The organism is Burkholderia sp. WP42 (assembly GCF_000745665.1).
In the GTDB taxonomy this organism is placed as follows: domain Bacteria; phylum Pseudomonadota; class Gammaproteobacteria; order Burkholderiales; family Burkholderiaceae; genus Burkholderia; species Burkholderia vietnamiensis.
Genome location: NZ_JQJT01000006.1, coordinates 282,994 through 370,932 on the forward strand (window position 1 = coordinate 282,994; position 87,939 = coordinate 370,932).

Here is an 87,939-nt window from a genome sequence, read left to right on the forward strand (position 1 = left end):
CGCCGGCGCGACCGCCCCGGCCGTCACGAGCGCTCGATGCGCGCGCGCGTCACCGCGAGCAGCGCGGCCATCGCGCGACGGGCGCCGTCCTCGTCGCGCCCGCGAATCGCATCGCTGACGGCCGTATGCTCGGCGAGCGACGCGTTGAACACGTGAGCGCGCCGCGCGTTCAGATGCAGCTGCGCCTCCAGCGTGCGGTCGATCAGCGCGCCGAGCGGCACCAGCAGCTCGTTGCCGCCGGCCTCGAGCACGCTCATGTGAAAGCGCAGGTCGGCGCGCACCCATTCGTCGACGTTGCGCGCCGCCGCCATCGCGCGCACCGCCGCCTCGATCGCGTCGAACCCGCCCGGCCCGTGCGCGCGGGCGGCCAGCGCGGCCGCATGCGGCTCGATCATCTCGCGCATCTCCTGCAGCTTCAGCGCGAACGCGATCGGCGGCGCGACACGCGCGTACCAGTCGAGCAGGTCGGCATCGAGCAGGTTCCATGCGCGACGCGGCCGCACGCGCGTGCCGACCTTCGGCCGCGATTCGACCAGCCCCTTCGACGTCAGCGTGCGCAGCGCCTCGCGCAACACCGTGCGGCTCACGCCGAACATCTCCATCAGGTCCGCCTCGCGCGGCAGCAGCGATTCGGGCGGATAGTCGCCGCGCAGGATCGCCGTCGCAAGCCGGAACGCCGTCTGTCCATGCAGGTCGCGTTGAATGATCGTTCTCCGTTGGGCGGGCAATGCGACGACTGCCCACTATCTGCACAATAGTGCTATTAATACTATTTTTTAGCACGCTACGCTAGGATCACCGTCATGTATTCGGCCGGCACCGCAATCGCACGGCGCGCCGGCCTCCTTCGGAGACTCGCGACATGAAAATCACCCGCCTCGAAACCTTCGTCGTCCCGCCGCGCTGGCTGTTCCTCAAGATCGAAACCGACGAAGGGATCGTCGGCTGGGGCGAGCCGATCGTCGAAGGACGCGCGCACACGGTCGAGGCCGCGGTGCAGGAACTCGCCGATTACCTGATCGGCAAGGACCCGCTGCTGATCGAGGATCACTGGCAGGTGATGTATCGCGCCGGGTTCTACCGCGGCGGCCCGATCACGATGAGTGCGATCGCCGGCGTCGATCAGGCGCTGTGGGACATCAAGGGCAAGCATCACGGCGTGCCCGTGCACGCGCTGCTCGGCGGCCAGGTGCGCGAGCGCATCAAGGTGTATTCGTGGATCGGCGGCGACCGCCCGAGCGACGTCGCCAACAACGCGCGCGCGGTCGTCGAGCGCGGCTTCAAGGCGGTGAAGATGAACGGCTCGGAAGAGCTGCAGATCGTCGACACCTACGACAAGGTCGAGCAGGTGATCGCGAACGTCGCGGCGGTGCGCGACGCGGTCGGCCCGCACGTCGGGATCGGCGTCGACTTCCACGGCCGCGTGCACAAGCCGATGGCGAAGGTGCTCGCGAAGGAGCTGGATCCGTACAAGCTGATGTTCATCGAGGAGCCGGTGCTGTCGGAGAACGCCGAAGCGCTGCGCGACATCGTGAACCAGACCAACACGCCGATCGCGCTCGGCGAGCGGCTCTACTCGCGCTGGGACTTCAAGCACATCCTCGCGGGCGGTTACGTCGACATCATCCAGCCCGACGCGTCGCACGCGGGCGGCATCACCGAATGCCGCAAGATCGCGACGCTCGCGGAAAGCTACGACGTCGCGCTCGCGCTGCACTGCCCGCTCGGCCCGATCGCGCTGGCCGCGTGCCTGCAGCTCGATGCGGTCAGCTACAACGCGTTCATCCAGGAACAGAGCCTCGGCATCCATTACAACCAGGGCAACGACCTGCTCGACTATCTGCGCAATCCCGAGGTGTTCCGCTACGACGACGGCTTCGTCGCGATCCCGCAAGGGCCGGGGCTCGGCATCGACGTCAACGAGGAGAAGGTGCGCGAAATGGCGAAGACGGGCCACCGCTGGCGCAACCCGGTATGGCGCCACAGCGACGGCAGCGTCGCCGAGTGGTGAAGCAAGGCGGCACTCGCGGCGCGGTGCGCCCGCCGCGAGCCGCATGCGAGACGGCCGCCCGAACGGGCGGCCGTCGTTGCATCTGCGCCGTGCGCGGGCCGCGCGCGCCGCTGCGCCGAACTGCGGTCAGCCCAGCGCCGCAAAGCCCGGCACGCTGAACGACAGCACCGCGGCCGCGACGAACACGCCGATCATCAGCAGCGCCTCGAGATGCAGGATGTTGCGGAACGTATGCGCGTCTTCGGTCGACGCGGTGCGGCGCAGCCGCGGCAACGCGGAGAAGCGGTTCAGGCCGCCGAGCACCAGCGCGAGCGCGACCAGCAGCAGCTTGAGCAGCAGCACGCGCCCCCACGTGCTGCCGTCGAGCGGCGCGAGCGAGCCGCCGAGCCCGCGCAGCGCGTTGAGCACGCCGGTGCCGAGCACGAACACCACCGCGATCGTCGACGTGCGCGACAGCTGCTGGCCGATCCGGATCAGCGCGCCGCGCGCGACCGACGAGCCGAGCGTCGGCAGCACCGCGAGCCCGCCCGCCAGCACGAGGCCGCCCCACACCGCGGTCGCGAGCAGATGCAGCGTCTGCACGCCGACCGCCGCCGACAGCGCGCCCGTGTCGGCCGCATGGCCGAGCGACGCCTTGCCGGCCGCGATCGCGATGACGGCGAGCCACAGCACCGCGTGCGCGAGCGGGCCGTCCGGTTTGGCAAGCGCGACGATCGCCAGCACGACGGCGCCCGCGAACGCCACGCTCCACGCGAAGCCGACGTGGGTCTGCGCGAGCACCTTCGGCAGCGCGCCGAATGCGCCGCCGAGCCCCGTGCCGCTCATCGACGCGGCCTCGTACAGCAGCCAGCCGAGATCGGCGAGCACGAGCGCCAGCGCGGCCGCGACGAGCGAATGTTGCGCGCGCAGCCATGCGGGGTGCGACGGCGCGACGACCGGCCGCGCGCCGTCCTTGCCGAGCCACGCCTTGAGCAGCGCCGAGCCGGCCGCCATCGCGAAGGTCGCGTCCATCAACGCCGCCAGCGCGACCTGCCCGATCCACAGACTGTCGAACCTCGTCATGCGCGACCTCCGCGAAACGGGCTGCGGGCGATACGGCTGCGAGTGCAACGACAGGGAGAAGACGGCAACGGCACGGTAACGAACGTCATCGATGAATCCGGAAACGGGAGAAATGACTGGATCAGCGGCGGAGGCGGCGCCGCGCGACCCGCGAGTGTACGGTCTTCGACGGCCAACGCGCACGCCGGTTCAGACTGCGACCATATAAAGCGCGTCAAATTGTCGCAAGTCGCAAACAGGCAGGAACCGACGTCCTTTTGCCAAATAGCCGTCATTACCCATCGGTGATAGAATGCCGCGTCGCAGCAGCCCGGCTGTCCTGCCGTCCATGCGCCGAGCCGATCGTAGCCCGGACAGGTCCCCGACGAATAAACATGGAGTCTCGTGTGTCTTCAAGACGCCTCTTCCGTCCGCTGCTCGCCGTTCTGTTGATCGGCGGCGCGGGCCTTACGAGCGCTGCCCAAGCGCAGACCAAGCCCACGGAGCAAGCGCACGCGCAGCAGGCGCCGCTCAAGGCACCCGATACGATGGCCGAGCGCGTGCGCGGCTGTACCGCATGCCACGGCGTCCACGGCCAGGGCACCGACAACGACTACTTCCCGCGGCTTGCCGGCAAGCCGGCCGAGTACCTGTACAACCAGCTCGTCAACTTCCGTGACGGCCGGCGCAAGTACCCGCCGATGAACTACCTGCTGACGTACCTGAACGACGACTACCTGAAAGAGATCGCCGAGCACTTCTCGGCCGAGCGTCCGCCGTACCCGACGCCGGCCAAGCCGACGCTGCCGGCCGCCACGCTCGCGCGCGGCAAGCAGCTCGTGATGCAAGGCGATCCGTCGCGCAAGCTGCCGGCCTGCGTGGCCTGCCACGGCGCGGGCCTGACCGGCATGCAGCCGGCGATCCCGGGTCTCGTCGGTCTGCACGCCGATTACCTGAGCGCACAGCTCGGCGCATGGCGCTCGGGCAACCGTCGCGCGAAGGCGCCCGACTGCATGCACGAGATCGCGTCGAAGCTGTCCGACGAAGACGTGACGGCCGTGACCGCGTGGCTCGCCGCACAACCGGCGCCCGCCAACCCCGTGCCGGCTCCGGCGCGTTCGATGAAGACTCCGCTCGCCTGCGGCAGCGAACCGCAATAAGGCAAGGGAGACAGACACAATGAAACGCAAGTCCCTGTTTGCACTCTCGGCTGTCGCGATCGTCGCGGCTGCCGCTCTCGTGCCCGTCCTGTGGCCCGGCAACGATACGCTGCACGGCGCTGCCGCCGTCGCCGCCACGCCGGCCGACCAGGCCGCGCTGATCAAGAAGGGCGAATACCTCGCGCGCGTCGGCGACTGTATCGCGTGCCACACGGTGCGCGGCGGCAAGCCGTTCGCCGGCGGCCTGCCGATGGCGACGCCGTTCGGCACGATGTACACGCCGAACATCACGCCGGACGACAAGGACGGCATCGGCAAGTGGACGTCGGACGACTTCTATCGCGCGATGCACACCGGCCGTTCGAAGGACGGCAGCCTGCTCTACCCCGGCTTCCCGTTCGCGAGCTACACGAAGGTCACGCGTGCCGATTCGGACGCGATCTACGCGTACCTGCGCTCGGTCGCGCCGGTGTCGGTGCCGAGCCGTCCGCACGAACTGAAGTTCCCGTTCAACAACCGCAACCTGCTGATCGGCTGGCGCACGCTGTTCTTCAAGGAAGGCGAATACAAGCCGGATCCGACCAAGTCGGTCGAATGGAATCGCGGCGCCTACCTCGTCGAAGGCCTCGGCCACTGCTCGATGTGCCACACGTCGATCAACATGATGGGCGGCCCGGTGAACTCCGCGGCGTTCGCCGGCGGCCTGATCCCGCTGCAGAACTGGTACGCGCCGTCGCTGACGAACGACAAGGAACTCGGCCTCGGCGACTGGCACGTGCAGGAGCTGTCCGACCTGCTGCAGGCCGGCGTGTCGCACCAGGGCGCGGTGTTCGGCCCGATGGCCGACGTCGTGCACAACAGCCTTCAGTACATGACCGACGAAGATACGCGCGCGATGTCGACGTACCTGAAGTCGATCCCGCAGAAGGCTGAAGCGCCGAAGAACATGCAATACGAGCCGTCGAAGCAGTTCGGCAACGCGCTGTTCGACCAGGGCAAGAAGATCTACGCCGACAACTGCGCGACCTGCCACGCCGAAAACGGCGCGGGCAAGCCGCCGGCCTATCCGCCGCTCGCGGGCAATCATTCGATCGTGATGGAATCGGCAGTCAACCCGATCCGCATGGTGCTGAATGGCGGCTATCCGCCGAGCACGTTCAAGAATCCGCGTCCGTACGGGATGCCGCCGTTCGCGCAATCGCTGTCGAACCAGGAAGTCGCGGCGGTCGTCACGTATATCCGGATGTCGTGGGGCAACAACGGTACGCCGATCTCGCCGCAACAGGTGAGCGACCTGCGTTCCGCGCCGCTTGACTAAATAACGCGCGACACAGACGGGGGCGCGGCTGCGGGAAACCGCAGCCGCGCCCCTTTGCTTTTGGCGACGTCACTTCCCCGCGCTGGCCGCGCGAGGCGTCGCCGATCATAAAACTCAAGAGTGGTATCTATGTCTTTCGAATCTCTCGGCCTGGCCGAACCGCTCGTCAAGGCGGTCAACGAGCTCGGCTACACGTCGCCGACCCCGATCCAGCAGCAGGCGATCCCCGCCGTCCTCGGCGGCGGCGACCTGCTCGCCGGCGCACAAACCGGCACCGGCAAGACCGCCGGCTTCACGCTGCCGATCCTGCAGCGGCTGCATACGTTCTACACCGAGCATCGCGGCGCGAAGCGCGCGGTGCGCGCGCTGATCCTCACGCCGACGCGCGAACTCGCCGCCCAGGTCGAGGAAAGCGTGCGCGCGTACAGCAAGTACGTGAAGCTGCGCTCGACCGTGATGTTCGGCGGCGTCAGCATCAATCCGCAGATCGATGCGCTCAAGCGCGGCGTCGACATCGTCGTCGCGACGCCGGGCCGTCTGCTCGACCACATGCAGCAGAAGACGATCGACCTGTCGGATCTCGACATCCTCGTGCTCGACGAAGCGGACCGGATGCTCGACATGGGCTTCATCCACGACATCAAGCGCGTGCTCGCGAAGCTGCCGCCGCGGCGTCAGAACCTGCTGTTCTCGGCGACCTTCTCCGACGAGATCAAGGCGCTCGCCGACAGCCTGCTCGATTCGCCGGCGCTGATCGAAGTCGCACGCCGCAACACGACCGCGGAAACCGTCGCGCAGAAGATCCACCCGGTCGATCGCGATCGCAAGCGCGAGCTGCTCACGCATCTGATCCGCGAGCACAACTGGTTCCAGGTGCTCGTGTTCACGCGCACCAAGCACGGCGCGAACCGGCTCGCCGAGCAGTTGACGAAGGACGGCATCAGCGCGATGGCGATCCACGGCAACAAGAGCCAGTCGGCCCGCACGCGCGCGCTGGCCGAGTTCAAGAACAACACGCTGCAGGTGCTCGTCGCGACCGACATCGCCGCGCGCGGGATCGACATCGACCAGTTGCCGCACGTCGTCAACTTCGACCTGCCGAACGTGCCGGAAGACTACGTGCACCGCATCGGCCGCACGGGCCGCGCGGGCGCGACCGGCGAAGCGGTGTCGCTGGTGTGCGTCGACGAGAAGCAGTTGCTGCGCGACATCGAGCGGCTGATCAAGCGCGAGATTCCGCAGGAAGTGATCGCGGGCTTCGAACCCGATCCGAACGTCAAGCCGGAGCCGATCCAGCAGCGTCGCGGCCAGCAGCCGCGCGGCGGCGGCAACGGTGGCGGCGGTGGCGGCGGCGGTGGGAATCGTCAGCCGCGTGCGGGCGGCTCAGGCCAGGCCGGCGCGAAGCGCGACGCCAACGCGCAGCCGAAGGCCGCGAAGGCGGCCAAGCCGCGCGCGGCCGGCGGTGCGAGCGGTAACGCCAACGGCGGCGGCCGCCCGGCCGGCGGCGGCAACGGCGCACGTCCCGCCAACGGCAATGCCGCGCACCCGAACCGCAACCGTTCGTCGCGCAGCGGCCAGCGCGGTCACTGAAGCCGCGCGGCCGCGCGCCGCAGGTGCTCGATCTGGCGTTGCCAGCGCGCGAGCACCTCGGCGCGCGTCTCCCCTTCCAGCGCGAACGTGACACCCGTCGCGAGACGCGCATAGCCGACCCGCTGCGCATCGCCGTGTGCGATCGTCGCAGCGAATCCGCGCAAGCCGCCGACATCCGCGTCGAGCGGTTCGATACTCAGTTGTGCCTGAAAGAACGCGCCGTCGGCGACGAGCGTCAGCGCGGCCGCGCGCCGCTGCGCGAGCGCGCGCGCCGCACGCGATTGCGGCCATAGCGCGAGCAGCAGCGTGTGTGCGTCGCGTGCGAAGATCTCGCCCGCGCTCAGCAGCGTCGTGCGCAGCTGGCCGTCGTCGGTCGCGACGAGCAGCGACGCCGCAACGTCGGCATGGCGCTCGAGCGCGGTGCCGTCGAACAGCGAGACGACGGCCGGTGGCCACGCGTCGAACGTCCATTGTTCGAGCGCGTGGCGATGGGTATCGGTCATGATGGCGGGCCCGGTGGAAAGCGAAACACGAGGCGACAGCATACGCGCGACGGGCCGCGCCGGGGGCTCAGCGCATGAACACGTGCCGCGTGATCTTGGTGAGCGGATAGTGGACGCTCGGCTGGATCTTCGCGGGCAGGTCGAGCGGCTTGAGCAGCATCTTCACGCACATGTCGGCCGACAGATTGCGCCGCACGAGCGAGCTGATGCGTGCGGCGCGCTCGCGGTTGTACTGATCGTCGCCGACGCGATCGGGATAGCGCACCGCGAACACGTGGCGCAGCGCGATCTCGGAGTCCTCGTTCTTGATCTCCATCACGCGGCGCATCAGCGCACCGAGCACCGCGAGCCGGCCGTTTCCTTCGAGCTTGTTGTACTTCTTGAAGAACTTGAAGAAGTGCTTGTAGTGGCGCACTTCGTCCGAGCGGATGTTGTCGGTGATTTCCTTCAGCACGGGCTCGTCCGAGCATTCGTTGATCGCGCGATAGAGCGTGGCCGTGCCCGTCTCGACGACGCAGCGCGCGACCATCTCGAGCGCGCGGGTTTTCTCGAACGCGTCGACCGAGCAAGTCTTCGAATACTCGGCGAAGAAATTCGCGAACGCGGTATCCCAGTCGAACTCGGGCCACACGTGCGCGATGTACGCCTTCAGCGCGCGCCCGTGCTGCAATTCTTCGTGCTCCCACGCACTGTTGAGCCACGCGGATACTTCCGGATCGTCGTTGAAGAACTCGCTCAGATTGCTCGTGTAGAGATCCGAGCCGCTTTCGATGAACGACGACGCGCACAACAGCAGCAGCAGATCCTCGTTCGCGGCGGCACGCTGACGATCGATCCGGTTCAGATCGATGTCCTCGATACGCCACGGCATGACATGCGTCGTTTCAGTAGGCATGGTGTTGCGCTCCCAGTCGTCGCGCGGCGCGCCGGCCCTTCCCTTCGGCACCGGCCCGGCGCCCGCAGGCGACGTTTTGCTTGCATTTATAGTGACTTGGTCCGGCCGAACCATCCTGGCATCTTAGCCGGAGATTTATGTTCGTGCTTCAACCACTGACCGTACCCGGCGCGCGCAGTTCCACCCGCCATGTTGCGCTTCGTTAGACGGGTTCTTCGAACCCCGCACGTGCCACGACATGCGCCACGTCAATCCGGCTGGTCGGCTGGTCGGCTGGTCGGCTGTTTGGCCGATCGCCCTCGGGTCGGCCCCGCCGCCGACTGGAAGCGTTCCGTCAGAAACCGGCGGCGAGGCCGTCGCGGCGGCTGTCGCTCGCGGCCACGTAGCCGCGCTCGGGATCGTCGGGATCGAGGCGCCAGACGAACTGTCCGGAGCCGAAATCCATGTAAGGATCGTCGACCGACTTGATCGTATGGCCGCGCGCGGCGAGCGCGTCGACGGTCTGCCGGTTCATCGTCGCCTCGACGTCGAGCGTGAAGTCGCGGTTGACCTTCCAGCGCGGCGCGCAGCACGCGGCCTGCGGCTGCTGGTGGTAGCCGAGCATCCGCACGATGGTCTGCAGATGGCCTTGCGGCTGCATGTCGCCGCCCATCACGCCGAAGCTCATCACCGCCTCGGTGCGCCCGTCGACCTGCTCGGTGACGAACGCCGGGATGATCGTATGGAACGGCCGCTTGCCGCCCGCGACCACGTTCGGCGAGCGCGGATCCATCGAGAAACCGTGCCCGCGGTTCTGCAGCGCAATGCCCGTGCCGGGCACGACGAGCCCCGAACCGAAGCCCATGTAGTTGGACTGAATGAAGCTCACCATCATCCCGCGCTCGTCCGCCGCCGACAGGTAGATCGTGCCGCCCGAATGCGGGCGGCCGGCCGCGAAGTGCGTCGCCCGCGTGCGGTCGATCAGCTTCGCGCGTTCGGCGAGATACGCGTCGTCGAGCATCTCGGCCGGCGTCACGTCCATCGCGCGCGGGTCGGCGACGTAGCGATAGACGTCCGCGAACGCGAGCTTCATCGCCTCGATCTGCAGATGCTGCGAATCGGCCGAATCGACGGGCCAGTCGGTCACGCCCACGTGCTCCGCGATGCCGAGCGCGATCAGCGCGGCGATGCCCTGCCCGTTCGGCGGAATCTCGTGGACCGTATGGCGACCGAAGCGCTTGCCGATCGGCTCGACCCATTCCGGCCGGTACGCGCGCAGGTCGGCCTCGGTCAGCGCGCCGCCGCCTTCGCGCGCGAACGCCGCGAGCCGCGCGGCGAGCGCGCCTTCGTAGAACGCGCGCGGCCCGTCGTGGGCGAGCGTGCGCAGCGTCTGCGCATGGTCCGGCAGGCACATGCGCTCGCCGACGAGCGGCGCGCGCCCGCGCGGCATGAAGGTCTGGGCGAAGCCCGGCAGCGCGTGCAGCTCGGGCACGGCGGCCGCCCATTTGTGCGCGACGATCGGCGACACCGAATAGCCGCGCTCCGCGAGCTCGATCGCCGGTTCGAGCAGATCGGCGAACGGCAGCGAGCCGAACTTCGCGTGCAGCGCTTCCCAGCCGGCGATCACGCCCGGCACCGTGACGGTGTCCCAGCCGCGCGTCGGCTGCTTGGCGATGCCGTGCGCATCCTCGCCGTGACGCCGGCGGAAGTAGTCGGGATTCCACGCCGCCGGCGCGACGCCCGACGCGTTCAGCCCGGACAGCCGCTCGCCGTCCCATACGAGCGCGAACGCGTCGCCGCCGAGCCCGCACGACACCGGCTCGACCACCGTGATCGCGGCCGCGGCGGCCAGCGCCGCATCGACGGCGTTGCCGCCCTTCCACAGCATCCGCAGCCCGGCCTGCGCGGCGAGCGGATGCGACGTCGACACGACGTTGCGCGCGAACACGGGGATGCGGGTCGTCGGATACGGGTTGTGCCAGTCGAAGCCTGTCATGTCGGTTTTACCTCGTTGGAAGCTGGGATGAGCGCGCGGGCGCGGGGTTCGGTTCAGACTCGGCTCGGGCTGGCCTCGGCTCGGGCTCGGACTCCGCTCGCGAGCCGTTCCAGCGCCGTTCCGGCCCGCACTCGAGCTCCCCGCCCCGCGCGCGAACGGTCCGTTATTGCAGCGCGATCCGCGTGCTCGCGCAAATTCATTTGCGACATGAAATCATGCACCTGCGAACTGTATCCGCGGCCGTGGTGCGCCGCCGGCCGCTGCGAACGCGGTTCGCGCCCTTACAATATCCGGTCCGCACCACGATTCGACCGCCGAGCCATGACCCGAGATCCCCGCCTCACCCTCAACGCGCGCCAGCAGGAATTGCTCGAATGGGTGCAGCGCGACGGCTTCGTGACGGTCGACGATCTCGCGTCGCACTTCGCGGTCACGCCGCAGACGATCCGCCGCGACGTGAACTGGCTCGCCGACCTGAACCTGCTGCGCCGCTACCACGGCGGCGCGAGCCTGCCGACCAGCTCGGAGAACGTCTCCTACACCGCGCGCCAGCGGATGTTCCACGACGAGAAGCGGCGCATCGCGGCGCTGGCCGCGTCGCACATCCCCGATCAGGCATCGCTGTTCATCAACCTCGGCACGACGACCGAGGAAGTCGCGCGCGCGCTGAATCGCCATCACGGCCTGCACGTGATCACGAACAACCTGAACGTCGCGTCGATGATGAGCGGCTACCCCGACTGCGAGGTGCTGATCACGGGCGGCATCGTGCGGCCGTGGGACAAGGGGATCGTCGGCGAGCTCGCGATCGACTTCATCCGCCAGTTCAAGGTCGACTACGCGATCATCGGCACGTCGGCGATCGAGGCCGACGGCACGCTGCGCGACTTCGACACGCGCGAGGTGCGCGTGGCCGAGGCGATCATGCAGCATGCGCGCACCGTCTACCTGGTCGCCGATCATTCGAAGGTCGGCCGTCCCGCGCTGGTGCGCCAGGGGCACCTGAGCCAGGTGCACGCGCTGTTCACCGACAAGCCGCTGCCGCCCGAGATGACCGACACGGTGGCCGCCGCCGGCACCCAGGTGTACGTCGCCGAATGACCGCCGCGATGCTGCACCGCACGCGAAACTTCAAGTGAAATCAAGAAGTTCGCGCGCCGGCCGAACCGCTTGCGGCGCGCGCCTGTGTCAAACGGAAAATTAACGGGGCACGATTTGTCGTTGCCCGCACGCTCGACTAGACTCCAGTTCCCCGGCCCGTCGCACGATCCGCTCCTGGCAGCGCGTATGCGGCATCCCGGCCGGCGAATGCAGCTTTTCCCCCCAAGCCCTACCCGCGGGGTATCGCGCACCGGCGTTCACGCCGGCCGCGCGGGCAGACCGGTTGCCATGGAGAGAACGATGCTGAGTCCGCATGAATTCGCCACGCTATTGCTTGTGAAGGACGCCCCCGACCAGGGCGACATGGAGCGCGATGAACTCGACGCGCTGCTCGAACAGCAACTCGTCCGGCTGGAAGGCCTGGGATCGGGACGCCGATATTGCGTGACCGAAACCGGCGACGCCGCGCTGCGATCCATCAAATACCGCTATTCATGAAGCGCCCGCCGCACCGCCGTTCCAGATGACCCGCGCGCCGGCCGGATTCCCGGCCGCGCCGCTTTCCGCCTCCCTGCCGCCCCTCGTGCGTTCGCGCGTCAGCCGCCGCGCAGCGTCGGATCGACCGCCGCGCGCCAACTGATGGCCTGCGCGCGTGCGCCGTTGAAATACGCGATCCACGCGGCACGCTGCGCCGAGTTCGGCGCCGCGTAGCGCGCTGAAAGTTCGTTTACGAACGCACAATAGTTCGTTTCCGTCAGCCCCCGATAGCGTTTCGCCACGTACGCGTCGTACAGCGTCGAATAGACCGGCACCGCGTCGTCGCCCCAATCGCGCGCGGCGCCGCCGCAGCTCGTCTCCAGGTCGACGAACGACGGCGCGCGCCAGTTGCCCGCCAGCGGCGGCACACCGACGCCGCACCCCGCCAGCAACACGGCGCACGCGCCCGCCCACATCCCAATACGCATGATTCACCTCGCGAAACGGTCGATTGCCTCAGTATCGCCCGCGGTCGCGCCGCGCGCCACTGGCCCGCTTTTTCGAACTTTACTTTTTCGATTCCGTTCGTTAAATTTCGAATCCGAACATTTCATGTTCGCCAATTTCCATCAGACGATAAGGACAGCAGGTGACACAACCGAATCGCTACGATCTGCTCGTCGTCGGCGGCGGCATCAACGGCGCCGGCATCGCGCGCGATGCGGCGGGCCGCGGCCTGTCGGTGCTGCTCTGCGAGCAGGACGACCTGGCGTCGCACACGTCGTCGTGCAGCACGAAGCTGATTCACGGCGGCCTGCGCTACCTCGAATACAACGAGTTCGGCCTCGTCCGCAAGGCGCTGCAAGAGCGTGAAACGCTGCTGCGCGCGGCGCCGCACATCATGTGGCCGCTGCGCTTCGTGATGCCGCACATGCCGAACCTGCGGCCGGCGTGGCTGATCCGCGTCGGCCTGTTTCTCTACGATCACCTCGCGAAACGCGAGCTGCTGCCCGGCTCGCGCGGCATCGACATGCGCCGCCACGCGGCCGGCGCGCCGCTGATCGACTCGATCAAGCGCGGCTTCGTCTATTCGGACGGCTGGGTCGACGACGCGCGTCTCGTGGTGCTGAACGCGCTCGACGCGCAGGAGCGCGGCGCCGAGATCCTCACGCGCACCAAGCTCGTGTCGGCGCAGCGCGTCGGCGACGCATGGGAAGCGCGGCTCCAGCTTGCCGACGGCTCGATGCGCGTCGTCCACGCCCGCGCGGTCGCGAACGCGGCCGGCCCGTGGGTCGGCGAGGTGCTGCACGGCGCGCTGGGCCGCGGCGCGCATCACAGCGTGCGGCTCGTGAAGGGCAGCCACATCATCACGCGCCGCCTGTTCGAGCACGACCACGCGTACATCTTCCAGAATCCGGACAAGCGGATCATCTTCGCGATTCCGTACGAACACGACTTCACGCTGATCGGCACGACCGACGTCGAATACACGAGCGATCCGGCGAAGGTCGCGATCGATCGCGACGAGACGCAGTATCTGTGCGAGTCGATCAATCGCTATTTCAAACGCAAGATCTCGCCGGCCGACGTGCACTGGACCTATTCGGGCGTGCGCCCGCTGCTCGAAGACGAAAACGCGGCGAACGCGTCGGCCGTCACGCGCGACTACCGGCTCGAGATGGACGACGGCGCCGGCGCGCCGCTGCTGTCGGTGTTCGGCGGCAAGATCACGACCTTCCGCAAGCTCGCGGAGGAAGCCGGCGACATGCTGTGCCGCGCGCTCGGCCGCGACGCGCCGACGTGGACGGCCGGCGCGCCGCTGCCCGGCGGCGACATCCCCGACGCGAAGTTCGACGCGTTCGCCGACGCGTTCGCGACACGCCACCCGTGGCTGCCCGCCGCGCTCGCGCGCCGCTATGCGCGCGCGTACGGCACGCGCGCGGAGCGCGTGCTCGACGGCGCGCAGTCGCTCGCCGAGCTCGGCGCCGAAGTCGCACCGGCCCTGTTCGACGCGGAGCTGCGCTATCTGCGCGACGTCGAGTGGGCCACCTGCGCGCAGGACGTGCTGTGGCGCCGCTCGAAGCTCGGGCTGCACGTCGCGCCCGGCACGCTCGACGCGGTGACGGCCGCGCTCGACGCGTGGTTCGCCGCCGCACACGCGCCGCACGCCTGATCCGTTTGCAGTTGCAGTTTGCATTTGCAGTGGCCTTACCGATGTCGATTCACCGACGCGCCGCGTAATATGCGGCGCGCATCACAACTACGCCGATCCACGGATGGAGATGAGAGACATGCAGGACCAGTACATCCTCGCGCTTGACCAGGGCACGACGAGCTCCCGCGCAATGCTGTTCGATCGCCAGGGCAACATCGTTTCGATCGCCCAGAAGGAATTCGAACAGATCTACCCGCAACCCGGCTGGGTCGAGCACGACCCACAGGAAATCTGGTCGACGCAAGCCGGCGTCGCCGCCGAGGCCGTCACGCGCACGGGCCTGAACGGCACGTCGATCGCGGCGATCGGCATCACCAACCAGCGCGAGACGACCATCGTCTGGGATCGCGAAACCGGCCAGCCGGTCTACAACGCGATCGTCTGGCAGGACCGCCGCACCGCCGACTTCTGCGATTCGCTCAAGCAGCAGGGCCTCGAGGCGAAGGTGCGCGCGAAGACCGGCCTGCCGATCGACTCGTACTTCTCCGCGACCAAGATCCGCTGGATTCTCGACAACGTGCCGGGCGCGCGCGACAAGGCGCGCCAGGGCAAGCTCGCGTTCGGCACGGTCGACAGCTGGCTCGTGTGGAACTTCACGAAGCACGAGCTGCACGTGACCGACGTGACGAACGCATCGCGCACGATGCTGTTCAACATCCATACGCGCGAGTGGGACAGCGAGCTGCTCGAGCTGCTCGACATCCCGCGCAGCATGCTGCCGGAAGTGAAGGCTTCGTCGGAAATCTACGGCCATACGAAGACGACGGTGTTCGCGTCGAAGATTCCGCTCGCGGGCATCGCAGGCGACCAGCACGCGGCGCTGTTCGGCCAGATGTGCACAACCTCGGGCATGGTCAAGAACACCTACGGCACCGGCTGCTTCCTGATGATGAACACCGGCGACAAGCCGATCGAGTCGAAGAACAACCTCGTCACGACGATCGCCTGGCAGATCGGCGACGACGTGCAGTACGCGCTCGAAGGCAGCATCTTCATCGCGGGCGCGGTCGTGCAATGGCTGCGCGACGGAATGGGCATCATCAAGACGGCCGCCGAAATCGAAGCGCTGGCCGCGCGCGTGCCGCATACCGACGGCGTCTATCTGGTGCCGGCGTTCGCGGGCCTCGGCGCACCGCACTGGAATGCCCGCGCGCGCGGCTCGGTGTTCGGCGTCACGCGCGGCACGACGTCCGCCCATCTCGCGCGCGCGGCGCTCGACGCGATCGCGTATCAGTCGCTCGACGTGCTGGCCGCGATGGAAGCCGACTCGGGGATCAGCATCGGCGAGCTGCGCGTCGACGGCGGCGCGAGCGCGAACAACCTGCTGATGCAGTTCCAGGCCGATCTGCTCGGCGTCGACGCGGTGCGTCCGCAGATCACCGAGACGACCGCGCTCGGCGCGGCCTACCTCGCGGGCCTCGCGATCGGCTACTGGAAGAACCTCGACGAAGTGCGCAGCCAGTGGCAGCTCGATCGCCGCTTCTCGCCGTCGATGCCGAAGGAGCAGGTCAAGCAGTGCATGGCCGGCTGGCAGCGCGCGGTGCGCGCGGCCAAGGCGTGGGCCGACGACACGCAGTAAGCGCGGCGCTGGCCGCAACACGTCCAAACGAAATACAACAACACCGGCGGGCCGCGCAATGCGCGAGTCCGCCGCACTCCAAGAGAGACAACATGTCACCTTATATTGCGGAATTCATCGGCACGGCGATCCTCGTGCTGCTCGGCAACGGCGCGGTCGCAAACGTGCTGCTTGCGAAGACCAAGGGCAAAGGCGCGGACCTGATCGTCATCGTGATGGGCTGGGCGATGGCGGTGTTCGTCGCCGTCTACGTGACCGCGTCGTTCAGCGGCGCGCACCTGAATCCGATCGTCACGATCAGTCTCGCGCTGGCGGGCAAGTTCGCGTGGTCGAAGGTCGCCGGCTACGTCATCGCGCAGATGCTCGGCGGGATGGCCGGCGCGCTGCTCGTGTGGCTCGCGTATCGCCAGCACTTCGCGAACGAAGCCGACGCGGACCTGAAGCTCGCGGTGTTCTGCACGGCGCCCGCGATCCGCAGCACCACGCACAACGTGCTGACCGAAGCGATCTGCACGTTCGTGCTGATCCTCGGCGTGCTGTACCTTGCGTCGCCGCAGGTCGGCCTCGGCGCGCTCGACGCGCTGCCCGTCGGCCTGCTGGTGCTCGGCATCGGCATCTCGCTCGGCGGCCCGACCGGCTATGCGATGAGCCCGGCGCGCGACCTGTCGCCGCGCATCATGCACGCGCTGCTGCCGATTCCCGGCAAGCGCGACAGCGACTGGCGCTACGCGTGGGTGCCGGTGATCGGCCCGCTGCTCGGCGGCGCCGCGGCTGCCGGCCTGTATCTGCGCCTGCACGCGATGGCCTGAGCGCCGCTGCGGCGGCTCGCGGTTTCGAAACGGCGCGCGGCGGCAGCAGCCGCCGCACGCCTCATGAACTTCTCACCCGGCGTCACGGCGCGGTGCGCCGGTGACGGCCGCCGCCGCAGCTTGCGGCCCGCATCGGCTGGTGGCGAACCGCGTCGCGCCACAGCGGCTGCGCATTGGCTCCGCCTGCGCGACGACGCGCATCCTGACACGCGGCCGAAGCCACTCGCCGCGACGGCCAATCATCTGCACCGAAGCCGAATCTGTCAGCCGCACGCCGCCGGCACATCCCCCAAGCCCGCTGGCCGCATCGCGAAAACACGTATCATGGCGGCACGTTCGGCGTCGCCGACACCCCGCCTCTTCTTCATCATGCTCGATCACCTTATCTGCGACTGCGACGGCGTGCTCGTCGACAGCGAAGTCATCGCCGACCGCGTCCTGTTCGACACGCTGTCCGCCACGTTCCCGCACCTCGATTTCGAAGACGCTGCAAAGTCGGCCTTCGGCCAGCAGACGTCACGCTTTCTCGCGGGGCTCGAAGCGCGGTTCGGGATCAGGATGCCGGAGAACTTCATCGAAACCGTCGAGCACAACATCGAGACCGGTCTCGCGCAATCGCTCGCGCCGATCACCGGCGTGCGCGACGCGTTGATGCAGGTCGGCCTGCCGGCCGCGGTGGTATCGAACAGCCGGCTCGTGCGCGTGCGCAGCTCGCTCAAGCGCGCGGCACTCACCGAGATCTTCGGCGATCGCGTGTTCAGCTCCGAGCAGGTCGCGCGACCGAAGCCCTACCCCGACGTCTATCTGCATGCGGCGCAGACGCTCGGCGTCGAGCCGACGCGCTGCGTCGTCGTCGAGGACAGCGTGTCGGGACTGAACGCGGCGCGCGCGGCCGGCATGAAGACGATCGCGTTCGTCGGCGCGAGCCACATCCCGGACAACTACGCGGACGCGCTGCGCGCGATGGGCATCACGCGCATCATGCGCCGGATGGACGAACTGCCGGCGCTCGTCGCGGCCGGCGTACGCGGCGAATTCGGCGACGTGCAGTCCTGACGGTTGGCCGCCGCGCGATAAATCGACTGGTGCGCGCGGCTGCGCGCACGCGGTGCGCCGGGCGCAACGACGCGCCCGTGCGCCACGCTCAGGCCGGCTCGCAGCAGCGCTCGCGCGCGGCCGCCAGCGCCTCGCGGAATTCCACGAGTTCGGCGATCGTCAGCATCGGCAGCCCGTGCTGCTGCGCGAAGCGCTCGACGTCGTCGCCGCGCGTCATCGTGCCGTCCGGGTTCATCAGCTCGCACAGCACGCCGGCCGGCCTCAGGCCCGCGAGGATCGACAGATCGATCGTCCCTTCGGTGTGACCGCGGCGCGCGAGCACGCCGCCCGGTTGCGCACGCAACGGGAACACATGGCCGGGGCGAACGATGTCGTACGGCTTCGCATCGTCGGCGATCGCCGCGCGGATCGTCGTCACGCGGTCGGCCGCGGACACGCCGGTATGCACGCCTTCGCGCGCCTCGATCGACACGGTGAACGCGGTGCCGTTGCGGCTCTCGTTGGTCTGCACCATCGGCGGCAGCTCGAGCGCGCGGACCTTGTCGTCGGTCAGGCACAGGCACACGATGCCGCTGCACTCGCGGATCAGCAGCGCCATCGTCTCGGGCGTGATGCGCTCGGCGGCGACGATCAGATCGGCCTCGTTCTCACGGTCGTGATCGTCCTGCAACACGACCGCGCGGCCCGCGCGCAACGCGTCGAGCGCGGCGGCGATGCGCGGCGGCACCGGTTCGGATTCGAGCAACGGGAGATCGGCAAAGGCGTCGGCGGGTGCCGACGAAACGGACTTGAAGGACATGTGAAACGCTCCTCGCAATTACGATTTGGGCGAAAAACGTTTCAGGGCATTGCAAACAGACAGAACGACAATCCGCTACGCACGCACGGCGAAGCGGCCCTGACGGACATGACTATCTGCACATCTTCTCTCATCCGGACTATGACCGTCGGCTCTGGCATTCGACCAGATCTGCTGACCCCGCGCAGCTGCGCGGGCGCTCGCGGGCTCGCCGGCTTTCGCCAGCCTACCGCCGGTGGGGAATTTCGCCCCGCCCTGAAGACGCACTGATTGCCGGCCGGGACATCGATCCCGGAACCAGCGGGCAAAGCATACCTCAGCTGCAAACGCCGCGCAGCGAACCGCGGCTATACCCTTACCGGCGACACCGTCTAACGAAGTCGCCGCTACGGCCCGCCGCCCGCCGCGGCAATCGCGGCGTTCGCGCGCAATCAGCCGGCCGCCGAGCCGGCCGCGGCCGCATCGCGCACGTGCCAGCGCGGCGGCGCCTCGGGGCCGACCGTCACGCGGAACGCGCGCGCATCGCTGTCGCCGGGGTTGCGCAGGCTGTACGGCTGGTCGGCGTCGAACACGATCGCGTCGCCGGTCGCGAGCAGCTGGCGACGGTCATGCACGCTGACTTCGAGCGTGCCCTCGCTGACCACCAGATTGATCGTCGTGCCGGGCGCACGCGGCGTGCCAGGCTCCGTATGCAGCGGCGCGATGCGCAGCTCGTGGAACTCGGCCGCGGCCGGTTCGCCTTCCGGATACAGCGCGCGCGCGGAAAAGCGGCCGTTCGAGCTGACGACGCGCACCGCGCGCTCGGCCGCCAGATGCTCGAAGCCGTTCACCGCGTGACGGCGCAGGAACGCGGCGACCGACACCTTCAGGGCCGCGGCGATCTTGCAGAGAACCTTGATCGACGGCACGCTGCGCGCGGATTCGATCTGCGCGAGCATCGCGCGCGACACGCCGGACAACCGCGCGAGCGCATCGAGCGACAGTTGCCGCTCGGCACGCAGGCGCGCGAGATTCACGCCGACGACGTGCTCGAGCGCGTCGAGCGAAGCGGACGTCCGCGCGCCGGCGGCGTCGCCGGACTCGAACGAAGACACGTCGCGCACCAGCGCCAGGGGTGTAGACATAGCATGACCTCCGGGCCGCGATGCGGCCCTGCAATGGGGTAAGCCGGAATCGGAGTGCGCCATGCACGGCGCGTATCGACACGCTATCACCGGGCCCGGAGCGGGCAAACGAAGTTATCTTCACACCGTTATCAGCAGCGCGACGCAATGGGTGTTCCGCGCGACGTCTGTGCTCGCCCCTTGCCGGGATGGGGCCAGCAAGGGGCCGGAACGCACCGGCACGGCGGCGCGCGCCCGCAACCGGCCACCGGTCCGGCGGGCCGCGAAAAGCTATAATGGAAAGCTTTCCCGACGGCCTTTCCTGTCCAATGCGCGCCATATCATGCAGCGTGCATGCAGCGCGCGGCCGTCCCGATTCACCCTTGACGACGCCCCCAGGTCAACCACTGCGAACGGCGAACCCCATGACCAAGAAAGTTTACGTAAAGACCTTCGGCTGCCAGATGAACGAGTACGACTCGGACAAGATGGTGGACGTGCTGAATGCGGCCGAAGGCCTCGAGAAGACCGACACGCCCGAAGACGCGGACATCATCCTGTTCAACACGTGCTCGGTGCGCGAGAAGGCGCAGGAAAAGGTGTTCTCCGATCTCGGCCGCGTGCGCGAGCTGAAGGAAGCGAAGCCCGGCCTGCTGATCGGCGTCGGCGGCTGCGTCGCGAGCCAGGAAGGTGCATCGATCGTGTCGCGCGCGCCGTACGTCGACCTCGTGTTCGGCCCGCAAACATTGCACCGCCTGCCGCAGATGATCGACGCGCGCCGCGCGAGCGGCCGCGCGCAGGTCGACATCACGTTCCCCGAGATCGAGAAGTTCGACCATCTGCCGCCCGCGCGCGTCGAAGGCCCGAGCGCGTTCGTGTCGATCATGGAAGGCTGCTCGAAGTACTGCAGCTACTGCGTGGTCCCGTACACGCGCGGCGATGAAGTGTCGCGCCCGCTCGACGACGTGCTGACCGAAGTGGCCGGCCTCGCCGACCAGGGCGTGCGCGAAGTGACGCTGCTCGGCCAAAACGTGAACGCGTACCGCGGCGCGCTGAGCGCCGGCTCGGCCGACATCGCCGATTTCGCGACGCTGATCGAATACGTCGCCGACATTCCGGGCATCGAGCGGATCCGCTACACGACGTCGCATCCGAAGGAGTTCACGCAGCGCCTGATCGACACCTACGCGAAGGTGCCGAAGCTCGTGAGCCACCTGCACCTGCCGGTCCAGCACGGCTCCGACCGGATCCTGATGGCGATGAAACGCGGCTACACGGTGCTCGAATACAAGTCGGTGATCCGCAAGCTGCGTGCGATCCGCCCCGACCTGTCGCTGTCGACCGACATGATCGTCGGCTTCCCCGGCGAGACCGAAGACGACTTCGACAAGATGATGGCGCTCGTCCACGAGATGAGCTACGACACGAGCTTCTCGTTCATCTACAGCCCGCGGCCCGGCACGCCGGCCGCCAACCTGCACGACGACACGCCGCGCGAGGTCAAGCTCAAACGCCTGCAACATCTGCAGGCGACCATCGAGGAGAACGTCGCGCGCATCAGCCAGTCGATGGTCGGCAAGGTCGAGCGCATTCTCGTCGAAGGCCCGTCGCGCAAGGATCCGAACGAACTGTCGGGCCGCACCGAGAACAACCGCGTGGTGAACTTCCCGGCGCCGCTCGCCTCGCACCCGCGCCTGATCGGCCAGATGATCGACGTGAAGATCAACCATGCGTACCCGCACTCGCTGCGCGGCGAGCTGCTGCTCGTGAGCGACGACGCGAGCGCGGCCACCCACTGACCGACTGACGTTCCACAGGAGCCCGACGCTACTTTGAAGACCGTCCAAGCACTGGAATTCACCGCACCGCGCGACGACAACGCGCGCCTCGCGAACCTCTGCGGCCCGCTCGACGAGAATCTGCGGCAGATCGAACAGGCGCTCGACGTGACGCTCGCGCGGCGCGGCCACCGGATCACGATCCGCGGCCGCGGCGCGAAGCTCGCGCTCGCGGCGCTCGAGAACTTCTACAACCGCGCCCGCGATCCGCTGTCGGTCGACGACATCCAGCTCGCGCTGGTCGAAGTGCGTCACACCGCCGGCAACGGCCGGCAGCACACGGTCGACGTGCGCTTTCGCGGCGATCCCGATCATCCGTTCGACGAACCGGCGGCGGCGCTCGACGACGCCGCGCCCGACGAGGAACCCGCGCCGAAGCTGTACACGCGGCGCGCCGACCTGCGCGGCCGCACGCCCGCGCAGCGCGAATACCTGAAGCAGATCCTGCAGCACGACGTGACGTTCGGCATCGGACCGGCCGGCACGGGCAAGACCTACCTCGCGGTTGCATGCGCGGTCGACGCGCTCGAGCGCGACCAGGTCAAGCGGATCGTGCTGACGCGCCCGGCCGTCGAGGCCGGCGAGCGGCTCGGCTTCCTGCCGGGCGACCTCGCGCAGAAGGTCGACCCGTATCTGCGGCCGCTGTACGACGCGCTGTACGACCTGCTCGGCTTCGACAAGACCGCGAAGATGTTCGAGCGCCAGATGATCGAGATCGCGCCGCTCGCGTACATGCGCGGACGCACGCTGAACCACGCGTTCATCATCCTCGACGAGGCGCAAAACACGACGCCCGAGCAGATGAAGATGTTCCTCACGCGGATCGGCTTCGGCTCGAAGGCCGTCGTCACCGGCGACACGAGCCAGGTCGACCTGCCGCGCGGGCACAAGAGCGGGCTCGTCGAGGCGCAGCAGGTGCTCGGCGACGTGCGCGGGATCGCGCTCACGCGCTTCACGAGCGCGGACGTCGTGCGCCATCCGCTCGTCGCGCGCATCGTCGAGGCGTACGACGACTTCCACGCGCAACACAAGGACGCATGAGGACGCCTGACGACGCGTGACGCTGCTGCGGCGCCCGCGCGCCGCAGCAGCCACCGGCCCGGCCCGCCCGACGGCGCGCCGGGCATTTTTTCACCCGCGTCCGGACGCGGCGCATTCGGGTGCGATCGGCCGTTTGGTGTATCCTCAACGCGTTCCAATCGCCGCCCCAGTCATGAAATCATCCCGTTCTCGCAAGTCCGGGCGCGCACAGTCTGCCGCGCCAGAATCCCCCCGTGTTTCCCTGTTCGACGCGAAGGGCAAGGCCCGGAGCGTCAACGCGCAAGGGCTGCGAATCGACTTCCCGGATGGCCGCAGCCTGATGTTCGACCTGTCGGGCAGCTCGGGCGACGCGGCCGTCGCGATCGTCGCTCAGCACAACGATCCGACCATGCGCGCGAAGCTCGCGCTGCAGCCCGAGCACTACGACAGCGTGACGCTGCACGTCGGCACCGAACTCGCGCCGCGCGACGAAGAAATGGATGAAGGCGGCCGCGAACTGGAGTTCGAACTGTCCGTGCAATACGGCGACGAAATCACCGCCGAGCTGCGCAAGACGCTGCCGAAGCGCAAGCTGATCGCCGAATGGATCGAGCCGGCGCTGTTCGCGAGCGCGCAGCTCACCGTGCGCTTCGTCGGCGAGGAAGAAGGCCGCACGCTGAACGCCGGCTATCGCCACAAGGACTATCCGACCAACGTGTTGACGTTCGCCTACGATCCGGCGCCGGACGGCACCGTGATCGGCGATCTGGTGCTGTGCTGCCCGGTCGTCGAAAAGGAAGCGCGCGAGCAGAACAAGCCGCTCGCGGCCCACTACGCGCACCTGCTGGTCCACGGCGCGCTGCACGCGCAAGGCTACGACCACGAGACGAGCGACGCTGACGCCGCCGAAATGGAAGCGCTCGAAATCGACATTCTCGCGAAGCTGGGCTTCCCGAACCCGTACCAGTAAACGCCGTCCGCACCATGCACCACGCCGCGCTGCTGCCGCCCGCCTACCCGCCGTCGATCGGCGAGGGCCGGCTGCTGACGGAAGAGGAACTCGCCGCGTCGCTCGCGCACACGATGCGCGATTGGGACGGCCGGCAAGACCTGTGGCTGTTCGGCTATGGGTCGCTGATCTGGAACCCCGGGCTGCCGACGGTCGCCGCCGTGCGCGGCAAGGTGCACGGCTATCACCGCGGGCTCTATTTGTGGTCGCGCGTGAACCGCGGCACGCCCGAGCATCCGGGCCTCGTGCTCGCGCTCGATCGCGGCGGCTCCTGCGCGGGCATCGCATTCCGGATCGCGGGCCCGACCGCCCAGCCGCATCTCGAGACGTTGTGGAAACGCGAAATGCCGATGGGCTCGTACCGGCCCGCTTGGCTGCCGTGCTCGCTCGAGACCGGCGAACGCGTGCAGGCGCTCGCGTTCGTGATGCGCCGCGACGCGCCCACCTACACGGGCAAGCTGCCCGACCCCGTCGTGAAGGCGGTGTTCGACAGCGCGGCGGGCCGCTACGGCACGACGCTCGATTACGTGAGCCGCACCGTCGACGCGCTGCGCGCGAGCGGCATCCCCGATCGCGCGCTGGAAGCGCTGCTCTCGCGATGCCGGTGAGGCGCCGCACGCCGGTCCGCGCCGGGCGAGCGCGCCGCCGCGCCCCTGCATTCGAACCAGGATGGCCACGATGAAACCGTCAACCAGATCGCGCTGCATCGTCGCCGCGCTGCTGATCGCCGCGAGCGTCGCGGTGTCGGGCTGCGGAATGTTCGGCTGCGGCGGCGCCGCGACCAACGGCGCGGCCGCGGGCGGCTGCTCGGCCGGCATGCGCTTCTGACGCGGCGCCGGCGGGGCCGGCGCGACGAAATGCCGCCGCGCGGGCCTCGGGCCTCGGGCCTCGGGCCGCCGGCCGCACCCGCTCCCGCCCGGGTATTTTTGCCTTCGCTGCGCTGCCGGCCCTTTCTGAGATAGGATGGACCCGAAGCAGGGCCGCCGTGCCGCGCGCGGTCGAGTCCCGGCCGACGCGCGGGCCGCCCGGCCTGGCCGGACGGCCGGTGACACGGCCGCGCCATGCCCTTGGTGTATCCTTCCCTACTCCGTGACCGCGCGCCCCGGCATGATCCGGGCGCACCACCATGAACGATTCGTATCCCAGTCGTAAGCCAATCGACAAACCGCAAGAAAAGCGCTCGCTGCTCGAGCGCCTGACCGACTTCATCTCGCCCGAGCCGGAATCCCGGACGGAACTGCTGGAAATCCTCCAGGATGCGCACGAACGCAACCTGATCGACGCCGATTCGCTGTCGATGATCGAGGGGGTGTTCCAGGTGTCCGACCTGTGTGCGCGCGACATCATGGTGCCGCGTGCGCAGATGGACGCGATCAACATCACCGACAAGCCCGAAGATTTCATCCCGTTCGTCCTCGAGAAGGCGCACTCGCGCTATCCGGTGTTCGAGGAGAACCGCGACAACGTGATCGGCGTGCTGCTCGCGAAGGATCTGCTGCGCTTTTACGCCGAGGAAGAATTCGACGTGCGCGGCATGCTGCGCCCGGCGGTGTTCATCCCCGAATCGAAGCGCCTGAACGTGCTGCTGCACGACTTCCGCGTGAACCGCAATCATCTGGCGATCGTCGTCGACGAATACGGCGGCGTCGCGGGCCTGATCACGATCGAGGACGTGCTCGAGCAGATCGTCGGCGACATCGAGGACGAATACGACTTCGACGAAGAGGCCGGCAACATCATCTCGGCGCCCGACGGCCGCTACCGCGTGCGCGCGCTCACCGAGATCGAACAGTTCAACGAGACCTTCGGCACCGACTTCCCGGACGACGAGGTCGACACGATCGGCGGGCTGATCACCCATCATTTCGGCCGCGTGCCGCATCGCGGCGAAAAGCTGCAGCTCGGCAACCTCGTGTTCGAGATCCAGCGCGGCGATGCGCGGCAGGTCCACGTGCTGCTGGTGCGCCGCAACCCGCTCGCGAGCCGGCGCGCCGAAACCTCGCACGACGACTGACCGTCCGCGCCGGCCGCGCCTTCCTCAACCGCTCGCCCTCTTTCGCTTCACATGGACGATCCGATCCCGTCCCGCCCGGCTGGCGGCCTCCTCGCGCCCGCCCCCGGGCGCGCGCTGCCGCGCTGGCACTATCCGGCCGCGCTGCTCGCCGGCGCGGCCAATACGCTCAGCTTCGCGCCGACGCCGCACGGCGGCTGGCTGCAGCTCGCCGTATTCGTCTGGTTCTTCGCGCAGCTCACGCGCACGTCGAGCTGGCGCGGCGCCGCGCTCACCGGCGGCGCATTCGGGTTCGGCAACTTCATCAGCGGCATCTGGTGGCTGTACATCAGCATGCACGTGTACGGCGAGATGGCCGCGCCGCTCGCGGGCGGCGCGCTGGTGCTGTTCGCGCTGTACCTGTCGCTGTACCCGGCGTTTTCGGCCGCGTTGTGGTCGTTTTGCGCGGGCCACGCGTGGCATCGCCGCGCGCCCGACCCGCGGCCGTTCGCGCCGACGTGGCACGGCGCGTTCGCGTTCGCGAGCGCATGGGCGCTCGGCGAATGGCTGCGCGGCACCGTGTTCACCGGCTTTCCGTGGCTCGCGAGCGGTTACGCGCAGGTCGACGGGCCGCTCGCCGGGTTCGCGCCGGTCGTCGGCGTGTACGGGATCGCATGGGTGCTCGCGCTGTTCGCCGCGCTGGCCGTGCAGGCGCTCGTCGCCGCGCGCCGGCCGCGCACCGCCGAGCTTGGTGCTCCCGGCGCTGCACGCGCGCCCGCGATCCGGGCGGCCGCGCCGGCCATGCTGGCGGTCGCGCTGGCGGCGCTCGGCATCGGGCTGTCGCAGGCGAGCTGGACCGTGCCCGCGAACGCGCCGCTCACGGTGCGGCTGCTGCAGGGCAACGTGAAGCAGGACATCAAGTTCGAGCAGGAAGGCATCGACGCGGCGATCAAGATGTACACGCAGATGATCGTCGAGAAGCCGGCCGACCTGATCGTCACGCCGGAAACCGCGATCGCGGTGATGATCCAGGAGCTGCCCGAGCCGTTCGCCGTCGCGATCCGCAAGTTCAGCGACACGACGGGCTCGGCCGTGCTGTTCGGCGCGGTCGGCGCATCGGTGACGCCGGACGGCCATTACGTCGACTACACGAACAGCCTGTATGGCGTGACGCCGCATTCGCGCGACATCTACCACTACGACAAGCACCATCTCGTCCCGTTCGGCGAGTTCATTCCGTGGGGCTTCCGCTGGTTCGTCGACCTGATGAAGATGCCGCTCGGCGACTTCGCGCGCGGCGCACCGGTGCAGAAGCCGTTCCTCGTTCACAACCAGCCGGTGATGGCCGATATCTGCTACGAGGACTTGTTCGGCGAGGAGATCGCCGCGACGATCCGCGACAACCCGCAGCCGCCCGGCGTGCTCGTCAACGTGACGAACCTCGCGTGGTTCGGCGACACCATCGCGCTCGACCAGCATCTGCAGATCGCCCGCATGCGCGCGCTCGAAACCGGCCGGCCGATGCTGCGCTCGACCAATACCGGGATGACGGCCGCGATCGACGCACGCGGCCGCGTGCTCGGCCAGCTCAAGCCATACACGATCGGCTCGCTCGACGTGCGGATCGAAGGCACCAGCGGCTTCACGCCGTACGTGACGAGCGGCAACGCCGTCGTGCTCGCCGTGTCGCTGATGCTGCTCGCGTTCGGCTTCACGTTCGGGCCGGGGCTGCGCCGCCGCGAGCGGGCGATGCGCGACGGGGGCGGCGACGTGTGAGCGGGGGGTGGCCGCTCGGACCGGCCGATCCGTCTGATCCCTCAGGCGAGTCGTTCAGGCTGATCGCTCAGGCCAGCCGTCTGCGAGCCGCGACCCAACGACTGCCAGCCGCTCAACCCCGCCCAGCCGCGAGCCCACGCAAATCGCGCGCGAGCGCGTCCATCACCGGCGCCCACGCGCCGAACGTCGGCTGGCGGTAGAGCGTCGCGCTCGGATACCACGGGCTGTCGGTGCGATCGAGCAGCCACGGCCAATGCGGATTCACGTCGAGCGCGACCCAGGTGCGCGCGCCGAGCGCGCCCGACAGATGCGCAACCGACGTGCACACCGTGATCACCAGATCGAGCGCGCCGATGAACGCCGCCGTGTCGTCGAAACTCTTCAGCTCGGCGGTAAAGTCCTCGATCGCGAAACCGGCCGCGCGCGCCGCGGCGACATCGGCATCCGCGCCCGGCTGCAGCGAATAAAACGCGACGCCGTCGATGCCGCCGAACGCATCGGCATAGCGCGCGAGCCCGACGCGCCGGAACGGGTTGCGCTGGTGCCCCGCGCTGCCCGTCCACACGAGCCCGACCTTCAGCCGCCGCTCGCCCGCGAGCCGCGCGCGCCACGCGTCGCGCGCATGTGGCTCCGCATGCAGGTACGGCACCGACGCGCCGAGCGTCGACGTCTCCATCCCGAGCATCAACGGCAGGCCGATCAGCGGCACCTCGTAATCGAACGGCGGCAGCGTGTCGACACCGCCGCCGGCGCTGAACGCGTCCACGTGCGCGCCGAGGCTGCGCTGCATCAGCGTGCCGAGCTGCGGAAACGTGTTCCACACGAGCCGGCCGCCTTCGCGGTGCGCGCGCTCGGCGAGCGGCGCGACGAAGCGCGCGAACTGCAGCACGTCGCCGAGCCCCTGCTCGCCCCAGACGAGCAAGGTCTTGCCGGCGAGCGGCTCGCCCTGCCAGCGCGGGCCCGGCAGCGCCGGGCGGCGGCCGCGCAGCTCGCCGGCGCCGTCCCAGCGCGCCTCGTGGCCGCGCCAGCCGGCCGCGTAATTGCCGCGCACGAGCTGGATGATCGCGAGGTTGAAACGGAACGATGCGTCGTCGGGCGCGAGTTCGCACGCACGCGTCGCGTAGCGCTCGGCGTCGTCCCAGCGCTGCGCCTCCTTCATCGCCATCGCGATGTTGTTCAGCGCGAGCGCGTTGTCGGGCGCGATCTCCGCGAGCCGCGCCGCGGATGCGAGCGCGCCGTCGAGGTCGAGCGCCGCGAGCCGCGCGACGACCAGGTTGATCCACGCCTGCACGTCGTACGGATCGGCCTCGACGGCCGCGTCGAGCAGCGCGATTTCCTCGTTGCGATCGCCGCCCGACAGCCGCAGCGCGATCGCGAGGTTGTTGCGCAGCGACGGCCAGCGCGGATCGAGCGCATAGGCCGCGCGGTACGGCGCGACCGCGTCCGCGTGACGGCCGGCCATCTGCAGCGCGTAGCCGTGGTTGAACAGCGCCGCGACACCGGGATGCACGCGCGCCGCGCATTCTGCCAGCGCGAGCGCGTCGGCGATGCGCTGCCGCGCGACGAGCGTCGTGGTCAGCTGCGCGAGCGCCGCGCTATCGGCGGCGTGCAGCTGGCCGGCCGCGGCCAGCCACAGTGCGTGCACATCGGCATCGCCGCGCGCACGCGCGTCGGCGGCGTGGCCGAGCAGCGCGAGCAGCGGCGGCAGCAGCGGAATCAGGAGTTCGTTCGAGTCTTGCATGCGATCGGGATAGGCGAGCGGACATGCGGCGAGCGCCGCAATACGCGCATCTTAACGCCCGCAAGACGTCGCGCAACGGCGCGCAGAAGCCGGCGCGGCATGCGCGTCGCGACGCCGTACGACCGCGCGCGCCGCGCGTATCGACACGCCGCGCCCGGCGCGCCGGAACCCCGCCGGCAGCGCATCGGCAGCGCATCGGCGGCGTTCCGGCCGCATCCGCTCGCCGATCCGGTAAAATTGCACGTTTCAGCACACTAACAAGCCGCGCCGCCGCGCGAGCCGACCCTCCGGGCGTTGCCCGGAGCGCCGCCCGCAACGGAGCGCCAGCGCCACGAAGGCTCTTCATGCTTACGTTTCAGCAAATCATCCTGACGCTGCAGTCCTACTGGGACAAGCAGGGTTGCGCTCTGCTCCAGCCCATCGACATGGAAGTCGGCGCGGGCACGTCGCACGTCCACACGTTCCTGCGCGCGGTCGGCCCCGAGCCGTGGCGCGCCGCGTACGTGCAGCCGTCGCGCCGCCCGAAGGACGGCCGCTACGGCGAGAACCCGAACCGCCTGCAGCATTACTACCAGTACCAGGTCGTGCTGAAGCCGGCGCCGGAAAACATCCTCGATCTCTACCTCGGCTCGCTGGAAGCGCTCGGCTTCGACCTGCAGCAGAACGACGTCCGCTTCGTCGAGGACGACTGGGAGAACCCGACGCTCGGCGCGTGGGGCCTCGGCTGGGAAGTGTGGCTGAACGGGATGGAAGTCACGCAGTTCACGTATTTCCAGCAGGTCGGCGGCCTCGACTGCAAGCCGGTGCTCGGCGAGATCACCTACGGCCTCGAACGCCTCGCGATGTACCTGCAGAAGGTCGAGAACGTGTACGACCTCGTGTGGACCGAATGGGAGGAGCAAGGCCCGAACGGCCCCGAGCTGCGCCGCCTGTCGTACGGCGACGTGTACCACCAGAACGAGGTCGAGCAGTCGACCTACAACTTCGAGCACGCGAACGTCGATCTGCTGTTCACGTTCTTCAACAGCTACGAAGCGGAAGCGAAGAAGATGATCGACGCGCAGCTCGCGCTGCCCGCGTACGAGCTCGTGCTGAAGGCCGGCCACACGTTCAACCTGCTCGACGCGCGCGGCGCGATTTCGGTCACCGAACGTGCGGCGTACATCGGCCGCATCCGCGCGCTGTCGCGTCTCGTCGCGCAGGCTTACTACGACTCGCGCGAGAAGCTCGGCTTCCCGATGCTCGGCAATCCGCCGGGCGTGCCGGGCCTCACCACCGACGCCCAGGACGCCGCGCAGCCGGCATGGGCGCCGCCGCTGAAGGTCGAACGCAAGATCGATCAGGACTGACGAGACGAGACTCATTCAAGACATGACGCATAACCATCCCGCCCCCCTGCTCGTCGAACTGCTGACCGAAGAGCTGCCGCCGAAGGCCCTCGCGCGCCTCGGCGACGCATTCGCCGAAGGTCTCGCGCAACGCCTCGCGGCGCGCGACCTCGTCGAAGGCGAACTCGTGTTCGAACGCTACGCGACGCCGCGCCGCCTCGCGGTGGTCGTGCAGAACGTGCGCGCCGTCGCGCCGGACCGGCAGGTCCGCGAAAAAGTGCTGCCCGTGTCGGTCGCGCTCGACGCCGAAGGCAAGCCGACCGCCCCGCTCGCGAAGAAGCTCGCGGCCCTCGGCCACCCGGACCTGACGATCGCCGAGCTCGAGCGCGCGCACGACGGCAAGGCCGAGGCGTTCTTCGTCAACTACTCGGCGGCCGGCGCGACGCTCGCCGACGGCCTGCAGGCCGCGCTCGACGAAACGCTCGAGAAGCTGCCGATCCCGAAGGTCATGACCTATCAGCGCCCGGACGGCACGGACGTCAAGTTCGTGCGCCCGGTGCATCGCCTGACCGTGCTGCACGACGATCGCGTCGTGCCGGTGGCCGCGTTCGGCGTCGACGCCGACGACACCACGCTCGGCCATCGCTTCCTGTCCGACGGCCTCGTCGCGATCCAGCATGCGCGCGCGTATGCGGACACGCTGCGCGACAAGGGCCGCGTGATCGCGCATTTCGCCGATCGCCGCGAGACGATCCGCACGCAACTGAACGAGCACGCGAACGGCGACACGGTCGTGATGCCCGACGCGCTGCTCGACGAAGTGACGTCGCTGGTCGAATGGCCGGTCGTCTATCCGTGCCGCTTCGAGGACGAATTCCTGCAGGTGCCGCAGGAATGCCTGATCCTCACGATGCAGACGAACCAGAAGTACTTCGCGCTGACCGATATCGCCGGCAAGCTGCGCTCGCGTTTCCTGATCGTGTCGAACATCGAGACGAAGACGCCCGGTGAGATCATCGAAGGCAACGAGCGCGTCGTGCGCCCGCGCCTGGCCGACGCGAAGTTCTTCTTCGAGCAGGACAAGAAGAAGCCGCTCGCGGAGCGCGTCCCGCTGCTCGCGAACGTCGTCTATCACAACAAGCTCGGCTCGGCCCTTGCGCGCGTCGAGCGCCTCGAGGCGCTGGCCGGCGAGATCGCGCCCGCGATCGGCGCGGACGTCGCGCATGCGAAGCGTGCCGCGCGCCTCGCGAAGGCCGACTTGCTGACCGACATGGTCGGCGAGTTCCCGGAGCTGCAGGGCACGATGGGCACCTACTACGCGCGCCACGACGGCGAGCCCGACGACGTCGCGCTCGCGTGCGCGGAGCACTACCAGCCGCGCTTCTCGGGCGACGCGCTGCCGACCACGCCGGTGTCCACCGCCGTCGCGCTGGCCGACAAGCTCGAGACGATCGTCGGCATCTGGGGCATCGGCCTCGCGCCGACCGGCGAGAAGGACCCGTTCGCGCTGCGCCGCCACGCGCTCGGCGTGCTGCGCCTGCTGCTCGAGAAGCAGCTGCCGCTCGATCTCGTGTCGCTGCTGCGCACCGCGCATGCGCGCTTCGAGCAGGTGCCGGGCGTCGCCGAAGCGACGGACGCGATCTTCGCGTTCTTCATGGACCGCCTGCGCGGCCTGCTGCGCGAACGCGGCTACACGGCTGGCGAAGTCGACGCGGTGCTGAGCCTGAATCCGACGCGCGTCGACGATCTCGTCGCGCGCCTCGACGCGGTGCGCGAATTCACGCGCCTCGCGGAAGCCGAAGCGCTCGCGGCCGCCAACAAGCGGATCTCGAACATCCTGAAGAAGTCGGAAGGCGGCGTGAACGGCGCGGTCCAGCCGGCGCTGCTCGTCGAGGCCGCGGAGAAGGCGCTGCACGAGCAGCTCGCCGCGGTCACGCCGCACGTGCAGTCGCAGCTCGACGCGCGGGCGTACACGGGCGCGCTGTCGGCGCTCGCCGCGCTGCGCGCGCCCGTCGACACGTTCTTCAACGACGTGATGGTCAACGCGGAAGATCCGGCGCTGCGCGCGAACCGTCTCGCGCTGCTGTTCGCGCTGCATCAGCAGATGAACTGCGTCGCCGACATCTCGAAGCTCGCCGCTTAAGGCCCGACGATGCCGACCAGCCCCAACCGCAAGCTCGTCGTCCTCGACCGGGACGGCGTGATCAACGTCGATTCGGATGCGTTCATCAAGACGCCCGACGAGTGGGTCGCGCTGCCCGGCAGCCTCGAGGCGATCGCGCGGCTCAATCACGCGGGCTACCGCGTGGTGGTCGCGACCAACCAGTCCGGCATCGGCCGCGGGCTGTTCGACATGGCCACGCTCAACGCGATGCATCTGAAGATGCATCGCGCGGCGGCCGCGGTCGGCGCGCGCATCGACGCGGTGTTCTTCTGCCCGCATACGGCCGAGGATCAGTGCGACTGCCGCAAGCCGAAGCCCGGCATGATGCAGATGATCGCCGAGCGCTTCGAGATCGATCCCGGTCATACGCCGGCAGTCGGCGATTCGCTGCGCGATCTGCAGGCCGGCGTCGCGTCCGGCTTCCGGCCGCACCTGGTGCTGACCGGCAAGGGCAAGAAGACGCTCGCCGCCGGCAACCTGCCGGCCGGCACGAAGGTCCACGACGATCTGCGCGCGTTCGCGCTCGACTTCCTTTCACACGAACACGAGTGATGCGGCGGCCGCGCGCATCCTCCCTACTGTCAGACCCACGCCGATGCGCTTCGTCCGCTCCCTGCTGCTGCTGATCTACTTCATCCTGTACACGGTGCCGTACGCGACCGCGTGCTTCATCGCCTTTCCGTTCATGCGCCCCGACGCCCGCTACTGGATGGCGGCCGGCTGGTGCAAGTCGACGCTGTGGGTCGTGCGCTGGCTGAACGGCATCCGCTACCGGATCGAAGGGATGGAGAACCTGCCCGACGGGCCGGCCGTGCTGCTGTCGAAGCATCAGTCCGCTTGGGAAACGCTCGCGTTTCCGGCGCTGATGCCGAAGCCGCTCTGCTACGTGTTCAAGCGCGAGCTGCTGTACGTGCCGTTCTTCGGCTGGGCGCTCGGGCTGCTGCACATGGTCAACATCAACCGCAAGGAAGGCAAGAACGCGTTCGTGTCGGTGATCCGCCAGGGCAAGAAGCGCCTGTCCGAAGGCGCGTGGATGATCATGTTTCCGGAAGGCACGCGCACGCCGGTCGGCAAGCAGGGCAAGTACAAGACGGGCGGCGCGCGCTTCGCGATCGAGACCGGCACGCCGGTCGTGCCGATCGCGCACAACGCGGGTCGCGTGTGGCCGCGCAACTCGTTCACGAAATTTCCGGGCGTCGTCACGGTGTCGATCGGCAAACCGATTCCGGTCGAAGGCAAGACGCCCGACGTATTGAACTCGCAGGTCGAAGCCTGGATCGAAGCGGAAATGCGCCGCATCGATCCCGATGCCTATCGGCAGGCGGGCAATGCCGGCACGCGCGATGCCGCGCGCGTCTGACTCCCGCGGACTGCAGCCGTTGCGTACGACGAAACGAAGCGAACTGATGAAGAAGCGTCCGCGGCCACGGCCTGCCGTCGTGGCCCTCGATCATCGCCAGATGGACCTGCCGCTGTTCGACGGGCCGGCAGCCGCGTCGCCCGCGCCGGCTACACCTGCCACGCCCGCTCCCGCCGCCGCACCGCCGGCCACGCCAGCAGCAGGCACGCCTGCCGCGCCGCTCGATCCGGGGCCTGCGCGCGATCGCTCGCGCGTGCGCACGTTCGCGATCGACAGCCGCGTGCTCGAATATCGGCTCAAGCGCTCGGCGCGCCGCACGATCGGCTTCACGATCGACGGCAGCGGGCTGTCGATCACCGCGCCGCGCTGGGTCACGCTCACCGACATCGAAGCGGCGATCGCCGAAAAGCAGCGCTGGATCTTCGCGAAGCTCGCCGAGTGGAAGACCCGCACCGAACAGCGGGCGCTGCCGCAGATCGACTGGCGCGACGGCGCGCAACTCCCGTATCTCGGCAAGACGGTGACGATCGCGCTCGGCGCGAGCGCCGTCGCCTTCGATACCGACACGCTGCGGCTGTCGCTGCCGCTGCCCGCGCAGGCCGACATGCAGCAGATCAAGGATCGCGTGCAGGGCTGGCTGCAAGGCGAAGCGAAGCGGATCTTCGGCGAGCGCCTCGCCGTCTATGCGCAAAGGCTCGGCGTCACGTATTCGACCTACGCGTTGTCGTCGGCTGCGACGCGCTGGGGCAGCTGCTCGAGCGACGGCAGGATCCGGCTGAACTGGCGGCTGATCCACTTCCCGATGTCGATCATCGACTACGTCGTCGCGCACGAGCTGTCGCATCTGCGCGAAATGAACCACAGCCCGGCGTTCTGGCAGACCGTCGAATCGATCTTCCCCGAATTCCGCGAAGCGCGGCACACGCTCAAGCATCATCCGCCCGAGCTGCTGCCATCGCTGTAACGCCGAGCTTCGCACCGCGAAGCGAAACGGGCGATGCGCATCCTGCGGCATCGCCCGTTTTTCATTGCTCGCGGCGCGCACTGCGCTCAGTGCGCCTTCTTCTGGATGAACTCGATCTTGTAGCCGTCCGGATCCTCGACGAACGCGATCACGGTCGTGCCGTGCTTCATCGGGCCCGCTTCGCGCGTGACCTTGCCGCCCTGCGCCTTGATCTTCTCGCAAGCCGCGTACGCATCGTCGACTTCCACCGCAAGATGGCCGAAGCCGTTGCCGAGATCGTAGGACGGCGTATCCCAGTTGTGGGTCAGCTCGAGCACGGTGCCCGTGCTTTCCGCTTCGTAGCCGACGAATGCGAGCGTGAACCGGCCTTCCGGATAATCGTCGCGACGCAGCAGCTTCATGCCGAGCAATTCGGTGTAGAACTTGATCGAGCGGTCGAGATCGCCGACTCGCAGCATCGTATGCAGCAAACGCATCTGTGTACTCCTGTGGGGACTTTCCGGAACCGGAAATTCTACCGGAGACGGGTGAATCCCGCCGGGGGTGGAGGCGCGGGGTTGGGGGTGGTTTGCGGGCGGTGCTGTCACGGTTCCGGGGCGATCGGGCGGGATTTTGGGCGGCGTTCGGACGTGCTTGAGACCATCACCCGACCGCCTGCGCCCACGCGCGGACCGGCACCGCTCCGCCGGAGGCTCGCCGGCAAGTCCATCGATCGGGTAACATCGTCGCACGTCGCACCAAACGTGGGCATCCGCCCGCCGCCGGCCCGCGCCGCCTCTTCCCATTCAGCCACATTGCCCGCCGTGCGAAATCGCCAACTCGTTCGCCAACAACGCGCCGTCTGCCCGTCTCGTTCGCTGCCCGTCCTGCGTCACGCCGGCGAGGTCCGCCGATGAGCGCGCTCGCCGCATCGCCGACGCGCGGCGCGCTGGACGCACGCGCGGTCGGCGTGATGCTGCTGCTGTGCGCGATCTGGGGCTTCCAGCAAGTCGCCATCAAGAGCACCAACGCCGCGATTGCGCCGATGTTCCAGGCCGGGCTGCGCTCGGTGATCGCCGCGCTGCTGCTATGGGGCTGGGCACGCTCGCGCGGCACGCCGTTGTTCCGCGCGGACGGCACGCTCGGGCCCGGCATCGCGGCCGGCGCGCTATTCGCCGGCGAGTTCGTTTGTGTGTTCTTCGGGCTGACGCTGACGAGCGCGTCGCACATGGCGATCTTCCTGTACACCGCGCCGTGCTTCACGGCCCTCGGCCTGCATCTGTTCGCGCCCGGCGAGCGGCTGCAGCGGATGCAGTGGGCCGGCGTCGGCCTCGCGTTCGCCGGCATCGCGCTCGCGTTCGCGGACGGCTTCCTGAAACCGCGCGCGCCAGGCACGTCGGTGCTCGCGGGGCTGGCCGGCGATGCACTCGGCATTCTCGGCGGCGCGATGTGGGCCGCGACGACGGTCGTCGTGCGCTCGACGTCGCTCGCCCGCGTCAGCGCCAGCAAGACGCTGTTCTACCAGCTCGCGGTGTCGGCTGCCGCGCTGCTCGCGCTCGCCGCGCTGCTCGGCCAGATCTCGTTCGCGCGCGTCACACCGCTCGCGCTCGCGAGCCTCGCGTATCAGTCGGTGATCGTCGCGTTCGTCAGCTATCTGTCGTGGTTCTGGCTGCTGACCCGCTACAGCGCGTCGCGGCTGTCGGTGTTCACGTTCCTGTCGCCGCTGTTCGGCGTCGCGTTCGGCGTGCTGCTGCTCGGTGAATCGGTCGGCTGGCGCTTCATGTCGGCCGCGGCGCTCGTGCTGACGGGCATCGCGCTGGTCAACGCACCGGCGCGTCGGCGCGCGTAGCGGGGCTTGGCGGCGAGCCGGAGGGGTCAAAGGCGCTGATCGCGCCGGTCGCGACGAAGGCGAAGGCGGAGGCGACGACCAAGACTGGGACCACGACCACGACTGGAACTGGAACTGGAACTGGAACTGGAACTGGAACTGGAACTGGAACGGTAGCTCAGCCGCATGCGTCATCGCATCCGCAGCCTCAACAGTAGCCGCGACCACACCCGCCACCCCATCTGCATCCGCAAACGCCGCAGCCAGCACGCCGCATCCGCCCCAAAAACAAAAAGGCCACCCTCAAAGGCAACCTTCCGAACCCCGAACCCGCGCACGGGCGACCGTGCGCTTGCGTCACTGCGCGACGTTGCGCGCGCGGGCAAGCGCCTGCGCGACGCCGACATATTCGGCCACGCTCACGTCCTCCGCGCGCCGCGCCAGATCGAAGCCGAGCGCGTCGAAATCGATCGTGTCGCGATACTCGCCGAGCGTGTTGCGCAGCATCTTGCGGCGCTGCGAGAACGCGGCCGTGACGAGTTCGCCGAGCAGCACCGGATCGACGTCCGGCAGTTCGTGCGGTGCGTACGGAATCATCCGCACGATCGCCGAATCGACCTTCGGCGGCGGCTGGAACGATTCCGGCGGCACATCGAGCATCTTGTCCATCACGTAGCGGTACTGCAGCATCACCGACAACCGCGAGAACGCCTTCGTGCCCGGCTCCGCGACCATCCGCTCGACCACTTCGTTCTGCAGCATGAAATGCTGGTCGATCACGACAGGCGCGAACGTCATCAGATGGAACAGCAGCGGGCTCGAAATGTTGTACGGCAGGTTGCCGACGATTCGCAGCGACGGCGCGTCGCCCGGCGCCGCGAGCGAGCCGAAGTCGAACGCGAGCGCATCGCCCGCGTGCAGTTCGAGCAGCGCGCCGAAGCGCTGCTGCAAGCGCCCGATCAGGTCGCGGTCGAGCTCGACTGCGTGCAGCGGCGACTCCGGCGTGGCGACGCGCGCGATCAGCGGCTCGGTCAGCGCGCCGAGGCCCGGGCCGATCTCGACCATCCGCTGGCCGCGCACGGGGCCGATCGTCGCGACGATCGAGTCGATCACGCCGTGATCGACGAGGAAGTTCTGCCCGAAGCGCTTGCGCGCGAAGTGGCCTTGGTGCTGTCTGCTGTTCGACATCGACTGAGAAAAACCAAAAATGCGACGAATGAGGTGGGACTGCGCGCGTCAGGATGCGCGGCGATGGCGCGCCATCGTGACGGCCGTGTCGAGCGCGGCGACCATGCTGCCAGGATCGGCGCGGCCGGTGCCGGCCAGATCCAGCGCGGTGCCGTGATCGACCGACGTGCGGATGATCGGCAGCCCGAGCGTGACGTTGATGCCCTCGCCGAAGGTCGCATACTTCAGCACGGGCAGGCCCTGATCGTGGAACATCGCCAGCACGCAATCGGCGCCGGCCAGATAGCGCGGCTGGAACAGCGTGTCGGCCGGATACGGGCCGCGCGCATCGATGCCGCGCTCGCTCGCGCGGGCCAGCGCCGGCGCGATCACGTCGATCTCCTCGCGGCCGAGATAGCCGTTCTCCCCGGCGTGCGGGTTCAGCCCCGTCACGAGGATGCGCGGCGCCGCGAGGCCGAAGTCGCGCCGCAGGTCGCGATCGATGATCGCGAGCGTGTCGACGAGCCCGTCGATCGTCAGCGCGGCCGACACGTCCTTCAGCGGCAGATGCGTGGTCGCGAGCGCGACGCGCAGCGGCCGCTCGCCGGTACCGGCCAGCATCATCACGACGCGCGGCGTGTGCGTGCGTTCGGCCAGGTATTCGGTATGGCCGGTGAACGGTACGCCGGCATCGTTGATGGTGCTCTTTTGCAGCGGGGCCGTGACGATCGCGTCGTAGCGGCCGGCCAGCGCGCCGTCGATCGCCGCATCGAGCAGCGCGAGCACGTAGCGGCCGTTGGCCGCGTCCAGCGTGCCCGCGTGCGCGGGCGCCGCGAGCGGATGATGTTGCACCGACACCGGGCCGCCCGCGAGCACCGCACGGTCGGCGCCGACGGCCGCCGCGCGTGCGTCGAGCAGCGCGGCGTCGCCGAGCACGGTGAACTGCGCGTCCGGCCAGCGCCGCGCGGCATCCTGCAACGCCTGCACGGTCAGCTCAGGGCCGACGCCCGCGGGCTCGCCAGTCGTGATCGCGATCTGCAACGCGGCTGCCGTCATCTGAAGCTCGCTCAGTTCGCCGGCCCGACGCCGTCGATCTTGTACTGCACGTACGACGAGTCGCGCAGCTCGCGCAGCCAGTCGGCATATGCCTGCTCGGCCTTGCGCTGGCCGATCGCCTGGCGGGCGATGTCCATCTGCTGCTGCACCGACCCTTCGGCCTCGCGCCGGTCGATCACCTGGATCAGGTGATAGCCGTACTCGGTGCGCACCGGCTGGCTGATCTGGCCGTCCTGCAGGTTGTTCATCGCGCGCTCGAATTCCGGCACGGTCTCGCCCGGGCTGATCCAGCCGAGATCGCCGCCCTGCGACGCCGACCCGTCCTGCGAGTAAGTGCGCGCGAACTTCGCGAAATCGCCGCCGGCCTCGACCTGCTTGCGGATGTCGAGCAGCTGCTGGCGCGCCTGGTTTTCCGACTTGCCTTCGCCGACGCGCAGCAGGATGTGGCGCACGTGCGTCTGCACGATCTTCGGCGCCGCGGCGCTCGCGCCCTGGCTCTGGCGGCGATCGACCAGCCGGATGATCTCGAAGCCGTCCGGCACGCGGATCAGCGTCGGATTGACCTGGCCGGGACGCAGCTTCGACGCGGCCGCGACGACGTCAGGCGGCAGCGTGCTCGGTGCCTTGAAGCCGAGGTCGCCGCCCTTCTTCGCGTCGTTCGCTTCCGAATTGTTGCGTGCGAGCTTCTCGAAATCGGCGCCCGACGTCGCTTGCTGCAGCAGCGCCTCGGCCTTCTTCTGCGCGGCTTCGATGTCGGCTTGCGGCGCGTTGGTGGGCGCCTTGATGAAGATGTGCTGGAAGCGCAGATCCTGCTGCTGCGACGCGTTCGGCCCGCGCTGGCTCGCGATGTAGTTCGCGACCTCGGCGTCCGACACGGTGATCTTGCCGTCGACCTCGCGCTCGCGCAGCTTCGACAGCATCAGCTCGGTGCGCGCATCGCTCGTGAAGACGCTCCACGGCACGCCTTGCGCCTCCAGGCGCGCGCGATACTGGTCGAGCGTCATGCCGTTCGCCTGTGCGAGGCGCTGCAGCGTGGACTGCACGGTGGCGTCGTCGATGCGGATGCCGTCGTCCTTCGCCTTCTGCACCTGGATGCGCTCGAGCACCATCTGGTTCAGCACCTGCGCACGCAACTGTTCGGCCGGCGGCACGGGCGCGTTCTGCTGCTGCAGCCGGCGCGCGATCAGGCCGACCCGCTGGTCGAGTTCGCGGCCCGTGATCACGTCGTTGTTGACGACCGCGACGACTTCGTCGGTCAGTTGCGCGCCTTGCGAACCGAGCGCCTGCGCCGCGGCCGGCGCAGCGGCGAGCAGCGCGGCGGACGCGGCGAGGCTGGACACGACTGCCGCGAAACGAAGGGTTTTCTTCATTGCCACTGATACTCCATTGAAAGCGTGCTGACCGGTGCGGACAAGCCGGCGTTACTCGTAGTTGCTGAAGCGGGACATCGGCGGCGGCGCGGACGGCAGCGGCTGGTAGCCCGGCACGCCGGCGCGGAAGGCGGCGACGAGCCCGTTGTCGATGCTCGACAGCCCCTTCAACGTGAGCTGCATCATGAAGCGCGTCGACGAGTTCTGCTGCCCCGACGTGTTCACGCCGTTCGCGTACCGCTGGATCCCGACGCCGAGCGCCCAGCAATCCGCGTCGTATTGTAAGCCGAGCAGACCGTCGACGACCCGATCGGCGGCCAGGTCGTAGTTGAAGCGACCGACCGCATACAGGCGCCGCGTGAGCGGCCATTGCGCGGACACCAGGAACTGGTTGATCGGCTGGTTGTCGAGCGTCGTGTTCGAGCGCGTATAGCGGTAGCCGACGTTGATCACGCGGCGCTCGCCCGGGCTGAAGCCGAAACCGATGCTCGACTTCACGAGCTGGTTGTTGTTCTGGTTGTACTGGAACGCCGTCTCCGACATGAAGCCGGAGCCGAGCTTCAGCGCCGCGCCGACGATCAGGTCGGAATGGCGCGCCAGCACGCCGCTCTGGTTCGAGTTCAGCGCCACGCGCTGATTCGCGAAGTAGTACTGCTGCGCGACCACGAAGCGCGCGCGCTCGTCGCCGGTACGCGGATCGATGAAGCGCGAGGTCAGGCCGGCCGTGATCCGGTTCGCGTCCGCGATCCGGTCGTTGCCGACGAACGTGTTCGGCTGGTAGATCTCCGCGAGCCCGAAGTCCGACTCGGCGGTATCGAACAGCGGCGCGTTCGACTGGTCGCGATACGGCGTGTAGACGTAGTACAGGCGCGGCTCGAGCGTCTGGATGAAGTCCTGGCCGAACAGATGGACCGAGCGGTCGAAGATCAGGCCCGAGTCGAAGCTCACGGTCGGGATCGACTCGGTGAAGTGCTTCGGGCTGTTCGGCGTGCTCGACGACAGATGGTTCAGGTCGTACGACGCGAGGTGGTACTGGACCTTCGGCACGACGAAGTAGCCGGGCCCGTACACGCCGTAGGCGATGTACGGATTGAAGACGATCCGGTCGCCTTCGGTCGAATCGGCGGTCGTGATGCGAAAGCGCGAATAGTCGGCTTCCGCGCCGAAGTCGAAGCCGCCGACGTTGTACTTCGTGTACTTCACGTTCAACTGCGGCTCGCGGCTGTACGGCGAGATCGACGGCGGCAGCGTCTGCCAGTGCTGGTAGCGCGCGAGCACCGACCACGGACCCTTGTTGTACGTGATGCCGGCTTCCTGCTGGTACAGCGTCTGCGTCCCGTTGATGAACTGGTTCATCGACCCAAGGTCTTCGGGATAGGTATTGTCCGAGACCTTGTTGTAATAGACGTAGCCGGCGAAACCGCTGCCGAAGTTCTGCTGGTGCTGCCAGTAGATCGCGTAGCGGTTGCGGTGCGCGAGGCGGTCGTCCGGCAGGTAGTTGGCCGTGAACGTGCCCGAGTACGACGGCGACAGATAGCGGAACGTCGCTTCCGTCTGCACGCCGCGCCGCGAGATGATGCGCGGCGTGATCGTCAGGTCGCGGTTCGGCGCGATGTTGAAGTAGTACGGCAGCGACAGCTCGAACCCGTTGTTCGAGTTCATCGAGAAGGTCGGCGGCAGCAGGCCGCTGCGCCGGTCGCCCGACAGCGGGAACGTGAGCCACGGGCTCGCGAAGATCGGCACGCCCTGGAAGAACAGCACGCCGTTGCGCGCAGTGCCTTCGTCGGCGCCGGTGTCGAAGTCGAAGCGGCTGCCCTTGATGTACCACGCGGGATCGGTCGCGCACTGGCACGCGGTGTAGGTGCCGTTCACGAACACCGAGCGCTCGCTGTCGAGCAGGTCGACGCGCTCCGCGCTGCCCGAGCCGCCCGTCACGTTGAAGTGGTACTTCGGCGCCGTCATGAAGCCCTGGTTCGCCTCGACCTTCAGATGCGCCTCGGGGCCAGCGAACGACGTGCCGCCGTTGATCACCCTCACCTGGCCGTACGCGTCGGCCATGTCGGTGTCCTGATCGTAGTGGATCGCGTCGGCCTTCACGACCGCGTCGCCGCGGCGCAGCTCGGCCGAGCCCTTCGCGGCCAGATCCTGCTCGGCCGTGCCGCTCGTGTGGTCGGCGATCACGAAGGCGGCCGGCTTCGCGCCGTCCTTCAGCGGGTGATCCTCGAGCTGCGGGGCGAGGCGCAGGTCCCACGGCGAGCCGAGCGGCTGCGGTTGCGCGGCCGCGCCCGACAACTGCGCGTACGACACGGCCGGCACGAGGCCGGGCACGGCCAGGAGCGCGAGCGCGAGCCGCCTTTTGCGCGGCGCCCCGTCACCGGGGAAGACATTCGGGAATAGCGGTTTGGGCGGCATCTATCGTTTGGCGAATCGCCCCTTGTCAACCGTCGCTGCACGGCACCGCCGCGCTCGGCGGGCCGCACCGTCGCACCGCGACTGCGGCTGAGCGCAAACCGGGAAGGCGAGCGGGCGGACGGCGCGACAGGCAACTGGCCGGTGCGGCGGAAGCTGACGCGGGGCGCGTCAAAAAAGTCGTGGGGTATTATATGGCAAGACGTTCCCCCCTCCGCCGAGTTTCATGACGCCCCCATCCGCCGCATCCCAGCCCGACGCCCGCCTCGACGCGCTCACCGCGTGGCTGCGCCCGCTCGCCGAGCGCCACGCGCTCGATCTGTCCACCCTCGCGCCCGCGTCTTCGGACGCCAGTTTCCGCCGCTATTTCCGCGTCGCGTCGGCAAACAGCCCGGGCGGCTCGCTGATCGCGGTCGACGCGCCGCCGCCCGAGAAGTGCCGCGAGTTCGTCCAGGTCGCGCAACTGCTCGCCGCGGCCGGCAACCACGTGCCCGAGGTACTGGCCCACGACTTCGACGCCGGCTTCATGCTCGTGACCGACCTCGGCCGCACGTCGTACATCTCGGTGCTCGATCCGGCGGACCCGGCTGCCGCACGCGGGCTGATGCGCGCCGCGCTCGACGCGCTGATCCGCTTCCAGCTGGCGTCGGCGCCCGACGTGCTGCCGCCGTTCGACGAGGCGTTCCTGCGCCGCGAGATGGAGCTGCTGCCCGAATGGCTGATCGGCCGGCACCTCGGCAAACCGGTCGACGACGCGATGCGCGGCACGCTCGACCGCACGTTCGCGCTGCTGATCGCGAGCGCCCGCGCGCAGCCGCAGGGCTTCATGCTGCGCGACTTCATGCCGCGCAACCTGATGGTGTGCGAGCCGAACCCCGGCGTGCTGGACTTCCAGGACGCCGTGTACGGGCCGCTGACCTACGACGTCGTGTCGCTGCTGCGCGACGCGTTCATCAGCTGGGACGAGGAGTTCGAACTCGACTGCTTCGCGTATTACTGGGAAAAGGCGAAGAAGGCCGGCCTGCCGGTCGATCCGGATTTCGGCGAGTTCTACCGCCAGCTCGAATGGATGGGGCTGCAGCGCCACATCAAGATTCTCGGCCTGTTCGCGCGGATCAACTATCGCGACGGCAAGCCGCATTACCTGGCCGACCTGCCGCGCTTCGTCGCCTATGCACGCAAGGTCGCGCTGCGCTACCGTCCGCTCGTACCGTTCGCGAAGCTGCTCGACGAGCTCGAGGGCAAGGGCGCGGCCGATGTCGGCTACACGTTCTGAGCGCCCGCACGACCTGCCGAACATGAGCACGACCCTGACCACCGCGATGATCTTCGCCGCCGGGCGCGGCGAACGGATGCGCCCGCTGACCGACACCCGCCCGAAACCGTTGCTCGAAGCCGGCGGCAAGCCGCTGATCGTCTGGCAGATCGAGGCGCTCGCGCGCGCCGGCATCGACACGATCGTGATCAACCACGCGTGGCTCGGCGCCCAGGTCGAGGCGGCGCTCGGCGACGGTTCGCGCTGGGGCGTGCGGCTCGCGTATTCGGCCGAGCGCGAAGCGCTCGAGACCGCCGGCGGCATCGCGCAGGCGCTGCCGCTGCTCGAGCGCGACGGCCGGCCGACGGTGTTCGCCGCCGTCAGCGGCGACGTGTTCTGCGAATTCGACTACCGCACGCTCGCGTCGCGCGCGGCGCCGATGGCCGCGCTCGAAGCGCCCGCGATGCACCTGGTGATGGTGCCGAACCCGCCGTTCCATCCGGCCGGCGACTTCGCGCTCGGCGACGACGGCCGCCTGTCGCTCGACGGCCCCGCGCGGCTCACGTTCGGCAACATCGGGCTGTACGACACGCGGATGTTCCGCGATCTCGAACCCGGCACGCGGCGCGCGCTGACGCCGTACTATCGTGCGGCGATCGAAGCGGGCCGCGCGACCGGCGAACGGTACGACGGCGTGTGGGAGAACGTCGGCACGCCGGCGCAGCTCGGTGAACTCGATGCGCGGCTGCGGGCCGCGGGTTGATCGATACGCGGGGCGGCGCGGCATGACGCGACGCGGTGGGCGGGTGCCGCATGCGGCGGCATCGTCCCGGCGGTCGACGACCACCGGCAGGCCTTGAATCGGCGCGGATCGCCGCGCCGGGCAACGCGGCGATAACGGCGCACCGCCTCACCGCCTCACCGCCTCACCGCCTCACCGCCTCACCGCCTCACCGCCTCACCGCCTCACCGCCTCACCGCCTCACCGCCCGCAGCGTAGCGCGCGCCCTCGGCACGCACCGCAACATCCGCGCTCGCAAACAACACCTCAAGCAACAACTCAAGCAGCCTCCGCCGCCTCCCCACCCGTCGCCGCACGCTGCTGCTGCAGCGTCCACATCTGCGCATACAGCCCGTCCGCTTGCACGAGTTCGTCGTGCGTGCCGCGCTCGACGATGCGCCCGTGGTCCATCACGAGAATCTGCTGCGCGTGCACGACCGTCGACAGCCGGTGCGCGATCACCAGCGTGGTCCGGTGCCGGGCGATCTGGTCGAGCTCCTGCTGGATCGCGCGCTCCGAACGCGAATCGAGCGCGGAAGTCGCCTCGTCGAACAGCAGGATCGGCGGGTTCTTCAGCAGCGTGCGCGCGATCGCGACGCGCTGCTTCTCGCCGCCCGACAATTTCAGCCCGCGCTCGCCGACCGGCGTGTCATAGCCCTTCGGCAGGCTTTCGATGAAGTCGTGGATGTGCGCGGCGCGCGCGGCCGCGATCACTTCGTCGCAGCTCGCGCTCGGGCGGCCGTACGCGATGTTGTAGTAGATCGAGTCGTTGAACAGCACGGTGTCCTGCGGCACGATGCCGATCGACGCGCGCAGCGAGTCCTGCGTGACGTCGCGGATGTCCTGCCCGTCGATCCGGATCGCGCCGCCCGTGTGCCGGTCGAGGTCGTAGAAGCGAAACAGCAGCCGCGACAGCGTCGACTTGCCCGACCCGCTATGGCCGACCACCGCGGTCGTCGTGCCCGCATCGATCGTGAACGACACGTCGTGCAGGATCGGCCGCGCCGGCTCGTATGCGAAGTTCACGTGCTCGAAGCGCACCTGCGCGCCGGCCACCGCGAGCGCGCGCGCGTCGGGCAGATCCGCGACTTCCTTCGCGGCCGACAGCAGCCCGAACATCCGGTCCATGTCGGTGAGGCTCTGCTTGAGCTCCCGATAGACGACGCCGAGAAAATTCAGCGGGATGTACAACTGCAGCATGAACGTGTTGATCAGCACCAGATCGCCGAGCGTCAGCTTGCCGGCCAGCACGCCCTGCGTCGCGCGCCACAGGATGAACACGAGCCCCGTGCCGATGATCGCCTGCTGCCCGAAGTTCAGCAGCGACAGCGAATTCTGCGAGCGGATCGCGGCCCGGCGGTAGCGCTTCAGGTTCTCGTCGTAGCGCTGCGTCTCCCACTCCTCGTTGCCGAAGTACTTGACCGTTTCGTAATTGATCAGCGAGTCGATCGCCCGCGAGTTCGCGCGCGAATCGAGCTCGTTCATCGTGCGGCGGAAGTGTGTGCGCCAGTTGGTGACCTTCACGGTGAACACGATGTAGGTGACGAGCGCCGCGAACGTCACGTACGCGTAATACGCTTCGTACTTGACCACGAAGAAGCCGAGCACGAGGCCGACCTCGACGAGCGTCGGCAGGATGCTGTACAGCGAATAGGAAATCAGCTGCTGAATGCCGCGGGTGCCGCGCTCGATGTCGCGCGACATGCCGCCCGTCTGGCGTTCGAGATGGAACCGCAGCGACAGCCCGTGCAGATGCCGGAACACCTGCAGCGCGAGCTGGCGCACCGCGCTCTCGGTCACCTTCGAGAACAGAATTTCGCGCAACTCGGTAAACAGCGACGTCGACAGCCGCACCAGCGCATAGGCCACCACGAGCAGCCCGACGCCGCCCGCGAGCACGATGCCGGCCGACTGCTCGGCGCGGCCGAGCGCGGTGAGCTGCTGCACGGTGGACAGATGATCGACGATGCGCTTCATCACGACCGGCACGCCGAGGTTCGCGACCTTCGCGCCGATCAGGCAGCCGAGCGCGAGCGCGACGCGCCATTTGTAGGTCGCGAGGTAAGGCAGCAGCGAGCGGATGGTCTGCCAGTCGTTGCGGGGCCCGGTGGGAGCCGGCGCGGGCTCGCCGGAAGCGGAATATCGGCGCATGGGGAGGATCGGCGGCGGCGTGAGGCGCATGGCTGCGGCGGCCCGCTCGCCCGCTTTCTCGTACAATTTATGGTCGTTGTATTGTCGCAGAAGCCGCTACGCGCCGCTGCCGGCGGCCCGGCCGGCCGGGCTGCGCGCGGCGGCGCATTTATTACAGGATGAAAGCCCCCGCCATGACCGATCCGATCCTCGAGCTCCCGCAGAAACAGCCCGCCCTGCGCGTCGTCCCGCAACCGCACGACGCCAACGTCCACGGCGACGTGTTCGGCGGCTGGATCATGTCGCAGGTCGACATCGCCGGCTCGATTCCGGCGAGCCAGCGTGCGAACGGCCGCGTCGCGACGGTCGCGGTCAATTCGTTCGTGTTCAAGCAGCCGGTGTTCGTCGGCGACGTGCTGAGCTTCTACGCGACGATCATGCGCACCGGCAACACGTCGGTGACGGTCGACGTCGAGGTGTACGCGCAGCGCATGCGGCTGATGGGCGAAATCGTGAAGGTCACCGAAGCCACGCTCACCTACGTCGCAACCGGCGCCGACCGCAAGCCGCGGCCGCTGCCGCCGCTGTGACCGGCAGCCGCGCCGACGGGCCGCAGCAGGCGCGTCAGCGCGCGGCCGCCAGCCCGAACTCGCGCATCGCCGGCACGAAATCGTGGTTCAGCGTCGGCTTGCGCGACAGCTTCATCAGCACGTAGCGCTGAAACGGCGCGAGCTGCTGCCACTGCGCCAGCGCGGGCGGCAGCAGCCCGGCCAGCGCGCTTTGCTGCACCAGCGCGTCGGGCACCGAGCCGGTGTCGCGCCAGCCCGGCTGCTCGTCCGGCTGGAACCACGACGGCTCGAGATCGGCATGCGTGCGCAGCATCTCGAACAGCGCGTGATCGAAATTGGGCTCGATCGCGGTATCGTCGTCGGCGGGAAAGCGTGCGAGCAGCTTGCGGTCCTCCAGCGGCAGCAGCTGCCACTGCTCGAGCGAGATGCGCAGACCGAAGCGGTCGAGATTGAAGCGCACGATCATCGGGATGTACGTCAGGTTTTCCGACGAATCGTGTTCGAAATCGAATAGCAGCGGAGCGTCGCTGAGTCCCATGGTCGTTACCTGAGTGTCGGATGCCGGCGCGGCCGGCCTGCCTGAGGTATTTTAGAACCTCCGGGCGCGCGCGGCCGACATGATCGACGCCGCAACCGCCCCATCCACCGGAGTGCCCGTGAATCCGACTGACACAGAAGAACCGCGCGGCGCGATCGAGTTGCCGGTGCGTCGCACGCGCGGCGGCGCGGTCGAGGCCGCGCACGATTACGTCGGCCAGGAATGGCCGGTCGCGCTCGTCTTCAACGGCATCTCGCATGCGGTGATGATGTGTACGCCGCGCGACCTCGAGGCGTTCGCGGTCGGCTTCGCGATCTCCGAAGGGATCGTCGAGCGCGGCAGCGACATCAAGGACATCGACGTGAGCGTGCACGCCGACGCGCCGCTGCCGTATGCGCAGGTGCACCTCGAAGTGGTCCAGCAGGCGTTCGCCGCGCTGAAGGAGCGGCGCCGCGCGCTCGCCGGCCGCACCGGCTGCGGCGTGTGCGGCATCGAAAGCATCGACCTGCTCGATCTCGCGCCGGAGCGCGTGCCCGACACCGGCTTTCTCGCGCGCGTCGCGCCCGACGCGCTCGCGCGCGCCGCCCGCGCGCTACCGGCCCATCAGGCGCTCACGCAGCTGACCGGCGGCCTGCATGCGGCCGCGTGGTGCGATGCAACGGGCGCGATCCGCACCGCGTTCGAGGACGTCGGCCGCCACAACGCGCTCGACAAGCTGATCGGTTCGCTGGTGCTCGCGCGCGCCGACCTGACCGACGGCTTCGTGTTTCTGTCGAGCCGCGCGAGCTACGAACTGGTGCGCAAGTCGGCGCGCGTCGGCATTCCGATGGTCGCGACGATCTCGGCGCCGTCGTCGCTCGCGGTCACGATCGCAAAGACGGCCGGCCTGCGGCTGGTGAGCTTCTGCCGCGAGACCGGCCACGTGGATTACGGCACCGCGTGAGCGGTCGCGGCCGGCGCATGGTTCGCCGTGTCGGCCGCATCGGACGCCGCACGCTGCACCGTGCGCACCTCGGGCGCCGCATCGCTCGTGCGCTTGCCGCGATAGTCGGTCCACAGCTTGAGGTCGGTGTCGTAGAGCTTGCAGCGGCGCGCCGTGTCGAAGTACCAGCGCAGGCTGAAGCGCTGCACGACGATCCGGCCGGGCAGCATGTCTTCCAGCTTCGTCTGCGCCGGCTTGAGCCGGTACAGCGGCACGCTCATGTCGACGTGATGCGCGGTGTGCTCCATGATGTGATGCAGCAGGCCGCCGATGCCGAACGGGAACGTCAGGTGCAGCGTGGTCGACACGAACGGCGCGGCGTTCGACCATTCGGCGCGGTTCGCGTGCCATGCGATGCGCGGGTCGGTATGGTGCACGTACACGACGAAGCCGATCATCGAACACCAGAACAGGAACGGCACGAGCACGCCGGTCGCGAGCAGCAGCGCGACCGATTGATGCGTGCGCAGCGCGACCGCGACGACGGCGGCGATCCACACGGCCGCGAAGGCCGTCACCAGCAGGCAGTCGCGCCGGAACACCGGCCGCGACGCGCCGATATAGCCGCGGCTCGGGAAGTACATCCGCAGCCACCAGATCTCGACGAGATAGTAGAGGCCCGGCGCCCAGCCGCTCCGGTAGATGCGATCGAGCAGCCGGCGCGTCGGCGACAGCGCGGCGAACTCCGCCGGCGTATGCGGCGCCCAGACGAAGTCGAAGCCCTTCAGGTTCGTATAGCCGTGGTGCACGACGTTGTGCCCGACTTCCCACAGGCTGTATGGCGTCAGCGACGGCAGAAACGCGATGCGGCCGAGCCAGCGGTTCAGCCCGCGGTTCGGCGTGAGGCTCTGATGGCACGCGTCGTGCCCGATGATGAACAGTCGCCCGGTGATGAAGCCGGCCGCCATCCCGCAGACGATCTTGCCGACGATCGAGCCGAGCAGCAGCGCGCCGGCGAACGCGGCGAACAGCAGCAGGTAATCGAGCACCAGCAGCAGGATCGGGCGCGCGATCTCGCGCGTGGCGAACGGCACGAGCCAGGCGCGGATGACCTTGCGATGCGGGATCGGCTCGTCGGCGCGAACCGGAGTATGAGTATCGTGATTGTTCATGATGCGGAGAAGGCGCGCGGTACGCGCGCCTGAAAAGGGGAAGCCGCGCCGCTTAGCGCGACATCATGTTCATGCTGACGTTGTGCATCACCCACAATGTCCCGACGATCAGGATCAGCGCGGTCAGCACCGTATAGCTGAACGCCATCACGTTCCAGCGCTGGCTCGACGCGGTGTTCATGTGCAGGAAGCACACCAGATGCACGAGGATCTGCGCGAACGCGAGCACCGCGAGCGCGATGACCGCCGCCTTCGGCGCGAGCACGCCTGCCATCACCAGCCCGAACGACGCTGCCGTGAGCAGCACCGACAGCACGAAGCCGACGACGTAGCCACGGGCCGTGCCGTGCGCTTCGTCGTGGTGGATGAGTTCCGAATGAGCCATTTAGATCACGCTCGCGAGGTAGACGAAGGAGAACACGCAGATCCAGACGATGTCGAGGAAGTGCCAGAAGAGGCTCAGGCACGTGAGACGCCGCACGTCGCGCTCGGTCATGCCCGAGCCGCGCGCCATCTGCACGACCAGCACCACCATCCACAACAGGCCGACCGCCACGTGCAGCCCGTGCGTGCCGACCAGCGCGAAGAACGCCGACAGGAACGCGCTGCGCTGCGGGCCTGCGCCGTCGGCGATCAGGTGCGAGAACTCGCGCAGTTCCATCGCGAGAAACGCGGCGCCCAGCACGAACGTCACCGCGAGCCACACGAACACGGCGCCGCGCCGGCGGCGCTGCGCGCCGAGCATCGCGAAGCCGTACGTGATGCTCGACAGCAGCAGCGCGGCCGTCTCGAGCGCGACGCCCGGAATGTCGAACAGGTCCTTCGCGGTCGGACCGCCCGCGAACTGGTTGCCGAGCACGGCGAACGTGGCGAACAGCGACGCGAAGATCACGCAGTCCGTCATCAGGTACAGCCAGAAGCCGAACACCGAATGCGACGGCGGATGGTGGTGCGCGGCCGCATGAGGGGCGGCGCCCGACAGAGATTGATACGACATCAGTTCGTCTCCAGTTCAACTTCCGGCGCCGCGGCGCCGAGCTGCACGCCCGCGCGTTGTTCCTCGATGCGGCGGACGGTGTCCGCCGGAATGTAATAGCCGTCGTTGTCCTGCGCGCTGTACAGCACCACCGTCGCGACGATGCCGACGAGCGCGGCGATCGCGAGCCACCAGATGTGCCAGACGAGCGCGAAGCCGAGCAGCAGGCTGAAGATGCCGACGAAGAAGCCCGCGCTCGTGTTCGACGGCATGTGAATGTCGTCGTAGCGGACGTTCTTGCCGAGGCCGAGCCCGAGGCCCTTCGCCTTGCGATACGCGAGCTCGTCGAGTTCGTGCACGTTCGGGATCACCGCGAAGTTGTAGACCGCGGGCGGCGACGACGTCGCCCATTCGAGCGTGCGGCCGTTCCACGGGTCGCCGGTCGCGTCGCGATACTGCGGCTGGTGACGATTGCGCCAGCCGACCCACACCGATGCGACCTGGCAGAGCACGCCGAGCGCGATCAGCACGACGCCGCACGCGGCGGCCACCAGCCACGGATGCCATGCCGGGTTGTCGTAGTGGTTCAGACGGCGCGTCATGCCCATGAAGCCGAGCACGTACAGCGGCACGAACGATGCGTAGAAGCCGAGGAACCAGCACCAGAACGCGCGCTTGCCGAACTTCTCGTCGAGCCGGAACCCGAACACCTTCGGGAACCAGTAATGCACGCCTGCGAAGTAGCCGAACACGACGCCGCCGATGATCGCGTTGTGGAAATGCGCGATCAGGAACAGGCTGTTGTGCAGCACGAAGTCGGCGCCCGGAATCGCCATCATCACGCCGGTCATCCCGCCGAGCGTGAACGTCACCATGAAGCCGATCGTCCACAGCACGGGCGTCGTGAATTCGATGCGGCCGCGGTACATCGTGAACAGCCAGTTGAAGATCTTCACGCCGGTCGGGATCGCGATGACCATCGTCATGATCCCGAAGAACGCGTTGACGTCGGCGCCCGAGCCCATCGTGAAGAAGTGATGCAGCCACACCAGGAACGCGAGCACCATGATCACGCACGACGCGTAGACCATCGTCTTGTAGCCGAACAGCGGCTTCTTCGCGAAGGTCGCGATCACTTCCGAATAGATGCCGAACGCGGGCAGCACGAGGATGTACACCTCCGGATGGCCCCACGCCCAGATCAGGTTCAGGTACAGCATCGCGTTGCCGCCGGCATCGTTCGTGAAGAAGTGCATGTCGAGGTAGCGATCGAGCCCGAGCAGCGCGAGCGCGACCGTCAGGATCGGGAACGTCGCCATGATCAGCACGTTCGAGCACAGCGCCGTCCACGTGAACACCGGCATCTTCATCAGCGTCATGCCGGGCGCGCGCATCTTGACGATCGTCACGAAGAAGTTGATCGCGGTGATCAGCGTGCCGACGCCCGAGATCTGCAGCGCCCACAGGTAGTAGTCGACCCCTACCCCCGGACTGAACTGCAGCTCCGACAACGGCGGATAGGCGAGCCAGCCCGTCTGCGCGAATTCGCCGATCACGAGCGAGATGTTCATCAGGATCGCGGCGACCGCCGTCATCCAGAAGGACAGCGAATTCAGGAACGGGAACGCGACGTCGCGCGCGCCGATCTGCAGCGGCACGATCAGGTTGAAGAACGCGACCAGCAGCGCCATCGCCATGAAGAAGATCATGATCACGCCGTGCGCGGTGAAGACCTGGTCATAGTGATGCGGCGGCAGATAGCCGGGCGAGTTGTATGCGAGCGCGAGCTGCAGGCGCATCATCACGGCGTCCGCGAAGCCGCGCAGCAGCATCAGCACCGCGACGATCAGATACATCACGCCGATCTTCTTGTGGTCGACCGACGTCAGCCACTCGCTCCACAGCCATTTCCACCGTCCGGTCACCGTCAGCGCGGCGACGATGCCGAGCACGACGAGCCCCATGAACGCGCTCGCGCCCATGATGATGGGCTGATCGAACGGGATCGCCGATAGTGTGAGTTTGCCTAGCATGCGTTACCCCTTCGTCGTGCAGGCGGCGTCCTTCGGATCGAGGACATGGCCGTTGTTGTACTTCGCGATGATGTTGTGGAACAGCTTCGGGTCCACCGACGAGAAATAGCGCACCGGCGCCTTCTCGCTCGGCTGCGCGACCGTGCCGTACGCGGTCATGTCGAGCCGGTCCGCCGACGCCTTCACTTTCTGCACCCACGCGTCGAACTGCTCGCGCGGCTCGGCGAGCGTGCGGAACTTCATGTCCGAGAAGCCGCGACCGCTGTAGTTCGCGGACACGCCGGCGTAGTCGCCGGCTTCGTCGGCGATCAGGTGCAGGCGCGTCTGCATGCCGGCCATCGCATAGACCTGCGTGCCGAGTTGCGGGATGAAGAACGAATTCATCACCGAATCGGACGTGATGCGGAAGTTCACCGGCGTGCCGACGGGAATCGCGAGCTGGTTCACCGACGCGATGCCGAGCTGCGGATAGATGAACAGCCACTTCCAGTCGAGCGCGACGACTTCGACGTCGATCGGCTTGACCGACGACTCGAGCGGCCGGTACGGGTCGAGTTCGTGCGTCGTGCGCCACGTGAGCACGCCGAGGAACAGGATGATCAGCGTCGGGACCGTCCAGATCACGACTTCGATCGCGGTCGAGTGCGACCAGTTCGGCGCGTAGGTCGCGTTGCGGTTGGATGCGCGATAGCGCCATGCAAACCACAGCGTGAGCAGGATCACCGGGACCACGACGATCAGCATCGTCCACGTGGCCGTCGCGATCAGCGACTTTTCCGCGACGCCGACGGCGCCCTTCGGATCGAGCACGTGGAGGTCGCTGCATCCGGCGAGTCCAGCCAGCAGCCCGATGGCGGGTGCCGCACGCGCCCCGCCGGTGATTCGTCCGATCATTGTTCGTTCGCCTGATTGTCGTTGAGGAGTACCACCGGTCGCGCGCCGCCGTCGCGCGACGCAGCCGGCCGCGGCGACCCGACCGCGAACTGTACGGAAATTTGCGGCAGCGCAACTTGACGGCGGACAAGGTTTGCCGTTGCGAGCGGGAGCGGGTCGCGGTAGGCGGGGCGGGATTTTTGGTGGTTGTCGCTGTTGCCGGGGCTCGCGGCGCGGCGTGGGGCCGCGTTCAGGCTGGGGGCAGGAGCGAAGGCGCTACACCGCGACGTGAGTGTCGGCGGGGAGCACGGTAGTAGATATGGGGGACGATCGCGCGCGGCGATCGGCGACGATTGCCGCGGTATGGCGTGCCACGCGAACGCGCGGCGATGCGGGATCGAACCGAGATGCCGCTCGGCGCGTCTTCCCTACGCGCCGATGACGGGCCGCGCGGCGAGCCGCCGGCCGGCCCGAGCGTCCCGCTCGGCCGCGCCGGGCCGCGCGCTCGTTCTGGATCGCGAAGCGTTCGCGCCGCGTATCAGTCGAATTGCCGAAAATCCGGCTTCCGCTTCTCGAAAAAGGCCGTCATCGCCTCGCGCGCTTCCGGCGCGCGCAGCATCGCCGAGAAATGCGCAGCCTCCTCCGCCATCCGCGCGGCCACCGCGACGCCGCCGGTATCCTTGAGCAGCGCCTTCGTCACGCGCAGCGACGACGCGGGCAGTGCCGCCAGCTTCGCGGCCTGCTTCGCCGCGAACGCGTCGAGTTCGGCCGCCGGCAGCACGCGATTGACGATGCCGATCCGGTGCGCCTCCAGCGCGTCGAACGGCTCGCCGAGCAGCAGCTTTTCGGCGGCGATCTGATGTCCGGCCAGCCGCGGCAACAGCACGCTCGACGCGGCCTCCGGGCACAGCCCGAGCTGCGCGAACGGCAGCGAGAACGTCGCGGTGTCGGCCGCATAGACGAGATCGCAGTGCAACAGCATCGTCACGCCGACGCCGACCGCGATGCCCGGCACCGCCGCGACGATCGGCTTCGCCGCGCCGCTGATGCGGCCGAGGAACTGGAACACCGGCGCGTGCTCGTCCGTCGGCGGCGCCTTCAGGAAATCCTCCAGATCGTTACCCGAGCTGAAATTGCCGTCGCTGCCGCGCAGCAGGATCGCGCGGATCGCGTTGTCCTCGTGCGCATCGGCGAGCGCATCGGCCATCGTCTGGTACATCGCCGCGGTCAGCGCGTTCTTCTTCGCCGCCCGCGCGATCGTGATCGTGATCACGCCGTCGGCGCGCTCCACTTGAATTTCGGCCACAACCGTCTCCTTTGACTTTCCCCTACCGGAATGAAAAACGGTGCGCGAGCTCGTGGCCCGCGCACCGTCGTCGCTGCTCGTCGCGTCCCGCTTACAGGCGTTCGATGATGCCCGCCGCACCCATGCCGGTGCCGACGCACATCGTGACCATCCCGTACTTCAGGTTGCGGCGGCGCAGCCCGTGCACGACGGTCGCCGCGCGGATCGCGCCGGTCGCGCCGAGCGGATGGCCGAGCGCGATCGCGCCGCCCACCGGGTTGACCTTCGACGGATCGAGGCCGAGATCGCGGATCACCGCCAGCGATTGCGCGGCGAACGCCTCGTTCAGCTCGATCCAGTCGATGTCGTCCTGCTTCAGGCCCGCTGCCTTCAGCGCGGCCGGGATCGCTTCCTTCGGCCCGATGCCCATGATTTGCGGCGGCACGCCGCGCACCGCGAAGCTCACGAAACGCGCGAGCGGCGTCAGGTTGAACTCCTTCAGCACCTTCTCCGACACGACCAGCAGCGCGCCCGCGCCGTCGGACGTCTGCGAGCTGTTGCCGGCCGTGACCGAGCCCTTGTTCGCGAACACCGTGCGCAGCTTCGCGAGGCCCTCGAGCGACGTATCGGCACGCGGGCCTTCGTCGAGCGCGATCTCGCGGGTCTTCACGTCGACTTCGCCGGTCGCGAGGTTCGGGAAGCGCTCGGTGATCGTGTACGCGGCGATCTCGTCGCCGAATTCGCCGGCCTGCTGCGCGGCGAGCGCCTTGCGGTGCGATTCGACCGAGAACGCGTCCTGGTCTTCACGGCTCACCTTCCACTGCTCGGCCACGCGCTCGGCGGTCAGGCCCATGCCGTACGCGATGCCGAAGTCTTCGCTGCGATCGAAGATGTGCGGCGACATCGACGGCTTGTTGCCCATCATCGGCACCATGCTCATCGATTCGCAGCCGCCCGCGAGCAGCGCCTCCGACTCGCCGACGCGAATGCGGTCGGCCGCCATCGCGAGCGCCGTGATGCCCGACGCGCAGAAGCGGTTGACCGTCACGCCGCCGACCGTCTGCGGCAGCCCGGCGAGCAGCGCGCCCATGCGCGCGACGTTCAGTCCCTGCTCGGCTTCGGGAATCGCACAGCCGATGATCGCGTCCTCGATCAGCTTCGTGTCGAAGCCCGGCACCTGCGCGATCGTCGACTTGATCGCGTGAACCAGCAGCTCGTCGGGGCGCGTGTTCTTGAAGACACCGCGCGGGGCCTTGCCGATCGGGGTGCGGCTGGCGGCGACGATGTATGCGTCTTGCAGTTGTTTGCTCATTTGAAGCTCCTTGTCGGCTCGCTCACTCAGTTACGCACCGGCTTGCCGGTCTGCAACATGCCCATGATCCGCTCCTGCGTCTTCTGCGTGCCGAGCAGCTCGACGAACGCGCGGCGCTCGAGCGCGAGCAGCCATTGCTCGTCGACGAGGCTGCCGGCTTCGACGTCGCCGCCGCACACCACTTCGGCGATGCGGCTCGCGATCAGGAAGTCGTGGTCGCTGATGAAGCGGCCGTCGCGCATGTTGACGAGCGACGCCTTGATCGTCGCGATCGCCGAGCGGCCGGCGACCGGCACGTCCTTCGCGCGCAACGGCGCGCGATAACCGGTCGCGGCCAGCGCGCGCGCTTCCTTCTTCGCAGTGTCGAGCAGCTCGAACACGTTGAAGACGATCGTGTCGGACGGCTTCACGTAGCCCATCGCGCGCGCGTCGTGCGCGGAGCTCGACACCTTCGCCATCGCCGCGTTCTCGAACGACTTAGTGACGAACTTCAGGATGTCGGTCGTCGCGTTCGCGGCCGTGGCGGCGTCCGCCGCGCGCAGCGCCGCTTCCTTCAGGCCGCCGCCGGCCGGCACGAGGCCGACGCCCACTTCGACGAGCCCGATGTAGCTCTCGACGTGCACGACGCGCTTCGCGCTGTGCAGCATCAGCTCGCAACCGCCGCCGAGCGCGATGCCCGACACGGCCGCGACCACCGGCACGTTCGCGTACTTCACGCGCAGCATGCCTTCCTGGAACTTCTTCACGAACGGCTCGATGCCCTTCGCGCCGCCCATCATGAACGCGGGCATCGCCTCCTCGAGGTTCGCGCCGGCCGAGAACGGACCGCCCGGCGTGCCGAGCTTCAGCGACGTCGGCTGCCAGATCACGACGCCCTTGTAATCCTGCTCCGCGAGCTCGATCGCCTGCACGAGGCCGTCGATCACACTCGGCCCGATCGTGTTCATCTTCGACTTGAACGACACGATCACGACGTCGTCCTCGCCCGCGCGGTCGTCGACCCATGCACGCACCGCATCGGTTTCGAACAGCGTCTTGCCGTAGGTCTTCGGGTCCGCGCCAGTTTCGCCGAGCAGCGGCGCGCGGAACACCTGCTTGCCGTAGACGGCAAGATCCGAGCGCGGCACGAAGCGCTTCGACGCCGGCGCCCACGAGCCCTCGGCCGTATGCACGCCGCCCTTCTCGGCGACCGGGCCTTCGAGCACCCACGACGGCAGCGGCACGTTGGCGAGCGCCTTGCCGGCCGCGATGTCTTCCTGCACCCACTCGGCGACCTGCATCCAGCCGGCGGCCTGCCAGCCTTCGAACGGACCTTCGTTCCAGCCGAAGCCCCAGCGGATCGCGAGGTCGACGTCGCGCGCGTTGTCGGCGATCGACTCGAGGTGCACGCCGATGTAGTGGAACACGTCGCGGAAGATCGACCACAGGAACTGCGCGTGCGGATGGTCCGTCTCGCGCAGCAGTTTCAGGCGTTCCGCCGGCGGGCGCTTCAGGATGCGGCCGACGGTTTCGTCCGCCTTAGCACCCGAGTCGACGTAGGCGCCCGTCTTCGCGTCGAGCACCTTGATCGCCTTGCCTTCCTTCTTGTAGAAGCCGCCGCCGGTCTTCTGGCCGAGCGCGCCCTGCTTCACCAGTTCGGCGAGCACCGCGGGCGTTTCGTAGACCGGGAAGAACGGATCGTCGGCGAGGTTGTCCTGCATCGTCTTGATCACGTGCGCCATCGTATCGAGGCCGACCACGTCCGCGGTGCGGAACGTCGCCGACTTCGCGCGGCCGAGGCGGGCGCCGGTCAGATCGTCGACTTCGTCGAAGCGCAGGCCGAACTTCGCGGCCTCGGCGATCACCGCGAGGATCGAGAAGATGCCGACGCGGTTCGCGATGAAGTTCGGCGTGTCCTTCGCGCGCACGACGCCCTTGCCGACGACGCTCGTCAGGAACGTCTCGAGCTGGTCGAGGATCTCCGGGCGCGTATGTGCGGTCGGGATCAGCTCGACGAGGTGCATGTAGCGCGGCGGGTTGAAGAAGTGCACGCCGCAGAAGCGCGCCTTCAGCTCGTCGGAGAAACCTTCGGACAGCTTCGTGATCGACAGGCCCGACGTGTTGGTCGCGAAGATCGCGTTCGGCGCGATATGCGGGGCGACCTTCTTGTACAGGTCGTGCTTCCAGTCCATCCGCTCGGCGATCGCTTCGATCACGACGTCGCATTCGGCCAGCTTCGCGATGTCGTCCTCGTAGTTCGCGGCTTCGAGGTATTTCGCGTCGTCCTTCACGCCGAACGGCGCGGGCGACAGCTTCTTCAGATTCTCGATCGCCTTCAGCGCGATCGCGTTTTTCGGGCCTTCCTTGGCCGGCAGGTCGAACAGCAGCACCGGCACGCGCGCGTTGACGAGATGCGCGGCGATCTGCGCGCCCATCACGCCGGCGCCGAGCACGGCGACCTTGCGAATCAGAAAATTGCTCACGGGATGTCTCCGGATAGTGCCGTGCAGCGCGGGTTATGAGGGCTGCGCGGCGAAGTGAGTACCAGGAACCGTTGCGTTCGGGCGGCGCGCGATGCGCACCGCCCGGACTCGCGTCAGAACAGCGATTCGTCGACTTCCATCAGCGTCTTCGAACCGGCGCGCGCGGCGCGGATCGTCGCGGCCGTTTCGGGCAGCAGGCGCGCGAAGTAGAAGCGGGCCGTCGCGAGCTTCGACTTGTAGAAGGGGTCGCCCGACGCTTCGTGATCGAGCGCGATGCGCGCCATGCGCGCCCAGAAGTACGAGAACACCAGATGACCGACGGTGCGCAGGTACGGCACGGCAGCCGCGCCCACTTCGTCCGGGTTCTGCATCGCCTTCATGCCGATTTCCATCGTCAGCTTCTGCACCTTCTCGCCGATGTCGGCGAGCGGGTTGATGAACTCGGCCATCTCCGGCTTCACGCCTTCGGCTTCCGCGAATTCGGTCACGAGCTTGCCGAACTTCTTCAGCTTCGCACCCATGTCGCCGAGCACCTTGCGGCCCAGCAGGTCGAGCGACTGGATCGAGTTCGTGCCTTCGTAGATCATGTTGATCCGCGCGTCGCGCACGTACTGCTCCATGCCCCACTCGGAGATGAAGCCGTGGCCGCCGTAGATCTGCATCGCGTGGTTGGTCGACTCGAACGCGTTGTCGGTCAGGAACGCCTTGATGATCGGCGTGAGCAGCGCGACGAGGTCGGCGGCTTCCTTGCGCACCGCTTCGTCGGCGTGCGACAGCTCCTTGTCGATCTGCAGCGCCGACCAGTACGTGAACGCGCGCGCGCCTTCCGCATAGGCCTTCTGCGTGAGCAGCATGCGGCGCACGTCCGGGTGGACGATGATCGGGTCGGCCGGCTTGTCCGGCGCCTTCGGGCCGGTCAGCGAGCGCATCTGCAGGCGTTCCTTCGCGTAGGTCAGCGAGTTCTGGTACGCCACTTCGGTGAGACCGAGGCCCTGCATGCCGACGCCCAGGCGCGCGGCATTCATCATCACGAACATCGCGTTGAGGCCCTTGTTCGGCTCGCCGACCATCCAGCCCTTCGCGCCGTCGAGGTTCATCACGCACGTCGAGTTGCCGTGGATGCCCATCTTGTGCTCGATCGAACCGCACTTGATGCCGTTGCGCTCGCCCGGCTCGCCCGACGCGTCCGGAATGAACTTCGGCACGATGAACAGCGAGATGCCCTTGGTGCCTTGCGGCGCGTCCGGCAGGCGCGCGAGCACGAGGTGGACGATGTTCTTCGACATGTCGTGCTCGCCGCTCGAGATGAAGATCTTCGTGCCGCTGATCGAGTACGAGCCGTCGCCGTTCGGTTCGGCCTTGGTGCGCAGGATGCCGAGGTCGGTGCCGCAGTGCGGCTCGGTCAGGCACATCGTGCCGGTCCATTCGCCGGACACGAGCTTCGGCAGATATTGCTGCTGCAGCTCCGGCGCGCCGTGGGCGTGCAGGCATTCGTACGCGCCGTGCGACAGGCCGGGATACATCGTCCAGGCCTGGTTCGCCGAGTTCAGCATTTCGTAGAGCGCGTTGTTGACGAACGCGGGCAGGCCCTGGCCGCCGTATTCCGGGTCGCAGCCGAGCGCGGGCCAGCCGGCCTCGACGTACTGGCGGTACGCTTCCTTGAAGCCGGTCGGCGTCTTCACGACGCCGTCGCCTTCATAGGTGCAGCCTTCGCGATCGCCGACCTGGTTCAGCGGGAACAGCACCTCTGAGCAGAACTTGCCCGCTTCCTCCAGGACCTGGTTGATCGTGTCGGCGTCGAGGTCCGCATGCCGCGGCATTTGCTTGACCTCGGCTTCGACGTTCAGAAGCTCGTGCAACACGAATTGCATGTCGCGCAGCGGCGCGGCGTACTGTCCCATGACTCTCTCCAAAGGTGGGCAAAACGGCTCGAGCTCCTGGCGGCGGTTCCCGCGCCGCTAACGGCTCTCGCTCTGATACGAAACGATCGTCTTTTCCAGCGCGGCCCACGTGAGGCGCACGGCATCCGGCGAATGCAGGAAGCGTGCGTCGTGATGCAGGCCGAGCGTGAAGCTGTACAACTCGAAGAGCATCAGGTCCGGATCGGAATCCGCACGCAGATGACCCTCTTCCTTCGCCTGCGAAATGGCGCGCAGCAACGCGGCACGCCAGGCGGTCACGCTCGCGATCAACTGCTCGCGCACCGGGCTGTCCGGCCGGTCGTCGTACTCGACGGCCCCGCTGATGTAGATGCAGCCAGTCGTCACCTCCTGGATGCGCTTCTCGATCCAGCGCGCCAGCATCGCCCGCAGGCGCGGCAAACCGCGCGGCTCGCGCAGGCTCGGAAAGAACACCTCGTTCTCGAAACGATGGTGATATTCGCGGACGACCTCGACCTGCAGATCCTCGCGCGATCCGAAGTGCGCGAACACGCCGCTCTTGCTCATCTGCATGCGCTCGGCCAGCAGGCCGATCGTCAGCCCCTCCAGCCCGTCACGGCTGGCGAGATCCAAAGCAGCTTCGAGTATCGCGGCACGCGTCTGTTCGCCTTTTCGCATAGCTTTTTCTGTAACCGTTCGGGGGGTCGAATAAAATCGAACGGCCGTACTATTATTGAGTGCGGCCGCTCGTGAAACAAGGAAATTATTAGAAACCGGTGTCTAACCGAGCCGCTATTTTGCGCGATTCCGGCGGGACCGGAGCGGCTTTTCCGCACGAACGTGCGGACAGATTTTTGAAGCGGGCGCTTAGTCGTAACCGCCGACCGTCAGCGCCTTCATCACGAGGCGGTACGTGTTGTACGCGAGCCAGTTCAGGATACGCTCGATGCGCGGCCGCGTCGCGTACAGCGCGGCGTCGATTTCGCGGCCTTCGGCGAACGCGGCGCCGATCGCGTCGCGCAGCTCGTTGGTGACCTTGTCGTAGCGCACCAGCACCACGTTGGCCTCATTGTTCAACATCAGGCTCAACGCGTCCAGATTCGACGAACCGACCGTCGCCCAATTGTCGTCGATCACGGCCACCTTGCCATGCAGGATCGTCTTGTCGTATTCCGCCACGCGCACGCCGGCGCGCAGCAGCGCGTGGTACAGGAACGGCACCGCGGCGTCGAGCGCGGTGAACTCCTTGCGGCCGATCAGGATGCGCACGTCGACGCCGCGGCGCGCCGCGCGCGTCAATGCGCGGCGCAGCTTGCGACCCGGCATGAAATACGGATTCGCGAGCAGGATCTGCGCGCGCGCCTTGCCGATCGCGGCGAGATACGCCTTCTCGATCGCGCGGCGGTTCACGACGTTGTCGCGCGCGACGAACGCGACGCTCGGCTCGGTCACGACCCGCAGCGCGCCGGCCTTGATCCAGCGATGGTTGCGCATCCAGCGCCGGAACATGTCCGGGAACGCTTCGCCGCCATGCAGCCCGGCCGCGTACTGCGCATACGGCTTGTGGCCGAAGCGGATGCGGTGCCATTGCAGCTCGAACGCGGCGCGCACGTCGGCCACCGCGGGCCCGGCCATCTCGACCGCGAAATCCCAGCGCGGAAACGGCAGCGTCGCGCTGCCCTGCGTGTAGTCGTCGACGATGTTGATGCCGCCGCAGAACGCGACCGCATGATCGATCACCGCGAGCTTGCGGTGCGTGCGCGAGAAGCCGAAGCGGCCGAACAGATAGCGGTTGTAGATGCTGTGCTCGACGCCGGCCGCGGCCCAGGCGTCGAACAGCGGCAGGCGCGCGGTGCCGACGCCGTCGGTGATCACGCGCACGCGCACGCCGCGCTGCGTCGCGCGGATCAATGCGTCCGACACCGGCCGGCCGGCCGCGTCGTCGCAGAAGATGTAGGTTTCGAGCATCACCTGCTCGCGCGCCGCGTCGATCCGCTCGATCAGCGCGTGGAAGAATTCGGCGCCGGTTTCGCACAGCCGCACCGTGTTGCCGGTCGTGAACGCGAGCCGCGATGCGGAGCCGCGCTCCTGCAGGAACATCTGCCGCAATTGCGCGAAGCGCTTGCGGGCCTGCCCATTCATGCGGACGAGCCGTGCGTCGCGCCGGCGAGCGCGACGCGCACCGGCAGTTGCAGGATCGCCTCGGCGTTCGACGGCGAAAAGCAGCGCGCGGCCGCTTCACGGTACGGCAGCCACGCGTAGTCGACGTGCTCGCGCGGCGACAGCGTCACGTCGACACGCCGCGGCACGCACAGCCCGAACCAGTGCTCGACGTTGCGCGTGACGCCCGGCGCATAGCGATGCAGGTATTGCGGATAGATCGCGTATTCGATCCGATGGCGCCAATCGGTCAGCGCGGCGGCCGGCACGTCGTGCGAGCCGACCGCGATGCCGGTTTCCTCGACGACTTCCCGCGCGGCGGTGAGCGCGAGCGGCTCGTCGGGCGTGTCCTTCGAGCCGGTCACCGATTGCCAGAAGTCGGGCTGATCGGCGCGCTTGATCACCAGCACGTCGAGTTCGGGCGTGTAGATCACGACGAGAACGGATTCGGGGATTTTCGGCGGCTTCGTCATCGTTGTTTCATGCGGCACAGGGCCGTGCGCCGGGCCTGTGCCGGAACGGGCGGCAAGTGCTGCGACTGTACCGCAAAAAACGAAAAAGGCGCATCGGATGCGCCTCTTTCATCGGGTGCGCGTGTGCGCGTCGCCGCGCACACGCATGACTGCGAACTTACGCCTTCGGCTGTTCCGGCTGGCGCAGGCGGATGTGCAGCTCGCGCAGCTGGCGCTCGTCGACCGGGCTCGGCGCCTGCGTGAGCAGATCCTGCGCGCGCTGCGTCTTCGGGAACGCGATCACGTCGCGGATCGAGTCGGCGCCGGCCATCATCGTGACGATGCGGTCGAGACCGAACGCGATACCGCCGTGCGGCGGCGCGCCGTATTGCAGCGCGTCGAGCAGGAAGCCGAACTTCGCCTGCGCTTCTTCCGCACCGATCTTCAGCGCGCGGAACACCTTGCTCTGCACTTCCTCGCGGTGGATCCGCACCGAGCCGCCGCCGATTTCCCAGCCGTTCAGCACCATGTCGTACGCCTTCGCAAGGCAACGGCCCGGATCGGTCTCGAGGTACTCGAGGTGCTCGTCCTTCGGGCTCGTGAACGGGTGGTGAGCGGCGACGTAGCGCGCGTCTTCGTCGTCGTATTCGAACATCGGGAAGTCGACGACCCACAGCGGCTTCCAGCCGGCCTCAACGAGACCGTTCGCCTTGCCGAACTCCGAATGGCCGATCTTCAGGCGCAGCGCGCCGAGGCTGTCGTTCACGACCTTCGCGCGGTCGGCCGCGAAGAAGATGATGTCGCCGTCTTCAGCGCCGGTGCGCTCGAGGATCGCCGCGATCGACGCGTCGTGCAGGTTCTTGACGATCGGGCTTTGCAGGCCGTCGCGGCCCTTCGCCTTCTCATTGACCTTGATCCACGCGAGGCCCTTCGCGCCGTAGATGCGCACGAATTCCGTGTAGCCGTCGATGTCGCCGCGCGACAGCTCGCCGCCCTTCGGCACGCGCAGCGCCGCGACACGGCCGTCCTTCGCATTGGCCGGCGTGCTGAACACCTTGAAGTCGACGTCCTTCATCGCGTCGGTCAGCTCGGTGAATTCGAGCTTCACGCGCAGGTCCGGCTTGTCCGAGCCGAAACGCGCCATCGCTTCCGAGTACGGCATCACCGGGAATTTTGCGTCGAGCTCGACGTCGATCGTCGTCTTGAAGATGTGACGGATCATGTCTTCGAACAGATCGCGGATTTCCTGCTCGCCGAGGAACGAGGTTTCGCAGTCGATCTGCGTGAATTCCGGCTGACGGTCGGCGCGCAGGTCCTCGTCGCGGAAGCACTTGGTGATCTGGTAGTAACGGTCGAAGTTCGCGACCATCAGCAGCTGCTTGAACAGCTGCGGCGACTGCGGCAGCGCGAAGAACTGGCCCGCGTTCACGCGCGACGGCACCAGGTAGTCGCGCGCGCCTTCCGGCGTGCTCTTCGTGAGCATCGGCGTTTCGATGTCGATGAAGCCCTGCTCGTCGAGGTACTTGCGCGCTTCGATCGCGACGCGGTAGCGCAGGCGCAGGTTGTGCTGCATCTGCGGGCGGCGCAGGTCGAGCACGCGGTGCGTGAGGCGCGTCGTTTCCGACAGGTTGTCGTCGTCGAGCTGGAACGGCGGCGTGACCGACGCGTTCAGCACGATCAGCTCGTGGCACAGCACTTCGATCTTGCCGCTCTTCAGCCCCGCGTTGACCGTGCCTTCCGGACGGTTGCGCACCAGCCCCTTGATCTGCACGCAGAACTCGTTGCGCACGCCTTCGGCGGTCGCGAACATTTCCGCGCGATCCGGGTCGCAGACCACCTGCACGAGGCCTTCACGATCGCGCAGGTCGATGAAGATCACACCGCCGTGATCGCGGCGGCGCTGCACCCAGCCGCACAGCGACACGGTTTGGCCCAGCAGGTGTTCGGTCACGAGACCGCAGTATTCAGTACGCATCGACATGATGTTTGCTTTCGTTCGGTTTGATCAACGGGCGCCGCAGCGCGCGGCCCGGGCGATGATACGTTGGTTACAGCGGCGGCTCGACGGGACGGCGGGCGGGCGCAGGAACCGGCGCCGGGGGCGCCACGACGCCCATCGAGACGATGTACTTGAGCGCGGCATCGACCGACATGTCGAGTTCGATGACTTCGCTCTTCGGCAGCATCAGGAAGAAGCCCGACGTCGGGTTCGGCGTCGTGGGCACGTACACGCTCACGAATTCTTCCGTCAGATGGTTGACCACGTCGCCGCCCGGCGTGCCGGTCAGGAACGCGATCGTATACGAGCCGCGGCGCGGGTATTCGATCAACAGCGCCTTGCGGAACGCGTTGCCGCTGCTCGACAGCAGCGTGTCCGACACCTGCTTGACGCTCGTGTAGATCGGGCCGACCACCGGGATGTGGCGCACCACCGCGTTCCACCACGTGACGAGCTTCTGGCCGATGAAGTTGCGCGTGGCCAGCCCGACGACGAAGATGAACGCGAGCGTCAGCACCGCGCCGATGCCCGGCAGGTGAAAGCCGAGCAGCCGCTCCGGCTGCCACGACTCGGGCAGCAGCAGCAGCGTCTGGTCCATCGTGCCGATGATGAGGCCGAGCACCCACAGCGTGATCGCAAGCGGGACGAGGACCAGCAGGCCGGTCAGAAACACCGATTTCAGGGTCGTCTTTTTCATCATCTGCCGTCAATGAACCGCGCCTCGAGCGCGGTGTGAGCGCGGCCCGGCCGGGCCGCGACTGTCAAGTGCCGGCGGCGGGCGTCGCGGCCGGGGCCGGCGCGGCGCTCGTCGTCGTGCTTTCGGTGCTCGCGGCAGCCGGCGCGGCCGCAGCCGGGGCTGCACCGCCCGCGGCGCTGCCCGCTTCGCCGGACGTCGACGCCGGCGCGCTGGTGCCGCCCGAGCCACCGCGGAAATCGGTGACGTACCAGCCGGAACCCTTCAGCTGGAAGCCGGCGGCGGTGACCTGCTTGCGAAAAGCATCCTTCCCGCATTCGGGGCATTGCGACAGCGGCGCATCGCTCATCTTCTGGAGCACGTCTTTCGCGAAACCGCACGCTTCGCATCGATAGGCGTAGATCGGCATGATATTTTTCCCGCAGAAACTGGAAACGGCTTGCAAAACCTTGAATTATAGCCGAAACCCCGGCGCGCTCCGGCAACGGCAGCGACGCGCGGCGTTCAGCGACGGCGCCACGTGAGCCAGCGCTCGTGCCCATCGAACACGGGCAGCGAATCGGTCACCGGCAGCTCCTCGATCAGTTCGAACGAGGGCGCCAGCAAGGCGTCGAGCTCGGCGCGCTCGATGCCGAACGGCGGCCCCTTCGGCTTCTTCATCACGAAGAAATAGCCGGCCAGCAATCCGCCGGCCGGCAGCAGTTCGGCCATCCGCGCCGCGTAGCCGGCGCGCAGGCTCGGCGGCAGCGCGCACAGGAACGCGCGCTCGTACACCCACTGCACGACGAACGGCGGCTGGTACGCGAAAAAATCCGCCTGCTCGACGACGTCCGCATGCGCACCGAGCGTCGCCTTCGCGGCGGCGACAGCCTGCTCGGCGAAATCGATCGCGCGCACCGGCCAGCCGGCCTGCGCGAGCCAGCCGGCCTCCTGCGCGCTGCCGCAGCCGGGAATCAGCACCGTACACGGCGCGCGGCGCTGCGCGAACGCGCGGAACCCGGCGGGCACGCCGCCGAATTCCCACGGCGTCACGCCGCGCGCGAAGCGCTCGTCCCAGAACGAAGCATTGGCCGGATCGCGCGTCGCGAAGTCGGCGGCGCTCGGCGGCGGCGGTTGGGTCGGGTTGGACATCGCTCGGCTCCTGTCGGTCATGCGCCGTACGTGAGCGCGAGCAGCACGCGCGCGACGAGCGCGCCGACGCCGACGGCCAGACCGAAGATCAGCAGCGCCTGCAGCAGCCGGTTGGTGCGCTTCTGCTCGAGGAGGATCTGACGCATCAGATCGTCGCTCGCCGCGCGCGTGCCATCTTGTCGTTCGGCCAGCGCGTGGTGGATCAGGCGCGGCAGCTGCGGCAGCGTCTTGCTCCATTGTGGCGCCTCGACCTTGAAGCGCTCGTACCAGCCGCGCAGACCGATCTGCTCGGTCATCCAGCGCTCGAGATACGGCTTCGCGGTCTTCCACAGGTCGAGCTCGGGGTCGAGCGAACGGCCGAGCCCCTCGACGTTGAGCATCGTCTTCTGCAGCAGCACCAGCTGCGGCTGGATCTCGACGTTGAACCGGCGCGACGTGGAGAACAGGCGCATCAGCACCTGGCCGAGCGAGATGTCCTTCAGCGCGCGGTCGAAGTACGGCTCGCACACCGCGCGGATCGCGCTTTCGAGCTCCTCGACGCGCGTCTCGGGCGGCACCCAGCCCGATTCGAGGTGCAGCGTCGCGACGCGATGGTAATCGCGCTTGAAGAATGCGAGGAAGTTCTGCGCGAGGTAGTTCTTGTCGAAATCGGACAGCGCGCCGACGATCCCGAAATCGAGCGCGACGTAGCGGCCGAACGTGTTCGGATCGAGGCTCACCTGGATGTTGCCCGGATGCATGTCGGCGTGGAAGAAACCGTCGCGGAACACCTGCGTGAAGAAGATCTCGACGCCTTCGCGCGCGAGCTTCTTGATGTCGACGCCCGCGCTGCGCAGCGTCTCGACCTGGCTGATCGGCACGCCGGTCATGCGCTCCATCACGAGCACCTGCGACGTCGAGAAATCCCAGAACATCTCGGGCACCAGCAGCAGGTCGAGCCCGGCGAAGTTGCGGCGCAGCTGGCTGCCGTTCGCGGCTTCGCGCATCAGGTCCAGCTCGTCATGCAGGTACTTGTCGAACTCGGCGACGACCTCGCGCGGCTTCAGGCGCCGCCCGTCGGCCCACATGCGCTCGGCCCACGTCGCGATGTCGCGCATCAGCGCCAGATCGGAATCGATCACCGGCAGCATGTTCGGACGCAGCACCTTGATCGCGACGGCCTTGCCCGCGTGCACGCCCTGCTTGAGCTTCGCGAAATGCACCTGCGCGATCGACGCGCTCGCGACCGGCTCGCGCTCGAATTCGTCGAACAGCTCGTCGACCGGCGCGCCGAGCGACTTTTCGATGATCGCGATCGCGACCGCCGAGTCGAACGGCGGCACCTGGTCCTGCAGCTTCGCGAGTTCGTTCGCGAAATCGACCGACAGCAGATCGCGGCGCGTCGACAGCACCTGCCCGAACTTCACGAAGATCGGGCCGAGGCTCTCGAGCGCGTGACGCAGCCGCACCGCGGGCGGCGACGAATAGCGGCGGCCGATCGTCGTGATCCGCAGCAGCAGCTTCACGCGTCGGTCGTCGATCCGGGACAGCATCACCTCGTCGAGGCCGAAACGGATGACGGTATAGACAATCTTGATGAAACGTAAAATGCGCATGCGCTGCGGCCCTCAGTGCGCGCCGCGCAGGCTGGAACCCGCACGCGCGCCGATTTTTTGTTCGAGTCGCTCGATCCGTTTCTCGACGCGCGCGAGCGCATCGCGCGCCCGCGCCAGTTCGGCGTCGAAGCCGCCGAGCGCGGTGCGCCGGACGACTTGCGGGTTCTCGTCGAGCCAGTACTCGGCGACGGAATCGAGCACGTTGCGGCCGGTGCGGCGCGCGCGTGCGCCGGCGTCGCGCACGACCGTCGCGATCCGGTGCGCCGCCGCGTCGCCGACCAGCTTCGCGAGATCTTCCTCAGGCTCCCAGCGCAGGTGCTCGGCGAGCTTCGCGATCTGCGTCGCGAACTCCGCGTCGCCCTCGATCTTCACGTGCTTCATCACGGCGGCCTGGCCGCCCTGCAGGAACGCGGCGAGCGTATCGCCGGCGAGTGCGATCGACACGTCGACGCGCTGCGCATCGTGCGCGTCGACCGCGGACAGATAACCGTCGGGCTGCACCAGCAGCGTCAGCGTGACGGGCGGCACGACGAGCCGGGCGGTCTTGCCCGCGTAAGGGATCAGGCGGTCACGCGCCCACGATTCGCGCGCGAGCAGGTGATTGACGGCAGCAGCAAAAGGCTTGGCGGCAAAGGTCATCGGGCTGGGAAAGAAAAAACCCGCGCAGGCCGGGCGCCCACGCGGGTTTCTATTGTAACGTCGGATCGTCGGCAGACTGCGCTCGACCGCACGCGCCGGCGGCAAGCGGCCGCACTGCGGCGACCGTCGCCAGCAGCCGGCAAGCCGGCCGCCGGCTGCGTTCAGTGCGTGTTCAGCTGCTGGATGCCCGCGAGCAGCCAGCCCTGACCGCCCGACTTCGACAGATTCCACACCTCTTCGAACGGCGCCGCCGACGCGTTCGCCGATTCGCGGATCAACCCATGGAAGCGCACGCTCGCCGCCTGCTCGATGCCGCGATCCTCGATCGCGACCAGTTCCGCGTCGAGCTGCACGACGTCGGTCTGGTTCGCTTCGTTGCCGCGCGAATCGAGGTCGATCTTGATCTCGGCGAACATTTCGGGCGTCGTGAACTCGCGGATGTCGGCCATGTTGCCCTGGTCCCATGCCGCCTGCAGGCGCACGAAGTAGACCTTCGCGCTGCGCAGGAACGCTTCGGTGTCGAAGCCGGCCGGCACCTGCAGCGGCGCCGCGCCGAGCGCGCCTGCCGCGCCCGCGGCCGCTGCACCGCCGCCGAACACGCTTTGCGCTTCGTTCGCATAGCTGCTGCCGCTGCCCGCGTAGTTGCCGCCGCTGCCCTGCTGGAACGACGAACCCTGCGCATAGCCGCCCGCCGACGACGCCGAGCCGCCGGCCGAATACGCCGGCTCGTGCGGGCGGCGACGGTTCATGAACTTGCGGATCAGCCAGATGCCGACCATCGCGAGCAGCGCGATCACGATGACGTTCGCCATCATGCTCGCGAACGCGCCGCCGAGGCCGAAGTGCGACAGCAGCGCCGCGATGCCGAGGCCGGCCGCGAGACCGGCGATCGGCCCGAGCCAGCGCGAGCGGTTCGGCTGCGCGGCCGGCGCCGGAGCGGCCGGGTTGGTGCGCTGCGCCGGCGCGGCCTGCTGCATCGGCTGCTGGGCGGGCGGCGTGGCCTGACGCTGCGTGACGGTGGAACTCTGGCGGCCGATGCTGCGCCCGCCGCCCATGCGCCGTGCCTCGGCGTCGAGCGATGCGAACGTGCCGGCCGTGAGCAGGCCGACCATCAGCAGCGCGCCGACCCGTCGAGCCCACGGCTTCGACGGCTTGCTACGGTTGAACAACGAACGCGACTCGGACATCAGCTTCTCCAGATGTAAGACGAATGTAGGGATAGAACCCTTTAGTACTTGGATCCTACGTGTAAAGCTACCACGCCACCTGACAAATTGTAATATTTGACGGCGTCGAGACCCGCTTGTTCCATCATCGTCTTGAGGGTGTCCTGATCGGGATGCATCCGGATAGATTCAGCAAGATACCGATAACTGTCGGCATCTTTCGCGAACCTGTCGCCAAGCCACGGTAATACTTTGAAAGAATAAAGATCGTAGGCCTTTTTCAGCGGCTCCCACACTTTCGAGAATTCCAGCACCATCACGCGGCCGCCGGGCTTCGCGACGCGGCGCATCTCGGCGAGGGCGGCGTCCTTGTGCGTCATGTTGCGCAGCCCGAACGCGACGGTGACGACGTCGAAGTAGTTGTTCGGGAACGGCAGCTTTTCCGCATCGCACAGCAGCGACGGCGTCACGACGCCCTTGTCGAGCAGCCGGTCGCGGCCCACGCGCAGCATCGATTCGTTGATGTCGGTGTGCCAGACTTCGCCCGTCGGGCCGGCCGCCTTCGCGAATGCGCGGGTCAGGTCGCCGGTGCCGGCCGCGATGTCGAGCACCTTGAAGCCGGGGCGGACGTTCGCCTGCGCGATCGTGAACGCCTTCCACGCGCGGTGCATGCCGGCCGACATCAGGTCGTTCATCAGATCGTAGTTGCTCGCGACCGAATGGAACACGCCCGCCACTTTCTTCGCTTTTTCGGTTTCCTCGACGCTTTCGAAGCCGAAGTGGGTTTTGCTCATCGCGTTGATCCTCAGTAAATGGCAAGACGGCGCCGAGCGGGCGCCGTCGATTTCAGTGGCAGTGGCCGTGCGGCGCGGGGGCCGCCTGCATCGGCGCATCGCGCTCGACGCCCGCCGCCTTCAGTTTGTCGAAATAGTCGCGCCACAGCGCATCCTGCTGCGTCGCCAGTTCATACAGCAGATCCCACGAATAGATGCCGGTCGAATGGCCGTCGGAGAAGGTCGGCTGCAGCGCGTAGTTGCCCACGCCCTCGAGCGCGGTGATGGTCACCTCGCGCTTGCCGGTCTGCAGCGTCTCCTGGCCGGGCCCGTGGCCGCGCACCTCGGCCGACGGCGAATAGACGCGCATCAGCTCGAACGGAATCCGGTAGCTCTCGCCGTTCGGGTACTGCAATTCGAGCACGCGCGACACCGCGTGCACGACGACGCCGGACGGAATCGGCGTCGTGGAAGTCAAACCGCTCATGCCTGCCTCGAATCGGGGGTTCGTTGAATTTCTTCGCGCACCGCATTGTGCAGCAGCGACGCCTGGGCCGCGCGCGCGCGCAGCAACGCCTCGGACACGCTGCGCTGCCGCGGCGCCCACACCGGCTGCGGAAAGTGCGCGTCGTTCGAGAAGCGCGGGATCACGTGCCAGTGCACGTGCGGCACCATGTTGCCGAGGCTCGCGAGGTTCACCTTGTTCGGCTGCATCACGCGGCGCACCGCGCGCTCCACTGCATACACGATGCGCATCAGATGTGCCCGCTCGGGCTCGCCGAGATCGGAGAACTCGGCCACGTGCGCGCGCCAGATCACGCGGCAGAAGCCCGGGTAGTCGTGCTCGGCCGTCGCGAGGACGACCCGCAGCACGTCGTCCTGCCAGAGCACCTCGCCGCCGTCTTCACGGCAAAACACGCATTCCATCGTCGCTCCCTGTGCACGGGCGCCGGCTCGTCAACGCCGGCGCCCGCTCTCGTTGCATGCCCGCATTAGACCAGTACGCGCTCGATCCCGCCATTGTTCGCACGTGCGACATAATCGGCCATCCAGTTCTCGCCGAGCACCTGGCGCGCGATTTCGACGACGATGTAGTCGGCCTCGAGGTTCGCGTCCTCGTTGTAGCGCGACAGGCCCTGCAGGCACGACGGGCAGCTCGTCAGGATCTTCACGTCCGGGCCGCTCGCGGCCGCCGGCGCCGGCGCGCCGTCGGCCATGACGGGAATGCCGCGCAGCTTCGCCGCGCCCTTGCGGATCTCCTCTTCCTTGCGGAAGCGCACCTGCGTCGACACGTCCGGACGCGTGACGGCCAGCGTGCCCGACTCGCCGCAGCAGCGGTCGTTCTTCTCGATCCGGTAGCCGTCCTTCTCCGCGCCCATCAGCTCGTTGACGAGCTTGACCGGGTCCATCGTCTTGATCGGCGTGTGGCACGGGTCGTGATACATGTAGCGCGTGCCCGTCACGCCGTCGAGCTTCATCCCCTTCTCGAGCAGGAACTCGTGGATGTCGATGATCCGGCAGCCGGGGAAGATCTTGTCGAATTCATAGCCGGCGAGCTGGTCGTAGCAGGTGCCGCACGACACGACCACCGTCTTGATGTCGAGGTAGTTCAGCGTGTTCGCGACGCGGTGGAACAGCACGCGATTGTCGGTGACGATCTTCTCGGCCTTGTCGTACTGGCCCGAGCCGCGCTGCGGATAGCCGCAGCACAGGTAGCCCGGCGGCAGGACCGTCTGCACGCCCGCTTCCCACAGCATCGCCTGCGTCGCGAGGCCGACCTGCGAGAACAGGCGCTCGGAGCCGCAGCCGGGGAAGTAGAACACCGCTTCCGAATCGACGGTCGTCGACTTCGGGTTGCGGATGATCGGCACGATCTTGTTGTCCTCGATGTCGAGCAGCGCACGCGCCGTCTTCTTCGGCAGGTTGCCCGGCATCTTCTTGTTGACGAAGTGGATCACCTGCTCGACCACCGGCGGCCGGCCGGTCGTCGCCGGCGGATGCTGCGTCTGCTTCGTGACGACCTTCTTCAGCATGTCGTTGGCGAAGCGCTGCACCTTGTAGCCGACGCCCATCATCACGGTGCGCGCCGCGTTGATCGTCTGCGGATTGGTGGCGTTCAGGAAGAACATCCCCGCCGCATTGCCGGCGTTGAACTTCTTCTTGCCCATTTTGCGCAACAGGTTGCGCATGTTCATCGTGACGTCGCCGAAGTCGATCTTCACTGGGCACGGCGTCGCGCACTTGTGGCACACCGTGCAGTGGTCGGCCACGTCGTTGAACTCGTCCCAGTGCTTGATCGATACGCCGCGGCGCGTCTGCTCCTCGTACAGGAACGCCTCGACCAGCAGCGACGTCGCGAGGATCTTGTTGCGCGGGCTGTACAGAAGATTGGCGCGCGGCACGTGGGTCGCGCACACCGGCTTGCACTTGCCGCAGCGCAGGCAGTCCTTCACCGAATCGGCGATCGCGCCGATGTCGGACTGCTGCATGATCAGCGACTCGTAACCCATCAGCCCGAAGCTCGGCGTATAAGCGTTGCGCAGATCCGCGCCGTCGAGCAGCTTGCCCTTGTTGAAGCGGCCGTTCGGGTCGACGCGCTGCTTGTACGCGCGGAATTCGGCGATCTCGTCGTCGGTCAGGAACTCGAGCTTCGTGATGCCGATCCCGTGTTCGCCGGAGATCACGCCGTCGAGCGAGCGCGCGAGCGTCATGATGCGCGCGACGGCCGCATGCGCGTCCTGCAGCATCTCGTAGTTGTCGGAGTTGACCGGGATGTTGGTGTGGACGTTGCCGTCGCCCGCGTGCATGTGCAGCGCGACGAACACGCGGCCGCGCAGCACGCGCTTGTGGATCGCCTGCGCTTCGTCGAGGATCGGCTTGAACGCGCCGCCGTTGAAGATCGCGCGCAGCTCCGCGCGGATCTCCTGCTTCCACGAGATGCGGATCGTGCGGTCCTGCGTGACGTGGAACACGCTCGCGCCCGGCTGCTCGTCGGCGCGATCGGCGAACTTCTCGGCGAGCGCCTCGTAGCCGAGCTGCACCAGGTAGTGCTGCGCCTCGCGCAGCGGCTGGTCGAGCCGGTCGCGCACGAACTCCCAGCGCGCACGCACGCGCTTGAGCAGCTCCAGCGCCTGCTGCACGCGGTCTTCCAGCAGTTCGGCGCTGGGGATCTCGTTCGCGTCGTCGGTCTTGCCGAGCGGCAGGTTGCCACCGCGGAAGAACGCCTCGAGCGCGTCGACGAGTTGCAGCTTGTTCTTCAACGACAGCTCGATGTTGATCCGCTCGATGCCGTCGGTGTATTCGCCCATCCGGTTCAGCGGAATGACGACGTCCTCGTTGATCTTGAACGCGTTGGTGTGCTTCGCGATCGCGGCCGTGCGGCTGCGGTCGAGCCAGAAGCGCTTGCGCGCCTCGGCGCTGACCGCGACGAAGCCTTCGCCGCTCTTGCCGTTGGCCATCCGGATCACTTCGGAGGTCGCCTGCGCGACCGCATCGGCGTCGTCGCCGACGATGTCGCCGATCAGCACCATCTTCGGGAACACGTTGCGCTTGCTCTTGGTCGCGTAGCCGACCGCGCGCAGATAGCGCTCGTCGAGGTGCTCGAGGCCCGCGAGGATCGCGCCGCCCTGCTTCGACGTCTCGAACAGGTAGTCCTTGATCTCGACGATGCTCGGGATCGCCTCGCGCGCCTGGCCGAAGAATTCGAGGCAGACGGTACGCGTGTGCGCGGGCATCTTGTGCAGCACCCAGCGCGCGGACGTAATCAGCCCGTCGCAGCCTTCCTTCTGCACGCCCGGCAGGCCGGCGAGGAACTTGTCGGTCACGTCCTTGCCGAGCCCTTCCTTGCGGAAGCGCCGGCCCTCGATCTCGAGCATTTCGGTGCGCAGCAGCTTCTCGCCCGGCGCGTACGCGCCGTCGAACCACTTCAGCTCGAAGCGCGCGACCGCGATGTCGTGGATCTTGCCCTGGTTGTGCTCGTGGCGCGTGACTTCGAGCCAGTTGCCGTCCGGGTCGACCATCCGCCACCAGGCGAGGTTGTCGAGCGCGGTGCCCCACAGCACCGCCTTCTTGCCGCCCGCGTTCATCGCGACGTTGCCGCCGATGCACGATGCGTCGAGCGACGTGGGGTCGACCGCGAACACGTAGCCCGCCGCTTCGGCCGCCTCGGTCACGCGGCGCGTGACGACGCCCGCGCCGGAGAAGATCGTCGGCACCTTGTGCGCGACGCCCGGCAGCTCGGTCAACTCGACCGCGCCGAGCTGCTCGAGCTTCTCGGTGTTGATCACCGCGGAGAACGGCGTGAGCGGCACCGCGCCGCCCGTGTAGCCGGTGCCGCCGCCGCGCGGAATCACGGTCAGGCCGAGCTCGAAGCAGGCCTTGATGAGCGCCGCGATCTCGGCTTCGGTGTCGGGCGTCAATACGACGAACGGGTACTCGACGCGCCAGTCGGTCGCATCGGTCACGTGCGACACGCGCGACAGCCCGTCGAAGCGGATGTTGTCCTTCTGCGTGCAGCGGCCGAGCGCCTTGGTCGCGCGGCGGCGCAGGTCGGCCATCTTGTCGAATTCGTCGGCAAACTCGTCGACCGCGCGCTGCGCGGCGGCCTCGAGCATCTCGACGCGGCCGGCGCGCTCGCGGCCGGCGTCGTCACGATGCTCGGTGAGGTCGGCCCGGCGGCGCTTGCCGATCTCGGTCAGCCGGTGGTTCAGCGCCTCGATCAGCAAGGCGCGGCGCTTCGGGTTGTCGAGCAGGTCGTCCTGCAGGTACGGGTTGCGGCGCACGACCCAGATGTCGCCGAGCACTTCGTACAGCATCCGTGCCGACCGGCCCGTGCGGCGTTCGGCGCGCAGCTCGTCGAGCACCGACCACGCGTCCTCGCCGAGCAGGCGGATCACGATCTCGCGGTCGGAGAACGACGTGTAGTTGTAGGGAATCTCGCGCAGACGGGGCGCGGGGTCGGCGGCGACGGCGGCGGCCGCGCCATGCGGATCGAAAACTTGTGGTGCGTTCATGTTCGGACGACTCGGAGGGCCGATACACCGTGCACGGGCGTCGGCAAGCGCGTGGGCGCAATCTTGGGGAAATCTGTTCTGGTGCCAGGCGCGCGACTATCTCGCATGGGGCCGGAACGGGTGGAGACTCACCGATCCGGGCCGGCAGGGCCTGGCGGCACTCGGCGCCATCAGCACGATCGCGCGCGGCGCGCATGCCGCTGCGCCGCGGGGCTGGCAGCGCGCGGCGTCGGCTTCAACGGGGCGATCCGAGGGTGCCTCTGCATCTTCCGATCCTTGATTCAAAACGGAATTCTAACCCATGATCGGGCCGTCCGTGGCACGCCGGACAGGTCGTGGGGCTTTCGCCGCAAGCCGCGCCAGGCCTGGCTCGACGCCGCTTCGCGCCGGCATTCGCCGTCCGGCCGGTCGGTAACCGCGCGGTTAAACCGCGGTTTAGCCGCGCAGTTGACCCGGCAAGCACGGCATGGCTAACCGCAAACGGCGTCGTGCGCGCCGCGCGGCGAACCTGCCGCCGGCACGTCGCTTGCGTGCAGGCGGACCCTTGGCGCTATCATTGATCCTTTACCCTCTGCTTTTCGCACTGCCCGCGAGCGCCCATGGCATCCCACGACTACCTGAAGAAAATCCTCACCGCGCGCGTCTACGACGTCGCACGCGAGACGGAACTCGAACCGGCCCGCAACCTGTCGACACGGCTGCGCAACCCCATTTACCTGAAGCGCGAGGACAACCAGCCGGTGTTCTCGTTCAAGCTGCGTGGCGCGTACAACAAGATGGCGCACATTCCGGCCGACGCGCTCACGCGCGGCGTGATCACCGCGTCCGCCGGCAACCATGCGCAGGGCGTCGCGTTCTCGGCGGCGCGCATGGGCGTGAAGGCGGTGATCGTCGTGCCGGTCACGACGCCGCAGGTGAAGGTCGACGCAGTGCGCGCGCACGGCGGCCCGAGCGTCGAGGTGATCCAGGCAGGCGAGTCGTACAGCGATGCGTACGCGCATGCGCTCAAGGTGCAGCAGGAGCGCGACCTCACGTTCGTGCATCCGTTCGACGATCCGTACGTGATCGCCGGCCAGGGCACGATCGCGATGGAAGTCCTGCGGCAGCATCAGGGGCCGATCCACGCGATCTTCGTGCCGATCGGCGGCGGCGGGCTCGCGTCGGGCGTCGCCGCGTACGTGAAGGCCGTGCGGCCCGAGATCAAGGTGATCGGCGTGCAGGCGGAGGATTCGTGCGCGATGGCGCAGTCGCTGCAGAAGGGCGAACGCGTCGAGCTCAGCGAAGTCGGGCTGTTCGCCGACGGCACCGCGGTGAAGCTGGTCGGCGAGGAGACCTTCCGGCTGTGCAGCGAATTCCTCGACGGCGTCGTCACCGTCGACACCGACGCGCTGTGCGCGGCGATCAAGGACGTGTTCCAGGACACGCGCAGCGTGCTCGAGCCGTCCGGCGCGCTGGCGGTCGCCGGCGCCAAGCGTTACGTGGAACGCGAAGGGATCGAGAATCAGACGCTCGTCGCGGTCACCTCCGGCGCGAACATGAACTTCGACCGGATGCGCTTCGTGGCCGAACGCGCGGAAGTGGGCGAGGCGCGCGAAGCCGTGTTCGCGGTCACGATCCCCGAGGAGCGCGGCAGCTTCAAGCGGTTCTGCTCGCTGGTGGGCGACCGCAGCGTGACCGAGTTCAACTACCGGATCGCCGACGAAAAATCGGCGCACATCTTCGTCGGCGTGCAGATCCGCCGGCGCGGCGAGTCGGCCGAGATCGCCGCGAACTTCGACGCGCACGGCTTCAAGACGGTCGACCTGACGCACGACGAGCTGTCGAAGGAGCATATCCGCTACATGGTCGGCGGCCGCTCGCCGCTGGCGCTCGACGAGCGTCTGTTCCGCTTCGAGTTTCCGGAGCGGCCGGGCGCGCTGATGAAGTTCCTGTCGTCGATGGCGCCGGACTGGAACATCAGCCTTTTCCACTACCGCAACCAGGGCGCCGACTACAGCTCGATCCTGGTCGGGCTGCAGGTGCCGCAGGCCGATCGCGCCGAGTTCGAACGCTTCCTGGCCGCGCTCGGCTATCCGTACGTCGAAGAGAGCGCCAATCCGGCCTACCGCCTGTTCCTGTCGTAAAGGTTGCGTGCCATGAACCCCGAACATTCCCCGCTCGGCAAGGCCACCGTCTACGCGGCGCAGTACGACGCGTCGCTGCTGTTTCCGATCCCGCGCGCGGGCGCGCGCGAGCAGCTCGGCATCGCGGCCGCGCCGCCGTTCTTCGGCACCGACATCTGGAATGCGTACGAGCTGTCGTGGCTGAACGCGCGCGGCAAGCCCCAGCTCGCGGTCGCGACCTTCTACGTGCCGGCAGAATCGCCGAACATCGTCGAATCGAAGTCGTTCAAGCTGTATCTCGGCTCGTTCGCGCAATCGAAGTTCGATTCCGTCGATGCCGTGCGCGACGTGCTCAAGCGCGACGTGTCGGCCGCGTGCGGCGCGAGCGTGTCGGTGCAGCTGGTGTCGCCGCACGACTTCGGCAAGCTGCAGATGGAGGAGCTCGACGGGCTGTCGCTCGACCGCCTCGACCTCGACACCGACGTGTACGAGCCCGATCCGTCGCTGCTGTCGGCCGCCGCCGACGAAGCGCCGGTCGAGGAGACGCTGGTGTCCGACCTGCTGCGCTCGAACTGCCCGGTCACCGGCCAGCCCGACTGGGGCAGCGTGCAGATCCACTACGTCGGCCCGCAGATCGATCACGCGGGGCTGTTGCGCTACATCATCTCGTTTCGCAACCACACGGGCTTTCACGAGCAGTGCGTCGAGCGCATCTTCCTCGACATCCTGCAGGCGTGCAAACCGCTGAAGCTCGCGGTGTATGCGCGCTATACGCGCCGCGGCGGGCTCGACATCAACCCGTTCCGCACCAACTACAACCAGCCGATGCCGGACAACGCGCGCACCGCGCGGCAGTGACGCGCACCGGCCGCTGCTCGCGGCCCTGAACGCAACAGCCCCGCCGGTTTGCACCGGCGGGGCTGTTTGCCTTGCGACCAGCAGCGCGGCCGCGTTACTTCGCCGGCGCCTTGTACGCGATGCAGTCCACTTCGACCTTGCAGTCGATCACCATGCTCGACTGCACGCACGCACGGGCCGGCGGGTTGGCGCCGAAGTACGACACGAACACCTTGTTGAACGACGCGAAATCGCGCGCATCGTCGAGCCACACGCCGCAGCGCACGACGTCCTCGACGCCGTAGCCGGCTTCCTTCAGGATCGCGATCAGGTTCTCGATCGCCTGCTTCGACTGCGTGACGATCCCGCCTTCGACGACCTCGCCGTTCACCATCGGCGTCTGCCCCGACACGTACAGCCAGCCGTCGGCCTCGACCGCCCGCGCGAACGGCATCACCTGGCCGCCCGTCCCCTTCGCTTCGCCCACGCCATATCGCTTCATCGTTTCACTCCGTTTCAGTTCCGTTTCATTGCGAAGGCGCGCGCCGCTCGCGGCGCACGCCGAATCTCGACCTGCCTGCCGCGCTCAGAAAGCCGCATCGGCGGCGGCCGCAGAACGCTCGCCACGCGCCACGAAGCCGCCCGCGCGCGCGCCGGTCGGCTGGCCGTTCTCGTAGGTCAGCACGCCGTTCACCCACACCGCGTCGATGCCGTGCGCCGGCTGCTGCGGCTGCTCGAAGGTCGCCGCATCGATCACGCGGGCCGGATCGAACAGCACCAGATCCGCGTGGTAGCCGACGTGCACCTCGCCGCGACGCGCGAGCCCGAAGCGCCGCGCGGACAGCGACGTCATCTTGCGGATCGCCTCCTCCAGCGGCAGCAGGTTCGTGTCGCGCACATAGTGGCCGAGCACGCGCGGGAACGCACCCCACAGGCGCGGATGCGGCAGCGGATCGTTCGGCAGCCCGTCGGAGCCGACCATCGTCGCCGGGTGCGACAGGATGCGCCGCACGTCGTCCTCGGACATGTTGTGGTACACGGCGCCGGCCGGACGGATGCGCTGCGCGGCTTCCTGCTCGGTCACGCCCCAGTCGGCCGCGATCGCCTTCAGCAATTTGCCGGCGACTTCCGGATGCGGCGCCGACCACGTGATCGTGATGTCGATGTCGCCACTCACCTGCTTCAGGTCGAGCGTCGACGAGCTGCGGCTGTACGGATAGCAGTCGCAGCCGACCGGCTGAAGGCGGCGCACGCCGTCGAGCGACGCGAGCACCTCGGTGCTGCGCCCCCAGTTCGACGGCCCCGCGCACTTCAGATGCGAGATCACGACGGGCACCTGCGCGTGCCGCCCGACCCGGTACGCCTCGTCCATCGCATCGAGGATCGCGTCGAACTCGGTGCGCATGTGCGTCGTATACAGCGCGCCCGCCTTCGCGAGCGGCTCCGCGAGCGCCATCACTTCCTCGGTCGGCGCCGCGAACGCGGAGCCGTAGGCGAGGCCCGACGACAAACCGAGCGCGCCGTTCTGGAGCGCCTCGTCGAGCTGCGCGCGCATCGCGGCGATTTCGCCGTCGGTCGCCGCGCGGTCGAGCCGGTCCATCTGGTTGTTGCGCAGCGCCGTGTGCCCGACGAGCGCCGCGACGTTGACCGCCGGGCGCGCTTCGTTCACCGCCGCGACATAGGCGGCGAAGGTCGGGTAGCGGAACGCGTCGCGCTCGCCGAGCAGGTTCATCGGATCGGGCGGGTCGCCGGCGAGCGTGACCGGCGACGCGCTGATCCCGCAATTGCCGACGATCACGGTCGTCACGCCCTGCGAGATCTTCGGCAGCATCTGCGGCGCGCGGATCACGTGCGTGTCGTCATGCGTGTGCACGTCGACGAAACCGGGCGCGAGCGCGCGGCCGTTCGCATCGACGACGCTCTCGGCGAGCCAGTTCGACAGGTTGCCGATCGCCGCGATCGCGCCGTTGCGGATCGCGACGTCGCGCGTGACGGGCGGCGCGCCCGTGCCGTCGTACAGCTGCGCGCCGACGATCAGCGTATCGGCGGCTTCGGGATGCGAATGCATGGTCAGTCTCCTACCGGTTGACGATCTCCGCCGCCGCGATGCGCGTCGAGCGCATGCTTGATGCGGCGCAGCGATTCGCGGCCCGCATCGCCGAGCCGCAGCGCGACGCCGGTCACGAGCACGTCGATCGCCATCATCATCGCGTAGCGCGACGTCGACGGCTTGTAGATGAAATCGGTTTCGAACGCGACCACCGGGATCAGGTGATCGGCGAGCTTCGCGAGCGGCGAAGCCGGCGCGGTGATCGCGATCAGCGTCGCGCCGTAGCGCTTCGCGACGCGGCAGCTGTCGAGCAGCTCCGGCACGCGCCCGCTCACCGACAGCGCGACGACCACGGCGTCGCGCGACAGCGTCGCCGACACCATCCGCTGCAGCAGGCTGTCCTGGTAGCTCGCGACCGGCCGGCCGAAGCGCACGAGGCGAAAGCGCAGCTCGTCGGCGAGCGCGGTCGAGCCGCCGCCCTGCCCGTACACGTAGATCATCTGCGCGCCGGCGAGCAGGTCGGCCGCCGCGTCGAACGACGTGTTGCGCAGCAGCTGGTGGTTGTGCGCGAGCGCGACGCAGATCTCGTCGTAGACCACCGATGCCGGGCTCGTATCGTCGGCGTGCGGCTGGTCGGACGGCGCCAGAAACCGCCGGCCCACCGCCGCCGCCTGCGCGACGAGCACCTTCAGCTCGCGCACGTCGCGGCAGCCGACGGCCTTCGCGAACCGCGTGACCGTCGCGACGCTCACCTGCGCATCGCGCGCGAGCGCGCCGATGCTGGCATGCGCGGCGCGCGCCAGATCGGCGAGGATGAACGCGGCGACCTTGCGCTCGGCGTCGCGCAGTTCGGGCGCGCATTCGGTGATGCGTGCGACGATGTCGACGGCCGGCTGCGCAAGCTGCGCGGATGACTGGGCGGCCGCGCGTGACGCGGCCCGCGAGACGGGGGAATTCATCGGTGAAAAGCGCTGGCGCGCGTCGTGTTACTAAATAACATCACCGCGCCGATGCTACTTTCGGTACCATCGGCATGTCAACTTCGATGCAATGCATAGTGATGATGGAGCGGGACGACATGAAAGTTACAAACTATCAGGAGCCGAAAATAGATCCGCTGGGCAAGGGCCTCGGCAACGTGCCGAGCGCGAGCGTGCCGCTCGACGAAGCGGGCCGCCTCGAGTGGAACCTGCTCGCCGAGGACGTCAGCCTGCCCGCGGCCGTGCTGTACGCCGACCGGATCGAACACAACCTGAACTGGATGCAGGCGTTCGTCCAGCAGTACGGCGCGCAGTTCGCGCCGCACGGCAAGACGACGATGGCGCCGCAGCTGTTCCGCCGCCAGCTCGCGGCCGGCGCGTGGGGCATCACGCTCGCGACCGCGCACCAGACGCAGGCCGCGTATCACGGCGGCGTGCGGCGCGTGCTGCTGGCGAACCAGCTGGTCGGCCGCCAGAACATGACCCTCATCGCGGGGCTGCTGTCCGATCCCGAATTCGAGTTCTTCTGCCTCGTCGATTCCGTCGACGGCGTCGAGCAGCTCGGCCGCTTTTTCGGCGCGGCGAACAAGACGCTGAACGTGCTGCTCGAGCTCGGCGTGCCGGGTGGCCGCGCCGGCGTGCGCGACGCTGCGCAGCGCCAGGCGGTGCTCGATGCGATCGCCCGCCATCCGGACACGCTGAAGCTGGCCGGCATCGAACTCTACGAAGGCGTGCTGAAGGAAGAAGGCGAGATCCGCACGTTCCTGCAACACGCGGTCGCACTCACGCGCGAACTGGCCGAAGCCGGCCGCTTCGCGCGCACGCCGGCGATCCTGTCGGGGGCCGGCTCCGCGTGGTACGACGTGGTCGCGGAGGAATTCGCGAAGGCGTCCGACGCCGGTTTCGCCGAGATCGTGCTGCGTCCGGGCTGCTATCTGACGCATGACGTCGGCATCTACAGGAAGGCGCAAGCGGACGTGTTCGCGCGCAATCCGATCGCACGCAGGATGGGCGAAGGGCTGCTGCCGGCGCTGCAGCTGTGGGCGTACGTGCAGTCGGTGCCGGAACCGGACCGCGCGATCGTCGCGCTCGGCAAGCGCGACGCGGCGTTCGACGCGGGCATGCCGGAGCCGGCGCGCCATTTCCGCCCCGGCCGCGACAGCGCGCCGCGCGAGCTGGCCGCCACCGAAGGCTGGGCCGTGACGGGGATGATGGACCAGCACGCGTATCTGCAGATCCCGCCGGGCGCGGATGTGAAGGTCGGCGACATGGTCGCGTTCGACATCTCGCACCCGTGCCTCACGTTCGACAAATGGCGGCAGTTGCTCGTCGTCGATCCGCAGTACCGCGTGACGGAAGTCGTCGAAACGTTCTTCTGACACGCCGTCCGCGCGTGGCGCCGCCCGCCGCGGGCGGCCGTCACGCACGCTTCGAGCGGGCGGAGTACACTGCGCGTTCGTCCTCGGGGCCGCATCGCCGCCGCGGCGGCCGTGCGCCGCTCGCCGCGCGAACGGCCCTTCAACACCGTTGAATGGAGAGTGCCATGGCCGCGAAGAAGATCCTGTTCCTGACCGGCGATTTCGCCGAAGACTACGAAACGATGGTGCCGTTCCAGGCACTGCAGGCCGTCGGCCATCGCGTCGACGCCGTGTGCCCCGGCAAGCGCGCCGGCGACAAGGTCAAGACCGCGATCCACGATTTCGAAGGCGACCAGACCTACACCGAAAAGCCCGGCCACTATTTCACGCTGAACGCGAGCTTCGACGACGTCGACGCGTCGAGCTACGACGCGCTCGCGATCGCCGGCGGCCGCGCGCCGGAATATCTGCGTCTCGATGCGAAGGTGATCGCGCTGGTGCGCGCGTTCGCGCAGGCCGGCAAGCCGATCGCCGCGATCTGCCATGCGGCGCAGCTGCTGGCGGCCGCCGACGTGATCCGCGGCAAGCGCATCTCGGCCTACCCGGCCTGCGCGCCGGAAGTGAAGCTCGCCGGCGGCGAATATGCGGACATCCCGGTCGATGCGGCCGTGACCGACGCGCCGTTCGTCACCGCGCCCGCGTGGCCCGCGCATCCGGCATGGCTCGCGCAGTTCCTCGCATTGCTCGGCACGCGCATCGAGCTGTGAGCGAAGTCGTCGTGCCCGTAGAACGGAAATGAAGTGATGTGACGAGCGCCGGCCGGCGCCGGGCGGTGGGCTCTCGGGCCCGCCGCGCCGCGCCGGTCGCCGCCCTTCAGTGCGGAGACGGCGTCGAGCCGACCTCCGCGATCCGCGACTCCAGCATCGCCAGCGCGCCCGACAGCGCGGTCAGCACGTCGTCCGGCAACTGCGCGACGGTGCGGTCGAGGAACGCCTTGCGGCGCGGCAGGCACGCGTCGAACGCCGCCCGCCCGGCGGCGGTCAGCGTGACGTTGGTCACCCGGTTGTCGCGGGCATCGGACGCGCGCTCGATCCAGCCGAGCGCATCGAGCGATTTCAGCTGGCGCGTGAGCGCGCCCGGATCGATGCGCAGCACCTCGACGAGCTTCTTCTGCGACGCCTGGCCGTCCAGCGTGTGCAGCGCCACCATGATGCGCCAGCGCGGCATCGGCTGCCCGACGTGCGTTTCGAACGCGCTCATGAACGCGCGATACGTGCGTCCGAATTGCTGCAAGATCGCGATGCGGTCCGGTTCTTCCATGCGCTGATGCCTACTCGTTCATTCGGTGAATCGTTTCAATCGGCCGCGACATGCGGTTCGACCTTGCGTCGCAGCGCGATCGGCGGCACGCGGCGGCATTGCCACACCGACACCACGGCGACGACGGCCGCCATCGCGACGCCCAGGTGAATCGCGCCGACGAGCGATTCGCGGGCCGCTTCCAGCAGCAGCGCGCCATTATGCCCGGCCGCCGTCAGCTCCGCGACCAGACGGCCTTGCGCCGCACGGTCGATCAGGATCTGCGGATCGGCGAGTTGCGCATGCCACTGCAGCGCGCGGTCGCCGGCCAGCGCATCGTGCACGCCGCTCGAATACATCTGGTTGACGAGCGTGCCGGTCAGCGCGGTGCCGATCATCCCGCCGACCATGCGCAGCGATTGCAGGAGCGCGGTCGCGATGCCGAGGTGCTCGCGACCGGCGGTCTGCTGCGCGAACACGGTGAGGTTCGGCAGCACGAAGCCGAGCCCGATCCCGCCGGCGACCATCAAGACCATGAGCATCCAGCCAGGCGTCGTGTGGGTCGACACGACGACACCCGCGCAGGTGAACGCGAACAGCCCGAAGCCGACGTGCAGCATCGCGTTCGGATGGCGGATGCGCGTGACGACGCGCCCGTTCATGATGCTGCCGATCGTGATGAACACGACGAGCGGCGTGATGACGAGCCCCGCCGCCTTCGGCGACATCCCGAAGCCGCCCTGGAACAGCAGCGGCGCATAGAACAGCAGCGAGAACATCGAGAAGCCGGCGAGCATCGCGAGCACGAACAGCGCCGACAGCGCGCGGTTGCCGAACATGTCGAACGGCAGGATCGGCTGCGCGCAGCGCTTCTCCCAGTGCCACAACGCCACGCCCGCGCCGAGCGCGACCACCAGCAGCAGCGACGCCCAGCTCATCAAGCCGTATTTCGGCAGCCATTCGACGAACAGCTGCAGCGCGCCGAGCGACAGCGCGATCAGCAAGGCGCCGGGCCAGTCGAGCCGCATGCTGCGGTCGTGCTCGACGTGCCGCAGGTGCGGCAGGTAGCGCCACACGAAGAACAGCGACAGGATGCCGATCGGCAGGTTCACGTAGAACACCGAACGCCAGCCGAACGACTGGGTCAGGAACCCGCCGAGCGACGGCCCGATCGCGTTCGCGATGCCGAACGCCGAACTCATCAGCACCTGCCAGCGCAGCCGCACGACCGAATCGGGGAACAGGTCGGGGATGCACGCGAACGCGGTGCCGACCAGCATGCCGCCGCCGATCCCTTGCAGGCCGCGCGCCAGCACGAGGTACAGCATGTCGTTGGCCATCCCGCACAACACCGACGCGCCGGTGAACACGACGATCGACACGATCACGAACGGCTTGCGGCCGTAATAGTCGCCGAGGCGGCCGAAGATCGGCACGGTGATCACGGAGCTGAGCAGGTACGACGTCGCGACCCATGCGTACAGGTCGAAGCCGCGCAACTCGGCGACGATGGTCGGCAACGCGGTGCCGACGACCGTCTGGTCGAACGCGACGAGCATGGTGACGAACGAGATCCCGATCATCGCGAGCAGCGACTCGCGAAACGGCAGAAGTTGCCCGCTGGAATGGTGGGCGGCAGTATGGACCGGCATTTTTTGTTGATGCAATCTTTGACGTGTCAAACAATCGCGAAAGTGTAGCACGTCGGAGTAATCTACGCGGGCATGGGATGGGCGGCGTGCCGCCAGGGAGAACGATGGAACCGATTTCGATCACGCCTGCGGCGACGCTGTCGCCGCAGGACCAGGACGCGCTGCGGCGCGCGAAGCAGGTGCTGGAAAGCCCGTCGCTGACGTTGAAGCTGACCAGCGTGCTCGGTGCGCCGGTCGAGAAGATGATCGGGCGGCTGCCGGCGTTCGCGACCGGCAAGATCAACGATGCGACGCAGCTCGCGCTGCGCAAGTGCCTGAACATCGCGCTGCGCACGCTCGGCAAGCCGCCGGCGCCCGATGCCGAGCCCGACAAGCCGAGCAACCTGCTGCACAAGCTCGCGGTCGCGACGACCGGCGCGGCCGGCGGCGCGTTCGGCTTCCTCGCGCTGCCGGTCGAGCTGCCGGTCACGACCACGCTGATCTTCCGCTCGGTGTGCGACATCGCGCGCAGCGAGGGCGAGGATCTCGCGGCGGTCGACACGCAGTTGCAGTGCCTGGCCGTGCTCGGCATGGGCGGCGACACGGACAAGCGGGAAGAGGACGCCGATCTCGGCTATTTCGTGCTGCGCGGCGCGCTCGCGCAGGCGATCTCGAAGGCGTCGTCCGACATCGCGACGAAAGGTGTGGCCGCGCACAGCTCGGCGGCGGTGTTCAAGCTGGTGCAGACGGTCGCGTCACGTTTTTCCGTGCAGGTGACTGAGCAGATGGCCGCGAAGTCGATCCCGGCGATCGGCGCGGTGCTCGGCGCGACCGTCAACACGCTGTTCATCGATCACTTCCAGCAGATGGCGCACGGCCACTTCACCGTGCGCCGGCTCGAGCGCAAGTACGGCGCGGCGGCCGTGCGGGCCGCGTATCAGGCGATCGACGGCGCGCCGGCGCGGTGACGAGCGGGGGCGGTTGCGAGGCGGGGGGGCGCGTTGGGCGTTGGGCGTTGGGCGTTGGGCGTTGGGCGTTGGGCGTTGGGCGTTGGGCGTTGGGCGTTGGGCGTTGGGGCGTTCGGGCGGTTCGGGCGGTTCGGGCGGTTCGGGCGGTTCGGGCGGTTCGCCGGTTCGCCGACTGGCGGTCGAGCATCGCGCGCCTGCGGCGCGATCGGCGCTTACATCTGCCCGAGCGGCGGCCTGTCGAGCCACACGTCATCTCGACCGACTCGCCACCCGC

Annotated in this window: 76 protein-coding genes and 1 riboswitch; of the genes, 32 read left to right on the forward strand and 44 right to left on the reverse strand. The window is 68.1% G+C overall.

The window, feature by feature from the left end; translation table 11 throughout:
• Window positions 1-23: 23 nt before the first annotated feature.
• The gene (locus EX20_RS03515) at window positions 24-728 is read right to left on the reverse strand and encodes a FadR/GntR family transcriptional regulator (protein ID WP_011885940.1); all 705 of its coding nucleotides are present in this window, start codon (window positions 726-728) and stop codon (window positions 24-26) included.
• A gap of 134 nt (window positions 729-862) precedes the next feature.
• On the opposite strand from EX20_RS03515, the gene dgoD reads away from it, so the two are divergent.
• Window positions 863-2,011: a galactonate dehydratase gene (dgoD, locus tag EX20_RS03520; protein ID WP_011885941.1), complete on the forward strand. Its 1,149-nt coding sequence runs from the start codon at window positions 863-865 to the stop codon at window positions 2,009-2,011.
• A 126-nt stretch (window positions 2,012-2,137) separates the two neighbouring features.
• Here dgoD and EX20_RS03525 read toward each other — a convergent pair whose 3' ends face one another.
• The gene (locus EX20_RS03525) at window positions 2,138-3,073 is read right to left on the reverse strand and encodes a copper resistance D family protein (protein WP_014723592.1); all 936 of its coding nucleotides are present in this window, start codon (window positions 3,071-3,073) and stop codon (window positions 2,138-2,140) included.
• 374 nt (window positions 3,074-3,447) lie between these two features.
• On the opposite strand from EX20_RS03525, the gene EX20_RS03530 reads away from it, so the two are divergent.
• The 3 genes from EX20_RS03530 (at window position 3,448) to EX20_RS03540 (ending at window position 7,120) form a co-directional block, all read left to right on the forward strand.
• Window positions 3,448-4,212, forward strand: coding sequence for a c-type cytochrome (locus EX20_RS03530; RefSeq protein ID WP_034192684.1), 765 nt, complete (start codon window positions 3,448-3,450; stop codon window positions 4,210-4,212).
• A gap of 19 nt (window positions 4,213-4,231) precedes the next feature.
• Window positions 4,232-5,530: a c-type cytochrome gene (locus tag EX20_RS03535; protein ID WP_014723593.1), complete on the forward strand. Its 1,299-nt coding sequence runs from the start codon at window positions 4,232-4,234 to the stop codon at window positions 5,528-5,530.
• Between the two features lie 129 nt (window positions 5,531-5,659).
• A complete protein-coding gene (locus tag EX20_RS03540) occupies window positions 5,660-7,120 on the forward strand; it encodes a DEAD/DEAH box helicase (RefSeq protein WP_011885945.1) in 1,461 nt (486 codons plus the stop codon).
• On the opposite strand, the gene EX20_RS03545 is transcribed toward EX20_RS03540, so the two are convergent.
• The 3 genes from EX20_RS03545 to EX20_RS03555 form a co-directional block, all read right to left on the reverse strand.
• Window positions 7,114-7,623 carry a hypothetical protein gene (locus EX20_RS03545; protein WP_034192685.1) on the reverse strand — a complete coding sequence of 170 codons (510 nt, stop codon included), beginning with the start codon at window positions 7,621-7,623 and terminating at the stop codon, window positions 7,114-7,116. The genes EX20_RS03540 and EX20_RS03545 overlap by 7 nt on opposite strands.
• Before the next feature lie 67 nt (window positions 7,624-7,690).
• The gene (locus tag EX20_RS03550) at window positions 7,691-8,518 is read right to left on the reverse strand and encodes a ferritin-like domain-containing protein (protein WP_034192713.1); all 828 of its coding nucleotides are present in this window, start codon (window positions 8,516-8,518) and stop codon (window positions 7,691-7,693) included.
• 334 nt (window positions 8,519-8,852) lie between these two features.
• Window positions 8,853-10,493, reverse strand: a complete 1,641-nt coding sequence (locus tag EX20_RS03555; RefSeq protein WP_034192686.1) for a gamma-glutamyltransferase family protein — start codon at window positions 10,491-10,493, stop codon at window positions 8,853-8,855.
• Window positions 10,494-10,814: 321 nt separating this feature from the next.
• Here EX20_RS03555 and EX20_RS03560 point away from each other — a divergent pair, with 321 nt between their 5' ends.
• Window positions 10,815-11,594: a DeoR/GlpR family DNA-binding transcription regulator gene (locus EX20_RS03560; RefSeq protein ID WP_011885949.1), complete on the forward strand. Its 780-nt coding sequence runs from the start codon at window positions 10,815-10,817 to the stop codon at window positions 11,592-11,594.
• 300 nt (window positions 11,595-11,894) lie between these two features.
• Window positions 11,895-12,092 (forward strand): hypothetical protein, encoded by a 198-nt coding sequence (locus EX20_RS03565; RefSeq protein WP_011885950.1) that lies wholly within the window; start codon window positions 11,895-11,897, stop codon window positions 12,090-12,092.
• Window positions 12,093-12,190: 98 nt separating this feature from the next.
• Here the strand turns inward: EX20_RS03565 and EX20_RS03570 are convergent, their stop codons facing one another.
• Window positions 12,191-12,559 (reverse strand): hypothetical protein, encoded by a 369-nt coding sequence (locus tag EX20_RS03570; RefSeq protein WP_011885951.1) that lies wholly within the window; start codon window positions 12,557-12,559, stop codon window positions 12,191-12,193.
• A 161-nt stretch (window positions 12,560-12,720) separates the two neighbouring features.
• Here EX20_RS03570 and glpD point away from each other — a divergent pair, with 161 nt between their 5' ends.
• From glpD to EX20_RS03590, 4 genes are all read left to right on the forward strand, one after another.
• Complete coding sequence (gene glpD / locus EX20_RS03575; RefSeq protein ID WP_034192687.1) at window positions 12,721-14,244, forward strand: glycerol-3-phosphate dehydrogenase; 1,524 nt, start codon at window positions 12,721-12,723, stop codon at window positions 14,242-14,244.
• 118 nt (window positions 14,245-14,362) lie between these two features.
• Window positions 14,363-15,865, forward strand: a complete 1,503-nt coding sequence (gene glpK / locus EX20_RS03580; RefSeq protein ID WP_034192688.1) for a glycerol kinase GlpK — start codon at window positions 14,363-14,365, stop codon at window positions 15,863-15,865.
• Window positions 15,866-15,957: 92 nt separating this feature from the next.
• Window positions 15,958-16,674, forward strand: a complete 717-nt coding sequence (locus EX20_RS03585) for an MIP/aquaporin family protein (protein ID WP_011885954.1) — start codon at window positions 15,958-15,960, stop codon at window positions 16,672-16,674.
• A 369-nt stretch (window positions 16,675-17,043) separates the two neighbouring features.
• Window positions 17,044-17,730 carry an HAD family hydrolase gene (locus tag EX20_RS03590; RefSeq protein WP_011885955.1) on the forward strand — a complete coding sequence of 229 codons (687 nt, stop codon included), beginning with the start codon at window positions 17,044-17,046 and terminating at the stop codon, window positions 17,728-17,730.
• Window positions 17,731-17,818: 88 nt separating this feature from the next.
• Here EX20_RS03590 and ribB read toward each other — a convergent pair whose 3' ends face one another.
• Both ribB and EX20_RS03600 read right to left on the reverse strand, forming a co-directional pair.
• Window positions 17,819-18,529, reverse strand: coding sequence for a 3,4-dihydroxy-2-butanone-4-phosphate synthase (gene ribB, locus EX20_RS03595; RefSeq protein ID WP_011885956.1), 711 nt, complete (start codon window positions 18,527-18,529; stop codon window positions 17,819-17,821).
• A 118-nt stretch (window positions 18,530-18,647) separates the two neighbouring features.
• Window positions 18,648-18,796, reverse strand: a riboswitch (FMN riboswitch).
• A 164-nt stretch (window positions 18,797-18,960) separates the two neighbouring features.
• Window positions 18,961-19,653 carry a helix-turn-helix domain-containing protein gene (locus EX20_RS03600; RefSeq protein ID WP_011885957.1) on the reverse strand — a complete coding sequence of 231 codons (693 nt, stop codon included), beginning with the start codon at window positions 19,651-19,653 and terminating at the stop codon, window positions 18,961-18,963.
• Between the two features lie 404 nt (window positions 19,654-20,057).
• On the opposite strand from EX20_RS03600, the gene miaB reads away from it, so the two are divergent.
• From miaB to lnt, 7 genes are all read left to right on the forward strand, one after another.
• Window positions 20,058-21,431, forward strand: coding sequence for a tRNA (N6-isopentenyl adenosine(37)-C2)-methylthiotransferase MiaB (miaB, locus tag EX20_RS03605; RefSeq protein WP_011885958.1), 1,374 nt, complete (start codon window positions 20,058-20,060; stop codon window positions 21,429-21,431).
• 33 nt (window positions 21,432-21,464) lie between these two features.
• Window positions 21,465-22,511 carry a PhoH family protein gene (locus EX20_RS03610; protein WP_011885959.1) on the forward strand — a complete coding sequence of 349 codons (1,047 nt, stop codon included), beginning with the start codon at window positions 21,465-21,467 and terminating at the stop codon, window positions 22,509-22,511.
• 172 nt (window positions 22,512-22,683) lie between these two features.
• Entirely contained in the window at window positions 22,684-23,460 is a 777-nt protein-coding gene (gene ybeY / locus EX20_RS03615; protein WP_011885960.1) for an rRNA maturation RNase YbeY, read from the forward strand.
• Between the two features lie 14 nt (window positions 23,461-23,474).
• On the forward strand, window positions 23,475-24,107 hold the full coding sequence (locus EX20_RS03620) for a gamma-glutamylcyclotransferase (protein WP_011885961.1): 633 nt from the start codon (window positions 23,475-23,477) through the stop codon (window positions 24,105-24,107).
• A gap of 70 nt (window positions 24,108-24,177) precedes the next feature.
• Window positions 24,178-24,327 (forward strand): hypothetical protein, encoded by a 150-nt coding sequence (locus tag EX20_RS32425; RefSeq protein ID WP_164716012.1) that lies wholly within the window; start codon window positions 24,178-24,180, stop codon window positions 24,325-24,327.
• Between the two features lie 298 nt (window positions 24,328-24,625).
• A complete protein-coding gene (locus EX20_RS03625; RefSeq protein WP_011885962.1) occupies window positions 24,626-25,513 on the forward strand; it encodes an HlyC/CorC family transporter in 888 nt (295 codons plus the stop codon).
• A 51-nt stretch (window positions 25,514-25,564) separates the two neighbouring features.
• Window positions 25,565-27,265 carry an apolipoprotein N-acyltransferase gene (gene lnt / locus EX20_RS03630; RefSeq protein ID WP_034192689.1) on the forward strand — a complete coding sequence of 567 codons (1,701 nt, stop codon included), beginning with the start codon at window positions 25,565-25,567 and terminating at the stop codon, window positions 27,263-27,265.
• 112 nt (window positions 27,266-27,377) lie between these two features.
• Here the strand turns inward: lnt and EX20_RS03635 are convergent, their stop codons facing one another.
• Window positions 27,378-29,006 (reverse strand): tetratricopeptide repeat protein, encoded by a 1,629-nt coding sequence (locus tag EX20_RS03635; protein WP_034192690.1) that lies wholly within the window; start codon window positions 29,004-29,006, stop codon window positions 27,378-27,380.
• A 344-nt stretch (window positions 29,007-29,350) separates the two neighbouring features.
• Here EX20_RS03635 and glyQ point away from each other — a divergent pair, with 344 nt between their 5' ends.
• From glyQ to EX20_RS03660, 5 genes are read left to right on the forward strand one after another with little or no spacing between them, the layout of a single operon-like run.
• On the forward strand, window positions 29,351-30,355 hold the full coding sequence (gene glyQ, locus EX20_RS03640) for a glycine--tRNA ligase subunit alpha (RefSeq protein ID WP_011885965.1): 1,005 nt from the start codon (window positions 29,351-29,353) through the stop codon (window positions 30,353-30,355).
• 22 nt (window positions 30,356-30,377) lie between these two features.
• Window positions 30,378-32,477: a glycine--tRNA ligase subunit beta gene (glyS, locus tag EX20_RS03645; RefSeq protein WP_034192691.1), complete on the forward strand. Its 2,100-nt coding sequence runs from the start codon at window positions 30,378-30,380 to the stop codon at window positions 32,475-32,477.
• Window positions 32,478-32,486: 9 nt separating this feature from the next.
• Window positions 32,487-33,050: a D-glycero-beta-D-manno-heptose 1,7-bisphosphate 7-phosphatase gene (gmhB, locus tag EX20_RS03650; protein ID WP_011885967.1), complete on the forward strand. Its 564-nt coding sequence runs from the start codon at window positions 32,487-32,489 to the stop codon at window positions 33,048-33,050.
• 43 nt (window positions 33,051-33,093) lie between these two features.
• Window positions 33,094-33,858 carry a lysophospholipid acyltransferase family protein gene (locus EX20_RS03655; protein WP_011885968.1) on the forward strand — a complete coding sequence of 255 codons (765 nt, stop codon included), beginning with the start codon at window positions 33,094-33,096 and terminating at the stop codon, window positions 33,856-33,858.
• 46 nt (window positions 33,859-33,904) lie between these two features.
• The gene (locus EX20_RS03660; protein WP_034192715.1) at window positions 33,905-34,822 is read left to right on the forward strand and encodes a M48 family metallopeptidase; all 918 of its coding nucleotides are present in this window, start codon (window positions 33,905-33,907) and stop codon (window positions 34,820-34,822) included.
• Between the two features lie 86 nt (window positions 34,823-34,908).
• Here EX20_RS03660 and gloA read toward each other — a convergent pair whose 3' ends face one another.
• Complete coding sequence (gene gloA, locus EX20_RS03665) at window positions 34,909-35,298, reverse strand: lactoylglutathione lyase (protein WP_011885970.1); 390 nt, start codon at window positions 35,296-35,298, stop codon at window positions 34,909-34,911.
• Window positions 35,299-35,714: 416 nt separating this feature from the next.
• Here gloA and EX20_RS03670 point away from each other — a divergent pair, with 416 nt between their 5' ends.
• Complete coding sequence (locus EX20_RS03670; protein WP_034192692.1) at window positions 35,715-36,650, forward strand: DMT family transporter; 936 nt, start codon at window positions 35,715-35,717, stop codon at window positions 36,648-36,650.
• A gap of 336 nt (window positions 36,651-36,986) precedes the next feature.
• On the opposite strand, the gene rsmA is transcribed toward EX20_RS03670, so the two are convergent.
• The 4 genes from rsmA to EX20_RS03690 are packed head-to-tail and all read right to left on the reverse strand — an operon-like array spanning window position 36,987 to window position 42,634.
• Complete coding sequence (rsmA, locus tag EX20_RS03675) at window positions 36,987-37,817, reverse strand: 16S rRNA (adenine(1518)-N(6)/adenine(1519)-N(6))-dimethyltransferase RsmA (protein ID WP_034192693.1); 831 nt, start codon at window positions 37,815-37,817, stop codon at window positions 36,987-36,989.
• 48 nt (window positions 37,818-37,865) lie between these two features.
• Window positions 37,866-38,852 (reverse strand): 4-hydroxythreonine-4-phosphate dehydrogenase PdxA, encoded by a 987-nt coding sequence (pdxA, locus tag EX20_RS03680; protein WP_011885973.1) that lies wholly within the window; start codon window positions 38,850-38,852, stop codon window positions 37,866-37,868.
• A gap of 11 nt (window positions 38,853-38,863) precedes the next feature.
• Window positions 38,864-40,222, reverse strand: coding sequence for a peptidylprolyl isomerase (locus EX20_RS03685; RefSeq protein WP_011885974.1), 1,359 nt, complete (start codon window positions 40,220-40,222; stop codon window positions 38,864-38,866).
• Window positions 40,223-40,273: 51 nt separating this feature from the next.
• Entirely contained in the window at window positions 40,274-42,634 is a 2,361-nt protein-coding gene (locus EX20_RS03690) for an LPS-assembly protein LptD (protein ID WP_034192694.1), read from the reverse strand.
• 223 nt (window positions 42,635-42,857) lie between these two features.
• Here EX20_RS03690 and EX20_RS03695 point away from each other — a divergent pair, with 223 nt between their 5' ends.
• Together EX20_RS03695 and murU are read left to right on the forward strand one after the other, a co-directional pair.
• On the forward strand, window positions 42,858-43,907 hold the full coding sequence (locus EX20_RS03695; RefSeq protein ID WP_011885976.1) for an aminoglycoside phosphotransferase family protein: 1,050 nt from the start codon (window positions 42,858-42,860) through the stop codon (window positions 43,905-43,907).
• 22 nt (window positions 43,908-43,929) lie between these two features.
• Complete coding sequence (murU, locus tag EX20_RS03700; RefSeq protein ID WP_034192695.1) at window positions 43,930-44,649, forward strand: N-acetylmuramate alpha-1-phosphate uridylyltransferase MurU; 720 nt, start codon at window positions 43,930-43,932, stop codon at window positions 44,647-44,649.
• Between the two features lie 297 nt (window positions 44,650-44,946).
• On the opposite strand, the gene EX20_RS03705 is transcribed toward murU, so the two are convergent.
• Window positions 44,947-46,818 (reverse strand): ABCB family ABC transporter ATP-binding protein/permease, encoded by a 1,872-nt coding sequence (locus EX20_RS03705; RefSeq protein WP_034192716.1) that lies wholly within the window; start codon window positions 46,816-46,818, stop codon window positions 44,947-44,949.
• Window positions 46,819-46,991: 173 nt separating this feature from the next.
• Between EX20_RS03705 and EX20_RS03710 the strand changes: the two genes are divergently transcribed.
• Window positions 46,992-47,387, forward strand: coding sequence for an acyl-CoA thioesterase (locus EX20_RS03710; protein WP_014723611.1), 396 nt, complete (start codon window positions 46,992-46,994; stop codon window positions 47,385-47,387).
• A gap of 34 nt (window positions 47,388-47,421) precedes the next feature.
• Here the strand turns inward: EX20_RS03710 and EX20_RS03715 are convergent, their stop codons facing one another.
• Window positions 47,422-47,904 (reverse strand): nitrate reductase associated protein, encoded by a 483-nt coding sequence (locus EX20_RS03715; protein WP_014723612.1) that lies wholly within the window; start codon window positions 47,902-47,904, stop codon window positions 47,422-47,424.
• A gap of 79 nt (window positions 47,905-47,983) precedes the next feature.
• Here EX20_RS03715 and fdhD point away from each other — a divergent pair, with 79 nt between their 5' ends.
• The gene (gene fdhD / locus EX20_RS03720) at window positions 47,984-48,847 is read left to right on the forward strand and encodes a formate dehydrogenase accessory sulfurtransferase FdhD (protein WP_232356056.1); all 864 of its coding nucleotides are present in this window, start codon (window positions 47,984-47,986) and stop codon (window positions 48,845-48,847) included.
• Here fdhD and EX20_RS03725 read toward each other — a convergent pair.
• The 23 genes from EX20_RS03725 to EX20_RS03835 form a co-directional block, all read right to left on the reverse strand.
• Complete coding sequence (locus EX20_RS03725) at window positions 48,832-49,998, reverse strand: fatty acid desaturase (RefSeq protein ID WP_011885982.1); 1,167 nt, start codon at window positions 49,996-49,998, stop codon at window positions 48,832-48,834. The genes fdhD and EX20_RS03725 overlap by 16 nt on opposite strands.
• A gap of 52 nt (window positions 49,999-50,050) precedes the next feature.
• Window positions 50,051-50,383: a cytochrome o ubiquinol oxidase subunit IV gene (gene cyoD, locus EX20_RS03730; RefSeq protein WP_011885983.1), complete on the reverse strand. Its 333-nt coding sequence runs from the start codon at window positions 50,381-50,383 to the stop codon at window positions 50,051-50,053.
• A complete protein-coding gene (cyoC, locus tag EX20_RS03735; RefSeq protein ID WP_011885984.1) occupies window positions 50,384-50,995 on the reverse strand; it encodes a cytochrome o ubiquinol oxidase subunit III in 612 nt (203 codons plus the stop codon).
• The gene (gene cyoB, locus EX20_RS03740; protein WP_011885985.1) at window positions 50,995-53,007 is read right to left on the reverse strand and encodes a cytochrome o ubiquinol oxidase subunit I; all 2,013 of its coding nucleotides are present in this window, start codon (window positions 53,005-53,007) and stop codon (window positions 50,995-50,997) included. Before cyoB ends, cyoC begins: the two co-directional genes overlap by 1 nt.
• Before the next feature lie 3 nt (window positions 53,008-53,010).
• On the reverse strand, window positions 53,011-53,901 hold the full coding sequence (gene cyoA, locus EX20_RS03745; protein WP_014723614.1) for a ubiquinol oxidase subunit II: 891 nt from the start codon (window positions 53,899-53,901) through the stop codon (window positions 53,011-53,013).
• A 517-nt stretch (window positions 53,902-54,418) separates the two neighbouring features.
• A complete protein-coding gene (locus EX20_RS03750) occupies window positions 54,419-55,186 on the reverse strand; it encodes an enoyl-CoA hydratase (RefSeq protein ID WP_034192697.1) in 768 nt (255 codons plus the stop codon).
• Between the two features lie 91 nt (window positions 55,187-55,277).
• Window positions 55,278-56,477: an acetyl-CoA C-acyltransferase gene (locus EX20_RS03755; RefSeq protein WP_011885988.1), complete on the reverse strand. Its 1,200-nt coding sequence runs from the start codon at window positions 56,475-56,477 to the stop codon at window positions 55,278-55,280.
• A 26-nt stretch (window positions 56,478-56,503) separates the two neighbouring features.
• Window positions 56,504-58,939: a 3-hydroxyacyl-CoA dehydrogenase/enoyl-CoA hydratase family protein gene (locus tag EX20_RS03760; RefSeq protein WP_034192698.1), complete on the reverse strand. Its 2,436-nt coding sequence runs from the start codon at window positions 58,937-58,939 to the stop codon at window positions 56,504-56,506.
• Between the two features lie 113 nt (window positions 58,940-59,052).
• Window positions 59,053-60,840, reverse strand: a complete 1,788-nt coding sequence (locus EX20_RS03765; RefSeq protein WP_034192699.1) for an acyl-CoA dehydrogenase C-terminal domain-containing protein — start codon at window positions 60,838-60,840, stop codon at window positions 59,053-59,055.
• A 57-nt stretch (window positions 60,841-60,897) separates the two neighbouring features.
• Window positions 60,898-61,497 (reverse strand): TetR/AcrR family transcriptional regulator, encoded by a 600-nt coding sequence (locus EX20_RS03770; protein WP_011885991.1) that lies wholly within the window; start codon window positions 61,495-61,497, stop codon window positions 60,898-60,900.
• A gap of 189 nt (window positions 61,498-61,686) precedes the next feature.
• The gene (clsB, locus tag EX20_RS03775; protein ID WP_011885992.1) at window positions 61,687-62,961 is read right to left on the reverse strand and encodes a cardiolipin synthase ClsB; all 1,275 of its coding nucleotides are present in this window, start codon (window positions 62,959-62,961) and stop codon (window positions 61,687-61,689) included.
• On the reverse strand, window positions 62,958-63,452 hold the full coding sequence (nudB, locus tag EX20_RS03780) for a dihydroneopterin triphosphate diphosphatase (RefSeq protein ID WP_011885993.1): 495 nt from the start codon (window positions 63,450-63,452) through the stop codon (window positions 62,958-62,960). Before nudB ends, clsB begins: the two co-directional genes overlap by 4 nt.
• A 157-nt stretch (window positions 63,453-63,609) precedes the next feature.
• The gene (aspS, locus tag EX20_RS03785) at window positions 63,610-65,412 is read right to left on the reverse strand and encodes an aspartate--tRNA ligase (RefSeq protein WP_034192700.1); all 1,803 of its coding nucleotides are present in this window, start codon (window positions 65,410-65,412) and stop codon (window positions 63,610-63,612) included.
• Between the two features lie 67 nt (window positions 65,413-65,479).
• Window positions 65,480-66,130 carry a DUF502 domain-containing protein gene (locus tag EX20_RS03790; protein WP_011885995.1) on the reverse strand — a complete coding sequence of 217 codons (651 nt, stop codon included), beginning with the start codon at window positions 66,128-66,130 and terminating at the stop codon, window positions 65,480-65,482.
• Window positions 66,131-66,191: 61 nt separating this feature from the next.
• Window positions 66,192-66,533, reverse strand: a complete 342-nt coding sequence (locus tag EX20_RS03795) for an FmdB family zinc ribbon protein (protein ID WP_014723622.1) — start codon at window positions 66,531-66,533, stop codon at window positions 66,192-66,194.
• Between the two features lie 95 nt (window positions 66,534-66,628).
• On the reverse strand, window positions 66,629-67,255 hold the full coding sequence (locus tag EX20_RS03800; RefSeq protein ID WP_034192701.1) for a class I SAM-dependent methyltransferase: 627 nt from the start codon (window positions 67,253-67,255) through the stop codon (window positions 66,629-66,631).
• A gap of 17 nt (window positions 67,256-67,272) precedes the next feature.
• Window positions 67,273-68,850, reverse strand: coding sequence for a ubiquinone biosynthesis regulatory protein kinase UbiB (gene ubiB, locus EX20_RS03805; protein WP_011885998.1), 1,578 nt, complete (start codon window positions 68,848-68,850; stop codon window positions 67,273-67,275).
• Window positions 68,851-68,862: 12 nt separating this feature from the next.
• Window positions 68,863-69,489: a ubiquinone biosynthesis accessory factor UbiJ gene (locus tag EX20_RS03810; RefSeq protein WP_011885999.1), complete on the reverse strand. Its 627-nt coding sequence runs from the start codon at window positions 69,487-69,489 to the stop codon at window positions 68,863-68,865.
• Between the two features lie 161 nt (window positions 69,490-69,650).
• Complete coding sequence (locus EX20_RS03815) at window positions 69,651-70,676, reverse strand: Tim44 domain-containing protein (RefSeq protein WP_034192702.1); 1,026 nt, start codon at window positions 70,674-70,676, stop codon at window positions 69,651-69,653.
• 41 nt (window positions 70,677-70,717) lie between these two features.
• Window positions 70,718-71,449, reverse strand: coding sequence for a bifunctional demethylmenaquinone methyltransferase/2-methoxy-6-polyprenyl-1,4-benzoquinol methylase UbiE (ubiE, locus tag EX20_RS03820; RefSeq protein ID WP_011886001.1), 732 nt, complete (start codon window positions 71,447-71,449; stop codon window positions 70,718-70,720).
• Window positions 71,450-71,501: 52 nt separating this feature from the next.
• Window positions 71,502-71,915: a gamma-butyrobetaine hydroxylase family protein gene (locus EX20_RS03825; RefSeq protein ID WP_011886002.1), complete on the reverse strand. Its 414-nt coding sequence runs from the start codon at window positions 71,913-71,915 to the stop codon at window positions 71,502-71,504.
• Window positions 71,912-72,355 (reverse strand): HIT family protein, encoded by a 444-nt coding sequence (locus EX20_RS03830; protein ID WP_011886003.1) that lies wholly within the window; start codon window positions 72,353-72,355, stop codon window positions 71,912-71,914. The genes EX20_RS03825 and EX20_RS03830 overlap by 4 nt, the downstream gene beginning before the upstream one ends.
• Before the next feature lie 65 nt (window positions 72,356-72,420).
• Window positions 72,421-76,440: a DUF3683 domain-containing protein gene (locus EX20_RS03835; protein ID WP_034192703.1), complete on the reverse strand. Its 4,020-nt coding sequence runs from the start codon at window positions 76,438-76,440 to the stop codon at window positions 72,421-72,423.
• A 599-nt stretch (window positions 76,441-77,039) separates the two neighbouring features.
• Between EX20_RS03835 and ilvA the strand changes: the two genes are divergently transcribed.
• Together ilvA and queF are read left to right on the forward strand one after the other, a co-directional pair.
• Window positions 77,040-78,563 carry a threonine ammonia-lyase, biosynthetic gene (gene ilvA / locus EX20_RS03840; protein ID WP_014723627.1) on the forward strand — a complete coding sequence of 508 codons (1,524 nt, stop codon included), beginning with the start codon at window positions 77,040-77,042 and terminating at the stop codon, window positions 78,561-78,563.
• A 12-nt stretch (window positions 78,564-78,575) separates the two neighbouring features.
• Window positions 78,576-79,400 carry an NADPH-dependent 7-cyano-7-deazaguanine reductase QueF gene (gene queF, locus EX20_RS03845; RefSeq protein ID WP_034192704.1) on the forward strand — a complete coding sequence of 275 codons (825 nt, stop codon included), beginning with the start codon at window positions 78,576-78,578 and terminating at the stop codon, window positions 79,398-79,400.
• A gap of 94 nt (window positions 79,401-79,494) precedes the next feature.
• On the opposite strand, the gene EX20_RS03850 is transcribed toward queF, so the two are convergent.
• The 3 genes from EX20_RS03850 to EX20_RS03860 all read right to left on the reverse strand — a co-directional run bounded on the left by EX20_RS03850 (window position 79,495) and on the right by EX20_RS03860 (window position 82,388).
• On the reverse strand, window positions 79,495-79,881 hold the full coding sequence (locus EX20_RS03850; RefSeq protein WP_011886007.1) for a RidA family protein: 387 nt from the start codon (window positions 79,879-79,881) through the stop codon (window positions 79,495-79,497).
• An 84-nt stretch (window positions 79,882-79,965) separates the two neighbouring features.
• Complete coding sequence (locus EX20_RS03855; protein WP_011886008.1) at window positions 79,966-81,447, reverse strand: N-acyl-D-amino-acid deacylase family protein; 1,482 nt, start codon at window positions 81,445-81,447, stop codon at window positions 79,966-79,968.
• A gap of 2 nt (window positions 81,448-81,449) precedes the next feature.
• On the reverse strand, window positions 81,450-82,388 hold the full coding sequence (locus EX20_RS03860) for a MurR/RpiR family transcriptional regulator (protein ID WP_014723631.1): 939 nt from the start codon (window positions 82,386-82,388) through the stop codon (window positions 81,450-81,452).
• Between the two features lie 119 nt (window positions 82,389-82,507).
• Between EX20_RS03860 and EX20_RS03865 the strand changes: the two genes are divergently transcribed.
• A complete protein-coding gene (locus tag EX20_RS03865; RefSeq protein ID WP_011886010.1) occupies window positions 82,508-83,788 on the forward strand; it encodes an amino acid deaminase in 1,281 nt (426 codons plus the stop codon).
• 164 nt (window positions 83,789-83,952) lie between these two features.
• Entirely contained in the window at window positions 83,953-84,534 is a 582-nt protein-coding gene (locus tag EX20_RS03870) for a DJ-1/PfpI family protein (RefSeq protein ID WP_011886011.1), read from the forward strand.
• 106 nt (window positions 84,535-84,640) lie between these two features.
• Here the strand turns inward: EX20_RS03870 and EX20_RS03875 are convergent, their stop codons facing one another.
• Both EX20_RS03875 and EX20_RS03880 read right to left on the reverse strand, forming a co-directional pair.
• Complete coding sequence (locus tag EX20_RS03875; RefSeq protein ID WP_014723633.1) at window positions 84,641-85,087, reverse strand: MarR family winged helix-turn-helix transcriptional regulator; 447 nt, start codon at window positions 85,085-85,087, stop codon at window positions 84,641-84,643.
• Between the two features lie 35 nt (window positions 85,088-85,122).
• On the reverse strand, window positions 85,123-86,718 hold the full coding sequence (locus EX20_RS03880; protein ID WP_014723634.1) for an MFS transporter: 1,596 nt from the start codon (window positions 86,716-86,718) through the stop codon (window positions 85,123-85,125).
• 104 nt (window positions 86,719-86,822) lie between these two features.
• On the opposite strand from EX20_RS03880, the gene EX20_RS03885 reads away from it, so the two are divergent.
• Window positions 86,823-87,665 (forward strand): EcsC family protein, encoded by an 843-nt coding sequence (locus EX20_RS03885; protein WP_014723635.1) that lies wholly within the window; start codon window positions 86,823-86,825, stop codon window positions 87,663-87,665.
• Window positions 87,666-87,939 lie beyond the last annotated feature (274 nt).

What these genes read in the sequence shown, in the direction of transcription:
- dgoD (WP_011885941.1), top strand. Translation starts at nt 863, where the DNA reads ATGAAAATCACCCGCCTCGAAACCTTCGTCGTCCCGCCGCGCTGGCTG.
- EX20_RS03525 (WP_014723592.1), bottom strand. Translation starts at nt 3,073, where the DNA reads ATGACGAGGTTCGACAGTCTGTGGATCGGGCAGGTCGCGCTGGCGGCG.
- EX20_RS03530 (WP_034192684.1), top strand. Translation starts at nt 3,448, where the DNA reads ATGGAGTCTCGTGTGTCTTCAAGACGCCTCTTCCGTCCGCTGCTCGCC.
- EX20_RS03535 (WP_014723593.1), top strand. Translation starts at nt 4,232, where the DNA reads ATGAAACGCAAGTCCCTGTTTGCACTCTCGGCTGTCGCGATCGTCGCG.
- EX20_RS03540 (WP_011885945.1), top strand. Translation starts at nt 5,660, where the DNA reads ATGTCTTTCGAATCTCTCGGCCTGGCCGAACCGCTCGTCAAGGCGGTC.
- EX20_RS03545 (WP_034192685.1), bottom strand. Translation starts at nt 7,623, where the DNA reads ATGACCGATACCCATCGCCACGCGCTCGAACAATGGACGTTCGACGCG.
- EX20_RS03550 (WP_034192713.1), bottom strand. Translation starts at nt 8,518, where the DNA reads ATGCCTACTGAAACGACGCATGTCATGCCGTGGCGTATCGAGGACATC.
- EX20_RS03555 (WP_034192686.1), bottom strand. Translation starts at nt 10,493, where the DNA reads ATGACAGGCTTCGACTGGCACAACCCGTATCCGACGACCCGCATCCCC.
- EX20_RS03560 (WP_011885949.1), top strand. Translation starts at nt 10,815, where the DNA reads ATGACCCGAGATCCCCGCCTCACCCTCAACGCGCGCCAGCAGGAATTG.
- EX20_RS03565 (WP_011885950.1), top strand. Translation starts at nt 11,895, where the DNA reads ATGCTGAGTCCGCATGAATTCGCCACGCTATTGCTTGTGAAGGACGCC.
- EX20_RS03570 (WP_011885951.1), bottom strand. Translation starts at nt 12,559, where the DNA reads ATGCGTATTGGGATGTGGGCGGGCGCGTGCGCCGTGTTGCTGGCGGGG.
- glpK (WP_034192688.1), top strand. Translation starts at nt 14,363, where the DNA reads ATGCAGGACCAGTACATCCTCGCGCTTGACCAGGGCACGACGAGCTCC.
- EX20_RS03585 (WP_011885954.1), top strand. Translation starts at nt 15,958, where the DNA reads ATGTCACCTTATATTGCGGAATTCATCGGCACGGCGATCCTCGTGCTG.
- EX20_RS03590 (WP_011885955.1), top strand. Translation starts at nt 17,044, where the DNA reads ATGCTCGATCACCTTATCTGCGACTGCGACGGCGTGCTCGTCGACAGC.
- ribB (WP_011885956.1), bottom strand. Translation starts at nt 18,529, where the DNA reads ATGTCCTTCAAGTCCGTTTCGTCGGCACCCGCCGACGCCTTTGCCGAT.
- EX20_RS03600 (WP_011885957.1), bottom strand. Translation starts at nt 19,653, where the DNA reads ATGTCTACACCCCTGGCGCTGGTGCGCGACGTGTCTTCGTTCGAGTCC.
- miaB (WP_011885958.1), top strand. Translation starts at nt 20,058, where the DNA reads ATGACCAAGAAAGTTTACGTAAAGACCTTCGGCTGCCAGATGAACGAG.
- ybeY (WP_011885960.1), top strand. Translation starts at nt 22,684, where the DNA reads ATGAAATCATCCCGTTCTCGCAAGTCCGGGCGCGCACAGTCTGCCGCG.
- EX20_RS03620 (WP_011885961.1), top strand. Translation starts at nt 23,475, where the DNA reads ATGCACCACGCCGCGCTGCTGCCGCCCGCCTACCCGCCGTCGATCGGC.
- EX20_RS32425 (WP_164716012.1), top strand. Translation starts at nt 24,178, where the DNA reads ATGAAACCGTCAACCAGATCGCGCTGCATCGTCGCCGCGCTGCTGATC.
- EX20_RS03625 (WP_011885962.1), top strand. Translation starts at nt 24,626, where the DNA reads ATGAACGATTCGTATCCCAGTCGTAAGCCAATCGACAAACCGCAAGAA.
- lnt (WP_034192689.1), top strand. Translation starts at nt 25,565, where the DNA reads ATGGACGATCCGATCCCGTCCCGCCCGGCTGGCGGCCTCCTCGCGCCC.
- EX20_RS03635 (WP_034192690.1), bottom strand. Translation starts at nt 29,006, where the DNA reads ATGCAAGACTCGAACGAACTCCTGATTCCGCTGCTGCCGCCGCTGCTC.
- glyQ (WP_011885965.1), top strand. Translation starts at nt 29,351, where the DNA reads ATGCTTACGTTTCAGCAAATCATCCTGACGCTGCAGTCCTACTGGGAC.
- glyS (WP_034192691.1), top strand. Translation starts at nt 30,378, where the DNA reads ATGACGCATAACCATCCCGCCCCCCTGCTCGTCGAACTGCTGACCGAA.
- gmhB (WP_011885967.1), top strand. Translation starts at nt 32,487, where the DNA reads ATGCCGACCAGCCCCAACCGCAAGCTCGTCGTCCTCGACCGGGACGGC.
- EX20_RS03655 (WP_011885968.1), top strand. Translation starts at nt 33,094, where the DNA reads ATGCGCTTCGTCCGCTCCCTGCTGCTGCTGATCTACTTCATCCTGTAC.
- EX20_RS03660 (WP_034192715.1), top strand. Translation starts at nt 33,905, where the DNA reads ATGAAGAAGCGTCCGCGGCCACGGCCTGCCGTCGTGGCCCTCGATCAT.
- gloA (WP_011885970.1), bottom strand. Translation starts at nt 35,298, where the DNA reads ATGCGTTTGCTGCATACGATGCTGCGAGTCGGCGATCTCGACCGCTCG.
- EX20_RS03670 (WP_034192692.1), top strand. Translation starts at nt 35,715, where the DNA reads ATGAGCGCGCTCGCCGCATCGCCGACGCGCGGCGCGCTGGACGCACGC.
- rsmA (WP_034192693.1), bottom strand. Translation starts at nt 37,817, where the DNA reads ATGTCGAACAGCAGACAGCACCAAGGCCACTTCGCGCGCAAGCGCTTC.
- pdxA (WP_011885973.1), bottom strand. Translation starts at nt 38,852, where the DNA reads ATGACGGCAGCCGCGTTGCAGATCGCGATCACGACTGGCGAGCCCGCG.
- EX20_RS03685 (WP_011885974.1), bottom strand. Translation starts at nt 40,222, where the DNA reads ATGAAGAAAACCCTTCGTTTCGCGGCAGTCGTGTCCAGCCTCGCCGCG.
- EX20_RS03690 (WP_034192694.1), bottom strand. Translation starts at nt 42,634, where the DNA reads ATGCCGCCCAAACCGCTATTCCCGAATGTCTTCCCCGGTGACGGGGCG.
- EX20_RS03695 (WP_011885976.1), top strand. Translation starts at nt 42,858, where the DNA reads ATGACGCCCCCATCCGCCGCATCCCAGCCCGACGCCCGCCTCGACGCG.
- murU (WP_034192695.1), top strand. Translation starts at nt 43,930, where the DNA reads ATGAGCACGACCCTGACCACCGCGATGATCTTCGCCGCCGGGCGCGGC.
- EX20_RS03705 (WP_034192716.1), bottom strand. Translation starts at nt 46,818, where the DNA reads ATGCGCCGATATTCCGCTTCCGGCGAGCCCGCGCCGGCTCCCACCGGG.
- EX20_RS03710 (WP_014723611.1), top strand. Translation starts at nt 46,992, where the DNA reads ATGACCGATCCGATCCTCGAGCTCCCGCAGAAACAGCCCGCCCTGCGC.
- EX20_RS03715 (WP_014723612.1), bottom strand. Translation starts at nt 47,904, where the DNA reads ATGGGACTCAGCGACGCTCCGCTGCTATTCGATTTCGAACACGATTCG.
- fdhD (WP_232356056.1), top strand. Translation starts at nt 47,984, where the DNA reads ATGATCGACGCCGCAACCGCCCCATCCACCGGAGTGCCCGTGAATCCG.
- EX20_RS03725 (WP_011885982.1), bottom strand. Translation starts at nt 49,998, where the DNA reads ATGAACAATCACGATACTCATACTCCGGTTCGCGCCGACGAGCCGATC.
- cyoD (WP_011885983.1), bottom strand. Translation starts at nt 50,383, where the DNA reads ATGGCTCATTCGGAACTCATCCACCACGACGAAGCGCACGGCACGGCC.
- cyoC (WP_011885984.1), bottom strand. Translation starts at nt 50,995, where the DNA reads ATGTCGTATCAATCTCTGTCGGGCGCCGCCCCTCATGCGGCCGCGCAC.
- cyoB (WP_011885985.1), bottom strand. Translation starts at nt 53,007, where the DNA reads ATGCTAGGCAAACTCACACTATCGGCGATCCCGTTCGATCAGCCCATC.
- cyoA (WP_014723614.1), bottom strand. Translation starts at nt 53,901, where the DNA reads ATGATCGGACGAATCACCGGCGGGGCGCGTGCGGCACCCGCCATCGGG.
- EX20_RS03755 (WP_011885988.1), bottom strand. Translation starts at nt 56,477, where the DNA reads ATGAGCAAACAACTGCAAGACGCATACATCGTCGCCGCCAGCCGCACC.
- EX20_RS03765 (WP_034192699.1), bottom strand. Translation starts at nt 60,840, where the DNA reads ATGGGACAGTACGCCGCGCCGCTGCGCGACATGCAATTCGTGTTGCAC.
- EX20_RS03770 (WP_011885991.1), bottom strand. Translation starts at nt 61,497, where the DNA reads ATGCGAAAAGGCGAACAGACGCGTGCCGCGATACTCGAAGCTGCTTTG.
- clsB (WP_011885992.1), bottom strand. Translation starts at nt 62,961, where the DNA reads ATGAATGGGCAGGCCCGCAAGCGCTTCGCGCAATTGCGGCAGATGTTC.
- nudB (WP_011885993.1), bottom strand. Translation starts at nt 63,452, where the DNA reads ATGACGAAGCCGCCGAAAATCCCCGAATCCGTTCTCGTCGTGATCTAC.
- aspS (WP_034192700.1), bottom strand. Translation starts at nt 65,412, where the DNA reads ATGTCGATGCGTACTGAATACTGCGGTCTCGTGACCGAACACCTGCTG.
- EX20_RS03790 (WP_011885995.1), bottom strand. Translation starts at nt 66,130, where the DNA reads ATGATGAAAAAGACGACCCTGAAATCGGTGTTTCTGACCGGCCTGCTG.
- EX20_RS03795 (WP_014723622.1), bottom strand. Translation starts at nt 66,533, where the DNA reads ATGCCGATCTACGCCTATCGATGCGAAGCGTGCGGTTTCGCGAAAGAC.
- EX20_RS03800 (WP_034192701.1), bottom strand. Translation starts at nt 67,255, where the DNA reads ATGTCCAACCCGACCCAACCGCCGCCGCCGAGCGCCGCCGACTTCGCG.
- ubiB (WP_011885998.1), bottom strand. Translation starts at nt 68,850, where the DNA reads ATGCGCATTTTACGTTTCATCAAGATTGTCTATACCGTCATCCGTTTC.
- EX20_RS03810 (WP_011885999.1), bottom strand. Translation starts at nt 69,489, where the DNA reads ATGACCTTTGCCGCCAAGCCTTTTGCTGCTGCCGTCAATCACCTGCTC.
- EX20_RS03815 (WP_034192702.1), bottom strand. Translation starts at nt 70,676, where the DNA reads ATGTCCGAGTCGCGTTCGTTGTTCAACCGTAGCAAGCCGTCGAAGCCG.
- ubiE (WP_011886001.1), bottom strand. Translation starts at nt 71,449, where the DNA reads ATGAGCAAAACCCACTTCGGCTTCGAAAGCGTCGAGGAAACCGAAAAA.
- EX20_RS03825 (WP_011886002.1), bottom strand. Translation starts at nt 71,915, where the DNA reads ATGAGCGGTTTGACTTCCACGACGCCGATTCCGTCCGGCGTCGTCGTG.
- EX20_RS03830 (WP_011886003.1), bottom strand. Translation starts at nt 72,355, where the DNA reads ATGGAATGCGTGTTTTGCCGTGAAGACGGCGGCGAGGTGCTCTGGCAG.
- EX20_RS03835 (WP_034192703.1), bottom strand. Translation starts at nt 76,440, where the DNA reads ATGAACGCACCACAAGTTTTCGATCCGCATGGCGCGGCCGCCGCCGTC.
- ilvA (WP_014723627.1), top strand. Translation starts at nt 77,040, where the DNA reads ATGGCATCCCACGACTACCTGAAGAAAATCCTCACCGCGCGCGTCTAC.
- queF (WP_034192704.1), top strand. Translation starts at nt 78,576, where the DNA reads ATGAACCCCGAACATTCCCCGCTCGGCAAGGCCACCGTCTACGCGGCG.
- EX20_RS03850 (WP_011886007.1), bottom strand. Translation starts at nt 79,881, where the DNA reads ATGAAGCGATATGGCGTGGGCGAAGCGAAGGGGACGGGCGGCCAGGTG.
- EX20_RS03855 (WP_011886008.1), bottom strand. Translation starts at nt 81,447, where the DNA reads ATGCATTCGCATCCCGAAGCCGCCGATACGCTGATCGTCGGCGCGCAG.
- EX20_RS03860 (WP_014723631.1), bottom strand. Translation starts at nt 82,388, where the DNA reads ATGAATTCCCCCGTCTCGCGGGCCGCGTCACGCGCGGCCGCCCAGTCA.
- EX20_RS03865 (WP_011886010.1), top strand. Translation starts at nt 82,508, where the DNA reads ATGAAAGTTACAAACTATCAGGAGCCGAAAATAGATCCGCTGGGCAAG.
- EX20_RS03870 (WP_011886011.1), top strand. Translation starts at nt 83,953, where the DNA reads ATGGCCGCGAAGAAGATCCTGTTCCTGACCGGCGATTTCGCCGAAGAC.
- EX20_RS03875 (WP_014723633.1), bottom strand. Translation starts at nt 85,087, where the DNA reads ATGGAAGAACCGGACCGCATCGCGATCTTGCAGCAATTCGGACGCACG.
- EX20_RS03880 (WP_014723634.1), bottom strand. Translation starts at nt 86,718, where the DNA reads ATGCCGGTCCATACTGCCGCCCACCATTCCAGCGGGCAACTTCTGCCG.
- EX20_RS03885 (WP_014723635.1), top strand. Translation starts at nt 86,823, where the DNA reads ATGGAACCGATTTCGATCACGCCTGCGGCGACGCTGTCGCCGCAGGAC.